This is a genomic window from Luteimonas gilva (genome assembly GCF_005239095.1).
Classification (GTDB): domain Bacteria; phylum Pseudomonadota; class Gammaproteobacteria; order Xanthomonadales; family Xanthomonadaceae; genus Luteimonas_C; species Luteimonas_C gilva.
The window spans coordinates 1,126,833-1,223,489 of record NZ_SZUA01000002.1; the positions used below are offsets into that span (position 1 = coordinate 1,126,833).

The window sequence follows — 96,657 nt, forward strand, 5'->3', positions numbered from 1 at the left end:
TGCTGCAGACCATGACCGGCATGTGCGCGCTGCAGGGCAAGCGCGACGGTGCGCCGGAAATCGTCTACGGATCGGTCGTCGATTACTACGCGGCGGCGTTGCTCGCGGCCGGCGTCTCGTCGGCGCTGTACGAACGCGAGCGCAGCGGCCTGGGCCAGTTCGTGGGCGTTTCCCTGCTGCGCAGCGCGTTGACCATGCAATCGGCGCGGATGATCTGGGCCGAAGGCGAAGCGCTGGACATCGGCCGCGACATGCGTTCGGGCGGCGTCACCGGCATCCATCCGGCGCGCGAAGGCTACATCTACATCTCCGCCAACACCGCGCATTTCTGGAAAGCCCTGTGCGAGAAGACCGGGTTGGACGCGTTGGCCGAGGATCCGCGCTACGACACGGTGCGCAAGCGCGCCGAGCGTGCGGCGGACATCGTGCCGAAACTGCACGAAGCCCTGGCCGCGCACAGCGCGGCGGAATGGGAAACCCTGTTCGGCGACGAGGTGCCGTGCGCGGCGGCGCGGCGGATCGAAGACATGTTCGACCATCCGCAGGTGCAAGCCGAAGGCATGATCGGCACGCTCGAGCATCCGCTGGTCGGCCGCTACCGCGGCGTGATCCATCCGATCAAGTTCGGGCGCACGCCGGGCCCCGAGCCGTTCGCGGCGCCCGCGCTCGGCCAGCACACCGACGCGGTGCTCGCCGCGGCGGGAACCGCGCCTGCGCATCCGCACGGCGCGGGCAAAATCCGTAACGGCGGGTGAACGCGGCGCGCGGCGACTTGCGCGATAATCGAAGCATTCCCCCGATGGACTCCGCATGAGCATGGACTCCGCTACTCCGATCTTGCCCGCGTCGGCTTCGAAGCTCGCGCAACTGCGCGAAATGTCTGTGGTGGTGGCCGATACCGGCGATTACGAAGCCGTCGAACGGCTGCGTCCGGTCGACTGCACCACCAATCCGACCATCGTGCGCAAAGCGCTGGATCTGCCCGTTTACGCGGACCTGATCGAAGCGCAATTGCGCTGGGGCAAGGCGCAGTCGGGCGACCCCGCGCGCATCGCCGCGGCGGTGGCCGACCATCTGACCATCGGCGTGGGCCGGCGCCTGCTCGGTTTGATCCCCGGACGCGTGTCCACCGAAGTCGACGCCGATTTGTCGTACGACACCGAAGCGACCGTCGCCAAGGCGCGCGAGTTCATGGCGATGTACGAAGCGGTCGGCATCGGCCGCGAACGCGTGCTGATCAAGATCGCCGCCACCTGGGAAGGCATCCGCGCCGCCGAACGGCTGCAGCGCGAAGGCATCGACTGCAATCTCACCTTGATCTTCAACAAGACCCAGGCGCTGGCCTGCGCCGAGGCGGGCGTATTTCTGGTGTCGCCGTTCGTCGGCCGCATCCTGGATTGGTACGTCGCGCACGGACAGGCGCCGGCCTCGATCGACGCCGATCCCGGCGTGGTTTTCGTGCGCGGCGTGTACGACGCGTTCAAGCGGCGCGGCGCGGCGACGGTGGTGATGGGTGCCTCGTTCCGTTCGACCGCGCAGATCGAGGCGCTGGCCGGCTGCGACCGGCTGACGATTTCGCCCGACTTGCTGGACAAGCTCGAAGCCGAGACCGGCACCGTCTTGCGCAAGCTGACCCCGTCCAAGGACGCCGTGCAGAGCGCCGACGCGCCCATCGACGAGGCGCGTTTCCGCCAGGATTTGGCCAAAGACGCGATGGCGACGGACAAGTTGCGCGACGGCATCGAAATCTTCGCCAAGGACCTGGCCGCGTTGCGCGAAGGGATCGCCGCGCGCTTGCGCTGATCGGCCGTCGCTTCTGCTCGTGTAGAGCGGAGCTTGCTCCGCTGCCCTTGCTCCAAATAAAGCAGCGGAGCAAGCTCCGCTCTACACAAACCAGGGCCCTCTCGGTCCTATGAACGGGGCGGTTATTCCTGTCCGGCAAGGCTGCTAAAGTGGCCGGCCATGGACACCATCGCCCCCATTATCGCCGACGCCGACGAACGCATCGTCGCCGCCCTGACCGCCAAAGGCCGCCTCAAGGACGCCGATCTGGCGCGCGCCCGGCGCCTGCAGGAAGAGGCGGGCGGCAGCCTGCTAGGGCTGCTGGCGCGGCTGGGTTTGGTTTCCGAACGCGACCATGCGGCGACCGCGGCCGAGGTGCTGGACCTGCCGCTGGTCAACGCCAAGGACGCGCCGGAACTGCCGCCGGAAGGCATCGCGTTGTCGGCCAAATTCCTGAAGCAATTCCATATCTGCCCGCTGGCCCAAACCGATACCGAGATCGGCCTGCTGATGGCCGACCCGCAGGACGCCTACGCGCTCGACGCGGTGCGCCTGGCGACCCAGCGCGAGGTGAAGGTCGCGGTGGCGCTGCGTTCGGAGATCGACGATCTGATCGAACGCTGGTACGGCCAGGGCCGCAGCGCGATGGGCGCGATCGTGGAGACCGCGGAAGGCGAGAGCGGCGATCTGGACGACGTCGAACACCTGCGCGATCTGGCTTCCGAAGCGCCGGTGATCCGGCTGGTGAACCTGATCATCCAGCGCGCGGTCGAGATGCGCGCCTCGGACATCCATATCGAGCCGTTCGAGAACCGGCTGAAGGTGCGCTACCGCATCGACGGCGTGCTGGAGGAGGGCGAGAGCCCGCCTTCGAACCTCACCGCGGCGGTGATCAGCCGCATCAAGATCATGGCCAAGCTCAACATCGCCGAGCGCCGCCTGCCGCAGGACGGCCGCATCATGCTGCGCGTGCAGGGCAAGGAGCTGGACCTGCGCGTCAGCACGGTGCCGACCGCGCACGGCGAGAGCGTGGTGATGCGCTTGCTGGATCGCGAGACGGTGGTGTTCGATTTCCATAAGCTGGGCTTCACCGACCAATTCTTGCCGCAATTCCAGAAAGTGCTGGATCAGCCGCACGGCATCCTGCTGGTCACCGGTCCGACCGGTTCGGGCAAGACCACCACGCTGTACACGGCGCTGTCCAAGCTCAATACGGCGGACGTGAAGATCATCACCGTAGAGGATCCGGTCGAATACCAGATCGAAGGCATCAACCAGATCCAGGCCAAGCCGCAGATCGGCCTGGACTTCGCCAACGCGCTGCGCAGCATCGTCCGCCAAGACCCGGACATCATCATGATCGGCGAAATGCGCGACCTGGAAACCGCGCGCATCGCGATCCAGTCCGCGCTCACCGGCCACCTGGTGCTGAGCACGCTGCACACCAACAACGCAGCCGGCGGCATCACCCGCATGCTCGACATGGGCGTCGAGGACTATCTGCTGACGTCCACCGTGAACGGCATCCTCGCGCAGCGCCTGGTGCGCAGGCTGGAACCGACCCATGCGGAACGCTATCCGGCTTCGCCCGAGGAGATCGAGAAATTCGGCCTGCGCCGCTACCAGCCGCAGGGCGAGATTTACCTGTACCGCCCGCGCGGTTCGGCGATCGCGCCGACCGGTTACCTGGGTCGCACCACGATCATGGAATTCCTGGTGATGAACGACGAGCTGCGCCGCGCGGTGATGCGCCACGCGGGCATGGGCGAGATCGAGCAGCTGGCCCGCCAGAACGGCATGCGCACGATGTACGAGGACGGCATCGTCAAAGCGCTGGCGGGCACGACCACGATTGAAGAAGTGCTGCGCGTTACCGAGGACGCCTGACCGGAGCGAGGCGTCGCGTGCCTCAAGCGCCTACGAAACGGCATCGCCTTGAATCGAGTCGACGGCGGCCGGCCCGATTATTTCGATGTGGCCGACAAGAGTCGAGCCCTCCCAAACTTCCCAGGCGCCGGCACGGATCAAGGAGTCCAGGTCTTCGGCGCGCAAGAGTACTCGAGCTACCGCTCTGGCGACGCTGCCTGCATCGACGTGGCCATTTTGAAAAGCGACCTGGCCGAGAAAAAAATCGCCCGTGTGCGGGTGCTTATGATTGGGACGATAAGTTCCGCGCCTTTGCCCGAGTGAAGGTAGCAAGGCGAATTCGACCTGTATTTCAGCGATGACTTCCTGCGTCGATGCCGCGCCCATCTATGTCGTCCGCAAGCGAGTCGTGATCGAGGATTCTGGAGAAAGAGACGCGTTGCCGTCAAACCCAAACCCGTCGCGATGAATACATAAGGTACCCGCAAACAAAAAGCCCGGCTTGCGCCGGGCTTTTCGCTGTTGCACGACGCTATCGGTTACAAGTCGACGCCGAAGCCGATGCCCGCCGATTTCTCGTCGCCGCTGAACGCGCCGCCCAGGGTGAACGAAGCCCGCTCGCCGATCTTCTTGCCGTAGCCGATCGAGATGGCCTGTTCCCCGCCGAGGAAACCGGCACCGACCGCGATGCGGCCGCGGGCGCTGTTGCCGTTCGCTGCGTTGGCCGTCATCTGGGTCATCGCGGTGCCGAGGGCGCCGATCTGGTTCATGCGCTCGTCCTGCAACTGGAACTGGCGGTCGACCTGTCCGCGGAACGCGTTGAAATCGTCCTCGATCGCATTGAACCGGATGTCGGTGTAGGCCTGCGCCGACGACAGCGTCTGCGAATTGGCGGTCCGCATCTGGTTGACGTTGACGGCGTCGGTGTTGCGCGTGCCCGCGGCGACGTTGGCGACCTGGCGTTCGCCGCCTTCCGAGCCCACCGATACGGTGTTGGCGCGGTCGGCCACCGAGTTGTCGCCCAGCGCGACGGCGTTCTCGGCGGTGACTTGCGCGCCTTGGCCGTAGGCGTTCGGGCTGGCCGCGGCCGGCGTGGGAGCTGCGGAGCTCGCCACCGGACCGCTGCCGCTCGGTGCGGTGCCGACCGGCGCTTGGCTTACAGGCGCCGAACTGGCGACGGTGGAACCGGCGGTGGCATTGCTCTGCGTGCCGACCTGGATGTTGTTCACCTGGGTCTGCAAGTTGTTGAGCTTGTTGTCCACCGCGGTGAACGCCGCACCGACGTTGCGGTAAGTGCCGCCCTGGATCGTGTATGTCGGCGCCACGAACGCGCCGGCCGACGAGTAGCTGGCGCCACCGCCCAAAGCGGTGGCGATGCTCTGCGCCTGGCCCAGGTTCACCGCATCGGTCGCCGCCGTACCGGCCTTGACGTTGGTGATCTGACGTTCGTTGCCGGCGCTGCCGATGGACACCGTGTTCGAGCGGCTGGTGACCGAGTTGGCGCCCAGCGCGACCGAGTTGGTGTTCAACGAACTGACGCTGGCGCCTTGGCCGATCGCCACGCTGTTCGCCGAGCGCGCGTTCGCGTTCGCGCCGATCGCCACCGAGCCGCTCGCCGAAGCGAAGCTGGTGGAACCGAGCGCGACGCTGTTCACGCCCTGCGCCAGCGAGTCGCTGCCGACCGCGGTGGACAGGTCGCCGGTGGCCTGGCTGGCCGCGCCGACCGCGGTGCCGCGCACGCCGGAAGCGACGGACGAAGCGCCGGCCGCCAAGCTGTTCTCGCCGCTGGCGGTGGAGCCGTTCTCGCCGTTGGCCTTGAAGAACTTGCTGGCTTGCGCCGCGCCGTTAGCGACTTCGTTCAACTGCGCCACGTTGACCGCATCGGTGTCCGCGCTGCCGGCGGCCACGTTGGCGATCTGGCGTTCCGCGCCGGCGGCGCCGACCGAGACCGTGTTCTCGCGATCGGCGACGGAGCCCGATCCCAAGGCCACGCTGTTCGCCGCGCTGGCCGTCGCCTGCGCGCCGAACGCCGCGCTGCCGTCGCCGCTGGCGGCGGCGCCCGGACCGGCGGCGACGCTATTCGCGCCGGTGGCCGATGCGTCGTCGCTGCCGTCGTTGGCGCCGTTGGCCTTAAAGTAACGCGTGGCGCTTTCGACGTTGTCGGCGACCTCGTTCAACTGGTCGAGATTGACGGCGTCGGTGCCTTCGGTGCCTGCGGCGACGTTGGCGATTTGACGCTCCGCACCCGACGCGCCGACCGACACGGTGTTGGCGCGATCGGCTTCCGAACCCGCACCTAGCGCGACGCTGTTGGCTTCGCTGGCGACGCTGTTCACGCCGATGGCCACGCTGCCGTCGCCATCGGCCCAGCTGTTGTGGCCGACCGAAGTGGAGTATTCGCCGGTCGCCCAAGCGCCGGTGCCGAACGCGGAACCGCCGGTGCCCGAAGCGCGAGTGTTGATCAGACCGAAGAAGGTCGAACCGCCGACCGCCGTGGCTTCTTCGCCGCTTGCTGCGGCGCCGAACCCAACCGCAGTGGTGTTGTCGGCGCTGGCTTCCGCGCCATAGCCGAGCGCTTGCGCGCCGAAGCCCGAAGCGACGGTGTAGCCGCCGATGGCGCTGGAGCCGTCGCCGGAGGCATTCGAACGGAAACCGTTCGCCGTCGATTGCAGACCGGACGCGGACGATTCGGTACCGCTGGCTGTGGCGTAAGAGTTGGAGGCCGAAGCGCCCGCACCCAAAGCCGTCGCGCCCGCTGCGCCGGTCGCCGAAGCGCCTGCGCCGACCGCCGTGGCATCGACGCCGCTGGCTTCGGTCGTTGCGTACATCGGGTTGCCGTCTTCGTCCAGGATCGGATTGCCTTCGTCGTCCACCAGCGCGCGCTGACCGCCGATGGCGGTCGCTCCGGTCGCCGATGCATTCGCGCCGTTGCCGTTGGCGGTGGCGTTGTCCGCAGTCGCGGCGGACTGATTGCCGGTCGCGGTCGCGCCGTTGCCGATCGCAGCCGAGCCAGCGCCGTACGCAGACGCGGTATCGCCGTTCGCGTACGCATTCGCGCCCGAGGCGATGGCGAATTCGCCGACCGCTTCGGCATCGTCGCTGCCATCGTTGGCGCCGTTGGCCTGGAAGTAGCGCGTGGCCGCGGCGGTGCTTTCGTTCAATTGCGCGACGTTGACCGCATCGGTGTCTTCGGTGCCTGCGGCGACGTTGGCGATTTGGCGCTCGCTGCCTGCCGAGCCGACCGATACGGTATTGGCGCGATCGGCTTCCGAACCCGCACCCAGTGCGACGCTGTTGGCCTCGCTCGCGACGCTGTTCACGCCGATGGCCACGCTGCCGTCGCCGTCGGCCCAACTGTTATGGCCGACCGAAGTGGAGTATTCGCCGGTCGCCCACGCGCCGGTACCGAACGCGGAACCGCCGGTGCCCGAAGCGCGGGTGTTGATCAGACCGAAGAAGGTCGAGCCGCCGACCGCCGTGGCTTCCGCACCGCTCGCCGACGAACCGAAGCCCACGGCGGTGGTGTTGTCGCCGGTAGCCTCGGCGCCGTAGCCCAGCGCCGAAGCGCCGAAGTCCGAAGCGACGGTGTAGCCGCCGAAGGCCGACGCGCCGTCGGCCGAAGCGTTGCTGCGGAAGCCGGTCGCGGTGGATTGCAAGCCGGAAGCCGAAGCTTCGGTGCCCAGGGCCGTGGCGTAGGCGTTCGACGAAGAAGCGCCGGCGCCGATGGCGGTGGAGCCGACTTCGCCGGTGGCCGAAGCGCCTGCGCCGACCGCCGTGGCATCGACGCCGCTGGCTTCGGTCGTTGCGTACATCGGATTGCCGTCTTCGTCCAGGATCGGATTGCCTTCGTCGTCCACCAATGCACGCTGGCCGCCGATGGCCGTGGCGCCGGCTGCCGACGCGTTCGCGCCGTTACCGTTGGCCGTGGCGTTGTCCGCCGTGGCGGCCGACTGGTTGCCGGTCGCCGTCGCGCCGTTGCCGATCGCGGCCGAACCCGAACCGTAAGCGGCGGCGGTGTCTCCGTTCGCGTACGCATTCGCACCCGAGGCGATGGCGAATTCGCCTACCGCTTCGGCATCATCCGAGCCGTCGCCCGCGCCATTGGCCTTGAAGTAGCGGGTCGCATCGGTCAGCTGACCGACATTGACCGCATCCGTCTCTTCCGTGCCGGCTGCGACATTGGTGATCTGGCGTTCGTTGCCGGAGCTGCCCACCGACACCGTGTCTTCGCGATCGGCGACCGAGTCGCCGCCGATGGCCACGCTGTTGCGCGCCACGGCGTTCGCGTTGTTGCCTAGCGCCACCGCGTTGAACTCGCTGGCGTAAGCGCCGCCACCGACGGCGACGGCGAACGAACCGGAGGCTTCCGCCGGCAGGAAGCCGAACAGCGCGCCACCGACGGCCACACTGTTGGTGCCGCTGGCGATGGCCTGCGAGCCGACCGCGGTGGAATCGCCGCCGCTGGCGAGCGCGCCGAAGCCGACGGCCGTATCCAGATCGCCGCTCGCCTCGGCACCGTAGCCCAGAGCTTGCGCACCGAACGCGCTGGCAACGCTGTAGCTGCCGATCGCCGAGGAACCGTCGCCCGAGGCGTTCGAACGGAAACCGTTCGCTGTGGCTTGCAAACCCGAAGCCGAAGCTTCGGTGCCGACCGCTGCGGTGTAAGCATTGCTCGCCGAGGCACCCGAACCGATCGCGATGGCGCCGATCTCGCCGTCCGCCACCGCACCATTGCCGAGCGCGACGTTGTCTTCGCCCGACGCGGTGCTGTTGGAACCGCCGGCGAAGCTGTTCGAACCGCTGGCGACATTGCCGTTACCCACGGCCGTCGCGTTCTCGCCTTCGACGGTGTTGTCGCCGCCGAACGCATTGCCGTTCGTGCCGGAAACGACATTGTTGCGGCCGAAGGCATTGCTGCCGTCGCCGCTGGCGTCGTTGAAATTGCCGACCGCGCTCGCGTCCGCACCGCTGGCGGTGTTGACGAAGCCCAACGCGCTGGCGCCGTTGCCCGAAGCTACGCTGTACGCGCCGATGGCCGTGCTGCCGTCGCCGCTGGCGACCGCGCCGGGACCTGCGGCGACGCTGTCGGCGCCGGAAGCCACGGCATCGTCGCTGCCGTCGTTGGCGCCGTTGGCGGCGAAGTAGTGGTTGGCGTCTTCGACGCCGTCGGCCACTTCGTTCAACTGCGCCAGGTTCACCGCATCGGTGTCTTCGGTGCCGGCGGCGACGTTGGCGATTTGACGCTCCGCACCCGCCGCGCCCACCGACACGGTATTGGCGCGGTCGGCTTCTGAGTTGGCGCCGATCGCCACGCTATTGGCTTCGATCGCCAACGCATTGACGCCCAGCGCGACGCTATCGTCGCCGTAAGCCCAACTGTTGTGGCCGATGGCCGTGCTGTATTCGCCGGTGGCCCAGGCGCCGTTGCCGAAGGCCGCAGCGCCGGTGCCGCGCGCTTGCGTGCTGACCAGACCGTTGGCGGTGGTGCCGCCGATCGCGGTGCTCTCCGCGCCGATGGCCAATGCGTTGAAGCCTATGGCTGTGGCGTTGCTGTTGGTGGCCCAAGCGCCATAACCGAGCGAAGTGGAACCGAAGCCCGAAGCGACGGTGTAGCCGCCGAAGGCCGAGGAGCCGTCGCCCGAAGCATTGGCGCGGAAGCCGTTCGCGGTGGACTGCAAACCGGAGGCCGAAGACTCGGTGCCGGTGGCGGTCGCATACGAATTGCTCGCGCTGGCGCCCGCGCCGAGGGCGGTGGATCCGGCTTCGCCCGTGGCCGAAGCGCCTGCGCCGACCGCCGTGGCATCGACGCCATTGGCTTCGGTGCTGGCGTACATCGGGTTGCCGTCTTCGTCCAGGATCGGATTGCCTTCGTCGTCGACCAGCGCACGCTGGCCGCCGATAGCGGTCGCACCCGCGGCACTGGCGCTGGCGCCATTGCCGTTAGCCGTAGCGTTGTCCGCCGTCGCGGCGGACTGATTGCCCGTCGCCGTCGCACCATTGCCGATGGCCGAGGAGCCCGAACCGTAAGCGGCGGCGGTATCGCCGTTCGCATACGCATTCGCGCCCGAGGCGATGGCGAATTCGCCGACCGCTTCGGCATCGTCGCTGCCATCGCCTGCGCCGTTAGCCTTGAAGTAGCGAGTCGCATCGGTCAGCTGACCGACATTGACCGCATCCGTCTCTTCCGTGCCCGCGGCAACGTTGGTGATCTGGCGTTCGTTGCCCGCACGGCCCACCGACACGCTGTCTTCGCGATCGGCGACCGAATCGCCACCAATGGCCACGCTGTTGCGCGCCACGGCGTTCGCATTGTTGCCTAGTGCCACTGCATTGAACTCGCTGGCGTAAGCGCCGCCACCGACGGCGACGGCGAACGAGCCGGACGCTTCCGCCGGCAGGAAGCCGAACAAGGCGCCACCGACCGCCACGCTATTGGTACCGCTGGCGATGGCTTGCGAGCCGACCGCGGTCGAATCGCCGCCGCTGGCGAGCGCACCGAAGCCGACGGCCGTATCCAGATCGCCGCTCGCCTCTGCGCCGTAGCCCAGAGCTTGCGCACCGAACGCGCTGGCGACGCTGTAGCTGCCGATCGCCGAAGAACCATCGCCGGAGGCATTCGAACGGAAGCCCGAAGCGGTCGCTTGCAGCCCAGAAGCCGAAGCTTCGGTACCGACCGCCGCGGTGTAAGCATTGCTCGCCGAGGCGCCCGAACCGATCGCGATCGCACCGATCTCGCCATCCGCTACCGCGCCATTGCCGAGCGCGACGTTGTCTTCGCCCGACGCGGTGCTGTTGGAACCGCCGGCGAAGCTGTTCGCGCCGCTGGCCGTATTGCCGTTGCCGATCGCCGTGGCGAGGTCGCCCGTCGCTTGGTTGCCGGTGCCCAGCGCATTGCTCGAGAAGCCGCTGGCTTCGTTGCCCTGGCCGACGGCGTTCGCGAAATCGCCGGACGCCGTATTCGACGTGCCGATCGCGCTGGCGCCCGCGCCGCTGGCGACATTCAAACTGCCGATGGCGTTGCTGTCGTCGCCTTCGGCCAAGTTATCGCCGCCGAGCGCATTGGCATTCGCGCCGACTGCGACGTTGTTGCGGCCGAAGGCATTGCTGCCGTCGCCGCTGGCGTCGTTGAAGTTGCCCACTGCGCTGGCGTCCGCACCGCTGGCGGTGTTGACGAAGCCCAACGCGCTGGCGCCGTTGCCCGAAGCCACGCTGTACGCGCCGATGGCCGTGCTGCCGTCGCCGCTGGCGACCGCGCCGGGACCTGCGGCGACGCTGTCGGCGCCGGAAGCCACGGCATCGTCGCTGCCGTCGTTGGCGCCGTTGGCGGCGAAGTAGTGGTTGGCGTCTTCGACGCTGTCGGCCACTTCGTTCAACTGCGCCAGGTTCACCGCATCGGTGTTTTCGGTGCCGGCGGCGACATTCGTAATCTGGCGTTCGTTGCCCGCGGAACCGACCGACACGCTGTTGTCGCGGTCGGCGAGCGAACCCGAACCCAGCGCCACCGATTGCGCGCCGCTGACTTCGGTGCCCGCGCCGAGCGCGACGCCCGCTTCGCCGGAAACATAGGAATTGGTGCCGGCCGCGATGGCGTGGATGTTGTCCGCCAAAGCCTGATAACCGAGCGCGATGGTGTAATCGTCATAAGCGAAGGCGCCGCGGCCGACCGCCGTCGAGCTGGCGCCCGGGGCCCAGCTGTTCAAGCCGATCGAAGTCGCGCCGCTGCCGCTGGCCCAAGCCGCCGGGCCGACCGCGGTGGTGTTGGCGCCGGTAGCCCAAGCGCTGACACCGATGGCGGTGCCGCCGGATTGCGACGCCCACGAACCCGCACCCACCGCGGTGGTTTCTTCCGCGGATGCGCGGCTCAGTTCGCCGATGGAAATGCTGTAGGTGCCCTCCGCGCGCGAGCCGCTGCCGACCGCGAAGGAGCGGTCGCCGGTCGCCGATGCGTCGATGCCGAGCGCGACGCTGTTCAAGCCGGCCGCGTTCGCGCCGACGCCGAGCGCCGTGGCGCCGTTGCCGCCGGCGGTCGCGCCCGCGCCCACGGCGGTGCTTTCCGCGCCGCTGGCTTCGGTGCTGGCGTACATCGGGTTGCCGTCTTCGTCCAGGATCGGATTGCCGTCGTCGTCGACCAGCGCGCGCTGGGCGCCGATGGCCGTCGCGCTGGCCGCCGACGCGTTCGCACCGTTGCCGTTGGCGGTGGCGTTGTCGGCGGTCGCCGCCGACTGATTTCCGGTCGCCGTGGCGCCGTTGCCGATGGCCGAGGCACCCGAACCGTAAGCGGCGGCGGTATCGCCGTTCGCGTACGCATTCGCGCCCGAGGCGATGGCGAATTCGCCGACCGCTTCGGCGTCGTCGCTGCCGTCGTTGGCGCCGTTGGCCTTGAAATAGCGGGTCGCGTCGGTCAGCTGGCCGACGTTCACCGCATCCGTCTCTTCCGTGCCGGCCGCGACATTGGTGATCTGGCGTTCGTTGCCCGCCGAACCGACCGACACGCTGTTGGCGCGATCGGTTTCCGAATCCGCGCCGATGGCGACGCTATTGTCGTTCAGCGCGAAAGCGTTCACGCCGACGGCGACGCTGCCTTCTCCATCCGCATAGCTGTTATGGCCGACCGAAGTGGAGTACTCGCCGGTGGCCCACGCGCCGGTGCCGAACGCGGAACCGCCGGTGCCCGAAGCGCGGGTGTTGATCAGACCGAAGAACGTGCTGCCGCCGACGGCGGTGGCTTCTTCGCCGCTGGCCGCGGCGCCGAAACCGACCGCGGTGGTGTTGTCGGCGCTGGCTTCCGCGCCGTAGCCGAGCGCTTGCGCGCCGAAGCCCGAGGCGACGGTGTAGCCGCCGATGGCCGACGAACCGTCGCCGGAGGCGTTGGAACGGAAACCGTTGGCCGTCGATTGCAGACCGGACGCGGACGATTCGGTGCCCGAAGCGGTGGCGTAGGAGTTGGACGCCGAAGCGCCCGCGCCCAAAGCCGTCGCGCCCGCTGCACCGGTCGCCGAAGCGCCTGCGCCCACGGCCGTGGCATCCACGCCATTGGCTTCGGTGCTGGCGTACATCGGGTTGCCGTCTTCGTCCAGGATCGGATTGCCTTCGTCGTCCACCAGTGCGCGCTGGCCGCCGATGGCGGTCGCGCCGGCGGCACTGGCGCTGGCGCCATTGCCGTTGGCGGTGGCGTTGTCCGCCGTGGCCGCCGATTGGTTGCCGGTGGCGGTTGCGCCGTTGCCGATGGCCGAAGAACCCGAACCGTAAGCGGCGGCGGTATCGCCGTTCGCATACGCATTCGCACCTGAGGCGATGGCGAATTCGCCTACTGCTTCGGCGTCGTCCGAGCCGTCGCCCGCACCGTTCGCCTTGAAGTAACGGGTCGCATCGGTCAGCTGACCGACATTCACCGCATCCGTCTCTTCCGTACCGGCCGCCACATTGGTGATCTGGCGTTCGTTACCGGAGCTGCCCACCGATACGCTGTCTTCGCGATCGGCGACCGAATCGCCACCGATGGCCACGCTGTTGCGTGCTACGGCGTTGGCGTTGTTGCCCAGCGCCACTGCATTGAACTCGCTCGCGTAGGCACCGCCGCCCACGGCGACGGCGAACGAGCCCGAAGCCTCCGCCGGCAAGAAGCCGAACAGCGCGCCACCCACCGCCACGCTATTGGTGCCGCTGGCGATGGCTTGCGAACCCACGGCTGTGGAATCACCGCCGCTAGCCAATGCGCCGAAGCCGACGGCCGTATCCAGATCGCCACTGGCTTCAGCGCCATAACCCAAAGCTTGCGCACCGAACGCGCTGGCGACGCTGTAGCTGCCGATCGCGGAAGAACCATCGCCCGAAGCGTTCGAACGGAAACCGTTCGCCGTGGCCTGCAGACCCGAAGCCGAAGCTTCGGTGCCGACCGCCGCGGTGTAGGCATTGCTCGCCGAGGCGCCCGAACCGATCGCAATCGCTCCGATCTCGCCATCGGCCACCGCACCATTGCCGAGCGCGACGTTGTCTTCGCCCGATGCGGTGCTGTTGGAACCGCCAGCGAAACTGTTCAAACCGCTGGCGACATTGCCATTGCCCACCGCCGTCGCGTTCTCGCCTTCGACGGTATTGTCGCCGCCGAACGCATTGCCGTTCGTGCCGGAGACGACGTTGTTGCGGCCGAAGGCATTGCTGCCGTCGCCGCTGGCGTCGTTGAAGTTGCCCACCGCGCTGGCGTCCGCGCCGCTGGCCGTGTTGACGAAGCCGACCGCCGTCGAACCGTTGCCCGAAGCGACGCTGGAAGCGCCGACCGCGGTGCTGCCGTCGCCGCTGGCGACCGCGCCTGCACCGGCCGCGGTGGCTTCGGAGCCGCTGGCGATGGCGTCGTCGCTGCCGTCGTTCGCGCCGGTCGCTTGGAAGTAGCGCGTGGCGTCTACGAAATCATCGGCCAGCGCATCGAGTTGTCCCTTGTTGACCGCATCGTGCGCGTTGACGCCGTCGCCGACGTTGACGATGCGGCGCGTCGCCGGACCCGTGCTGCCGTCGCCGCTGCCGACCGAAACCGTATTCGCTTCGGTGGCGAGCGAACCCGAACCCAACGCCACGCTGTCGGCGGCGCCGGAGCGCGCGTTGGCGCCGACGGCCACGCCGTTCGTAGCGCTGGCCGAAGCGGAAGAACCGTAACCGATGGACACGCTCGCCGTGCCGCCCGCTGCCGCTTGGCGACCCAGCGCCGTGGCGTTGTTGGCGATGGCGCGCGCGCCCGAACCGGTCGCGGTCGCGCCCGTCGCGTTCGCCAGCGCGCCGTAACCCAGCGCGGTGGATACCTGGCCGCTGGCTTGCGCGCCGCCGCCGCAAGCGAAGGCGTTGGTGCCGCTCGCGGTCGGCGCGGTGCCGCCGCCGAGTTGTTGGCAAACGTTGCCTGCGCTGGCCGGCAGGCTCCATAGCGCTCCACTGATCGACAAAGCGAGGAAGGTTGCTGCGAGAGGCGTCGCGCGCGCGGCGCCGACGATGCCGTGGGATTGCTTGGCGAATTCGGATGCGACCACCAGCATGCCGAGCGACTTGTTCCAAACCTTGCTGTAAATCCTGTTCATGGGGGAATCCTTCAGTGGAAACTTCAAGGGAAAGTCGGCTCCCGGCGCCGCGGGGACAGGCCGGGAAACTTTCGACGAACGAGCGAACTACGAGGTGATGCGGAGGGCGAAACGGAAAAGCGGCGACGCGTAAACGGTTTCGCGCCGTAGGCCGGGCGGCTTGCGGCGGAAAGCGGAGAAAGGCGGGTGGGTCAGTTCGCGAACGGTCGCGAAGGGAAAAGAGGGAAGGTCGCGGGCGGTGCGCATCGAATGCGAAACGCGATGGCGCTCGGAGACGCCTTCGCCTGCAAAGACGCGAATGGTGCTGCCCTGCATCCCCTTCCCCCGAAGCATCTGCTGACCGAAACATACCTGCGAATGAAGCGCTTGGCTATGCTTTTTTCATGCGATACCTGAGCGTACGCAGTGCGAGCCGCATTGTTGCGTTGCGCAAACAGCGTCGTTGCAAATTCGATACGGAAGCGTCGCGTGAAGATTCGTTTCGCGCATTCGAAGTGAGCCGCAAAACTATTTGATGTAACTGGACTTGATGCGGCTCGCGCATTGCCTTGCGCGCCATCGCGCCGTGCGCGTGAAGATGTCGTTAATCGATGCGTCAGCAATCGATCCGTCATCGTCGCGAACGGCATACGGCGCCGCAGCAATCGACTCGAATGTGCCGATCGCCGCTCCGGATTGGGGCGGGCTGCGCATTCCGCACGTTATGGCGCGCGCATTTTTCGCAAGCGGGCGCGGGATTAGGCCGCCCGCGGTATCCTGCTGGCCCGCGACTCGCCCGCCGACCATGCCGCTGTATCGCTACAAAGCCCTGAACGCCCGCGGCGAGATGCTCGACGGCCAAATGGAAGCGGCCAGCGACGCCGAAGTGGCTTTGCGCCTGCAGGAACAGGGCCATCTGCCGGTGGAGACCAAGCCGGCTTCGGCCGGCGGCGGGGAAGCGGCCTGGCGGACACTGTTCAAGCCCAAGCCCTTCGCCGGCGAGCGCCTGGTCCAGTTCACCCAGCAATTGGCGACTCTGCTGGGCGCCGGCCAGCCGCTGGACCGGTCCCTGACGATCCTGCTGGAGCTGCCCGAGGACGAGACGGCCAAACGGACCATCGCCGACATCCGCGATGCGGTGCGCGGCGGTTCGTCCCTGTCGACCGCGCTGGAACGCCAGCACGGCACCTTCGGCAAGCTCTATATCAATATGGTCCGCGCCGGCGAAGCGGGCGGCAGCCTGCACGAGACCCTGCAGCGCCTGGCCGACTACCTGGAGCGCAGCCGCGCTTTGCGCGGTCGGGTGATCAACGCCTTGATCTATCCGGCCATCCTGGTGGTCATGGTCGGCTTGAGCCTGCTGTTCCTGCTGGGCTACGTCGTGCCTCAGTTCGCGGCGATGTACGAAAGCCTGGACGCGCAACTGCCGCTGTTTTCGCGGATCGTGCTGGGCATCGGGCTGTTCGTGCGCGATTGGTGGATCGTGCTGGTCGCCGTGCCGGCGCTGGCGGGGTGGTGGTTCGACCGCAAGCGCCGCGATCCGGCCTTCCGCGCCCGTTTCGACGAATGGCTGCTGCGGCAGAAGTTCGCCGGAACCTTGGTGGCCCGGTTGGAGACCGCGCGCCTGGCCCGGACCCTGGGCACCCTGCTCAAGAACGGCGTGCCGCTGATGACGGCCCTGGGCATCGGCCGCAACGTATTGGGGAACACCAAGCTGGCCGACGATGTCGAAAGGGCGGCGGACGACGTCAAGAACGGCGTCGGCCTGTCCACCGCCTTGGCCAAGGGCAAGCGGTTTCCGCGGCTGGCGCTGCAGATGATCCAGGTCGGCGAAGAGTCCGGCGCGCTCGATACGATGCTGCTCAAAACGGCGGACACCTTCGAGCGCGAAACTGGGCAGGCTTTGGACCGGATGCTGGCGGCGCTGGTGCCGGTGATCACCTTGGTGCTGGCCGGTGCCGTGGGCATCGTGATCCTGGCGGTGCTGACGCCGCTGTACGATCTGACCAATGCGATCGGTTGAAGCGAGGGACTAGAAAAATGAGGGAAAAGAAACTAGTGGCAGTTTCCTCGCTCTACAAGCGAAGCTAGGCTTCGAGCCAGTTCGACCCATCCGCCGCTCTTCACTAGTTACTACTTCCTCATCCCTGGTTCCTTATTCCACAACTTACACGGATTGCCCCATGCGCATACCCCGCCACATTGCCCGATCCCCCTCCGCACGCGCGCAGCGCGGCATGAGCCTGCTCGAGATCATCATCGTGATCGTGCTGATCGGCGCGGTGCTGACTTTCGTCGGCTCGCGCGTGCTCGGCGGCGCGGACCGCGCCAAAGCCAACCTGGCCAAATCGCAGGTGAGCACGCTGGCCGGCAAGATCGAGCAATACCAGATGGATACCGGCTCGCTGCCGGGCAAGCTCGACGATCTGGTCGCCCAGCCCGGCAACGCCAACGGCTGGCTCGGTCCGTACGCGAAAGCCGCGGAACTGAAGGATCCATGGGGCCATCCGGTCGAATACCGCGTGCCGGGCGAGAACGGCGCCTTCGACCTGGTGATCCTGGGCAAGGACGGCCAGACGGGCGGCGACAGCTACAACACCGACGTCAAATACGAACAATAAGCCCGAGCGCAGAACCGCGATGGCCGCGCAGCGCGCCGCGTCGATCGTTTCCGGCGGAGCGCGCGCCGCGCGCGGCGTGACTTTGCTGGAGATGCTGCTGGTGGTGGCCATCATCGCCGCCGCGAGCCTGCTCGCGGCCGGCACGCTGACCGGCGGCTTCGCCGGCATCCAGTTGCGCTCCAGCGCCAAGGAAATCGCCGCCAATCTGCGTTACGCGCGGGCCCAGGCTTTGACGAAGGGGCAGCCGCAGAAGTTCGTGATCGATCCGCGCGCGCACACTTGGCGCGCAACGGAGGACCGCCGCGGCGAAATCCCGGGCAAGCTCGGCATCGTCTTCACCGGCACGCGCGGGTTGCAGGCGCGCGCGGGCGAGGGCGCGATCCTGTTCTTCCCGGACGGCGCTTCCACCGGCGGCCGCGTGCAATTGCAGTCGGGCAAGGCGGCCTGGAACGTGGACGTCGCCTGGTTGACCGGCGAAGTGACGCTGAAGCGCGCGGAGCGGTTGGAATGAGCCGCGCGGCGAAGCAGGGCGGCTACACGCTGATCGAGGTGATCGTCGCTTTCGCCGTGCTGGCCTTGGCGCTGACTTTGCTGCTCGGCACGCTGACCGGCGCATCGCGGCAGGTGCGGCGTGCGGCGGACGCCGGCCGCGCGGCATTGCACGCGCAATCGCTGTTGGATCAAACCGGCGTCGGCGAAAGCCTGCAGGCGGGACACACCCAGGGCGATTTCGAAAACGGCCGCTACGACTGGACGATGGACGTCGCGCCGTACGCCGATCCGTCGCAGCCGGCCGGCGCTGCAGCTCCGGTCGAATTGGCGGCGCCGCAGTTGTTGCAAGTCACATTGTCGGTGCGATGGGGCGACGCTCCCGACCAGCGCCTGCAGTTGCGTTCGTTGCGCCTGGTCATCCCGGGCATGACGTCGTCGCCGCCATGAACGGCCGTAACCGCGGTTTCACCTTGGTCGAAGTGCTGCTGGCCATGGTGCTGTTGGCGGCCGGGCTGGCCTTGGCTTTCGCCACGTTGCGCGCCGCCACGGCGACGGTGCAGCGCGGCGAAGATCTGGCCCAACGCAGCGAGCGCGTGCGCTCGGTCGAGGATTTCCTGCGCCGCCGCGTGACCTCGGCCTTGCCGATGAAGTTCGGCACCGACAATTCCACGGGCACCGCGCTGCGTTTCGTCGGCGAACCGCAGCGGATGCGCTTCGTCGCCGACATTCCCGACTATCTCGGCCGCGGCGGACCGTATCTGCACGACATCGCCGTCGGCGACGCCGGCCTGACCATCGCGTTCGGCATGGTGCAGGGCGGGCAAATCGTCGAAGAGAAAGCGCCGCGCGCGCCGGAGCCGCTGGTGCGCGACGTGCGCTCGGTGCGGCTGCGCTACCGCGGCTTGAACTACGACAACACGCTCACCGAATGGCAGGACGAATGGTCGACCGCGGACCGGCTGCCGCTGCAAGTGTCGATCGAAATCGAGAGCGAGTCGGCCGGCAAATGGCCGCCGCTGGTGGTCGCCCTGCCGCAGGCCGGCAACGACTTCGCGGTCGCCGCCGGGGAGATCTTCCAGTGAACCGGCGTGTGCGCGGCGCTGCGATGCTGCTGGTGATGTGGCTGATCGTGCTGCTCACCGCCTTGATCGGCGCGTTCGCGCTGACCGCGCGGATCGAAAGCCTGCAAGGCCGCAACGCCAGCGAAGGCGCGATCGCCGCGCAAGCGGCGCGCGCGGGTTTGGAGTATTCGCTGGTCCGGGTCAACGAAAACGACCCGCGCCGGCAATGGCGTCCCGACGGCCGCGATTACGTTTGGCGTTTCGATCGCGCGGTGGTGCGGATCAAGATCGTCGACGAATCCGGCAAGATCAACTTGAACATCGCCGACGCGCCGCTGCTCGCCGGCTTGTGGCGCGCGTTGGGCGTGGAGCAGGACCAGGCCGCGCGATTGGCTTCGGCGATCATCGATTGGCGCGACGGCGACTCGCTCAGCCAGGCCCAAGGCGGCGCCGAAGACGCGCAGTACGCCGAAGCCGAATTGCCGTACGGCGCCAAGGACGCGCCGTTCGAGACCGTCGCCGAATTGCAACAAGTGCTGGGCATGACCCCCGAGCTGTACGCGAAGGCCGAGCCGTACCTGACCGTGTACGGCACCCTGCAAACGCCCGATGCGACCTTCGCCGAAGGCGTGGTATTGCAGGCGATGGGCCTGAATGCGGAGACGGTGCTGCAGCAGCGCAACGCGCCGGTGGATACCGGCGTCACCCAACCGTTCGTAGGTTTCGGCAGCGGCACGTATAGTATTGATAGCCGCGCGCGGCTGCCCAATGGCCGCGAGTCGGTGCTGCGGGCGGTCGTGCGCACCGGCGCCAACCGGATACCGGGATCGGCCTACACGGCACTGCGATGGGAGGAGGGCGGCATACCGCGATGAACGCGCTACGCGACAGCTTGGGCGGTTTCGGCGCAAGGCTGCGTCCTGGCGCGGGCGGCTTTTTCGCCTGGTGGGGCGCGTCGCTGGCGTCGTGGCTGCCGGGATCTTGGCGCGCGGTCTTCGGGCTGGCGCGCGACCGCTTGCTGCTGAGCGGCGGCGCCGAACAACTCCAGTTGCGGTTGCAGACGCTCGACGGAATCCGCGACATCGGCAGCGTGCCGCTGCCCGCTAGCGCGGAAGGCGACGACCCCTTGCCGCGCTTGCTGGCGCCCGCCATCGCCGACTTGCCGCGCTGGTATCTGCTGCCCGCCGCCGCGAGCCTGCGCCGGCGCGTGACGCTGCCGGCCGCCGCCGCAGAGCGTTTGCGCGACGTGCTGGCTTTCGAGATCGACCGGCAAACGCCGTTCGCGGCCGACGCGGTGTACTTCGACGCGCGGGTCGCAGAACGTCGCGGCGACGGCCAGATCGTGGCCGAGTTGGTGGCGGTGCCCAAGCCGGTGATGGATGCGGCCTTGGCTGCGCTCGGCGCACCGGCGGCGAGCCTGGCCGGCGTCGATGTAGCAGGCGAGTCCGGCGTGCCGCTCGGCGTGAACTTGTTGCCGATGCCACGCCGGCAGCGCGGCGCCGATCCTGCGCGGCGCTGGAACTGGATCCTGGCGGCGGTGGCGCTGCTCGCCTTGGCCGCGGGCCTGTGGCAGATCCTCGACAACCGCCGCGCCGCCGCCGCCGAGTTCGAAAAACAAGTGTCCGCGCGCGCCGCCGAGGCGCGCCGCGTCGGCCAGCAACGCCAGCAATTGCTGGACATGGTGGAAGGCAGCGCCTTCCTCGAGCGCACCCGCGGCGGGCGCCCGACGATGATCGCGGTGATCGACGAATTGAGCCGCCGCATACCCGACAACACCTATCTCGAAAAACTGTCGATGGAGAACGGGCAACTGCAGCTGATCGGCTTCAGCTCCGACGCCTCCGGGCTGGTGCAGAAGCTGGAAGGCTCCAAGTTGTGGCGCTCGCCCGCGCTCGCGGGCGCGTTGCAGCCCGATCCGCGCTCCGGCCGCGACCGTTTCACGATGACCGCCGAACTGGCCATCGCCGCTTCGGAGCAAGCGAAAAAACCGGGGGACGCCGATGCGCAACGACCGCGCTGAACGCGACCGCTGGCTGGCGTTGGGCCTGCTGCTGGCGGCGTTGGCGCTGGCCTATCTGGTGCTGGTGCATCCGTGGTGGACTGTGCCGATGCTGGAAACCCAGGGCCGCATCCACGATCTGCAGGAACGCGAATTGCGGATCCGCATGCAACTGCAGCAGCAACCGCAGATCCGCGAACGCCTGGCGCAATTGCAGGCCAGCGGCGCGGGACAACCGGGATTCCTTCCGGAGGCGACGGCGGAATTGGCCACCGCCGGCCTCTCGCAACAACTCGAACGCGTGGTGCTGGAAGTCAGCCCGGGCAATGCCAGCTGCCAGATCAGCAATCGTTCGCCCGCGACCGCCGCCAGCCAGGACCGTTTCCGCAAAGTCGTGGTGCTGGTGCGCCTGCGTTGCGGCATGCCCGAACTCGCCGCCGTGCTGCATCGGTTGGAGAACGCGAATCCGCGCATGTTCGTCGACAACCTGAACATCCTGACCCAGGCCAATTATTTCGCGCCCGATCCGTCGCGCTCGACCCAGGGCGGCCTGGACGTCAGCTTCGATCTGTACGGTTATCTGCGGCCGAACGCCGCCGGCGGGGTGGCGAATGCGCGCTGACGCCATCGGCGCGCGGACCTGGCTGCTGGCCGCGGTCGCCGGCTGGGCCGTTTTGGTCTGGGCCTTCTCCCTGTTCGGCATGGGCGGACGGATCCAGCCGCTGCCGGCCGACGCCAGCATGGTTCCGGAATTGCCGAACGCAGCGCCGGCCTCGCGCCTGGCCGTGCACACCCTGGGCGAATACGGCGAGGCGACCGCCCGGCCGCTGTTCTTCAGCGATCGCCGCCCGAAACCCTTCTCGCTGCAGCCCGGTGGCGACCAGGCGGCCAAGAACGATTTCAACTACGTGCTCAGCAGCGTGCTGATCGGGCCCGACCTGAAAATGGCCATCCTGCAGCCACCGGAAGGCGGGGAAGGGATCCGCCTGAAACTGGGCGAAGCCTCGGACAAGCTCCCCGGCTGGCGCCTGACCGAGGTGACGCCGCGCAGCGCGATCGTCGCCTCGGCCAGCGAGACTCGGTCGCTGGAACTGCGGGTTTTCGACGGCCGCGGCGGGCAACCGCCGACCGCGCTGCCCAGTTCGCAAGCCAATGCCCAACCCGCGACCGGGGGAACACAGGCTACGATGCCGGTCCCCCCGCCGGCCCCCCATCCGACGATGAACCCCGCGCCTCCTCCGGCCGTCCAAAGCCCGCCGCCCGCGCCGTCGCCGCCAGCCGCGGACAACTCGGCCGCGCCTTCGCCGAACGAAGCGCAGCTGCAGGCGATCCGGCAGCGGATCGAAGCGCGACGGGCCAAGCTGCGCCAGGAAGCGCAGCAGGCGACCAAGCCTAAGAACTGACAGGAACGACATGATCGGTATTTCTCTGCCACCGAAGATTTTCCTGTCCGCCGTGCTGTGCGGCGCGCTCGCCGCCTGCGCCACCGTGCCGCGGCCCGACATCCGCCGCGAAGGCGCGGTCGACGGCGCCTCGGCCCAGGTCCAGGCGACCAGCGCCGACGGTTCGGTGAAGAGCGAACCGATCGACGCTTCTTCTTCCGACGCCGGCCCGCGCCCGATCGTGCGCCGCGGCAGCGGCCAGATGATCAACCGCGGCGCGGCGACGGCGCCCGCGCCCGCAACCGCATCCGGACCCGCGCGCGGCGGCAACACCACCTTCAATTTCGAAGGCGAATCGCTCAACGCGGTGATCAAGGCGATCCTCGGCGACATGCTCGGCCAGAACTACGTGATCGCGCCGGGCGTGCAGGGCACGGTCACCTTCGCCACGCCCAAGCCGGTGGATTCGGCGCAGGCCTTGTCGCTGCTGGAGATGGTGCTGGGCTGGAACAACGCCCGCATGATCTACAGCGACGGCCGCTACAACATCCTGCCGGCCGATCAGGCGCTGGCCGGCGCCGTCGCGCCGCGCGCGGGCGCGCCCGGCATGGCGCGCGGCGGCTATCAGGTGCAAGTGGTGCCGCTGCGCTACATCTCGGCCACCGAGATGGAGAAGCTGCTCAAGCCGTACGCGCGGCCGAATTCGATCGTCAACGTCGAGCCTTCGCGCAACCTGATCACCCTGGCCGGCACGCGCAGCGAACTGGCCAATTATCTGCGCACCATCGAGATCTTCGACGTCGATTGGTTGGCCGGCATGTCGGTGGGCGTGTTCCCGCTGCAGTCGAGCAACGCCACCAAGGTCGTGGCCGATCTTGAGAAGGTGTTCGGCGAGCAGAGCAAGTCGCCGGTGGCCGGCATGTTCCGCTTCATGCCGCTGGAAGGATCCAACGCCGTGCTGGCGATCACTTCGCAGCCGGATTACCTGGACGACATCCAGGCCTGGATCGACCGCATCGACGGCACCGGCGATACGCCGCGGCTGTTCACCCACGAGTTGAAATACATCAAGGCCGACGAGCTGGCCACGCGCCTGGCCGAAGTCTTCGGCAGCGGCCGCGGCAACAACAATAACAACGGCGGCGACGGCGGCGCTTCGCTGATGTATCCGAATCCGGAGACCATCCGCGGCCTAGCCGACAACATGAGTTCGACCAGCGACGTCAACGGCGGCAGCAAGGACAGCTTCAGCAGCGCCGGCGGCGGCACGGGCGGCAGCGGCGGCGTGGGCCAGATGAGCCTGGATCCGCAACAGAGCACGCGCAACACCACCGTCACCATCGACGTCAACGGCGACAAGGTCGGCGTGTCGGCGGTGCCGGAAACCAATTCGCTGCTGGTCCGCGCTTCGCCCGCGGCCTGGAAATCGATCCGCGAGGTCGTGGAAAAGCTCGACGTGATGCCGATGCAGGTGCACATCGAAGCGCAAGTGGTCGAGGTGCAGCTCAGCGGCGAACTCGCCTACGGCGTCAACTGGTTCTTCGAGCGCGCCGTCACCGACAACGGTCTGCCGGACGCGGTCGGCCGCACCACCTGGAGCCAGCTCGCCGGCAGCATCAAGCCCGCAGGCACCAACGACGGCGGCATGCTGTGGACTTTCCTCGGCCCGAACGCGGCGGCGGTGATCAGCGCGCTGGACAAGGTCACCGACGTGCGCATGCTGCAGACGCCGTCGGTGTTCGTGCGCAACAACTACGAAGCCACGTTCAACGTCGGCAGCCGCATTCCGATCAATTCGGTGTCGGTGAACCCCAACCTGGGCAGTTCGAGCACGATCAGCCAGGTGCAGTACATCGACACCGGCACCATCCTCAAGGTGCGCCCGCGCGCCACCAAGGACGGCACCATCTTCATGGACGTCGTGCAGGAAGTCAGCGCGCCGTCCGGCGACGCCGACGCCAACGGCAACGTGCGCATCGACACCCGCCGGCTGAAGACCAATGCGATGGTGCAGAGCGGCGAGACCGTGATCATGGCGGGCCTCATCCAGGACGGCCGCACCCGCGGTTCCTCCGGATTTCCGGGCTTGAGCCGCATTCCGGTCATCGGCGGTTTGTTCGGCCGGCAGAGCACATCGGACACGCGCAACGAAACCATCATCCTGCTCACGCCGACCCTGGTGCAGAACCCGCAGGAAGCGCGCGACCTGACCGACGAGTACGGCCGCAGGTTCCGGGCGATGGAGCCGATCAAGCCGCCGGCGAAGCAGAGCAAGCTGAAGTAATCCGCTCGACCTGCAGCAAAAAGCGGACTTAATTGGCCGCTTTTGCTTTCCAAAGCAGAGTTTGCTCCGCTGTCTATGGTTTTTGTGGGAGCGGCTTCAGGCGCGAGCTCTTTGCCGGAGATCGCAGAGACGCCTGGAAAAGCTCGCGGCTGAAGCCGCTCCTACAAAAAAGCAGCGGAGCAAGTCTCGCTCTACGAAGTCGAGGCGGGCTTTCGAGCGTCGAATACGTATGCAGCGGCGTCCGCGCCGCGTTTCCCGGCGATAAGCTGTGCCCGCAGCGCCCTCAGGCGCACGCCGAGGCAGCAGGATGACCGATACGCAATGGTGGCGCGGCGCCGTCGTCTACCAGATCTATCCGCGCAGTTTCCTGGACACCGACGGCGACGGGGTCGGCGATCTGCCGGGCATCGTCGACAAGCTCGACTACGTCGCGCGGTTGGGCGTGGATGCGATCTGGGTATCGCCGTTCTTCAAGTCGCCGATGGCCGATTTCGGCTACGACATCGCCGATTATCGTGCGGTCGATCCGCTGTTCGGCACGCTCGCCGACTTCGACCGCCTGCTGGCCAAGGCCCATGCGCTGGGCTTGAAGGTGATGATCGACCAGGTGCTCAGCCACACCTCGGTCGAACACGAATGGTTCAAGCAAAGCCGGCAAAGCCGCGACGACTCCCGGGCCGACTGGTACGTCTGGGCCGATGCGCGCGAGGACGGCGCGCCGCCCAACAATTGGCTGTCGCTGTTCGGCGGCGTCGCATGGAAATGGGAACCTCGGCGCGGCCAGTACTACCTGCACAATTTCCTGTCTTCGCAACCGGACCTCAATTTCCACAATCCGCAAGTGCGGGCCGCGGTGCTCGGCGAGGTGGAGTTCTGGCTCAAGCGCGGCGTCGACGGTTTGCGCTTGGACGCGATCAACTTCTGCTTCCACGACAAGCGGCTGCGCGACAATCCGCCCAAGCCGCCGGAGAAGCGGGTGGGCCGCGGCTTCAGCCCGGACAACCCGTACGCGTTCCAATACCACTACTACAACAACACGCAGCCGGAGAATCTGGCTTTCCTGGAAGAGCTGCGCGCGCTGCTCGATCGCTACCCCGGGACGGCTGCGCTCGGCGAAATCTCGTCCGAGGATTCGTTGGCGACCACCGCCGAGTACACCCGCGGACGCCGTCTGCATATGGGCTACAGCTTCGAACTGCTGACCGACGACTGCAGCGCCGCCTACGTCCGCGACACCGTGAACCGGCTGGAAGCGGTGCTGGACGAGGGTTGGCCTTGCTGGGCGCTGTCCAACCACGACGTGCGCCGCGCGATCACGCGCTGGGGCGGTACGGACGCCGCGCCGGCATTGGCCAAGCTCTTGAACGCGATGCTGTGTTCGCTGCGCGGATCGGTGTGCTTGTATCAGGGCGAGGAACTGGGCTTGGGCGAAGCCGACGTGCCATACGAGGCTTTGCGCGATCCTTACGGCATCGCGTTCTGGCCGAATTTCAAAGGCCGCGACGGCTGCCGCACGCCGATGCCGTGGACCGCGGATGCGAATGGCGGATTCAGCGGTGCAGAGCCTTGGTTGCCGGTGCCGGAACGCCACCGCCTATCTTCCGTTGCGGAGCAGGACCGCGATCCGGATTCGGTGCTGAACGCGTTCAGGGCTTTCCTGCATTGGCGCAAGACGCAGCCGGCATTGGTGCTGGGCTCGATCCGGATGCTCGATACGCCGGAGCCTGTGCTCGCGTTCGTGCGCGAGTATGCGGGCGAAGAAATTTTGGCGGCATTCAATCTGTCCGCCGCCGAAGTGCGGGTTGAGTTGCCTTTCGTGGTCGCTGAATCTCTAGATGGGCATGCGCTGCCCGCAGGCATGCACAGCGAAGGCTATGTGACTTTGCCCGCTTTCGGCGCGTTGTATGCGCGCGCGGATCGCATAGCTGTTTCCTCCCTCCTCGTGGGGGAGGATGCCCGAAGGGCAGGAGAGGGGGCGCGAGCGTAGCGAGTGCTTTTTGCTCTTATCGTGGTTGTTGTTCTCCGCCAAAAGCCGAACCCTCTCCCTGGCGCTTCGTGCCTGTCCCTCTCCCGCAAAGGGCAGAGGGCAGGTTTGTCGGTGCTTGTTCGACGAGCATGCTGCATTGCAGCGCGAATGCGGTCGACGCATCGGCCGCAATGAATACGTATGCATGCAATTGTTTCCGCCGCCGCGCCGAACCACCATGGCGGCAGGCGAAAAAAGCGCGCCGACGAGCGCGCGCCGCCGCCAACCGATCCGAAAAATCAACGACCCGGAGGGGGTGCGTCTGATGTCCAAGTCCGTTATCCAGCGGCGCAACTTGCTGGCGATCTCGCTGGCGGCCGCATGCGCGAGCGTCGCCTTCGGCGCGACGGCGCAAGAACAGGCCGCGCCGGCTCCCGCGGCGCCCGCGCCGCAAGCGGCCGCCGACGCGACCACGCTGCAGACCGTGCAAGTGACCGGCAACCGCCGCGTGCAGTCGATCCAGGACTACGCCGGCACCATCCAGTCGTTCACCGGCGAGGAACTGGACAAGCTGGGCGTCAACACCGACATCCGCAATCTCTCGGCCGTGGTGCCCGCGCTGCAGATCACCAAGCAGGAAGGCAAATACGAGATGTACCTGCGCGGCATCGGCGCATCGGACTCGGATTTCTCGTCCGATCCGGCCGTGGCCACCTATTACAACGGCATCTACCTGCCGCGGCCGCGTTCGATCGGCCCGATGTTCTTCGACGTGCAGCGCGTGGAAGTCAACAAAGGCCCGCAGGGCACGGTGCGCGGCCGCAACGCGGCGGCGGGCTCGATCAACGTCATCCCCAACCAGCCCGAACTCGGCGCGTTCAACGGCAACTTGAAGGTCGGCGCGGGCAATTACGATTTCCGCCAGTACGAAGGCGTGGTCAACATCCCGCTCGGCGAGACTGTGGCCGCGCGCGTGGCGCTGTTCAACGAATCGCGCGACTCCTACATCAAGAACGGCTATCCGTTCGACTTGGAAGGCCCCGGCGCGCTCGACAACTCGGCCGGCCGCGTTTCCTTCTTGTGGGAACCGAACGATAAGTTCTCCGCTTACGTGATGCTGGACAAGGTGAAGGAAGAAGGCACCGGCGATCCGGGCATGTTCACCGAGCGCGCCCAGGCCGCCGGCTACGACATCGACGACCTGGACGATCCGTTCCGCCAGTATTTCCGCACCCAAGGCAAGACCACCAACGACATCGAAGGCATCGCCGGCACCTTCACCTACCATTTCAACGATGCGGTGTCGGTCGAGTTCAACACCTCCTACCGAAAATACGATTTCTACAACCGCAACGCCTCGCGCGAATGGCAGCTGGGCCCGGTCTATCCCGGTTCCGAGCGCGAGGCTTACCACAATCCCGAACGCCTGAACTGGTACGACACCTTCATGCAGGCCGACAAGTCGAAGACGCGCACCAACGAACTGCGCTTCTTCGGCGACACCGGCCGTCTGGTCTGGTCGGCGGGCGTGTTCAACTACAACGAGAAGTACGACTACGTCTCTTGGGACGTGGGCAACGGCTATTTCGGCGATTGCGAGTGGTTCGCGCCCGGCACCACCTGCGGCTGGCAGGATGGCCTGGGCGGCGAGAACCGCGGCAACGGCTCGGAAGTCGAATCCAACGCCGTCTACGCGGACTTCAGCTTCTCGGTCAACGACGGCTTCCGCCTGATCGGCGGCGCGCGCTACACCAAGGACAAGAAGACGGCGCGCGAGCACCACGTCAAATACCAGTTCGTGATTCCCGACGGCTTGTTCGAAGACTTCTTCGGACAGCCGCCGAACACGACGACCAATCCTTGGACCACCGGCCTGGTCATCCTGTCGCCGGGTTTCCGATTGCAGGCGCCCGGCAACCGCATGCCCACGCCCACCGTGTGCACCAACAACGACTGGACGCCGGCCGCGACCGCGGGCTGCAACAACGGCATCGACTATTTCCTCAACGGCTTCAGCAGCTTGGGTTACAAGGACAACTGGGGCGCGTTCCTCGACACCTACCGCGACCAGATCGACGTGATCATGCGTTCGGACTACGGCCCGACCGCCACCAGCGTCAACGTCTACGAGGACAGCTTCGTCGATTGGCGCGCCGGCGCCGAATACGACCTGGACGACGACAAGATGCTGTACGCCACCGTCTCGACCGGCACCCGCTCGGGCGGCCTGAACCGGCCGATGCGGCTGGCCGACGGCACCAACCTGTCGGTGACGTTCAAGCCGGAAAAGCTCACTTCGTACGAAGTGGGCTTGAAGAGCGATTGGAAATTCGGCGATGTGCCGGTACGCCTCAACGCGGCCTTGTTCTATTACGACTATCAGGACAAAGTCTTGCAGAACATGATCGACGTGCCGACGCCGACGCCGGACAACCCGAACGCGGTGACGCGCAACGTGCTGAACGACAACGCGGCCAACGCCAGCGTGCTCGGCCTGGAGTTGGAAGGCCAGGTCGGCTTCGCGCACGGCTTGAACCTAGGCTACAACTTCACCTACCTGGACACCGAATTCAAGGATTCGGACGTGCTCGACACGCGCGCCCGCGGCGCCGACGCCGGCTTGATCGTGCCGCTGGATGGCAACCGTTTGCCGAATACCTCCAAGTACAACGTCAACCTCAACCTGTCGCAGACCGTTGACGTGAACTGGGGTTCGGTGAGCTCGTTCGATTGGACGGTGAACCTGGCCTACCGCTCCGACTATTTCCTCACCGCCTACAACAGCCGCGGCTTCAAGGGCGTGTACGACGGCGGCGGCAACCGAGTGGGCGTGGTCGAGGTTCCGCTGTCGGAGATGGGCTTCAATAACGGCTCGAACCCGGCCCAGATCGGTCCGCCGGCGAACGGCTCGGCGATGCGCGACACGGTCGGCGGTTTCACCACGCTCAATGTGTCGGCCGGCTTGAACTTCGGCGAGGAAGAGCGGTTCCGCATCGACGGGTTCGTGTCCAACCTGACCGACGAGGCGTATTCGGGCAAGGGCTTCATCAACGAATCGGTGAACATCCGCTACCTCAACACCCCGCGCATGTTCGGCGTGCGGTTCAGCGCGAAGTTTTGACCTTCCCAGGCCGTCATCCCGGCGAAAGCCGGGATCCAGGGGATTCGGCGCCGTTCGCAGATCCGACGGAATCCCTGGGTCCCGGCTTTCGCCGGGATGGCGGTGAAGGGAGCAGCGTTGCCATCCTCACCGGACCGCAGGCACGATTCCGCGCATGACGACCAAACCGCAGCTGTCGTTCTGGCAGATCTGGAACATGTGCTTCGGATTCCTCGGAATCCAGTTCGGTTTCGCTTTGCAGAACGCGAACGTCAGTCGCATTTTCCAGACCTTGGGCGCCGAGGTCGACGACATCCCGATGCTGTGGATCGCCGCGCCGCTGACCGGGCTGCTGGTGCAGCCGGTGATAGGTTACCTGTCCGACCGCACCTGGACGCGGCTGGGGCGGCGCCGGCCGTATTTCCTGTTCGGCGCGATCTTCGCGACGCTGGCTTTGTTCGCGATGCCGAATTCTCCGACGCTTTGGATCGCGGCCGGATTGCTGTGGATCCTGGACGCATCGATCAACGTATCGATGGAACCGTTCCGCGCCTTCGTCGGCGATCAACTCGCGCCCGCGCAACGGCCCAGCGGCTATGCGATGCAGAGTTTTTTCATCGGCGTCGGTTCGGTCGTCGCCAGCTTGCTGCCGTGGTTGCTGGCCCAGGCGGGCGTCGGCAACACCGCGGGCGCCGGCGAAGTGCCGGATACCGTGCGCTTCGCTTTCTATTTGGGCGGCGCGGTGCTGTTCCTGGCGATCGGTTGGACCGTGTTGCGCACGCGCGAGCATCCGCCCGAAGCGTTGGCCGCGTTCGACGATGCCGCGTCGAGGCCGGCACAGTGCAGCGACGCGGCTCCGCTTGCGCGTTTCGACGGCATCGCCTGGCTGGCTGCAGGCATCCTCGGCGCTTTATCCGTGCGCTACTTCGGCTGGGACAAGCAGTTGTACGTGCTCGCGGGCGGCATCGCCGCCTACGGGCTGGCGTTGCTGGCGGCCGCCTGTTCGCGCCCGCAGGGCATGCTCGCCACGCTCGTGCGCGATCTGCGTGCGATGCCGGACACGATGCGCCGCCTGGCCGTGGTCCAGTTCTTTTCCTGGTTCGCGCTGTTCGCGATGTGGATCTACACCACCTCGGCGGTCACCTCGGTCCATTACGGCAGCGCCGATACGGCGTCGGCGGCCTACAACGAAGGCGCCAACTGGGTCGGCGTGCTGTTCGCGGCCTACAACGGCTTCGCCGCATTGGCGGCGATCGCGATTCCGTGGATGGTACGACGCGTGGGCCTGCGCATCAGCCACCTGATCAACGCCAGCCTGGGCGGCATCGGGCTGTTGTCGTTCCTGTGGATACGCGATCCGCACTGGCTGCTGCTGTCGATGGCCGGCGTCGGCTTCGCCTGGGCCTCGATCCTGTCGCTGCCGTACGCGTTGCTGTCCGACAGCCTGCCGGCGCAGAAGATGGGCGTGTACATGGGCATCTTCAATTTCTTCATCGTGATTCCGCAACTGGTCGCGGCCAGCCTGCTCGGATTGCTGCTGAAGACCTTCTTCGGCGGCCAGCCGATCCAGGCGTTGGCGATCGGCGGCGTCAGCCTGATCGTCGCGGGCTTGTGCGTGCTGCGGGTCGCCGAACCCTCACCGTCGCCGGTGCCGGCGCGATGAAACGCTGGCTGACGTTGTTCGTCGCGATCTCGCTGACCGGATGCGCGCAGCGCGGCGCGGTGCGGACGGAAGAGTTCTACGGCACCGGCGAACCGTTCGCCGGCGAAGCGGTGTATTTCGTGCTGACCGACCGTTTCGTCAACGGCGATCCGGGCAACGACCAGCGGAAGCAGGGCGGCGCGCATCCCACCTTCGACCGTCGCATTCCCGGACCGAACGGCGAGAGCGACAACATCGGCTACCTGGGCGGCGACTTCAAAGGCATCGTCGAGCACGCGGACTACATCCGCGGCATGGGATTCACCGCGGTGTGGGTCACACCCATCGTCGACAACCCCGACGAAAGCTTCACCGGCGGCAAACCGGCCAGCTGGGGCAGCTTCTGGACCGACCGGGGAAAGACCGGCTATCACGGCTACTGGGGCGTGAACTTCTACCGGCTCGACGAGCATTTGCCGAGTCCGGGCTTGGATTTCGCGGATTTCACGGCCGCGATGAAAGCCCGTAATCTGAAAGTGGTGCTCGACATCGTCGCCAACCACGGCTCGCCGGCCTACACGATGCCGCGCGACCAGCCCAAGTTCGGCAAGGTCTACGACCGCGACGGCCGCCTGCTGGCCGACCAACAGAACCTGCCGCCCGAGAAATTGGATCCCGTCCGCAATCCGTTGCACCGGTTCTACAACACCAAGCCCGGGGTGGCCGAACTATCGGATTTCAACGAGAACAATCCAGAGGTGCTCGACTACCTGGCCGGCGCCTACGAGCAATGGGCGGGACAGGGCGCGGCCGCGTTCCGCATCGACACGTTGGGCTGGATGCCGCACGCGTTCTGGAAGAAGTTCGCCGACCGCATCCGCGCGCGCCATCCGGGCTTCTTCATGTTCGGCGAGAACTTCGAGTACGACGCCGCCAAGATCTCGCCGCATACCTGGCCGGAGAACGGATCGATCAGCGTGCTCGATTTCCCGTTGAAGCAAGGTATGGAAGACGTCTTCGGCAAGAAGCGTGTCGGCTTCGAACGGCTCGCTGCGGCGCTGCACCTGCAGGATGGGCTGTACGCCAATCCCTACGAACTGATGACCTTCTACGACAACCACGACATGCCTCGGCTGGACGCGACCGACGAGGGCTTCATCGACGCGAACCACTGGCTGTTCACTGCGCGCGGCATCCCGGTGGTCTATTACGGCTCGGAGATCGGCTTCATGCGCGGCCGTGCCGAGCATGCGGGCAACCGCAACTACTTCGGGACCGAAGGCATCGCGGCTGCCATGGGCCATCCGATCCGGGAAAAGTTGGCGCGCATCGCCAAGCTGCGCGCGGCGACGCCGGCGTTGCAGCGTGGTTTGCAGATCGATTTGGAACTGCGGGGCGATCGCGCCGCGTTCTATCGGGTTTACCAGCGCGGCGGCGTGCACCAGGTCGCGCTCGTGTTGTTGAACAAGGGCAATGCGCCGGCCAGGTTCGAAGTGCGCGACAAGCTGCAGCCCGGCGTTTGGCGCGGAGCGTTCGACGGCCGGACGATCGAGGTCGCCGAAGGCGGGGCGCTGACGGCGGACGTGCCCGCGCACGGCGTCGACGTGCTCCTGCTCGATGCCCCCATCGTCCTGCCGGCATTGAGGGCGGTGTTGGTCGAGGCGATGGGGAAGTCGCGCCGGGCCGACGCCCCTGCCGTTCTTCCCCCTTTGAAAAAGGGGGATTGAGGGGGATTTGCTTTTGATCTTCAAAGCAAGATCAACAGCAAATCCCCCATCGCCTTCGGCGATTTGGCCCCTTTTTCAAAGGGGGCGACAGCAGGAGCGGCGAATGCACGCTGCGGCGTCAACCGGAACTCGACTTGCGCACCACCAACGAGGTCGGCAATCGCATGCTCTCCGTCGGCTCGCCGTTCACCAAGCCGACCAAAGCCTCCACCAGCAATTCTCCAGCGCGGTTGGTGTCCTGAAACACCGTAGTCAAAGCCGGCGTAGCGATCCGCGCCGCAGGGATGTCGTCGAAGCCGATTACGGCCACGTCTTCCGGAATGCGCAGGCCGCGTTCGGCCAGTGCGCGCAGCGCGCCGATCGCGATCAGGTCGCTGGCCGCGAATACCGCATCGAACGCCGCGTCGCGGTCCAGCAACAGGCGCGCCGCGGCATAGCCGGAATCTTCCGAACTTTCCGCATCGATCTGCAGCGCCGGATCCATCGCCGCGCCCGCCTCGCGCAGGGCCTGGTCGCAACCGAGATAACGGTCGTGGAATTCCGGATAGTGACTGGAAGCGTCGCCGAGAAAAGCCACGCGCTTGCGGCCGAGCGAGGCGAGGTGTTCGCCCGCCTGGCGTCCGCCGCCGAGATTGTCGCAGCCGATCGACAGGCCCGGCTGGCCCGGAAGCACCGCGCCCCAGCGCACGAACTGCGTGCCTTGTTCGACCAGTTTTTCCAGTTTGCCCTGGTAGGCCAAATAGTCGCCGTAGCCGAGCAGGATCAGGCCGTCCGCCTTGTTGCTGTCGGCGTAATCGGCGTGCCAGTCGTCGGACAACTGCTGGAACGAGATCAGCAGATCCTGGCCGTGGCGGGCGCAAGCGCGGGTGATCGAACCCAGCATCGGCAGGAAGAACGGGTTGATGTGCGACTCGTCCGAAGTCGGATCCTCGAACAGGAGCAAGGCGAGGGTGCCCGAATGCTGTCGCCTCAGGCTGGAGGCGTTCTTGTCGACCTTGTAGTTGAGCTGTTCGGCGATCGCCAGGATCCGGCGCCGGGTTTCCTCGTTGACCATCGGGCTGCCGCGCAGGGCGCGGGATACCGTCGGCTGCGAGACGCCGGCCAGGTGGGCGATGTCCAGGGAAGTGGCTTTGCCCTTGATGGTCATGAATCGGGACAATCGGTGCGTGGCCACATCATGCCATGGCCCCCCGTGGCCCCGGCTTTCGTAGAGTCGAGCCTGCTCGACTGCTTTTCCGGCAAGTTCTCGGCCATCGGGCCGAAGAGCAGTCGAGCAGGCTCGACTCTACGGTTCCGGGCGGACGGTTTCGGGCTAGAATCGTCCCCAGCAACCCGGAACGAGGTGGCCCGCGGAAACGCCGGCCGAGCGTGCGACATGAGCACTACCACCGCCCACCGCTGATCCCCGCCCGAGGCCCTCCTAAGCAGGCGCCCTCGCGGCGCTTTTTTGTTGCCTAGCTTTGCTTGTCTTTGTGGGAGCGGCTTCAGCCGCGAGCTCTTCCCGAAAGCGGCGAAAGCTCGCGGCTGAAGCCGCTCCCACAAGAAACCGAATCCCGAACCCGATGATTACGATCACTCTTCCCGACGGCAGCCGCCGCGAATTCGAAAACCCCGTCAGCGTCATGGACGTGGCCCAGTCCATCGGCCCCGGCCTGGCCAAGGCGACCGTGGCCGGCAAGGTCGACGGCAAGCTGGTCGACGCCAGCGACCGCATCGACCACGACGCCAAGCTGCAGATCATCACGCCCAAGGACGACGAGGGCGTGGAGATCATCCGCCACAGCACCGCCCACTTGGTCGGCCATGCGGTGAAGCAGTTGTATCCGACCGCCAAAATGGTGATCGGACCGGTCATCGACGAAGGCTTCTACTACGACATCTGGTACGAGCGTCCGTTCACGCCGGAAGACATGGAAGCGATCGAGCAGCGCATGCGCGAGCTGATCGCGCAGGACTACGACGTGGTCAAGAAAGTGACGCCGCGCGCCGAAGTCATCGAAGTGTTCAAGTCGCGCGGCGAGGACTACAAGCTGCGCCTGGTCGAGGACATGCCCGACGAAAAGCAGATGGGCTTGTACTACCACCAGGAATACGTCGACATGTGCCGCGGCCCGCACGTGCCGAACACGCGTTTCCTGAAGGTGTTCAAGCTGACCCGCATCTCCGGCGCCTACTGGCGCGGCGACGCCAAGAACGAGCAGTTGCAGCGCATCTACGGCACGGCTTGGGCGGACAAGAAGCAGCTGGACGCCTACATCCAGCGCATCGAAGAGGCCGAGAAGCGGGACCATCGCAAGATCGGCAAGCAGCAGGACCTGTTCCATCTGCAGGAAGAGGCGCCGGGCCTGATCTTCTGGCATCCGAAGGGCTGGTCGGTGTGGCAGGTGGTCGAGCAGTACATGCGCAAGGTGTACCGCGACACCGGCTACGGCGAGGTGCGTTGCCCGCAGATCCTGGACGTGTCGCTGTGGAAGCAGTCCGGCCACTGGGACAACTACAAGGACAATATGTTCTTCACCGAGTCCGAGAAGCGGACTTATGCGGTGAAGCCGATGAATTGCCCCGGCCACGTGCAGGTGTTCAAGCAAGGCTTGCACAGCTATCGCGACTTGCCGATCCGCTACGGCGAGTTCGGCGCCTGCCATCGCAACGAGCCCTCCGGCGCGTTGCACGGCATCCTGCGCGTGCGCGGCTTCACCCAGGACGACGGCCACATCTTCTGCACCGAGGACCAGATCGAGGCCGAGGTGACCGCGTTCCACCGCCAAGCGATGAAGGTCTACTCGGACTTCGGCTTCACCGACGTGCAACTGAAGATCGCCCTGCGTCCGGAACCCCGGCTGGGCGACGACGCCACCTGGGACAAGGCCGAAGACGCCCTGCGCGCCGCGCTGAGGGCGGCCGGGGTCGAGTGGCAGGAGCTGCCGGGCGAGGGCGCCTTCTACGGGCCCAAGATCGAATACCACCTGCGCGACGCCATCGGCCGCACCTGGCAGTTGGGCACGATGCAGGTCGATTTCATGATGCCGGGCCGGCTCGGGGCCGAATACGTCGACGAACACAGCCAAAAGCGGACCCCGGTGATGTTGCACCGGGCCATCGTCGGCTCGATGGAGCGCTTCATCGGCATCCTGATCGAGCACCACGCCGGCAGCTTCCCGGCCTGGCTGGCCCCGATCCAGGCGGTGGTGGCCAACATCACCGACGCCCAGGCCGAATATGTGGAGGAGGTCCGGAAAACCCTTGCAAATCAAGGCTTCCGGGTCGAATCGGATTTGCGGAACGAAAAAATCGGCTATAAGATTCGCGAGCACACGCTGCAACGGGTGCCATACCTGCTGGTGGTCGGGGACCGCGAGCGCGACAATGGCATGGTCGCGGTGCGTACGCGCGGGGGGGAGGATCTGGGGACGATGTCGGTCGCCGCATTCGCCGAAAGGCTCCGCAACGAGCACGCGGCAGCGTAAGCAGGCCCGGCCGCCGAAGCGGCCGGCACGATGGATCCTGGAGACCGCAACATCACTACCCCCGAAAAGCAAAACCGCAAGAATCACGAAATCCGCGTGCCGCGCGTGCGCGTGCTCGACGTCGACGGCGAAATGGTCGGCGTGCTGTCGCGCGACGAAGCCCTGGCCATGGCCGAAGAGCAGGGACTCGACCTAGTCGAGATCCAGCCCAACGCCGATCCGCCGGTGTGCCGGATCATGGATTTCGGCAAGTACAAGTTCGAGCTGCAAAAGAAGGCCAATGCGGCCAAGAAGAAGCAGAAGCAGGTCGAAATCAAGGAACTCAAGTTCCGCCCCGTGACCGACGAAGGCGACTACCAGATCAAGCTGCGCAACATGCGCCGCTTCCTGGAAGAGGGCGACAAGGTCAAGGTCAACATCCGATTCCGCGGCCGAGAGATGAGCCACCAGGAATTGGGTCGCGAGATGGCCGCGCGGATCGAAGCCGACTTGGGCGACGAAATCGTGATCGAATCGCGTCCGCGCTTGGAAGGGCGGCAGATGGTGATGATGATCGCCCCCAAGAAGAAATAGTCCGCCGCAGGCGGACGCATACCGTTCCCCTCTCGCCCCGCTTGCGAGGTATCGCCTCGCGCATCGACGAACGCACTCGCGCTGCGCGCGAGGGCCGGAGAGGGCAAAGGGTGGGCGCGCCGAAGGCGCGCTTTCTTTTTTGGCGGCTAGCAGCAAGAGCACCCCTCACCCTAACCCTCTCCCCCAACGGTGGAGCTGTTGGGGAGAGGGGAGCTAAGCAAACCCTCTGATTTGCAAGGGAAACCCGTCCCCTGCATAATGTGCGGCCCGGTTCGCCGGGAGTTTTGGCTTCACCAGGAACCCGCCAAAGATTCCTTATGGGAATCAATGGCTTACAAGCCGGCACGGGCAGGACGGAAAGCGCAGCCACCCAACGCTGCCGCCCAGGCCAGTAAAGAAAACCCGAAAGGACCTTAGCAATGCCCAAGATCAAGACCCACCGCGGGGCGGCGAAGCGTTTCCGCAAGACCGCCAGCGGCAAATACAAATCCGGCCACGCCAACCGTAGCCACATCCTCACCAAGAAAGCGACCAAGCGGAAGCGCAACCTGCGGCAGACGAACCACGTTCGTGCCGAGGACGCGGGCCGTCTGGACCGCATGCTTCCGTATCTCTGAGGAGGGCTAGGACATGGCACGAGTCAAACGTGGTGTGACGGCCCGCCGTCGTCACAAGAAAATCCTGAAGCAGGCCAAGGGCTACTACAACGCCCGCCGCAAGGTCTTCCGCGTCGCCAAGCAAGCGGTGACCAAGGCCCTGCAGTACGCCTACATCGGCCGCAAGCAGAAGAAGCGCAATTTCCGTTCGCTGTGGATCACCCGCATCAACGCGGCGGCACGCATCAACGGCATGAGCTACAGCCGATTTATGAACGGCCTGCTCAAGGCCGGCATCACCCTGGACCGCAAGGTGCTGGCGGACATCGCCGTGCACGACGCGAAGGGTTTTGCGGCTTTGGCAGAAAAGGCTAAGGGCGCGCTCGCGGCGTAATGCGGGTCGCTCCGCAAGAGCCCGCGCTGTGGACTCTTCGAGGAGCAGACCGACGTGATTAACGCATGGGGAAGGGCGCGAGCCCTTCCCCATTTGTTTTGTGTGGTCATTCCGCGAAAGCGGAATCCAGCGACTTGGCTGTTACGCCGGCATCGCCTGGATCCCGGCTTTCGCCGAGATGACGATTCCGAAAGTTCCGAGGTCCGATAAGCCATGAGCGACATCGAACAACTCAACGGACAAGCCCTGGCGGACATCGCCGCGGCCGATTCGCCCGACGCGCTGGAGCACCTGCGCGTATCGCTGCTCGGCAAGAGCGGCAGCATCACCGCGCAGTTGAAGTCGCTGGGCGCGCTGCCGGCCGAGGAGCGTAAAGCCGCGGGCGAGGCGATCAACCGCGTCCGCGATGCGGTCGGCGAAGCGTTGGCCGCGCGCAAGACCGCGCTGGACGACGCCGCGCTCGACGCGCGCTTGGCCGGCGAAACCATCGACGTGACGCTGCCCGGCCGCGGAGCCGAACGCGGCGGCCTGCATCCGATCAGCCGCACGGCGGAACGCATCGCCGGCATCTTCGCCCGCCTCGGCTACGAGCAGGTGGACGGTCCGGAGATCGAGGACGACTGGCACAACTTCGAGGCCCTGAATTTCCCGCCGCACCATCCGGCGCGGGCCATGCACGACACGTTCTACTTCGGCGACGGCCGCCTGCTTCGCACGCACACCTCGGGCATGCAGGTGCGCTACATGCTGGAGAACAAGCCGCCGCTGCGCATGATCGCGCTCGGCAAGGTCTACCGCAGCGACAGCGACCAGACCCACACGCCCATGTTCCACCAGTGCGAAGGCCTGCTGATCGACGAACAGGCCAGCTTCGCCGACCTGAAGGGCACCTTGGCCGAATTCGTGCGCGCGTTCTTCGAGCGCGATTTCGAAATGCGCTTCCGGCCCAGCTACTTCCCCTTCGTCGAGCCCGGCGCGGAGGTGGACATCGCCTGGCACCAGCCCGACGGCAGTACGCGTTGGCTGGAAGTCTTGGGTTGCGGCATGGTCCATCCGAGCGTGCTGCGCAACGTCGGCATCGATCCGGAGCGTTACACGGGTTTCGCGTTCGGCATGGGCGTCGAACGCTTGGCGATGCTGCGCTACGGCGTGGACGACCTGCGCAGTTTCTTCGACAACGACGTGCGGTTTCTCAGGCAGTTCGCGTAAGCCACATCGTGGGGCGGCTTTTGTGGGAGCGGCTTCAGCCGCGAGCTTTTACCAGCGCTCCGGAACCAAAGCTCGCGGCTGAAGCCGGTCCCACAAGAGCTGCTCCCACAAGAAGACGGCGCATCGCTGCGCTCGGGATGAAGAGGTAGGCAATGAAGTTCTCCGAAAACTGGCTGCGCCAACACGTCAAGACGAACGCGACCCGCGACGAGCTGGCCGCGACGCTCACGGCGATAGGCTTGGAAGTGGAAGGCATCGAGGCGCTGGGCGGATCGCTCGACAAAGTCGTCGTGGCCAAAATCCTGTCGGCCGAAAAGCACCCCGAAGCCGACCGCCTGCAGGTTTGCAGCGTCGACGCCGGTACCGGCGCTCCGCTGCAGATCGTCTGCGGCGCGCCGAACGCGCGTCCGGGTTTGGTCGCGCCGCTGGCGATGGTCGGCGCGCAGATCGGCGAACTGACGATCAAGGCCGCCAAGCTGCGCGGCGTCGAATCCAACGGCATGCTGTGCTCGGCGAAAGAACTCGGCTTGGACGCCGACGCGTCCGGCCTGCTCGAATTGCCCGCCGACGCGCCGGTCGGCGCGCCGCTGGCCGAATATCTGGGCCTGCCCGACGCCAGCATCGAATTGAAGCTGACGCCCAACCGCGCCGACTGCTTCAGCGTGCGCGGCATCGCCTACGACGTGGCCGCGGCCTGCGGCAGCGAAGTGACCGCGTTCGATGCCACGCCGATGCCGGCTTTGAACGATCGGGAACTCGCGGTCGAGTTGGACGCCGGCGCGAAAGTGCCGCGCTTCGTCGGCCGCGTGATCGAAGGCGTGAACGCCCGCGCCACGACGCCGGTGTGGATGAGCGAGCGCCTGCGCCGCAGCGGCGTGCGTCCGATCAGCTTCCTGGTCGACGTCACCCAATACGTGATGCTGGAACTCGGCCAGCCCATGCACGCGTTCGACTGCGATACGCTGACTTCGCCGATCGTGGTGCGTCCGGCCCGCGCCGGCGAACAGGCCAAGCTGCTCGACGGCCGCACGGTGACGGTGGATGAAGACTTCCTGGTGGTGACCGACAGCCAGGGCGGCCGCGCGGCGCGCGCCGTCGCGCTCGGCGGCATCATGGGCGGCTACGACACCCGCGTCACCGACGCCACGCGCAACGTGTTCCTGGAAGCCGCGCATTGGATTCCGTCGGCGATCATCGGCCGCGGCCGCAAGCTCGGCCTGCACACCGATGCCGGCCACCGTTTCGAGCGCGGCGTCGATCCCGAATTGCCGCGCCAGGCGATCGAAGTCGCGACGCGCTTGATCGTCGAAGTCGCCGGCGGCTCGCCCGGACCGGTGACCGAAGCCGTGCTGCCCGAGCATTTGTCGCGGCCGGCGCCGATCCAGCTGCGCCGCGATCGTCTGGCCCGCGTGCTCGGCACGACGGTCGCCGATGCGGAAGTCGGCCGCATCCTGCGCGCGCTCGGCCTGGAGGTCGAAGACGTCGAGAACGGCTGGATGGCGACGCCGTCGACCCGCCGCTTCGATCTGGCGATCGAGGAAGACCTGATCGAAGAGATCGCGCGCATCCACGGTTACGACGCCATCCCCAAGACCTTGCCCGGCGGCGCCACGCGCCTAACCGTGCCCAGCGAAACGTGGGTGGACGAAGCCGACGTGCGCCGCCAGTTGGCCGCGCGCGATTATTTGGAAGCGGTGAACTACGCCTTCATCGATGCGGATCTGTTGGCGCATTGGCGGGCGCAGGCGGATGCGGTGGCTCTGTCGAATCCGCTGAGCGCCGAACTCGGCGTGATGCGCACGCGGCTGCTGCCCGGCCTCGTCGCCGCGCTCGCGCGCAACTTGGCCCGCCAGCAGACGCGCGTGCGCTTGTTCGAAATCGGCAAGAGCTTCGCCGCCGACGCGGGCAACGCGCCGCGCGAAACGCTGCGCTTGGCCGGCGCGGCTTGCGGCGATGCGTTCGGCGAGCGCTGGGACGCGAAAGGACGCACGGTCGACTTCCACGATTTGAAGGGCGACCTGGAAAGCGTCGCCGCGTTGGCTGGCGCGGAACTCGAATACCGCGCTTCGGCCGAGGCCTGGGGACATCCCGGGCGCTCGGCGGACGTCTATCGCGACGGGGTGCGGATCGGCTGGATCGGCCAATTGCACCCGCGCCTGCAGCGGCAGCTGGATCTGGACGCCGACGTGCTGGCCTGGGAGCTGGATCTGGAACCGCTGCTGCAGCGCCGCGTGCCGCGCGCCGCCGCCCTGTCCAAATACCCGTCCGTCCGCCGGGACCTCGCGTTCGTCGTCGCGGACGCCGTGTCTTGGGCCGCCGTGGCCGACACTGTCCGGGCCGCAGCGGGGCCTGCGCTGAAGGAACTGCGGCTGTTCGACCGATACCGGGGACAGGGGGTCGAAAACGGATTCAAGAGTCTGGCTATGGGCTTGATTCTGCAGGACGAATCCCGCACTCTGACCGACCGCGATGTGGAAGCGGCGGTGGCCCAAGTGGAGGCCGCCATGGAACGCAGCCACGGCGCGCGGATACGTGCGTAGGGGACGCGATCCGGCTGTTCAGATTCGCGATTTACGGAAGTCGTTTCGGGGAACGATATGGCGTTGACCAAAGCGGAAATGGCCGAACGTTTGTTCGACGAGGTCGGCCTGAACAAGCGCGAGGCGAAGGAATTCGTCGATGCGTTCTTCGACGTGCTGCGCGAAGCGCTGGAGCAGGGCCGCCAGGTCAAGCTGTCCGGCTTCGGCAACTTCGATCTGCGCCGCAAGAACCAGCGCCCCGGCCGCAATCCCAAGACCGGCGAGGAGATCCCGATCTCCGCGCGCACCGTGGTTACCTTCCGTCCTGGTCAAAAACTCAAGGAGCGAGTGGAAGCCTATGCTGGATCCGGGCAGTAACCGAGAGCTTCCGCCGATTCCGGCCAAGCGCTACTTCACCATCGGTGAAGTGAGCGAGCTGTGCGACGTCAAGCCGCACGTGCTGCGCTATTGGGAATCCGAATTCCCCAGCCTGAAGCCGGTCAAGCGCCGCGGCAACCGCCGCTACTACCAGCGCCACGACGTGCTGATGGTGCGCCAGATCCGCGGCCTGCTGTACGAGCAGGGCTACACCATCGGCGGCGCCCGCCAGCGCCTGGACGGCGAGGGCGCCAAGCAGGAATCGGCGATGAGCTCGCAGATCGTCAAGCAGGTGCGGATGGAGTTGGAAGAGGTCCTGCAGCTCCTGCGCCGCTGACGGCGGCGAAGATCCGCCCGAGCGGCTATAATTCCAAGACCGGGGTATAGCGCAGCCTGGTAGCGCACCAGTCTGGGGGACTGGTGGTCGTCGGTTCGAATCCGGCTACCCCGACCAAATCGCTTTCGAAAGGCGGCCTGCGAGATTCGCGGCCGCCTTCGTTTTATGCGTTCGAGCGCGGCCATTACTTCAGCTTGGTGGAGTGGCTCGCGGCCAGCTTCCAATGGCCATCGCGGCGTATCCAGGTGTCGGTGTAACGGTAATCGCCGGAAAACGCCGTGTTGCCGGACCGGCCCCGCACCGTGGTGATGCCGACGATGACGGCGGCGTCTCCGTACAGACGGACATCCTGATCGTGGTTGCGGAATTCCGTGTAGACCGGATCGCGTGACTCGGCTTCGCGGATGCTGTCCGCAAATCCGGTGATCTCGTTGCGCGAGCTGGTGGCGATGAACGTTTCGTCCATGTATTCGTGCTTGGACTGCACATCGCTCTGCTCGGAGCCTAGGCATAGCGCCGCTTCCGCATGCAAGAGATCGGCTTTGTCCTGCGCCGGATCCCGCGCCTGCGCATCCCCGACGGCGAGGGCGGACGCGATGCACAACAGCCATAACGGGGATTTCATGAGGGATCCTCTCGGTAGGGACGGCCGGACGATGCACGGGCGAAGTGCCGGCCGGAAGGTCCATTTACCTCTGGCCCGGCAGGCCACCCTGCGCGTGAAGCCGCTCCAGCCGCCCGCCAGCGCCGAGAGGTGCGAACGCGGTCACCCGCCGCCGACATCGAGGCGGCTAGACTGGCGTCGAATCAGCAGGATGCCGAGCATGCGATACCTACTGTTGCTGACCTTGTGCGCGATCCCGCAGGCTTACGCGCAGGACGCGCTGCCCGTGCCGGCTCGCGCCGACTTCGTGAAGCGCGACTGCGTCCCGGCCATGACTCGGCAGCTCGGCAACGACGCCGCGGCCGCCACGTTCGCGCACGCCGCTTGCGAATGCAGCTATCGGCTGCTGTCCGACCGGCAGACCATGACCCGCGAGCAGTTCGATGCGGCCGGCACCGTTTGCCGCGCCGAGTTCGAGCAGGACAACGCGGCTTTCGTCAGGAAGTACGCCGAGTAATCCGTTTCCCGGTTCTCTCGCCCGCCATCCCGGTCAGCGCGCGGCGTTTTCCTGCATCCGTTCTTTGACGATCTTCGCGATCAACGCTTTGGGGACGCGTTGGCCGGGCGCGAACTTGATCGCCGACGGGGCCGTATCGAAGGCCGCGAGCTCTTGCTTGTGGCGCGCGACAGGGCCGCGGCTCATGACGTAAAAAGCGCAATGCTTGGCGGCGGCGCCGAACGAGACTAGCGGCCCGTTCAGCACGTAAGTGGGCGTTCCCATCCGCATCGTTTCTTCGGCTTCGGGCGCGGCGCTGCGGACGATGGCGCGCAGCGTTTCGAGGATGCCCGCCATGCCGGGCGCAGCTGCGGCGATGTAGGCGTCCACGCTCGCGACGCCGGATTTCTTGGACGGAACGGCCATGATTTTTTGCGGACGGCGCGTCGGATCGCCGCCCGAACGAGCCTCGAGTTTGCGGTATTCGGAAGCTTGCCGACGCGTCTGAGAGCCGTCTTGAACGGATGTGACGGCGCGCTTGTGGCCGCCGGCGAAAAGGCATAAGTTGCGGCTCGATCCACGCGCCGCACGGTCTTGGACATGCACTTTCCCGCGCACGAACGCAGCTTCCGGGAGTCGAAACCGGGACTCGAGACGATCGCCGCGGGATTCTTCCAGCCTCGGCACGCCCATCTGAAGGCGTACGCGACGGTGATCGTCGACGGCGGATACGGTCATGCGGGCTATTTCGGACGGCGCTGGCTGGAACCCGGCGACGTGCTGGTCACGCCCTTGCTCGATCGCCACGAGAACCGCACTCCGCGCCGGCGCAACGCACGCCTGCTGCGTTTCGACTGGAGCGCCGACACCAGTCTGGGCGGCGTGTACCGGCCGGCGCGGATCGACACGGTCGTCAGCGTCGCCAGGCGCGATCCTATCGAAGCGCGGCACCTGCTGCGTGAGGCGCTGGCTTCATCGGAATGCGTGCGGCCGGCGCTGGCCGATTGGCCGGATTTGCTCGCGCAGCGCCTGCGCGCCGGGCGAACGAGCATATCCGGATGGGCTGCCGGCGAAGGCCTGGCGCGCGAGACGGTGGCTCGGGGTTTCCGCAAGACCTACGGCACCTCGCCGCGCGCGTTCGCGGGCGAATTGCGCGCCAGAAGCGCGTGGGTCCGCATTTTCAGTGGCGGCGACAGCTTCGCGAAGATCGCGATGGACTTGGGTTACGCCGACCAACCGCATATGACCCGCGCCGTCCGTTCTTTGACGGGGCTGTCCCCCGGCGCGTGGCGGAAAATGCGGAACGGACCCGCTAAGCGGCCGCCGGATCGTTAGGCTGCGTATGCGCATTTCGCTTCGGCGCCGAGCGAAGATGGCAAAGCAAAGCCAAAGCCGGGATCAAAACGGCGTACGCGTACTGGGTCCGCGAAACGCCGACGCCGAAGGGGAACCAGATCCCTTGAACGCCAATCGCCGAGAGTTCTTCGGCGTACAGGCCCGTGGCGATCGACGCCAGCGAAACGAACGCCAGAAACCGGATCGGGCCGTGGCGGACCAGCGCCCACGCGGCCATGCCCAACGGCAGGAGGAAGGCCAGCCTGGCCGCCGCGCGCAACATCGTGCCGCTCTCGCCGAGGGAACCGCCGATCGCAGCTAGCACCGCCAGCAAGCACGCCAGCCGGGCGATCCAACGCGCCGGCGCGCCCGACCAACGGTTCCATGCGCAAGACCAGAGCAACAAGATGAGCGGTTCGAGGACGGTGTACTTGGCGATGGTGAACTGGCCGATATCCTCGAAACTTCCCCAAAAGAACACGGCTTGGTTCGCGCGCAGCGCCGCGGTCGCCGCGAGTGCCGCGGCGAGCGGAAGATAGAATTTGTCCCGCGGCGCGAATCGGCGGATCGAGACGGCGTACAACGCCAGCAGCAGCATCAGCGCCGGCTCGACGGCGTCCACGACATAGCCCGCGAACGTCTTCGTCCATTGCGCCGCGTACCGCGCTTGGCCCGCGGTTTCTTCAGCCAAGATCGGCGCGATATGGATGCCGCCGGCGTCGCCGCCGCGCGGCATCGCGGGAGAGAAGTAAACGCGTATCGCGATCGTGGCTTCGCCCGAGCGGCCTTGCGCGGGCAGGCGCATGAGCGTCGGCCGGGTCGCGATGACGCGTGGCTCGTCGCGCGAGAAATCGCCGACGCCGCCCACGCGCTTTCCGTTCCAATACACTTCGTAAGCGTCCTCGACGTAGGCCGGGCCGATCAACACCAACCGGCCGCCTTCGGCCAGGCGCCAGCGCAGCCGCTGCCGATACCAGGCGAAGCCGTAGACGTCCGCATGCCCGCGTTCCATCCAGCCCGGCACGTAGCCCTCGAGGCCGACGTCGGGATCGTGCGCGCCGGGGGCCGGCGTCAAGTCGACCGTCTCCCAGCGGCCGTCGTCCCAGTGCGGGTCCACCCAGCGCGGATCGTCGCCGATGCGGAATTTCCAAGGGCCGTCGAGCGGGATTTCGGCGCGGGCGAGCACGAGTTCGCCGCTCGCGCGAGCACAAGGGATCAGCGCCAAGGCCAGCGATAGGCTCGCAAAGAAGATGGCGATTTTTTCGCCATGTCGCCCGATCAAGGCCGCCATTCCGGATCGAGCGTTTCGCCATCGACGAACTTCGACAGCGTATCGACGAGCGCATCCGGACGTTCCTCGGGAATGAAGTGGCCGGTATTCCGGAACAACACGGCGGACACGCGATTTCCCACTCGGCGGCTGTTGTTCTCGATCAGCGCGCCATTGCCCTTGTCGGCGCCGACGGCCAGGATCGGAATGGAGAGCGGCCGCTTGGCGAACTCCGCGTTGTCCGCGACATCGCGGTCGATCGTGCGGTAAAGCCCGTAGCTGGGGCCCATCCGGCCGGGGCGTTCGAATCCGCGGGTGTAGATTCCGATCGTGGCCTCGTCGAACGAACCGGGCACCGCGTGCATGGCCTCGTTGTCGTAGAAGAAACGGAGGAAAGCCGCTTCGCGCCCGCCGTCGACCACGCTTTCGGCGTAGCCCGGTATGCGTAGGAAGTCGAAGAACCACATCGGATTGGTGTCCGCCATCCATGGCCCGAACGGCGCGCCTTCGATCATGATCAGTTTGCTCACCTCGTCGCGATGCTGGGCCGCATAGGCGTAGGCCACCGGCGCGCCCCAATCGTGTCCGGCCACTACGGCCGAGCGGTAGCCGAGCGAGGCCATCAACGCGTGCATGTCTTGCGCGAGGGTTTTCTTGTCGTAGCCCGACGCCGCCAGTTCGGAATCGCCGAAGCCCCGCAAGTCCGGCGCGACGACGGTGAAGCGCTCGGCCAGGCGCGGCAACATGCGCCGCCATTCGTACCAGGTCTCCGGCCAGCCGTGGATCAAGAGCAAAGGCGGCCCTTTGCCGCCGACGACGAAATGCAGGCGCACGCCGTTCGCTTGAACGAACCGGGATTCGAAGCCGGGCGGCGGTTCCGCGCTGCCGCTCGCCGGCGTACCGAACACCTGCAGCGGGGCGGCGATCAATAGGAATAAGACGGCGCCCCAAAACGAGGCAGGGAAGCGGCGCATGCGTTTCCTCCGAGGCGGCGAAGCGGGCAAGCTAAGCGCGCGGCTGCGGCGGGTCTTGAACGGATGTGACAGGCGTCGCCGACGCCGGCAGGCGAAGTCGGCTCGCGTTCACGATCGTTCCCGAGAATGCGCTTTCCGGTCCGGAGAACGGCGCATGCGTAAGCTCCTGCTCAGCGGTTGGTTGGCCATCGCTTCGATGCAAACCGCTTACGCGCAGACGCCGCCGCCGGCGCAGCAGGCGCCCGTTGCCGCACCGGCCGAACCTATCGTCGACCTGGACGCCGTCGTCGTCTCCGGCAGCCAGCCCGGACCCGGCCTGTGGAAAGTGCTCGGCAAGAACGGCCACACGCTGTGGATCCTGGGCACGCTATCGCCGCTGCCGCGGCGGATGGAGTGGGACACGAACGCGGTGGAGCGGGCCATCGCCCAGTCGCAGCAGGTCATCGAATCGCCTTCTGTCAAATTGAAGGCCGACGTCGGTTTCTTCGGAAAATTGGCTCTGATCCCGACCGCGTTGAAAGCGCGCCGCAATCCCGGCGACAAGACCCTGCAAGAAATCGTGCCGCCGGACCAGTACGTGCGCTGGCAGGCCTTGAAAGCGCGCTACATCGGCAGCGACCGCGGCATCGAGCGCTGGCGTCCCGTGTTCGCGGCGCTGGAGCTGTACGACAAGGCGATCGGCAAGTCGGGCATGACGTGGTCCGGCATCGTCGCCCCGGCGGTGGACAAGCTGGCGCGCAAATACGGTGTGAAGCGGGTGAAGCCCGAGGCCGAGATAGCGATCGCCGAGCCGAAGCGGGCGCTGAAGGAATTCGCGAATCAGCCGCTCGACGATCTGGCTTGTTTCGAGAAGACGCTGGACCGCATCCAAGGCGATCTGGGCAACATGGCCGCGCGCGCGAACGCGTGGGCGGCAGGCGACGTCGACGCTTTGCGCGACTTGCCGGCCAATAACCAATTCGTCGCCTGCAGCGCCGCCTTCACCGAAGCCGGCCTGGCGCGCAAATACGGCATCAACGATTTGGCCCAGCGGATGGAACGCGAATGGCTTACGGCGGCGGAAGCGGCGTTGCAGAACAACGTCTCGACGTTCGCGACGCTGCCGGTGTCCGAATTGCTCAAGGACAACGGCTATCTGGCGAAACTGCAGGCGAAAGGTTACGAAGTGCAAGCGCCATAATCGTTCTCGACGGTTCTTGCTTGCGAGCGCGGCTTTTTGCGAGGGCGGCTTAAGCCGCGAGCTTTCAGCTGCCGGTGATCTTGTCGGAAGAGCTCGCGGCTAAAGCCGCTCCCACAAAAAAAGCTAGTCGGGCTTGCCGAGCGCGAACCCAGAAAAAAGCCTTCATCGCCGCCGCGATGGATGCGGCGCGGCTTTCGAGCAACTTCCAGGGAGGACCGCTTGGATCAAAGTATCTTCGGCGGCAGGTAGATCGTGAATTCGTTGATCGGTTGCACCAACACGCTATGCGGCTTTTGCTGGGCTTCTCGATCCACCCAGCCTTGCCGCGACAATAGGCCGAAATCAGCGTTCAGCAACGTAGCTGGGGCCATTTCCAAACGGTCGTGCCAGACGCGGTAGGTTCCGAGCTGGCCGTCGCGGCGGTGGTAGAAACCCGCGAGCGGATGGGTAAGGTAAACCAAGCCGGTCTCCTCGTCCGGGAACCCGGGTAAGGATAGCGGCGGCGTGCCGCCCTGGGTGAGTTCGACCTGCGCCGGCGCCCATCGCGCGCGCGTGCGCATGAAGTAGCGGCGATAAGCGCCGGTCGACGCGTCCGCGTCGCAATCGAACTCCACCCGGCCGCCGTACCAAGGCAGATTCCAGAGCGTGTGCGGCACCACGCGCGTCCAAGAATCCAAAGTCGTTCCCAGGAACCAGACCGCTCTTTCGCCCGTATCGCGATCCAGGATGTAGATGCGGTAATTCGTCTGCCCCATGGTGAAACGCGGAAACGGGCGGCAAGCGGAGGTGAAATCCACATCGATGAAGGGCACGACCGACAGCAAGGCTTGCGGGCGGCCGTCGATTTCCACCAGGTCCGGCTCGAACCTCGGCGGCATCGATCCGTCGAGCTTGGAAGGATCGAAGGCGTACGTGACGATCGCGAAATGCTGCAGCTTGCATACGACATCGATTCCGTGCGGCTGCGGACGCGGGATCAGATGATCCCGGAAACGAAGCGTACGCATGCCGTACGGGCGGTTACGAAGCCGCGACGTTGCGCATCGCCGGCTGCTCCAGGTCCGGCCAGCGCGCGAGCAGCGCTTTGCGGATGCCGGCGGCATCCAGTCCGGCTTCGGCCAGCAAATCCTCGCGGCCGGCGTGGTGCTGGAATTCGTCCGGCAGGCCGAGGTGCATGATCGGCAAGGTCAAATGGGCTTCGTTCAACGACTCGGCGACGGCCGAGCCCGCGCCGCCCATCACCACGTTGTCTTCGAGCGTGACGAAACCTTCGTGCGACTTCGCCAATTCGAGGATCAGCGCGCGGTCCAGCGGTTTGACGAAGCGCATATTGACCACGGTCAGGCCGAGTTCGGCGCCGACCTTTTCCGCCGCCGGCACGAGCGCGCCGAAAGCGAGCAGGGCGATGCGCGAACCGCGCGCGCGCACTTCGGCCTTGCCGATCGGCAGCGTGTCGAGATCGGACTGCACGGCGACGCCGGGGCCTGTGCCGCGCGGATAGCGCACGGCAGCCGGGCCTTCGTGGCGGAAGCCGGTGGACAGCATCTGCCGGCATTCATTCTCGTCGGCCGGCGCCATCACCACCATGTTCGGCACGCAGCGCAGATAGCTCAGGTCGAGATTGCCGGCATGGGTGGCGCCGTCCGGGCCGACCACGCCGCCGCGGTCGATCGCGAACAGTACGTCCAGGTTCTGGATCGCCACGTCGTGCACCAGCTGGTCGTAGCCGCGCTGCAAGAAAGTGGAATAGATCGCCACGACGGGCTTGGCGCCTTCGCAGGCCATGCCCGCGGCCAGCGTCACCGCGTGCTGTTCGGCGATGGCCACGTCGAAATAGCGCTCCGGATATTCCTTGCTGAAGCGCACCAGGCCCGAGCCTTCGCGCATCGCCGGGGTGATGCCCATCAGTTTCGGATCGGCCGCGGCCATGTCGCAGAGCCAGTCGCCGAACACGTCGGTGTAGGTCGGTTTCTTCGCGCCCGGCTTGCTCACCACGCCCAGGCTCGGATCGAACGGCGAGACGGCGTGATAGCCGATCTGATCGCCTTCGGCCAATTCGTAGCCTTTGCCCTTGGTGGTGATGATGTGCAGCAGCTGCGGGCCTTTGAGCGTCTTCAGCGTCTTCAGCGCGGCGGCCAGCGCTTTGACGTCGTGGCCGTCGATCGGGCCGGTGTAGTGGAAGCCCATTTCCTCGAACAGCGTGGACGGCACGAACATGCCTTTCCAATGTTCTTCCCAGCGGCGCACGAAGCGCGCGGTGCCGCTGCTGCGCTTGTCGCCGAGCAGTTTCTTGCCGCCTTCGCGGATCGCGTTGAGGGTGCGGCTGCCGGTCATGCGGCCGAGCATCTTGGTGATGCCGCCGACGTTCTCGGAAATCGACATGCGGTTGTCGTTGAGGATCACCAGCAGGCTCGGTTCCGGATCCATGCCGCCGGCGTGGTTTAAGGCCTCGTAGGCCATGCCCGCGGTCATCGCGCCGTCGCCGATCACCGCCACGACCTTGCGCTCGTCGCCGGCGCGGGCGTTGGCGATGGCCATGCCCAGCGCGGCCGAGATCGAAGTCGAAGAATGGCCGACGCCGAAGGTGTCGTACTCGCTTTCCTCGCGCTTCGGGAACGGCGCCACGCCGTCCTTCTGCTTGACGGTGTGGATGCGGTCGCGGCGGCCGGTGAGGATCTTGTGCGGATAGCACTGGTGGCCGACGTCCCAGACCAGGCGGTCGTTGGGCGTGTCGTACAGGTAGTGCAAGGCGACGGTGAGTTCGATCACCCCCAGGCCGGCACCGAAATGTCCGCCGCTCTTGCCCACCGATTCGATCAGGTAGGCGCGCAGTTCGTCGGCGATGGCGGGCAGTTCGGCTTCGTCGAACCCGCGCAGGTCGGCGGGCGTTTCGATGCGGGAAAGGCGGGGATAGCGTTGCGGGTCGATCATCACGGCGTCGGGCAAAGCAAGTTCGCCATTGTCCCGCCGCGGGCCGGGGCGGGCAAGCAAACGGGTTTGCAAGCCGTTGGCGCGAGCTAAGGTCGCTCACCGAGAAACTGTGGGAGGGGCTTGAGCCCCGACATGCGCAGCGTCGGGGCTCAAGCCCCTCCCACAAGAGCGCTGCGGGCGATCGAACTATTTCCCGCGCAACCGCCCGAACAGGCCGGACTTCGCCGGTTCGCTCGGTTCCGGCGGCGTATCCGCGACGGACTCGGCGAAACCGGTGGTCAAATTGGCGTTCACGAAATCGGCCACTTCGGCGCGCGTCACGCCGCTGGCGGCGGCAATTTCCTCGAGCGTGGCCGGACCTTTCATCATCGCGGTGGCGATGCGGAAGTGTTTGGGGAATTCGCGCTCGGTTTGCGGCCATTTGTTCAGCCGATAACGGCCCGCCGGGTCGAGGCCGGGCAGCAACTCGCCCTTGCCGGCCAGCAAGCCGCCGTACCACTGCAAGCGGATCAGCGGCTGCGCTTCGCCGGCGGTGGCGGTTTCGCGCGCCCAAGCCGCGTCGTCCAGCGCCTCGAAATCGGCCAAACGCACCGGACCTTCGAAATAGCTCGCCAGCGGCTTCAGCGTGGCCGGTCCGTGGTATTGGCGGGTCTTGGGGTCGATCAACACATTCGGGCCCGCCGCGCGGCGATAGCGAAGCCGCTGCTGCAGGGCGCTGGGAGCCAGCCAGTCGGCGAAGACCGGGTCGCGGGCGGGCGCGGCCGCCGGCACGGGCGGCTCGGGGATCAGAACGGGCTCAGGCGGCGGCGCCGCTTCGGCCTGGACGGGCTCGGGCACTTCCTCCGGCAATTGGTCCTGCGGCGCCGGCGCGGGGGTGAAGCCCGAGGGCGTTGCCGCAGGCGCAACAGGTTCGGCCTGGACGATGGGCGGCGGCGGCGGAACCGGTTTCGGCGAAACGGCGGCCGGGATGCCGGCCTGGTCGGCGATCTCGTGCAGCAAACGATCCAGGCTGGCCGCATCGAAAGGCCGGCCGAGCCGGAAATCGGCTTGGGTTCTGGGCGCCGAAGTCAGGCCGATCACGGTCTTGCCGGCGCCGTGCAAGCGCAGCCAGCTCATCGGGCCGTACATGCTGTCCATGTCCACGACCACGTAATCCGCGTCGGCTTCGGGCGCCAGGCTGAAGCGTTCGCCCGTGCCGGCGTTGGCCTGTTTGAAGGCGGATTGCAGCGCGGCTTCGGTGGCCGGATCCATGCCCGTAAGGCCCAGGGTCAGTGGCATCGTTTCGCTTCGATTGCAAGAAGAAGGCCAGTGTTGCCAAGCGCGCGGCGGGCGTCAACGCGAACGCAGGACATTCGCGATGCGGCGCGCGTTTTTGCGAATTTTCCGGTCGTCGATGCGCCGCTTAACGACGCCTAGCGTCGCTTAATGACGCATGCGAGGACGCGGCCGTTTCGGCAGATGGCTCTTCAGGAACGCCATCTGGTCGGCGAGGATGTTGCGGTTGCTCAGGATCAGATGCTCGATCCAGCTCGGCCGGTACGGCACCGCCAGCAGCGGCATGCTCGCTTGCTGCGGCGTGCGACCGCCCTTGCGCGAATTGCAATGGAAGCAGGCGGCGACCACGTTTTCCCAGGTGTCGCGGCCGCCCTTGGACAGCGGCATGACGTGGTCGCGGGTCAATTGCTGGCGATGGAAATCGCGGCCGCAGTACAGGCATAGGTATTCGTCGCGCGCGAACAGCGCGGCATTGGTCAGCGCCGGCGTCGGATCGAGCGCGTGCGTGCGCGCGTGGCCGCGCGCGGCGACGATCGGATGCAGGTCGACGGTGCTGCGCTCGCCGGTGAGCCGGCAGATGCCGCCGTGCACGGTCAGGCAGGGATCGCCCAGGGTCCAGGCCACCGCGCCGCGGGCGTAGAGGCAGGTCGCATCCTGCCAGCTCATCCAGTCGAGCACGCGGCCGTGGGCATCGAGCGAGAGCAGGCGCACCGCGTCCAGGCGCACGGGCATGGCGCTGTCGGCGTGATCGGGGAAATACGGGGGCGCATCGACGGGGCCCGGGGCGTTCGGCGGCGAATCGGCCGGGGCCCCGGTCCGGATCAGGCGAAGCTTCGCTCTGTCAGGCTCCATGGGAGTAGGAGCTTATACGCCTTTGTTTACTTATTGTGTAGAGGCGGCCTTCGCCGGCCCTATAAGAGCAGAAGCGCGGATCAAGCGTCGAAGCGTTCGGCGTCCAGGCCCATCAACGGCGCCGCGCCGCTGGCGATCGCGGTGGCGTGCGCCAGGGTTCGCGGCAGGATGCGCGCGAAATAGAAGCGCGCGGTCTCGCGCTTGGCGGCTTTGAACGCTTCGCTTTGCGCCGACGATTCCGCCGCGGCCACGCTGCGCGCCCACCAATAGGCCAGGGCGACGTAGCCGGAGTAGAACAGATAGTCGTAGGCCGCCGCGCCCACTTCGTCCGCGTTCGCGACCGCGCGCTGGCCGATCGACATCGTCAGCTTTTGCCATTCGCCGGCCTTTTCGCGCAGCGGCGCCACGAATTCCTTCAGCGCTTCGTCGCTTTCGTGCTGTTTACAGAAGGCTTCGATCTGGCCCAGAAACACGCGCAATCCGGCGCCCTGCAGCTGCATCACCTTGCGGCCCATCAAATCCAGCGCCTGAATGCCGGTGGTGCCTTCGTACAGCGTGGTGATGCGCGCATCGCGCGCCAACTGCTCCATGCCGTGTTCGTGGATATAGCCGTGGCCGCCGAAGCATTGCAACGCGTGGTAAGTGCATTCCACGCCCCATTCGGTCAGGCAGGCCTTGACGATGGGCGTCACGAAGCCGAGCAGATCGTCGGCCTCTTTGCGTTCTTGTTCGCTGTCGGCGTGGTGGGCGATGTCGACCAGGGTCGCCGCGTGATAGCCGAGCAAGCGGCCGCCTTCGGTCAGCGCCTTGCAGGTCAGCAGCATGCGGCGCACGTCGGGGTGGACGATGATCGGATCGGCCGCTTTGTCCGGCTGCTTCGCGCCCGACAGCGCGCGGCCTTGCAGGCGTTCGCGCGCGTAGCGCAGCGCGTTCTGGTAGGCGCGGTCGGACAAGCCCAAACCCTGCAGGCCGACGGCCAGGCGCGCGGTGTTCATCATGGTGAACATGGCCATCAGGCCCTTGTGCGGTTGGCCGATGAGATAGCCCTGCGCGTCGTCGAAATTGATCACGCAGGTGGCCGAACCGTGGATGCCCATCTTGTGTTCGATCGCGCCGCAGCGCACGCCGTTGCGTTCGCCGACCGTACCGTCCTTGCCGACTTTCAGCTTGGGCACGATGAACAGCGAAATGCCCTTGCTGCCCGCCGGCGCATCCGGCAAGCGCGCCAAGACCAAATGGACGATGTTGTCGGTGAAATCGTGCTCGCCGGCGGTGATGAAGATCTTGGTGCCGTCGATCGAATAGGTGCCGTCGGCGTTCGGCACGGCCTTGGTCTTCAACAGGCCCAGATCGGTGCCGCAATGCGGTTCGGTCAGGCACATCGTACCGGTCCAGCGGCCGTCGACCAGCGGCTTCAGGAACACTTCCCGCTGCCAGTCTTCGCCGTGGTGCAGCAGCGCTTCGGTGGCGCCGTGCGAAAGCAGCGGGAAGTTGCCCCAGGCCAGGTTGGCGGCGTCGATCATTTCCTTCAGCGGAATGCCCGCGGCGTGCGGCAGGCCTTGGCCGCCGAATTCGGTCGGCGACACCAGTCCCGCCCAGCCGCCTTCCACGTATTGCCGGTAGGCCTGCTTGAAGCCCGGCGGCGTAGTCACCGCTCCGGTGTCCTTGTCGTACTTGCAGCCGATTTCGTCGCCGACGCGGTTCAGCGGCGCCAGCACCGTTTCGTTGAAGCGTGCGCCTTCTTCCAGCACCGCGTCGACGATGTCGCGGCTGGCGTCGGCGAAGCCCAGCTTGGCGAACAGTGCTTCGGCGCCGAGCACGTCGTACAGGGCGAAACGGATGTCGGCGAGAGGGGCTTTGTAGGTGCTCATGGCGTTCCGTCGGAAAGGCTGTTGATGTTTCCCCCTTTGAAAAAGGGGGACTAAGGGGGATTTGCTTTTGATCTTGCTCTAAGGCTTTAAAGCAAAAGCGCAAATCCCCCTAGTCCCCTTTTCAAAGGGGAACAGCGAGGGCTCAGCGCATCACGCCCGGCAACCCTGGCACCGGGCTCAGGCTGCTGGTCCGGTCGATGTCGTAATCGCGCGGCTTGCCTTCTTCCGGCGTGGCGTTGATCGTGCCCTTCAGCACGTAGCCGATGCTGCGCTGCGCGGCCAGCGCATCGGCCATCACGATCCGCGCCGACGGCGTCGGCGAATGGACCACGGTCACCACGTCGGCCGATTCCGGTCCGATCGAGATGCCGGCGTTGCCGTTGAGCGTGCCGGCCTGTTCGCTGCCCAGGCTCATCCGCAGCGCGATCGCGTCGAAGCGCATCGGGATGCTGCTGAAATTGTTGATCCGCACATCCACCGACCAACTGCCGTCGGGCCGCACGGTCAGCTGCTGGATGCTCGCCGCCGGCTCGGACACGCGCCGCACCATGCCGCCGCTGCACGAGGCCAGCAACGACGCGGCCGCGACCATCAGGATCAGCTGTTTGAAACGGCCCATCGCTACGCTCCGTTGGCGGGAGCGACGAGGATACACCGGCCTCGGCAGGTGCGGATCAGGTGAGCGGTGCGGCCATTACCAAGGGTTTCAGGTCGTAACCCATCTTCTCGGCGCGCGCTTTGATCTGTTCGAACAGCGCTTTGTCCATGGTCGGCGTGCGCGACAGGATCCATAGGTATTTGCGGTTGGGCGAACCGACCACGGCCCATTGGTAGCCCGGATCCAAGTCGATCACCCAATAGTCGGCCCACACCATCGGCAGCCACGACAGCCAGTCCGGCGCAAACCGCACTTCCAGCCGGCCGGGATGGCCTTGCACCGGCCGCGCGACGCCTTCGGACGAATCGCGATCGCCGTCTTTGGTGCGGCACGCGTTGACCACGCCGACCAGCCCGTCCTCGCGCAAGGTGTAGGCCGCGGTGATGTCGCCGGCGCATTGGCGCTGGAAGAACACTGGCAGATGGCCGATCTCGTGCCAGTTGCCGGCGTAGCGCGAGATGTCCAGTTCCGGCACCGAACGCACCGGCTCCGCCGCGGAGGCGGGCAGGGCGAGGGCCAGCAGCAGGGCGATCGCGTAGCGCATGGGTGGCTCCAGGAAGGCGGACCGTCGCGCAGGGTCGCGGTGGGGATGTTCAGTGTGCGTGACGGAACGCCGGGCGGCTAGTCGCCGCGCTTTTGCAGCCTGCGGTATTGCGCCATATGGCGCAAAGCTTGACGCGGCTCGTTCAATTCTTCGTACAGCAAGGCCAGGTTGTAGTGGCAGTCGGCGAAATCCGGATCCGCGCGCAGCGCCGTTTCGTAGGCGTCCACCGCTTCGGGCTTGCGCTCCAGATCGTCGAGCAGCACGCCCAGGTTGTACTGCAGCAGCGGATCGGGTTCGAGTTCCGCGGCGCCGCCGCGGTAGGTGCGTTCGGCTTCGTCGTAACGGCCCAACTCATGCAGAAGGCGGCCCAGGTTGATGCGCGCGTCCAAGCGCGAAGGGTCGCTCATCAGCGCGCGCTGGTACGCGCGCACCGCCGCTTCGGCGTTTTCCTCGCCGGTCGCTTCGTCGTAGTCGGGAACGGCGTCGTTCGGCGGCTGTTCGCGCGGTCTCGCCGCGTCGAGTATGCGCAGCGCGCCGCCGTCGGGGTCGCTTTCGAAGCCCAGCAAATATTGGCCCGACTCCGCTTGCCAGCGGCCGCCGCCTTCGCGGACCACCACTTCGTCGCCGACCGCGCCGATGCTCAGTCCCGACAGCGGCATCGTCTCCGGCAAGCGCCGGCGCAGTTCCTTCAACGCGCGCAGGATGCGCCGCCGCGGCACGTTCGCCGTCGCGAGCGCGCGCGCCGTGCGCAGCACGATCAGGTCTTGGAAGGAGAAGCGCCAAGTGTTGCGCGCGCCGCGTTCGGGCGCGACGAACCCGGCCTCCACCAGGGACCGGATCGTGCTTCGCGGCAGGCCCAGCAGTTTCTCGACGTCGCGTACGCCGTAAGCGTGCATCGATCCCTATTTCGCCCGCTTGGCGGCTTTGCGCTTGGCCGGCGCTTCCGGCTCCGGCGCAGATTTGGCCGGTTTGCGCGCCGCTTTCGCCGCAGGCGCGGCCTTGCCGGCGGAAGGCGCTGCGGATTTCTTGTCCAGGCTCGCGCGCAGGGCCTGCATCAGATCGATGATCTGGGCGCCGCCGGTCTCGGGCATGTCCACCGAAGTGATCTGCTCGCCGTCGACCTTCTTCTGCACCGCGGCTTCGATGCGCGTGCGCACGTCGTCGGTATAGGCGCCGGGGTCGAAAGTGTTGGACGCCTGCTGCTCGATCAGTTGCTGCGCCAACTTCAGTTCGACGTCCTTGACGTCGGCGGTGGCGATGTCGATGTCCAGGATCGAACGCACTTCGTCGGCGTACAGCAGCTGCTGCATCACCAGGCCCTCCTTGACCGGACGGATCATCACGATGAATTGCTTGCCGCGCGCGGACCAGCGCCCGATCGCGCAGCGCTTGGCGTCGCGCAGCGCGCGCGCGAACAGCGCGTAGGGGCGGGCGCCGCCCTTGTCGGGCGCCAGGTAATACGCCTTGTCGAAATACACCGGGTCGACCGCCGAGATCGGCACGAACTCTTCGATGTCGGCGCTATGCGTGCCGGCTTCCTCCAGCGCCTTCAATTCCTCGGGCTCGAAGATCACGTACTGGTCTTTGGCGAATTCGTAGCCCTTGACCATGTCGTCGCGCGACACCGGCACGTCCTCTTTCGCGCAGAAGTACTGCTGCTTCAGGCGCGAGCCGCAGCCTTTGTGCAGCAGGTTGAAGGAAATGGTCCGGCTGGATTCGGTGGCGGTGTACAGCTTCACCGGGATCGAAACCAGGCCGAAGGAGATGCTCAACGAACCGATAGAACGCGCAGCCATGACGGGACTCCAGGGTCTTCACGCCTTGCCGGATGCGAGGATCCGGGCCAGGTCCTGCTTGTTTTCGAGGGCGTCGCGCCAGCGATCGCCCGTTCGGGCCGCCTGCTTTACCACATTCGTCATGCGGAAGTCGAGGGGGTGGGCCTGGGCCAATTCCTCCCAGGTCAGGGGCATCGACACCGGCGCGCCGGCCGTTCCGCGCGGGGAATAGGCCACGTTCAGGGTCTTGCCGCGCACGTTCATGTTGTAGTCCATGAAGATCTTGCCGGTGCGCTTGGGCACGCTCCATTCGACCGTGACGTCCTTCGGATGCAGGCGCGCCAGGTGCCGGCTGACCAGCTCGGACACGTGCCGCGCGCCGTCGAAATCCAGGTTGCGGACGATCGGCACGAACACGTGCAGGCCGGTCTTGCCCGAAGTCTTGACGATGGGTTCGATCGACATGGATTGCAGCAGCTCGCGCAGGCGGAACGCGATCTCCTTGCCTTTCTCGAACGCGACCGTGTTGAGTTCGGGCTCGTCGCCCGGCGCTTCCTTGCCGGAATAGATATAGGGATCGATGTCGAACAGCACGTAGTCGGGGAAGTTGAGGATCGAATCCTCCAGCGCCTGCAGCGAGCTGGAGAAGTCGGTGGACGGCACGGCGGCGTCCGGCCCGGGTTTCATCCGCGAATGCCAGACGTGGAATTCCAAAGTGCCCGACTGCGCCAGCCACAGCAGCGTCGGCAGGTTGTTGCACACCAGGTAATCGTGCCGCTGGTCGCGGTGTTCGGAGAACACGGTGACGGTGTCGACGAAATCCGGTTTCTCCTGCGTCCAATGCTTCTGGAAAAAACGCTGGCCGTGGATGCCGTCCGGCATGCGGATCATGGTCAGCGGCCGGTCGGCGAGGTGCGGCAGCATCAGCGGAGAAATCTGCGCCAGGTAGAGCAGCAGGTCGCGCTTGGTCAGGTCGGGCTGCTTCAGCGCTTTATCGGCGGGCCAGTAGACGCGGTCGAGATTGCTCAAACGGATGCGGTGTGCGCCGACGATCAGGTCGCAGGTTTTCTTCGCGGCATCCAGCTGCGCGACCACTTCGTCTATCGTCTTGGCAACGTCCTCATTTCCCGCTTTTCGGCGCACCGCTTTTGTGGGAGGGGCTTCAGCCCCGACTGTCGGGGCTGAAGCCCCTCCCACAAAAGCAGAGGCGCGTTTGCCGGCCGGTTTGCCCGCTTTCCCTGCGGGCGCGTCTTCGCGGGTCACCGTCTTCGCATCGATATCGTCCCGCAGCCGCAAGAAGATCGGCGCCCGCAACGAGCCTTCCTCCGTCCAGCGCTGGAAACTCACCTCCGCGACCAGCTCCGGCTTCACCCACGTCACCGGCCCGTTCACCTCCGGCTTCCCCGCGAACGGGCAGCTGCGCGCCCACAGCGCCTGCAGCCGCTCCTGCACCTGCGCGAGCGTGGCGTCGTCGAAGCCCGAACCCACGTGCGAGGCGTAGCGCAGCTTGCCGCCTTCCCAATAACCGATCAGCAGCGCGCCCAGAGCCCCGCGCGCCCCTTTGCCTTGCGTGAACCCGCCGATCACGAATTCGGCGCTATGCGTCGGCTTCACCTTCAGCCACGACGACGAACGCTTGCCCGCCAAGTACGCGCTGTCCTTGCGCTTGCCGACGGCGCCCTCGAAGCCGGCGGCGATGGCCGCCGCATGCAAAGCCGGGCCGTCTTCGTCCGCATGCACCAGTTGCACCAACGGCGAGGGCAGCAGGCATTGGCTCAAATAGCGGCGGCGGTCGCGATACGGCCGCTTGCGCAGATCGATGCCTTCGAAATAAAGCAGATCGAAGGCGAAGAACAAGGTGGGTGTGGCCGCATCCGCCGCGGCGATGTCGCGTTCGGTCTTCAGCTGGAACCGGTTCTGCAGCACGCTGAAGGAAGGTTTGCCGTCGGTGCCGAACGCCACGATCTCGCCGTCGAGGATGGCGCCTGCGCTGGCCTGTTGGCGCAGCTCCGCGGCCAATTTCGGGAAGATCTTCGCCAACTCCAACCCGCGCCGCGAGCGCAGGCGCACGCCGTTGGCGTCGACGAAAGCAAGTACGCGGTAGCCGTCGAGTTTCGGCTCCCACATCCAGTCCGCGTTCGCGAACGGCGCGTCGGCGGTCTCGGCCTGCATCGGCTCGAGATCCGCGGGCATCGGCGTTGCCTTGCCGGCCGGCACCAATTGCGATGCGGGCATCCGTTGCGCGGGGACCACCTTCATTTCTTCGACCGCGACGCCGGACAGCACCGAGCGGTCGCGCGCGATCACGTCGTCGCTGGTGACGAAACGATCCTTGTGCTTGATCAGCAGCCACTGCCGTGCTTCTTTGGTCCGTACCAGCGCGAACGAGCCTTTCAATTTCTCGCCGCGCAGTTGGATGCTCAGTTTGCCTTTTTCGATGCCTTCGCGAACTTGGCGCCGCGCCTCCTCGCGGTCGTGGAACCACAGGCCGTTCTCGTCCGGGCTGTACACGCCGCAATCCCACACGATCACTTCGCCCGAACCGTATTGGCCGGGCGGGATCACGCCTTCGAACGAGCCGTAGTCGTAAGGGTGGTCTTCGACGAACACGGCCAGGCGCTTCTCGTTGCGGTCCAGCGAAGGCCCGCGCGGCACCGCCCACGACTTCAGCACGCCGTCGCATTCCAGGCGCAGGTCGAAATGCATATGGCTGGCGTGGTGCTGCTGGACCACGAACATCAGCGGCCCGCCGCCGCCCTCGACCACCACTGGCCCGGGCTCGGGGGTGGCATCGAAGCGGCGCTTGGCGGAATATTCGCTGAGCTTCGCCATGTCGGTCCTCGGAGATGGCCATGACTACGCGACTGTGGGTCGGTGCCAGCGGCTACTCCTACAAGGAGTGGAAGGGCAATTTTTATCCGGAAACCATGAAGCCGGACGCGATGCTGGCGTTCTACTCGCAGCGCCTGCCTTCGGTCGAGATCAACAATACCTTCTATCAGATGCCGAAGGCACCCGTGCTGGAACAGTGGGCTGCGGCCACGCCGGACGATTTCCGCTTCGCGATCAAAGCCTCGCGCCGCATCACCCACGACGCCCGGCTGAAGGCCGACGCCGCGGCCGATTCGGTGGCCTATCTTTATCGTGCGCTGGAATCGCTGGGCGCCAAGCGCGGCCCCGTCCTGTTCCAACTGCCGCCGTTCCTGAAGAAGGACCTGCCGCGGCTGACCGATTTCCTGCAAGTGCTGCCCGAGGGCCACCAGGCCGCGTTCGAATTCCGCAACGACAGCTGGTTCGACGACGACGTCTACGCCGTTTTGAAGGCGGCCGGCGCCTCGTTGTGCTTGTCCGAACGCGAAGACGACAAGCCGCCGCCGCTGGTCGAAACCGCGCCGTGGGGCTACGTGCGTTTGCGGTTGGAGGACTATTCGGAAAGCGACCTGGCGCAATGGGCGCAGCGCCTGGCCGATACGGGTTGGCAGGACGTGCACGTGTATTTCATGCACGAACCGACCGCGCCGCCCTATGCGCAGACGTTGTTGCGGTTGGCGAAGGCGTGACGGCGATGGCGAACGCGCGCAAACTCGCCATCGCGGTGGACGCCGAGCACAAGGTCTCCGGTTTGCTGCTCGCGCCCGCGGACGCGCGGGCGTGCTACGTGCTCGCGCACGGTGCGGGCGCGGGCATGGCGCATCCGTTCATGGAGGCCGTCGCGAAAGGTTTGGCGGAACGGGGCATCGCCACGTTGCGATATCAGTTTCCGTACATGGAGCGCGGTTCCAAGCGGCCCGATACGCCGAAGTTGGCCCAGGCTACGGTCCGGGCCGCCGTCGCCGAAGCCGCGAGGCGATTGCCTGATGCGCCGTTGTTCGCCGGCGGCAAATCCTTCGGCGGGCGTATGACTTCGCAGGCCCAAGCCGCCGAGCCCATGCCCGGCGTGCGCGGACTGATTTTCCTCGGTTTTCCTTTGCATCCCGCCGGCAAGCCCTCGGACGAACGTGCGACGCACCTGGCCGATGTGAAAGTGCCGATGCTGTTCCTGCAAGGTTCGCGCGACGATTTGGCGCACCTCGACCTGCTGCGGCCGCTGGTCGAGCGCTTGGGCCGGCGCGCGACGCTGCAGGTGTTCGATGGTGCGGATCATTCCTTCCATGTGCCGGTGCGGAGCGGGCGGAAGGATGAAGAGGTGCTCGGAGAGATGCTCGACGCGATCGCTGCGTGGGTAAGCTCGTGACACTGCAACGCCATTAACTGTTGCGCGTGGTAGGTCCTTGTAATCGGGGCTATATAGGATTGGGTGTCGGTAATGGGCCGACATTCTGCACATGGAGAGAGCACATGTTACGCAAGGCCCTGCTTACTGCTTGTCTGTTAGCCGCGGGAACCAGTTATGCGCAAACGGCGCAGACCGATATCGGCAAGTTTCAGATCCGCGTGGGACGTCCGTTCATCACGCGCGGTCCGGTTTCCAACATGCTCGATAACCCCCTTAATACCATCAAGTTGAACAATGGACAGTTCAGGGTGTACTCGTCGGGCGGGACGACGTACCGCTTCCAAGGCATCGACTCGTGGGGCGCGACCGCGGGGCAGGCGTATCCCGTTTTAGGGCCAGTCGCCAACTCTTACGCTTCTTGTGGATTATGGCTGAACGATACGAGCCGCGTCCCTGGGAGCACCGTTTCCTATTATGGTTTCGCGCATGCGGAAACGGAGTGCAACTACGCAAACGGCGGTCAAACCTTCAAGTCGACGGCGCTCGTGCAAAGCGACAACGAAGGCGGAACGTGGCGTTTATCCGGCCAAATACTTTCGGGAGGCGCTCCTGTGGCCGGCACTCAAAGCGGCGAAGGCGACTGCACGGCGGCAACCGATAACTATTACGTCTATCTTTATTGTCTGCGCACAAGCGACTTCAACCTGATCGCCGCGCGTGCGCCGATAGACAATCCGATACCCGGCAATTGGTACAAGTTCAAAGACGGCGCATGGTCGCAAGCCGGTCTTGGCGGAGATGCATCCCCGCTTCGCTATACCGATGCGCTCCGTTCGCCCATCGGCTTCGGAAGCGCTTCGGTTAGCAAATGGACCTCGAAGAACTACGTCACCCTGGTCAACAACGAATCGTCGGGCAGCGCGCGAGGCGGGGTCTATATTTCCTTCTCCGACAATTTCGTCGATTTTTCTCGCGTGCCCCAGCCCATCTTGGTGACCGACGGCGCTGAATGGATCAGGACCGCCGCTTCAGGCGATCTGATCGCCTACCCTTCTGGCATCGGCCTGAACGGCGGGAGGGAATGGGATGGCGGCTTTTTACTTACCTATACCTTCCTCGAGCCGGGCGAGGATTTCCAGCGCCGATTCCTGGTTTTTCGCGAGGTATACGTGTTCCAGGGTGGGCAGGTCGGGGCTCAGGATCCGCAAGTCGGCATCGAATTGACCAAATGGGTCGCGGAGGGGACCGTGCCGCGCGGCATTCGTACGACTACCGCGCCCGTGCAAGGCAACTACGCGCAATATGCGTACGGCGGAAAGCTTGGATACGTGATGTCGGCATCGTTGCCGGGCACCATTGCCCTTGAGGAATGCGTTAGTTACTGGCCCGGCACCGCGGACCATCTCGTCACATGGGATGGGACATGCGCCGGCGCCGGCTATCGCCGCCTGAGAACTATTGGCTGGATCTATACGAGCCCGCAACCCAATACGGTCGCAATCTATAGATGCTGGAGCCCGAGTTACTACAAGTCGCACTATGTCTCGACCGATGCCGCTTGCGAGGGGCGCGGCGATCAGGAGTTCCTGCTCGGCTGGGTTCTGGCTTCATGACCGCTTCGGCGACGGCAAGTTTTCTTGCCGTCGCTTGGCCCTGATTCGCATACCTTGCTGCGCCAGGATGCCGCTATCGGCTAAAACCCGAGAGTTAACAGTTGAGCTGCAGGTGGGCGCACGGCTCTTGCGGTGTTACAGAATGGCGCGCACCATCGGCGAATTCATTGAACGAGGCGATCGCGCATGGCTGCGAATACTGGGCTTTTCGATGGGAAGTACACGGTTGCCGATGTGCAGGCGATGATCGCAGACGGACGGATCGCACCGACCAGTAAGACTTATCGATCTGCGGTCGCTTTCATGGAGCTGGGCGACGAAGCGCAGACGGCTGAAGCTAAGGCCAAGGAAGCGCATCTTTCCTCGGCCCGGACGCAACGGTGGATCCTGAGAATCGCCATAGCGGCCTTGCTCGTATCCTTGGCTGCGCTGGGATTGTCGGTGGTGGCGCTTAGCGAAAGTCATATCCACGTACCCGCCAAACCTTAGCTGCGGCGACAACAGCGGACTGCTGAAGCCGCCGCAGGTTCAAGTCGGTGTCGTTTTTCTAATGTTTCGCTTTCGCATCGCCCACGTAATCCAGTCGCCAGACGACGCCGCCGGCATCGTCGGCAATCAGCAGCGCGCCGTCCTTGGCCACCGCCACGGAGACCGGGCGCCCCCAAACCCGGGCTTCGTCCAAAACGAACCCCGTCATCACGTCCTCGTATTCGCCGGTGGGCGCACCGGCCGCATCGACCGGGATCCGGATCAGCTTCGGGCCCGTCCGTTGCGCGCGATTCCACGAACCGTGCTCGGCGACGAAGGCGGAGCCGCGCCATCGCGCCGGCAACCGCGCGCCCTCGGCGAAGCTGATGCCCATCGATGCGGAATGCGGTTGCAGCAGCACGTCGGGAATGGCGACGCGTCCGCGCAGATCGGGCCTCTCGCCGGCGAGCCGCGGATCCTCGTGGTCGCCGATGTACCACCAAGGCCAGCCGAAGAAAGCGCCTTCGGGCACGCGCGTCACGTAGTCGGGAACCAAGTCGTCGCCCAATCGATCGCGTTCGTTGGTCGAGCACCACACCGCGCCGTGGCGGGGCTGCACCGCGATGCCCGAGCAGTTGCGCAAGCCCGTCGCGTAAGGGCGGATGCGTCCGACTTCCGGCGCGAAGGCGACGACGCGTGCGCGTCCGGCTTCTTCGTCCCAAGTGGCGCCCAAGCCTTCGCGGCGTTGGATGGCTTGCGCCTGGGCCAGCGGCTTGCGCGACATGTTGTCGGCGACATTGGAGGCGGAGCCGATGCCGGTATACATCGCGCGGCCATCCAAGGACACGGCGAGATCGCGATTGGAATGCCCCGCGCTGGTGGGCGACAGGCGCGCGACGACGACTTCGGGAGGACCCGCCGCGCGCAGCGCGCCGGGCGTGTAGGCGTAGCGCACGATCCGATTGGTTTCGGCGACATAAAGCCAACGGGGGTGCGGCCCCTGCGGATAGAAAGCCATGCCGAAAGGTTCGGCCAATCCTTCGGCGAAGATTTCGTTGCTGCGCGCGCTGCGTCCGTCCGCGCCGGGCCGCAGCACGCGGATGCGGTTCGCGTCCGTTTCGGTGACGAAGACGTCGCCGTTGGGCGCCGTTTGCAGCATGCGCGGCGCCGTCATGCCCTGGGCGAACAGCGAGACGCGGAAACCGGACGGCACGCGCGGCCAGGCGTCCTTGGGACGCGGCACGATCCGGCTCGGATTGTTCGCGGATGTCTCGGGTGCGGGCGAGGGCAGATCGGAAGGCGAAATGCGATAGACGCGGCCGGGCGCATCGTCGCGCCAACCGCCGAATACGCCGCCCTTACTGCGCGCGGACGTTGCGCGCGCAGGGTCGGGCGCTGCGCCGCTCGGCAGGTTCGCCAGGAATGCGATCAGGTCCGCGCGCGTGGCGGCATCCGGCACGGTGGCCGTCATCGCGGTGCCGGGCGCGAGGCGTTGAGGTTCGGTCAGGAACGCGTCCAGGCGTTCGCGATCCCAGCGTCCGCCCAGCGTTCGCAACGCCGGCGTGTAACCGAAATCCATCGCCGCGACCGGGCGGCCGACGACGCCGCGCAGGTCGGGGCCGAGTCCGCCCGCGCCCGCGGGGCCGTGGCAGAGCGCGCATTGCGCCGCGTACGCAGGGGCGCCGCGCGCGGCGTCGGCCGCATTCGCCGTTTGCGGTTGCGCCGCGCTCTGCGGAGGCGATGGCGTGCACGCGGTTGCGGCGACCAGCGCGAAGAGAGCGGCGCCGCGCTTCGCCGCGCTCATCGCGCGCGCTCCGCGCCGATCGCGGCCGCGGCGGCCGCCGCGATGTCGCCGTCGATGTCCGAACGTCCGCCCGACACGCCGACCGCGCCGACGACTTGCCCGTCGACCAATACCGGCGCGCCGCCGTCGATCGGCATCATGTTCGGCGCGGCAAGGAGTTCGGCCGCTCCGCCTTCGACCGCTTGTTCGAATCCCCGGGTGCGGGCGCGAAACGCCGCGGAGGTCGTGGCTTTGCCGAGCGCGATCGCGAATGCGGCCGACGAAGCCCGATCCATGCACTCGGCCGTGCGCAGGTCGCCCGCGGCATTGAGCACCACGACGCACACGTTCTCTTTCCGCGTCCGCGCTTCAGCCAAAGCGCGCTGAAGCACGCGTTGCGCGCCGGTGCCGGACAGGCTGGCGACGGAGACCACGTCGCCGGCTTTGTCTCCGTCCGCAGCGGCGACCCACGCAGGGCATGCGGCGGCCAGGATCGCCGCCGTAACCCGGGTCGGGAGGCGGAAGCTGGCCGATTTATGGCGGTGCAGCATGAAAAACTCTCCTGGCATGAGGCAGATCGCGCTCAGGCCCATGGTGGCGGCGCGCCAGGTGTCCGAAAATACGTCGAATGGCGCACATCCTGTTTAGTATGAATTAACAATGAGCCGTCCCGACCTAGCCTTGCTGACGATCTTCGCCGAGGTCGCCCAACGCCGGAGTTTCCGCGCCGCCGCGCGTCATCTGCGCCTGTCCCCGTCGGCGGTCAGCCAGGCGGTGGGCAAACTGGAGGCGCGGCTGGAGGTCCGTCTGCTGGCGCGCACGACCCGCAGCGTCGCACCTACCGAAGACGGCCGCCGGCTGCTGCAGCAGATCGGCCCGGCGCTGGACGAAATCGGGGATGCGATGACGCGCTTCCGCGAGGCGCGCGGCGAGCCGGCCGGTTCGCTGCGGATCGTGTCGCATCGCCTTCCCGCGCAATTGCTGATCGCGCCGCGGATGGCGGCGTTTTCCCGCGCCCATCCGCAAGTCGCGCTGGAGATCTTCGTCGACGACGCCTTAGTCGATATCGTCTCCGCCGGCTTCGACGCCGGCGTGCGTCTGCACGAGAACCTGGAAGGCGACATGGTCGCCACTTCGTTGGGCGGCGCCCAGCGCATGATCGCCGTGGCCGCGCCGCACTTCTTCGACGCGCACCGCAAACTGTCCCACCCGCGCGAACTCGCCAAATTGCCGTGCCTGGGCCTGCGCCTGCAGAGCGGCCGCATCTACGATTGGGAATTCGAACGCAACGGCGAACGCGTCGCGGTGGCGGTGTCCGGGCCGATCACCTTCAACGACGACGACATCATGCTGATGGCGGCCAGGGACGGCGCGGGGATCGCCTTCGCCTTCGAAAAGCTCATCGAAGAAGACCTGCGCACCGGGCGCCTGGTGCCGATCCTGGAAGATTGGTCGCCGAGTTTTCCGGGGTTTTCGCTTTACTACCCGAGTAGGCGCCAACTGCGGCCGGCGTTGCGGGCTTTTATTGATTGGATGGCTTAGAGCGATCCGCGCCGACGTGCGCCGGCGCGGATCTGGATGCGCATCAAAGATGCTTGCGGCGTTCGAACTCGGCCTCGGTGGGATGTTCGAGCAGATCGAACGATCCGATTTCGATATCCCCCGCGCGCTCGTAAGCCGCCATCAGCACGCCGCTCGGCGAGACGGCGGATTGGGTCAGCTTGAAAGCGCTGGGCTGCGTGCCGCTACCGAATAGGCGCTTGCCCGTACCCAGCGCCAGCGGATAAGTCAGCAGCCGGCATTCGTCGACCAGGTCGTTTTCCAACAAAACTTGCACCAATTCGCTGCTGCCCTGCACCAGAAGGTTGGGGCCGTCTTGCCGTTTCAATGTGCGCAAGGCCGCGACGATGTCCGAGCCCAACGACTGCGTGTTCGCCCATGAAAGGCTTTCCGGGCGATGGGTGGCCACATATTTGGTGATGCGGTTGAAGCGCTTGGCGGCTTCGGCGTTCACGGCATCGAAGCTGCCTTGGCCGGGATCGGCTTGGACGTAAGGCCAGTAGGCGGCGAAGATGTCGTAAGTCTTGCGTCCGAGCAGCAGATCGAATTCCGGCTGCAGACTTTCGTCCATGAACGCGGCGACGGCTTCGTCCCAATAGGCGAGCGTCCAGCCGCCATGTTCGAAACCGCCGGTCGGGTCTTCGTGCGGTCCGCCCGGTGCCTGCATCACGCCGTCCATGCTGACGAACGCGCCGACGATGATCTTGCGCATGAGTTTTCTCCTGTCGAGACGGCCGGGAATCGGCGTCTTAGCCAGGCGACGAACGGAGGCGTCGGGGATCGACTTTTAAGGCCGGCCGCTTCGAGCGGCGGTCAGCCGAGCGTGGAGAGAGGCTGCGGAGCGGGCGCCGATGCGGCGGACGCACGCGCCGAAGCCGAAATCGGATCGCAGCCCGTTCGGCCAAACAGTTTCGTGCGGAGGATTTATCGATGGTGGCCGGGGAGGGAATCGAACCCCCGACACGGGGATTTTCAATCCCCTGCTCTACCAACTGAGCTACCCGGCCATCTGCTGCGGCCTGGGCCGAGCGAGCCCGTAATGGTACGTAAACGAGCGCCCCCGAGCAAGCCGGACCGTGGCTGAATGCCCTGTCCGACGGCGGGTTGCGGGCGGGCGGGGCGGGCGCATTATCTGAGCGACGGCGTCCCCACCACCGTTTTAGGAGCAAGCCATGAAGCGCGTTTCCCTGCTGTTGACCGCATCGATGCTGGCGCTGACGGCCACCGCCGGCTTCGCCAAGGAACCCACCCGCGACGAGGCCCGCTTGGCCAAGTACGAAGCCCACACCGGCGCGCCGGTGAAGAATTTCGCCTACCGCGACCCGAGGAGCTGGGAAGTGGTGGACGACACCCACATCCTGATGACCCTGCGTCCGACCGAGACTTATCTGCTGCGCTTGTCGGGCCTGTGCATCAAGAACGATCGCGGCGCGCCCGCCATCCGCATCAGTTCCCAGGCCGGCCGCGTGCAGGCCGGTTTCGACCGCGTCACTACCGGCGACGAGCCGTCGAGCTGCCGCATCGAAGAGATCCGCCCGGTCGACATGGCGGCGGTGAAGGCGGCGGGTCAGGCCAAGGCCAAGTAATTGCATTGATCTCTCCCCGGCTTCGCGTCGGGGAGAGATAGCGTTTAGGCTCCCGGCGGCACGTAGCCTGCCGGTCTCTCCGCCCCGCCGCCGAACAAGAACTTCTCCATTTCCTTCTCCAGGAAGGCGCGATGCTTCGGATCGCGCGGCGACAGCCGGTTCTCGTTGATCAGCATCGTCTGATGCGCCAGCCATGCGGCCCAGGCGGCTTTGCCGATGTGCGCGAATACGCGCTGACCCAACTCGCCGGGCCAAGGAGCGAAATCCAGGCCTTCGGTTTCGCGTTTTTCGTATTCGCAGTAAATGGTGCGAGGCATTCGCTAATTGTAGCCCGGCTTGGCCGCCGGCTCACCGGCGCGCATAGCGCAAGTGCGTGGCGGCGGGGCCGTCGAGAACGCTGTCGATGCGGAACTGCGGCCCGGGTTCGCTCAGGTTCTCGAAAAGTCGCCGTCCGCCGCCGAACAACACGGGCGCCAAAGCGATTTCCAACTCGTCGACGGCGCCCAAGTTCAAATATTGCTGGATTACATCCGCCCCGCCTGCGATACGGACATCGCGGCCGCCTGCGGATTCGCGAGCCAGTTCAAGGGCGCGCTCCGGCCCTTCATTGACGAAGTAAAAGGTCGTCCCGCCTGGGCGCGCCCACGCTTCGCGTTTTTCATGGGTGAGCACGTATACCGGCGTGTGGAACGGAGCCTCTTCCGGCCAGGCGACTTCGCCTTGGTCGAACATCCGCTTGCCCATGATGTTGGCGCCGATGCGCTCCGTGGTGCTGCGAACCAGGTCGTTGACGGGGCCGGTTTCTCCGCCCGAGCCGAGTTTGAGGTTCTCGCGGAAGTACTGTTGATTGATGATCCAGGACATCAGCGCGCCCCATTTCGCGCCCCAATTCTTGTACTCGGGCTTCCCCATGGTCATGCCTTCCGGCGCCATGTAGCCGTCGAGACTGAGTCCGATGTTGACGAATACTTTGCTCATGATCTCCTCGCGCATGTTCGGATGCCGGTCTAGCGTGCGGATCGCCGACCGGCGCATACCGCATCGTCACCGCTTTTGAGCCGAGTCCAAGCCGGCTCACTCGTTCGAGTCTATAGGCTTCGATAGCCCTGCGGATAATCCTTTGGGATCTCCGTGAGCCAGTCGCGTGTGGCCCCGGGTATCGCTGCGCTCAACCCGGGCTACGGGGGGCGATGGCTAGAAGCAGCTTGCGGATCGGCGCGGGGATGCCAAGCGATTCCAGCTCGTCGAACGCGACCCAACGCAAACCGCCATCGTCGTTCACCGCATCGCGCAAACCGAGCCCCTGCCAGCGCAGCGGTTGCAACTGCAAGCGATAGTGAGTGAACGCGTGCGCGATCGGCTCCAAGGCTTCGCCATGGTCGTAATCGCCGCGCAAATGCTTGCCGAACCAGGCCCGCGCGGTTTCGTGGTCCTCGGCTTCGGGCAAGGACCAGAGCGAGGCCCAGATGCCGGCGGGCGGCCGCTTCAACAGCAGCACGCGCGATCGCGCGTCTTGCGCCAGCAAGACCAAAGCGCGACGCTCCGGCACCGGTTTGTTCGGTTTCGCCGTGGGCAATTCGGCGACGCGGCCTTCGCGCAGCGCGGCGCAGTCGCTTTGCAGCGGACACAGCACGCAGGCCGGATCGTGGCGCGTGCACAGCGTCGCGCCGAAATCCATTTGCGCTTGGGTGTAATCGGCCATGCGCGCATAGGGCAGGTGCGATTCGGCCAGCCGCCACATCTCCTTTTCGACGGCGGGCGTGCCGGGCCAACCGGCGATGCCGTGGTAGCGCGCCATCACGCGCTTGACGTTGCCGTCCAGGATCGGAAAACGGTCGCCCCAAGCCTGCGCCAGGATCGCGCCCGCCGTACTGCGGCCGATGCCGGGCAAGGCCACCAGCGCGTCGAGATCGCGCGGCAGATCGCCGCCGTGCATCTCGACGCAGATCTTCGCGGTGGCGTGCAGATTGCGCGCGCGAGCGTAATAGCCCAGCCCCGACCACAGCGCCAACACGTCGTCTTGCGGCGCGGCGGCCAAGGCGGGCAGCGACGGCAGCGCTGCGACGAAGCGCTCGAAATACGGAATGACGGTCTGCACCTGGGTCTGCTGCAGCATGATTTCCGACAGCCACACGCGGTAAGGCGCGCGCGGATGCATCCACGGCAAGTCGTGGCGGCCGTCGCGGTCGTACCAGGCGAGCAATCGCGATGCGAAGCCGTCCGCGCTCATCGCGTCGCCGGCTCCGCGATCGCGGGATCTTCGATTTCGATCTCCACGCCTTCCAGATGCGCGCCGGAGACTTCCATCGCCGGCGTGCTCAAGCGACCGTCGAGCGGCGGCAGCGGCGAACCGTTGCTGCCGGCGTCGATCCAGGTGGCGATGTCCGGCAGACGGAAACGCCCGGCGAACTTCGTCGCATCGCGTTGCAGATCCAACGCGGCGATATCGGAGAAATCCGCTTTACCGGCGTAATCCAAAACGAACGGCAAGGGCGATTCCGACGCGCCGACCGGCGCAGGCAGGGCGGGCCAGGCTTGCGGCCATTCCGCGAGCTTGCCGGACAGCCGCAAGCTCAAGCCATCGCCGAAGCTCAAACGGCCGTGCGAATTCAAATTCGGAACGGCGCCTTCGCCGTGCACGACCGCACCCAACGGCGCGACGGCGATGCCGCCTTCGCGATAACGCAAAGGCCCCGCCAGGCCGAAGACGAAAGGCAGGTCGGTGTCCTTCGCGAGGTAACGCGCGTTCGCGCCGAGTTTCATGCGATCCAAGCCGATCCCGTCCGCGCCCGAATGCAGGCGGCCGCTCAGCACCGGCGACATCGGCAGCTTCCAGCCGCTCGATTCGACGGCGATGCGGCCGGCGATGCCGAGGCCGGCGTTCGCTGCCGGTTCGGTCAAAGCGATGCGCAGATCGAAGGGCAGGCGAGCGCCGTCCAGCGCGAAAGCGCCGCTCGCCGAAGCGCGCACGCGGCGATCGGGATGCAGCGACGGCAGCGACAGATCCAAATCTTCCAGCGCCCAGCCTTCGCCGAAGGCGCGGCCGCGGCCGATGCGCAGGCCGTCGGTCAATATGGGGATCTTGGTTTCGCTCGGCGGACGCGACGCTAGCCAACGTTGCAGCGCGGCGACGTCCAGTTGCGGTTCGTCCAATTCGATGCGTTCGACGGTGAGGTCCGCGCCGCGGGCGCGGATCGTCGACCAAGGCAGGGTCAGGTAGATACGCTTGGCGCGCAGCAGCGGCGCGGAGGCGCCCGGTTGCTTGGCGACCACGTCGCGCACCGCGATCATCGGCGTGCCGAGCAGACGGTATTCGCTGGCGCCGCTCGCGGCGATTTCAAGGCCGAGCGCGTCGCCGGCGCGGGACAACAACAGGCTCGCGACGCGATCGGGTTGCGCGAACCAGCGCAGCGCGAGCAGGCCCAGCAAAACCAGAACCGCGATCGCGACCAGCCAGATGCGGATGCGGCGGCTCACGGGCATCAATGGCCCAGCGACTCCGGCAACAGCGCATCGACGAACGCTTCGGCGTCGAACACGCGCAGGTCTTCCGGCCTTTCGCCGATGCCGGCGTAACGGATCGGAATGCCGAACTCGCGCGCCAGGGCGAACACCACGCCGCCCTTGGCCGTGCCGTCGAGCTTGGTGACGACCAATCCGGTCACGCCGACCGCCGCGTTGAACATGCGCAGCTGCGACAGCGCGTTCTGGCCGGTGGTGCCGTCGATCACCATCAGCACTTCGTGCGGGGCAGCGGGATCGAGTTTGCCCAGCACGCGGCGGATCTTGCCCAGTTCGTCCATCAATCCGGTCTGGGTGTGCAAGCGGCCGGCGGTGTCGGCGATCAGCACTTCGATGCCGCGCGATTTCGACGCCTGCAACGCGTCGAAGGCCACCGAGGCCGCATCCGCGTTCTGGCCCTGCGCGATCACCGGCACGCCGTTGCGCTCGCCCCAAGCCTGCAATTGCGCGACCGCGGCAGCGCGGAAGGTGTCGCCGGCGGCCAGCATCAGGCTGCGGCCTTCGTCTTTGAAGCGGTGCGCGAGTTTGCCGATGGTGGTGGTTTTGCCGACGCCGTTGACGCCCACCGTCAGCACGACGAAAGGCTTGGCGGACGGATCGACGACCAGAGGCCGCGCGACCGGCTGCAGCAATGCGATCAATTCGCCGCGCAGCCCGGCGAGCAGGGCGTTCGCGTCGGCGAATTCGCGCGCCTTCATCCGCTTGCGCAGCGATTCCACCAACTGCGTCGTCGCGGCGACGCCGACGTCGGCGGTCAGCAATGCGGTTTCGATCTCGTCGAGCAGATCGTCGTCGAGCTTGGGGTGGCGCGAGAACAATCCGCCGAAGCTGCGCGCGAACGCGCTGCCGCGCAGGCGGTCGCGCCAGCCGGGTTTGCCGGGCGCAGCCGGAGCCGTCTCGGCGGCGGCGACCGGCGGCGCGTCTTGCACCGGGGTTTCGGCGACCTCGCTAGGCGGACGATCGGAAGGCTCGGCAGCGGCCGGTTCCGGCTTCTTGCGGCGGAAAAAACTGACCATTGCCCATTAATCGCGGAGAATGCGCGCATGTTAACAAACGCGGACCGGCATCCCGCATGAAAAACCCGGCGGGCAAGGTGCGGATCATCGGCGGCCATTGGCGCGGCACCCGGCTCGACGTGGCCGACGCTCCGGGCCTGCGTCCCAGCGCGGACCGCGTCCGCGAAACCCTGTTCAACTGGCTGCAGCCGATGCTGCCGGGCGCGCGCGTGCTCGATCTGTTCGCGGGCACCGGCGCACTGGGATTGGAGGCGCTTTCGCGCGGCGCCCGCGAAGCTTTGCTGGTCGAACGCGACCCGGCATTGGCCGCGTCGCTGCAGGCGACCGTGGCCCGGCTGAAGGCCGAAAACCAGGCTACGGTCGTTCGCGCCGATGCGCTGGCCTTCCTGCGCGCGCCGCTGCACGGCCGCTTCGACCTGGTCTTCGTCGACCCGCCTTTCGCGGGCAATTTGTGGCCTACGGCGGTGGCCGCATTGCCGCCCTGGCTGTCGCCGCAGGCTTGGCTGTATTTGGAGTCTCCGACCGATGCGGCGGTAGAGCCCGGGCCGGGCTGGTCGCTGCATCGACAGGGCAGTACCCGCGAGGCGCGCTACGCACTGTTCCGCCGCGCCGACGGGGGCGCTGTTACACTGGCGCCCGCCAATGACGGCCCTCCGGCAAGCCTTGCATAGATGAGCGCGACCGAATGAGCATGGTGCGTACCCGTATCGCGGTTTACCCCGGCACCTTCGATCCGATCACCAACGGTCATATCGACCTGATCGATCGCGCCGCGCCCCTGTTCGAGCGCTTGATCGTGGGCGTCGCCGAAAGCCCGGCCAAGGGCCCGGCGCTGCCGCTCGAGCTGCGGGTGGAACTGGCCCGCGAAGCGGTGGCCCGTTTCCCCAACGTCGAGGTGCGCGGCTTCAACTCGCTGCTGGCCCACTTCGTCGCCGAACTGGGCGCGGGCGTGCTGCTGCGCGGCCTGCGCGCGGTGTCCGATTTCGAATACGAATTCCAGTTGGCCAGCATGAACCGCCATCTGATTCCGGACGTCGAGACTCTGTTCCTGACGCCGGCCGAGCAATACGGCTTCATCTCTTCTTCGCTGGTGCGCGAAATTTCCCGCCTGGGCGGCGACGTTTCGGCTTTCGTGCCGCCGGCGGTGGCCAAAGCGCTGCAGGCCGAATGGCAGCGCACACTCGCATGACCGTCACCTGGGGGATACACATGAAACTCACCACCCGTCTGATGCTGGCCGCCTGCCTTGCGTTGCCGTTCGCGGCCTGCAACAAGGAAGAAAAGCCGAAGGAAGCGGTCGCGGCCCCGGTCGCGGTGCCGACGACCGGCGACAAGAAGGCCTGGCAGGAATACATCAAAGACGTCGCCAAGCGGAACATGGAAGGCGTCACCAGCGCGCCCTACGCCTACTTCCTACCCGACGAATCCTCGCCCGATTTCGCCGGCGAGTACGAGCGTCAGCTGGAAAAGATGAAGGGCGACGTGGGCCGCGGCATTCTGGAAGGCAATATGCTCGTGTTCGGTTCACCGGCTTCGGCCAAGATGGCCGACGCGGTGATCGAATCGTTCAAGGAAATCCAGCCGGGTTCGATGAAGGGCGTCAAAGTCGTCTTCATCGGCGCGGCCGCCGACAACGAGCGGGTCAAGGCGGGCGTGGCGCCGGCCGGCGTCGATTACGTTTTCGTGCAGACCAAGTAATAGTGAAGCCGCGCGGGCGGTCGTCCGCGCGGCTTCGGTAAAGCCCGCCTTTTAGGAGCGGCTTTAGCCGCGAGCTCTTTACTCAAGCTCCGGCCACGTCTTTCGGGACGTGCGGAAAAGGCTCGCGGCTAAAGCCGCTCCTACATAAAGCGGCAAGCAGGACATGTCTCTCAGGATCAACGAACTCTGCGTCAACTGCGATGTCTGCGAGCCGGTCTGCCCGAACAAGGCGATATCGCAGGGCGAGACGATCTACGTGATCGATCCGGCGCGCTGCACCGAATGCGTCGGCCATTTCGACGAACCGCAGTGCGTGGTGGTGTGTCCGGTCGAGTGCATCGATCCGGATCCGGCGCATCCGGAAACCGAAACCGATCTGCTGGCGAAATTGCGCCGGCTCGAGGAGGAGTCGACTGAATGAAAAGCCAATCTCGCGAGCCGAAGACGCTCGAAGCCGTCATTCCCGCGAAAGCGGGAATCCAGTGTCTTTCGCTTGGGTTCCGCACGCTGCGGGAACGGCAAAGTCGCTGGATTCCCGCTTTCGCGGGAATGACGGCTAAAAAGCGATTCGCCGCATCCGTCTTGCTCGCAGGATTGCTGCTTTCTTCCACCGCCTGCGCCGACGCCCGCCGCGAACAACCCGCCGCCGCGCATCCGCCCGGCGCCGCCATCGCCAGCGCCCACGCTTTGGCCACGGAAGCCGGCATGCAGATGCTGCGCCAGGGCGGCAACGCGTTCGACGCCGCGGTGGCGACTTCCGCCGCGCTGTCGGTGGTCGAGCCGATCAGCAGCGGTCTCGGCGGCGGCGGCTTCTTCCTGCTGCACGATGCGAAAACCGGCAAAGACATTTTCGTCGATGCGCGCGAAACCGCGCCGGCCGCGGCGACGCCTGCGGAATACCTGCTGCAGAACGGCGAGTTCAACCGCGACCGCGCCGAGAACGGGCCGTGGTCGGCCGGCATTCCCGGTTTGCCCGCCGCGTTCGTCCACTTGGCCGACAAATACGGCCAGTTGCCGCTGAAGACCACGCTGGCGCCGGCGATCAAGCTCGCGCGCGAAGGCTTCCCGGTTTACGGCCGTCTCGCGCGCGGCTATGCGTCGCGGCGCGCGGTGATGGAACGCTACCCGGGCACGCGCGCAGTGTTCCTGGCCGGCGGCGCGCCGATCAAGGAAGGCGACGTCTTCAAGCAGCCCGACTTGGCGCGCACGCTGGAATCGCTGGCGTCGAAGGGTTTCGACGGTTTCTACAAAGGCGACGTCGCCGAAAAGCTCCTCGCCGGCGTGCATGCGGAAGGCGGGCGCTGGACCGCGCAGGAACTGGCCGGCTACCGGGTCAAGGAGCGCGCGCCGATCAGCTTCAAATACCGCGATTGGCGCATCGTCACCGCGCCGCCGCCGTCCTCCGGCGGCATCGCGCTGGCCGAGATGCTGCAGATCCTGCAAGGCTGGGATCTGCGCAAGCTCGACGAGGCGCACCGCATCCATCTGGTGGTGGAATCGATGCGCCGCGCGTTCCGCGACCGCACTTTCTATCTGGGCGATCCGGATTTCGTGAAGATCCCGATGCGCACGCTGGCCAGCCGCGACTACGCCGCCGGCCTGCGCGCGACCATCCATCCGGACAAGGCGACGCCGAGCGATCTGCTGTCCGGCCAGCAGACGCCGTTGGAAGACGAAGAAACCACCCATTTCTCGATCATCGACGCCGCAGGCAACCGCGTCGCCGCGACCCAGACGGTGAACCTCACCTATGGTTCCGGCTTGATTCCGCCCGGCACCGGCGTGCTGCTCAACGACGAGATGGACGATTTCGCGCTCAAGCCGGGCACGCCGAACGCATTCGGCGTGATGGGCTACGACGCCAACGCACCCGCGCCCGGCAAGCGCATGCTCAGTTCGATGACGCCGACCTTCATGGAGTCGCCCGACCGCGTCGCCGTACTCGGCACGCCGGGCGGTAGCCGTATCATCACCATGGTGCTGCTGGGCGTCCTGGGTTACGACCAGGGTCTGGACGCGCAAGCCGTCGCCGCATTGCCGCGCTACCACCACCAGTGGATGCCGGACGAGATCGAAGCCGAGAGCGGGGCAATCCCCGGGCCGGTGGCCAAGGAACTCCAAGCCATGGGCCATGGTCTGGATCTGCCGAGCGACGAAGCCGCCGGCGGACGCGGGTCCAGCCACGTCTGGGGCAATCTGCAGACGGTGCTGTGGGACCGCAAAGCCGGCACGCTGACCGGCGGCAGCGATCCGCGCAATCCGGTGGGCAAGGCCGAGGTGATGGCGGCTCCCGCCGCGGCGAAAGCTCGGTGATGCCGGCTTTGTAGAGCGGGGCTTGCCCCGCTGCTTTGTTGGAATAGCGTCGCGTTGGCCGTGTATAAAGCAGCGGGGCAAGCCCCGCTCTACAAAGAAAGAACGAGAAGCGTCCATGGCGGACAACGACAAAAAACCGTTCGTGCATATGGTTCCGGCGATCCTCACCGGCACCGCCGCGTTGATCGCTTCGCTGACCGCGGTGTACGTGAACCTGCGCGGCGACAAGGACGACAAGCCCGTGCCGCAGACTCTTGCGCCGAAAGACAGCGCTGCGCCGGCGGCGAAGACGCCCGCGCTGCTCTCGGACAAGCTTCATCTGCAATTGGACCGCATCGCCGTTCAGCACGACGGCTCGATCGGCACCACCGACTGGCGTTTCGCGATCGAAGCCGACGGCCAGCCGCTGCTGGTGTTCCGCCAGGACGATCTGGACGACACCGGCGGCAGCAACATCGCCAATCCCAAGGACGTGCGGACCGTGCTCAGCCTGCCGTCGGGGCAGCATGCGCGGCTGACGATCAAGGGCTGGCGCGGCAGCCGCCTGCGCCTGATCGAGGGCGAAGCGGACGTGACCGGCGAGGGCGCGGTCGGCGACGGCGCGGTGGCGCCGATTCCGGTCAAAGCCAAGAAAGACAGCGCCGGCGATTTCGTCTTCTATTTTTCGACCGACCGTCGGAACGCTGAATGACGGTGGCGCTAGCGGCTGTTTAACGCCGGCAAGCGCTAGAATCGGGCCATGAAACTCTGGTCCTTGCTCGGCAACTCGCAGAAGCTCGACGGCGGCGCGATGTTCGGCAACGCGCCGCGCGCCGTTTGGTCGAAATGGCTGCCGCCCGACGAATCCAACCGCGTGCCGCTGGCTTGCCGCGCGCTGCTCGCCAGTCCGCTGGCCGGCAAGACGGTGCTGTTCGAATCGGGCATCGGCGCGTTCTTCGAACCGAAGCTGCGCGAACGCTACGGCGTGGTCGAAGACCGGCACGTGCTGCTCGACTCTTTGCGCGCGGCCGGCTTCGAGCATCAGGACATCGACGTCGTGGTGCTGAGCCATCTGCATTTCGACCATGCCGGCGGCTTGCTCGCGCCGTGGGTGGAAGGCCGCGCGCCTGAGCTGCTGTTCCCCAACGCGACCTTCCTGGTCAGCGCCGCGTGCTGGGATCGCGCCCGCCAACCGCATCCGCGCGACCGCGCCAGCTTCATTCCCGAATTGCCCGGTTTGCTCGAAGCCAGCGGCCGGCTGGAATTGGTGGACGCCGAATATTCGCGCACGCTCGGCCACAGCGTGCGCTTCCATTTCAGCGACGGCCACACACCGGGCTTGATGCTGGCCGAGATCGTCGGTCCGGACAACGTCGGCGGGCATCCGCACGGCGGCGTGGTGTTCTGCGCCGACCTGATTCCCGGCCGGCCTTGGGTGCACGTGCCGATCACGATGGGCTACGACCGCAATCCGGAATTGCTGATCGACGAAAAGCGCGAGTTCCTGGCCGACAAGCTCGAGCGCAACGTGCATCTGTTCTTCACCCACGATCCGGACTGCGCGTTGGCGCAGGTCACCCGCGACGACAAGGGCAAATACGGCACCACGCACGAAGTCGCCGAACTGCAGGCGCGGGCCTTGATGGCATGAGGCGTTCGGCGGTGGGATGCTTGTTGTTGTTCGCCGCAGCCGCCGCTGCGCAGCAAGCGCCGGCGGGATTGCCGCAGCCGGACAAGTCGCCGCGCGACGCCGAATTCGGCGTGGTCAGCCGCAAGTTCGGCCTCGAACGCCGGGTCGAGATGTACCAATGGCGCGAAGCGGAGCAGGGCTACGAGAAGGTTTGGAGCGCGGTGCCGATCGCCTCGGCCGGTTTCGCGCGCGGCCACGACAATCCCAAGGACATTCCGCTGCCGAGCCGCCGCATCCTGCCGGCGACGATCAGCATCGACGGCAAGCCGCTGGATCCCGAAGCGATTTCGCGATTGGGCGAATGGCGCGGCTTCCGCCCGAATTTTTCGGCGCTGCCGGGCAACCTGTCCGCGACGTTCCAGCCGGAAGGCGACGGTTTGGGCAGCGCCGAAAATCCGCTGGATCCGCAGATCGGCGATCTGCGCGTGACTTGGCGCGAACTGGCTTTGCCCGCGTTGGACGGCAGGCTGGCGTTGGAAGGCGGCGTGTGGAAGTTGCGGCCGCAGGCGATCGATGAGCCGGTCGCGCAAGCCGGTTTGCCGGCCGCGCGAGTCGGCAAGGGCACGCTCGGTTGGTTGATCGGTGCGGGCCTTTTCGTGCTGGCGATCCTGGCGATCGTCGCGCTGATGCGGAATCGCCGTCGTTAGCGCTTGGCTTTCCTGTCTCTTTGCGAAGCATCGTTGTTTCGCGCCAAAAGCCGAACCCTCTCCCTGGCGCCTCGCGCCTGTCCCTCTCCCGCAAGGGTAGAGGGCAAAGCAAAGCTGCTTTTGTAGGCGCGAATTCATTCGCACGCTCTTGATCGAAATGCGCGCGAATGAATTCGCGCCTACATACCGCTAAACGACGCGCGTACCGAAGATCTTGTCCCCGGCGTCGCCCAGGCCGGGCAGGATGTAGCCCTTCTCGTTCAAGCGTTCGTCGATGGCGGCGGTATAGACCTCCACGTCCGGATGCGCCGTTTCCAGCGCGCGCAGGCCTTCCGGCGCGGCGACCAGGAACAAACCCTTGATCCGCGTCGCGCCGGCGGCTTTCAGCATGGAAACCGTGGCGATCAACGTGCCGCCGGTGGCGAGCATCGGGTCGAGGATCAACGCGATCCGGTCCTGCATGCCGCCGACCAGATTCTCGTAGTAGGGCAGCGGCGCCAGCGAGGCTTCGTCGCGGCGGATGCCGACCACGCTCACTTTCGCCGCGGGGATCAGTTCCAGCACGCCGGGCAGCATGCCCAAGCCTGCGCGCAAAATCGGCACCAGGGTGATCTTGCGGCCTTTGATCCGGCGCACGGAGACGGGGCCGGCCCAGCCTTCGACTTGCGCGTCTTCGGTTTCCAGATCGGACGTGGCTTCGTAGGTCAGCAACGTGGCGACTTCGGCCGACAGCTCGCGGAAAGTCTTGGTGTTGTTGTCGGCGCGGCGCATCAGGCCGAGCTTGTGCTGGACCAGCGGGTGGCGGACTTCGACGATTTTCATGCGGCTAGGCTAACGCACTTAAAGCCCCTCTCCCATCGGGGGTGAAACCGCACAGCTTGCGCCCCATGGCGCGCGTGCGGTTGAACGCCCGCGCCGCTGGCGCGGGCCGGAGCGCGGAGCGGGGGTTGAGGTGAGGGTTCGGCGAAGCGAGGTCGTTACCGATTGCGGAGAATTCGGCAGCGGCGCAGAACGTCGCGACCGGAGCCCGCGTCGCTTCGCCGAACCCTCATCCGGCGCTTCGCGCCACCTTCTCCCGGCGGGAGAAGGAAATCAGGCCGCCGCTTGTTCCTGCTGCCGCGGGCCTTCCAGCAGCGCGCGCTTGACCATCGCCACCAGCAAGTCGATCTCGTCGCTCGCCACCGCGAAATGCGGGGTGAAGCGCAGCGAATTGGCGCCGCCGTGGATCACGCCCAGGCCGTGCTCGCGCAGCCATTCTTCGCTGGAGCCGGTGCCGTAGCCTTTGAAACGCGGGTCGAGTTCGCAGGAGAACAGCAGGCCGGTGCCCTGGACCTTGGTGATCAAGCCGCCCAGCTCGCTCTTCAGTTTTTCCAGTTTCTCCACCGCTTCCTTGCCACGGATGCGGATGTTGTCGCGCAGTTCCGGCGTCAACATTTCCAGCACCGCGCAGCCGATGTCCAGCGCGCGCGGGTTGGCGGTCATGGTGTTGCCGTACACGCCGCTGCGGTACAAGTTGGCGGCGCGCTCGGTCACGGCCAGCACCGACAACGGATATTGGGCGGCGTTGAGCGCCTTCGAATAGGTTTCCATGTCCGGCGCTTCGGCGTTCTCGAAGCCGGGATAATCGACGATCGACAGCACGCCCTGCGCGCGCAGGCCGGCCTGGATCGAGTCGACCAGCAGCAGCGAACCGTGCGCCTTCGTCAGCTCGCGCGCGGCGTTGTAGAACGCCGGCGGCACGCTGCGGCCCGGGTCGCCTTCGCCCATCACCGGCTCGAGGAACATCGCTTCGACGAACCAGCCGTTGGCTTCGGCGTCGGCGAACGCTTTCTTCAGCGCGTCGATGTCGTACGGCTCGATCGCGATCACCGAATCCTCGCCGCGGAAGCTGGCCAGGTGCTGCATATAGGTCTTGCGGCTGGAATCCGAATACAGAGCGGGGCGGTCGGTGCGGCCGTGGAAACTGCCCTTCACCACCAGGCGTTTCACCTTGGCGCCGGCGTGGCGCGCGCCCGGGTCGGTCATCAGCTTGGTGTTGACGTCGGCGATGCGCGCGGCGAGGCCGACGGCTTCGGAACCCGAGTTCAAGCACAGGAATTTCGCGTACGGGCAACCGCCGCGGTCCTGGCCGATCGCCGCACGCATCGCGCGCACGAAGCGCAGCTGCGACAGGTTCGGGGTCATGATGTTGGCCATCGCCTGCGGCTTGGCCATCGCGTCCATGATCTTTTGCGGCGTATGGCCGAAGCCCAGCATGCCGTAGCCGCCGCAGTCGTAGACCACCGCGCCCTTCAAAGTGACGATCCACGATCCGCGCGCGGCCAAGGCGACGTAGGGGTTCACGGCGTCGTGCGCGTAGAAATTGACGAAGCCGCCTTGCAGCGCATCGATCTGCGCGTCTTCGTCCAGATCCAGCAGCTCCGGGAATTCGGCGCGGACGCGCACGTATTCGGCAGCGGCGGCATCGATGGCCGCGCCCAGCTCCGGATGGGCAGCGGCGAAGCGGGCGATGGTGGCATCGTCCAGGCCCTGGGTGCGGCGCTTGCCGGCGTGGGCGCGGAGCGAGGCGAGGGTGTCGGTCACGGCCATGGCGGTGTCTTCCGGAGAGGCTAAACCCTCATTATTCGCGACCCTGTCGTCGATTGATAGTGTGATTTCGACGAAATAAAGTTATATTTCGTCTAATTGACGATACGGCTTGAGCAATATGAAGATCACCGGCCCCGACCAGCAGCTGTTGAGCGTGCTGCGCGAGAACGCCCGCGCCTCGACCGCGGAGATCGCGCGCCGACTGAACCTGTCGCGCACCACGGTGCAGAGCCGCATCGAGCGCTTGGAGCGGGATGGGGTGATCGCCGGCTACACCGTGCGCGTCGCCGAGGCCGCCGAACGCGGCCATATCCGCGCCCACATCATGATCACGGTGTTGCCCAAGCAGATGCCCGCCGTGGTCGAGGCGCTGCGGGTCCTGCCGGAGGTGCGGACGCTGCACTCGGTCAGCGGCCCCTCCGACCTAGTCGCCCTGGGCGTGGCGCCCACGGTGGAGGAAATGGACGCGCTGACCGACCGCATCGGCGCGATCGACGGGGTGGAGCGGACGACGTCTTCGATCATCCTGTCGGCGAAGTTCGAGCGTTAGGCATTCCTCTCTGCGCATCGATGCTTTTGTGGGAGGGGCTTCAGCCCCGACGGATGGCAGTCGGGGCTGAAGCCCCTCCCACAACTACCCAAGCGGCAGAGTCGCAACCGCCCAACCACTACAATTAGCGCTTGCCTTCACGCCGGCTTGCTTTGAAAAAGTCCGACTTCCACTACGAACTTCCGCCCGAGCTGATCGCCCAGGTGCCGCTGGCCGAACGCTCGGCCAGCCGTCTGCTGTGCGTGCCGCCGGCGCCCGCGCCGATGCGCGACGCGCAGGTGCGCGATCTGCCGTCGCTGCTGCAACCGGGCGATCTGCTGGTGTTCAACGACACCCGGGTGATCCCGGCGCGGCTGTTCGGCGCCAAGGACAGCGGCGGGCGGGTCGAAATCCTGATCGAACGGCTGTTGCCGAACAACGAAGCGCGGGCGCAGGTCGGCGCCAGCAAATCGCCCAAGCCCGGCGCGCGCATCGCGCTCGATGCGGGCGGCGAGGCCGAAGTGCTCGGCCGCGAGGGCGAGTTCTACCGCCTGCGTTTCCACATCGGCGATACGCTCGAATCCTGGCTGCTGCGCGCCGGCCGCTTGCCGCTGCCGCCCTACATCCGCCGCGAACCGGGCGCGGACGACGCCGAGCGCTACCAGACCGTGTTCGCGCGCGAAGTCGGCGCGGTCGCCGCGCCCACCGCCGGCCTGCATTTCGACGATGCGCTGCTGCAGGCGCTGCGCGAGCGCGGCGTGCGCTTCGGCCACATCACCTTGCACGTGGGCGCGGGCACGTTCCAACCGGTGCGCGTGGACGATTTGCGCGAGCACCGCATGCACAGCGAATGGCTCAACGTCGGCGCCGAGCTGATCGAGCAGATCCGCCGTACGCGCGCGGCCGGCGGCCGGGTCGTCGCGGTCGGCACCACCGTGGTGCGCGCGCTGGAAAGCGCGATGCACGAGGGCGAACTGCTGCCCTTCGCCGGCGAGACCCGGATCTTCATCTTTCCGGGCTACAAGATCCGCTCGGTCGACGCGCTGCTCACCAATTTCCATCTGCCCGAATCGACCCTGCTGATGCTGGTGTCCGCCTTCGCGGGCAAGGCGCGCGTGTTCGAGGCGTACGCGCATGCGGTGCGCGAGAAATACCGGTTCTTTTCTTATGGGGATGCGATGCTGTTGTTTCCGGAGATCGCGAAGTGATCGCAGGCGCCACCGCTCTTGCCGTTCCCCCCTTTGAAAAAGGGGGGAAGGGGGGATTTGCTTTTGCTTTAAGCCGTCATCCCCGCGAAGGCGGGAATCCAGTGACTTTCGCTTCTCCAGTAATGGCCGTCGCGATCGAATGTTCCGCGCGCCCTCACCCAACCCCCTCCCGCAAGCGGGAGGGGGCTCAAACGAGGTCGTAGCCATGAGCCGCCTTTCCTTCGAACTCCTCGGCACCGACGGCCCGGCCCGCCGCGGCCGCCTGACTTTCCCGCGCGGCACGGTGGAAACGCCGGCCTTCATGCCGGTCGGCACCTACGGCTCGGTCAAAGGGGTGCTGCCCGAACAGATCCGCGCGCTGGGCGCCGAGATCATCCTCGGCAACACCTTTCACTTGTATCTGCGCCCCGGCCTGGAGGTGATCGAAGCCCACGGCGGCCTGCACGGCTTCGCGCAATGGAACGGGCCGATCCTCACCGATTCCGGCGGTTTCCAGGTGTTTTCGCTGGCTCATCGCCGCAAGATCACCGAACAAGGCGTCACCTTCGCCGCGCCGACCGACGGTTCGACCGTATTCCTCGGCCCCGAAGAAAGCATGCGCATCCAGAAAACGCTGGATTCGGACATCGTGATGATCTTCGACGAATGCACGCCGTACCCGGCCACGGAAGAGGTCGCGCGCGCATCGATGGAACTGTCGCTGCGCTGGGCCGAACGCAGCAAGCGCGCGCACGAAGGCAACGATGCGGCGCTGTTCGGGATCGTCCAGGGCGGCGTGCACCGGGATCTGCGCACGCGATCGGCGGAAGGACTGAAGGCGATCGGCTTCGACGGCTACGCGATCGGCGGCCTGGCCGTCGGCGAACCGGAAGAAGAGCGCAACGCCATGCTCGAACATACTTGTCCGCAATTGCCGGCGGAGCGTCCGCGCTACTTGATGGGCGTCGGCCGGCCCGAGGACTTGGTCGAAGCGGTCGCGCGCGGCGTGGACATGTTCGATTGCGTGATGCCGACCCGCAACGCGCGCAACGGCCACTATTTCACCCGCACCGGCACGATCCGCATCCGCAACGCCAAATACGAGCGCGACACCGGAACCATCGAGGAAGGCTGCGGCTGCTATACCTGCAGCCACGGTTTCAGCCGCGCCTATCTGCGCCATCTGGACCGCTGCAACGAGATGCTGGCGCCGATCCTTGGCACGCTGCACAACCTGTGGCATTACCAGCGGCTGATGGCGGAGATGCGGGCGGCGATCGAACGGGGGAACTTCGCCGCCTTCCGCGAGTCTTTCTACGCAGCCCGCTCCTGAGTCCCTCTCCCTTCGGGGTGGGCGCAGGATGGGGGTTCGGCGCTCTCGGGACAGGATGCGTCGAACCCTCATCCGCCTTGGGAGGCCCGGCGCAGGGGCCCGAGGCCGCCTTCCGGGCGGCTTGAAAGCGCTGGCCCGCGGCTACATGGCATAATTCCCAGCTATTTTGCGACCACGGACCTTTCCGATGAGCCTGCTCGACCTGTTGATTTCCCCCGCCTACGCGCAAGCCGCCGGCCAAGCCGCTCCGGGCGGCCTCTTCGGCGGCGGCATGACCGGCCTGCTGTTCCCGATCATCCTGATCGCGATCATGTATTTCCTGATGATCCGCCCGCAGATGAAGCGCGCCAAGGAACACCGCGCCATGCTCGACAAGCTGGCCAAGGGCGATGAAGTCATCACCAACGGCGGCATCGCCGGCGTCGTGGCCGACATCGGCGACAACTTCGTCACCGTCGAGATCGCCGACAACGTGCGCGTGCGCGTGCAGAAGGGCGCGGTCGGCAACGTCCTGCCCAAGGGCACGCTGAAAGCCTCCTGATCGCCGCGCCGGCGCCCGATCGCGGGCGCCGCGCCGAAACTCCCGGACGCCTCGCGCGTCCGGTTTGCCGCTGGAACCCAAGATGCTCGAATACGCGCGCTGGAAATACGTGGTCATCCTCCTGGTGGTGCTGTTGAGCGTGCTCTACGCGCTGCCCAACATCTATCCGCAGGATCCCTCGGTGCAGATCACCGCCAACCGCGGCTCGGCCATCGACGCGCCGCTGCGGCAGCGGGTGGACGCGATCCTGAAGAAGGCCGGCGTGACGCCGAAGTCGGTCGAGACCGAGAACGGCAACCTGCTGGTGCGCATGCCCAGCAGCGACGCGCAAACCAAGGCTTCCGACGCGCTCACCGCGGAGCTGGGCACCGGTTACGTGGTCGCGCTGAACCTGGCTTCGACCACGCCGGGCTGGCTGGAGGCGATCGCCGCCAAGCCGATGCTGCTCGGCCTCGACTTGCAGGGCGGCGTCCACTTCCTGATGGAGGTCGACCGCAAGGCTGCGCTCGACAAGCGTTTCGAAGCCTACTTGGAAGACCTGCGCGTGGTGCTGCGCGACAATCGGGTGAGGTACAGCTCGGTGGAGCGCCGCAACGACGACACCTTGCAAGTCGCGCTGAGCGATGCGTCGGAAATGGACAAGGCGCGCCAGCTGATCGCGCGCGACTTGCCGACCCTGCAGATGGACAGCGCCGGCGACCGCATCACCCTGACCGTGCCGAAGGCCGAACTCGACAAGATCGCCACCGACGCCATCGAGCAGAACGTCGGCACGCTGCGCAACCGCATCAACGAGCTCGGCGTCGCCGAGCCGATCATCCAGCGCCAGGGCGCCGACCGCGTGGTCGTGCAGCTGCCCGGCGTGCAGGACACCGCGCAGGCCAAGCGCATCCTCGGCGCGACCGCCACGCTGGAATACCGCGGCGTGATCGAAGGCAGCAATCCTTACGACGCGCTGCAGAGCGGCAACGTCCCGCCCGAAGGCCGCATCTTCTACCAGAAGCGCATCGGCCCGGACGGCAAGCCGGTCCCGATCATCCTCAACAAGCGCGTGATCGCCTCGGGCGACCAGCTGCAGAGCGCGTCCTCGTTCTTCGACACGCAAAGCGGCACGCCGGCGGTGCGCGTGCGCCTGACCAGCCTCGGCGGCCAGCGCATGTTCGATTACTCCAGCCAGCACGTCGGCAAGCCGATGGCGGTGGTCTACACCGAACGCATTCCGGAAGTGAAGATCGTCGACGGCAAGGAAGTGCGCAGCACCCGCATCAACGAGCAAGTGATCTCGGTGGCGACCATCCAGAGCACCCTCGGCCGCGATTTCCAGACCACCGGCCTGGAGAGCATGAAAGAAGCCGCCGATCTGGCCCTGCTGCTGCGCGCCGGCGCGCTGGCCGCGCCGATGGATTTCGCCGAGCAGCGCGTGATCGGCCCCAGCCTGGGCAAAGAGAACATCCAGCGCGGCTTGACCGCCGTGCTGTACGCGTTCGGCTTCGCTCTGGTGTTCTTCCTCGTCTACTACCGCATGTTCGGCATCATCACCTGCCTGGCGCTGCTGCTGAACCTGCTGATGGTGTTCGCGGTGATGTCGGTGATGGGCGCCACGCTGACCTTGCCGGGCTTGGCCGGCATCGCCCTGACCGTGGGCATGTCGGTGGACGCCAACGTGCTGATCAACGAGCGAATACGCGAAGAATTGCGTGCGGGGCTACCGCCGCTCACGGCGATCTCCAGCGGCTACGAGCACGCCTCGGGCACCATTTTGGACGCCAACGTCACCGCCTTCCTGGCCGGTCTGGCGATGGCGGTGTTCGGCACCGGTCCGCTGCGCGGTTTCGGCATCACCCTGATGCTCGGCATCGCCACCTCGGCCTACACGGCGGTGTCGGTGTCGCGCGGCATGGCGACGCTGATCTACGGCCACCGCCGCAAGCTGAAATCGATCGCGATCTGACGGAGCACGCCCCATGAAACCTTTCAACGTGTTCCCGTACGGCAGCAATTTCGATTTCATGCGCCTGCGCTGGGTGTCGCTGACGCTCGCGGCGCTGATCATGTTCGTCGGCATCGGCGCGATGTTCGTCAAGGGCTTCGACTTCGCCCTCGACTTCACCGGCGGCACCTCGGTCGAGCTGTCCTTCGCCAAGCCGGCCGACGTGGACGGCGTGCGTTCGCGCCTGAACGCGGCCGGCTACGACAGCGCGCAGGTCCAATCCTTCGGCAGCGGCAACGACCTTTTGGTGCGCCTGCAGCCCAAGGAAGGCGTGGCCCAGACCGACACCGCGCAGACCGCGGACGATGTGGTGCGTATCGCATCCACGCCGGACAACCCGGCCAAGCGGCTCAGCAGCGGCTACGTCGGCCCGCAGGTCGGCCGCGAGCTGGCCTTGAACGGCTTGTACGCCGTCGCGTTCGTGGTGCTCGGCTTCCTGATCTACATCTCGATCCGGTTCGAATGGAAGTTCGCGGTGGCCGCGATCATCACCACCTTGCACGACGTGGTGGTGGTGGCCGGCTGGTTCGCGATCAGCGGCCACGAATTCGACCTGACCGTGCTGGCCGGCGTGCTGTCGGTGATGGGCTTCTCGATCAACGACACCATCGTGGTGTTCGACCGCGTCCGCGAGAATTTCCGCGGCATGCGCGCGACGCCGGAGGAAGTGCTGAACAAGTCGATCAACCAGACCCTGTCGCGTACGGTGATCACCTCGTTCGTCGCCTTCCTGACCGTGCTGGCGCTGTACCTGTACGGCGGCGGCTCGCTGCGCGGCATGGCCGAGTCGCAGATGATCGGCATCATCATCGGCACCCTGTCCTCGATCTTCGTCGCTTGCCCGCTGCTGACCATGTGGTTCTTGAAGGTCACCAAGCAGGATCTGATGCCCAAGGCCAAGGACGAGGCCGCGTTGGCGCGCAGGCCGTAACGGCGCCTGGCGCAGAAACGCAAAAGGCCGCGCATTGCGCGGCCTTTTTGCTTAGGAACTAGTGAATTAGGAACTAGAAACTAGAGTAAGCGTCGCTCTTTCTAGTTTCTAGTTCCTAATATCTAGTTCCTGTTCTCTCGTTCCTTATTCAAAACTCTTCGCGTATCCCGACGAAACGATCAACTTCTGCAACGGCTCCACCAGCTTCACGTTGCCGGCGACGATCTGCCCGATCCGGGCGGTGGCGACATCCATGCGCCCCAGATTGGCGCCGTTGTACTCGCACACCCGTCCGCCGGCCTCGCGCACCAGCAGCACGCCGGCGGCGATGTCCCAAGGCTTCACTCCGGCTTCGAAATAACCGTCGAGGCGGCCGCAGGCGACATAGGCCAGATCGAGCGCGGCCGAACCGGTGCGGCGCACGTCTTCGGCCTCGCGCAGCAGCTGGCGCACGCATTCCAACTGCGCGCCGGCGCGTTCGCGCTCGCGCGGCGGGAAGCCGGTGACGATCATGCTGCCGGCCAGGTCCTTGCGCTCGGCGACGCGGATCTTGCGGTCGTTGAGCACGGCGCCGCCGCCGCGGGAGGCGACGAACAGTTCGTTGCGGATCGGGTCGAAGATGACGCCGTGGATCGGCTCGCCGTTTTCGGTCAGCGCGATCGACACGCAGTAGTGGGGCAGGCCGCGCAAATAGTTGCTGGTGCCGTCGAGCGGATCGATCACCCAGGTGTAGCGCCCGCCGCCGCGGCCGGCCTTCTGCGCGCCGCCTTCCTCGCCCAGCACGCCGTATTCGGGATAGGCGCGGCGCAATTCCTTGACGATGGCTTCTTCGGCCAGGCCGTCGACTTCGCTGGCGAAATCCATGCGGCCCTTTTCGACCACATTCAGCGCATCCAGCTTGCTCAGATGGCGCAACAGCACGTTGCCGCCTGCGCGCGCCGCCTTGACCATGATGGTGACTACGGGTTTTTGCATGGCCGTACGGGCCTCCGAGGGCAAAAGGGCAGGGCTGGCGGGGGTAAAGAGCCGTCCGGCGCGGTGGCCGGCGCGCGCAGTTTAACATCCGCGCATGGAGAACCCCGCTGAACGTCTGCGCATCGTGCTGGTCGGCACCCAGCATCCCGGCAATATCGGCTCGTCCGCCCGCGCCCTGAAGACCATGGGTCTGCGACGCTTGGTGCTGGTGGCGCCGGAGCGCTATCCGCACGCCGACGCCGAGGCGATGGCCGCGGGCGCCGACGACGTGCTCGCCGCTGCCGCGATCTATCCGAGCCTGGCCGAGGCCGTCACCGATTGCCGCCTGGTGCTGGGCTGCACCGCCCGCGACCGGCGCGTGGCGCTGGAACAACTGTCGCCGCGCGCGGCCGCGGCGCGGGCCCGCGATGCGGCCGCCACCGGCGCCGAAACGGCGATCGTGTTCGGCCGCGAACGCACCGGCCTGACCAACGAAGAGCTGCAGCTGTGCCACGCCGCGGTGCATATTCCCGCCGATCCGGCCTACAGCTCGTTGAACTTGGCCGCTGCGGTCCAAGTGCTCGCCTACGAACTGCGCCTGGCCGTATTGGAGCGGGAGCAAGCGGGCATCGGCGCCGGCGAGGCGCGCGCGCTGGCATCGCATGCCGAGTTGGAGGGTTTCTTCGCGCAGCTGGCGCAGACCTTGGACGAGATCGACTTCCACAAAGGCCGCGCCCCGAAATCGGCGATGCGCAAGCTGCGCAGGTTGTACCTGCGCGCCGGATTGGACGCCAAAGAGGTGCGTTTGTTGCGCGGCATCCTGGCCGACGCCCAGCGGATGGCCTCGCTGGCCCGATGACGGCCTTCCGCTGTTGTAGGAGCGGCTTTAGCCGCGAGCTTTTCCGTTCAGACCGCCGCGCCCCGCCGGAAAAGCTCGCGGCTAAAGCCGCTCCAGCAAAAGCCCGGCCCAGGCCCGTTGGTGGGCCACCGGCGATTAGGCTAGGCTGCACACGCCGACGACCTGGGGACGGATTTTGGCTGGATTGACCGCGCGACTCGCCGCCGGCTTGCTGTGCGTGCTGGCGGCTTGGCTACCCAGTTCGGCCGCTCGCGCCGTCGACGATGAGCACGTGCTGGTGCTGGGCCGCATCAGCGACGATCCCAAGACCCATTACGAGCAGCTCAAGCCGCTGCTGGACTACGTCGTGCCGCGCATGGCCGGCGTCGGCATCCGCGAGGGCCGCATCCTGATGGCGCGCGACGCGCAGCAGATGGCCAGCTACTTGCGGCGCGGCCGCGTAGATTGGGTCACCGAAACTTCCGCCAGCGGCGTCGCGCTCGAGGCGCGCGCCGGCGCCAAACTATTGCTCATGACCGAGCGCGACGGCGTCAGCCGCTACCGCACCGTCTACTTCGCGCGCCGCGACAGCGGCTTGACTTCGCTCGACCAATTGCGCGGCCGCAGCATCGCTTTCCAGAACATCAGCTCCACCAGCGCCTATTTCGTGCCCGCATCGGAACTGCTCCAGCGCGGCATGCGCCTGGAGCTGCTCCTGTCGCCGATGGACAAGCCCTCCGACGACACGGTCGGCTACGTGTTCGCGCGCTCCGAGCTGAACATCGCCAACTGGGTGCACAAGCGCCTGGTCGATGTCGGCGTCATGAGCAATATCGATTGGGACAACCCGCAACGCGTGCCGCCCACCTACCGCAGCGAGCTGCGCGTGCTGCACGTCACGCCCGAATACCCGCGTGCGGTCGAGGTGGTGCGTGGCGACATGGATCCCAAAGTCGAGGCCCGCTTGCGCGAAGTGCTGATGCAGGCTGCCGACGATCCCGACGCGCGCGACGCCTTGCTGCGCTTCTTCAAGACCACGCGCTTCCTGCCGATCGATCCGGTCTCCGAGCACGCGCTGAAATACCTGCGCGAAGGCGTGGGCCGGGTGCGCACGGGGGTGGAATGAAGCGCTTCCGCGTCGGCCTGCAGGGACAGCTGCTGGCGCTGATGGGCCTGGCGCTGGCGATCTTCGTCACCCTGATGCTGCTGTTGTGGCAGCGGCAAGCCTTGATGCAATCCGAGGTGACCCGCGTCAGCCGCAAGGCGATGCACGATCTGGTGATCGAAGGTCTGCGCAAGCGCGGCGAATCCGCGGCCACCCAATTGGCCGACAGCCTGACCAATCCGCTGTACTACTTCGATCTGGACGCGATCGGCACGCTCTCTCGCGCGGCCATGCGTCAGCCCGACGTGCAATACGTGCTTGTCTACGACACCCAGGGCCGGATCATCCACGACGGTTCCGGCGACATCCCCACTTACGGCCAGCCGATGCAGGATCCACTGGCCTACGAAGTCGTGCGCGCGCGCGGCCTCCATGCGCAGTGGACCGACGACATCGTCGACGTGTCCAGCCCGATCCAACTGGGCGACCAGCGCATCGGCGGCGTGCGGATCGGTTTTTCGCTGGCCTCGGTGCACGCCACCGAGGAGCGCGCGAGCGCAGGTTTGCGCGCCAGCCTCACCGATCTGGGCAACCGCAACCGCACTTTGATCGGCATCCTGATGCTGGCGCTGCTGGCCTTGGGCATCGGTATGGTGCTGGTGATCCAGCGCACGCTGGTCGGGCCGGTGCGGCGCTTGGCCGACGCGGCGCGCGAAATCGAAGCCGGCCGTTTCGGCGGCGCGGCGCCGGTGAGCCATCGCGACGACGAAGTGGGCGATCTGGTGCGTGCGTTCGGACGGATGAGCCAAAGCGTGGCCCGGCACGATCGCGACATCCGGCGCATGGCCTACACCGATGCGCTGACCGGCTTGTCGAACCGGCTCGCGTTCCGCGAAAGCCTGGACCAGCGCCTGCTGGAATTGCGCGGCGTGGGCAAACAACTGGCGCTGTTGTTCGCCGACATCGACGACTTCAAGCGCGTCAACGACACCTTGGGCCACGAAGCGGGCGACGAGGTGCTGGTGCAGTTTTCCACCCGCATCCGCGAGGCGGTCGAACGCCTCGGCGGCGAGGAAGCGCAGCTCGCGCGTTTCGGCGGCGACGAGTTCGTGATCCTGCTGCAGAGTTCGGTGCAGCCCGGCGACGAAGTGCGCACCAAGGCCAGCCGCTTGGCCGAGCATCTGGTGATGGAGCTGAGCCGGCCGATCGTGATCCACGACCGGCAGGTGTTCCTGGGCACGTCGATCGGCATCACGCTGTTCCCGGAAGACGCGTCCAGCGCGACGATGCTGATGAAGAACGGCGACATCGCCATGTACCAGGCGAAAGTGGCCGGCAAGAACTGCTACCGCTTCTACAGCCGGGCGATGGACCAGGCGGTGGAGCGCCGGGTGCGGATGGAGCAGGAATTGCGCGGCGCTTGGGAGCGCGGCGAACTCAGCGTCGCTTACCAGCCCGTCTACCGTTTGCGCGACAACCGCCTGGTCGGCGCCGAGGCGCTGTTGCGCTGGCACCATCCGGAGCAGGGCATGGTGTCGCCGGCGGTGTTCATCGACGTGGCCGAGCAGAGCGGCCTGATCGAAACCATCGGCCCGCAAGTGCTGCGCGTGGCCTGCCGCGACGCGATGCGCTGGCAGAACGAATTCCCCACCGTCGAGCCGTTGTTCGTATCGGTGAACGTCTCGCCGCGCCAATTGCGCAGCGGCGAATTGCCGGGCTTGGTCGAAGCGTGCCTGCGCGAAACCGGATTGCCGGCGTCGCAGTTGCACGTGGAGCTGACCGAAACCGCGGTGATCGGCGACGAATTGCACGCCAGTACCTTGCTGTCGCGCCTGCGCAGCATCGGCGTCAAAGTCTGGCTGGACGATTTCGGCACCGGCTTCTCCGGATTGAGCCATCTGCGCCGCGTGCCGGTCGACGGCGTGAAGATCGACCGCAGCTTCATCGCCGACGTACTGCGCGACCCCGACGACCTCGCGCTCACCACCGCCATCATCGCGATGGCGCATTCGCTCGGCATCACCGTCGTCGCCGAAGGCGTGGAGAAGGAAGGCCAGTACGCCATCCTGCGCGAGCGCGGCTGCGATCTGGCGCAGGGGTATTGGTTGGGGCATCCGTCGAGTGCGCAGGATTTTGCGCGGTTGTTGATTTGAGCGGCTGCGAACATCGACGCTTGTAGTCATCGACGACACCGCGATCCCCGTCACTGTTTTCAGCCCTCGGGCACCTCAAGCTCGGAAGCCTGGCCGTGTTTCAAAAAATTATTTGGGTGAATGGACCCGCGCCCGGTGTCGCGACTTAAAGGAATAGGTGGGGTATGAAATCAATAGTTCATATGGCGTGCGCGGCCATGCTGGCCATGCTCTTGTTATGGTCCCCTCGCGCCGAAGCGCAAATGTATTCAACAGAGGGTGCAGCGTATGCGGCGTGTATGGATGCTGCGCGCATTAACTATGAATCCCGACTGGGCCATCCATGGTACTCCACCGAGTATCGTTGCGTGCGCCAGGGGGCAAATGCATTCGTTGGGGAGATCTGGCTCCGCAGTTGTGTCGATTGCGCTTACTTCTGGAGCCATGGTTATGGTTTGACCGAGTGGCCTATTGTTTCTTTCGCCCCTGCCAAGAATCGCGGCTGCCCTTCATCGAGCTGCAGTCTGGTCGGAAATCCGATCAACATGGCAACCGGAAACAAGTATCAACGCGAGGCGGACTTCTCCGTTTCGGCGTTGCTCTCGTTCGAAAGGTACTACAACAGCCAGGGTGCATTTCAGTCATATGGTCTCGGAGACGGGTGGACACACAGTTATTCGAAGCGGGTCGAATATTCCAGCTCTACGGATGGGGGGCTCGTTGCCAAAGTTCATAGACCTTCAGGAGGCTATACGACTTTCTTCAAGCAGCAAACCGGGGGTTGGGTTTCGGACCCGGACGCTACAGATACTTTGTCGGCAGTCGTTGATGGCAGCGTCCAAATCGGATGGAAATTTACCGAGGGAAGCAGCCAAAACGTAGAAACTTACGATCTGCTGGGACGCATGGTATCGCTTGTCACTCAGTCGGGAGAGCAAATAAACCTGGAGTACAACGGCGGCGACATCGACGGAAATGCGCGGGATCTTCTGCTGACAAAAATCACTGACCGCGCAGGCAGGTTGCTAAGACTGCACTACGACAGCGCAAGCCGACTGGACCAGATGACCGACCCGGCGGGACGGACATATAACTACGCCTACGATGCTGCTGATCGTTTATCAAGCGTCAGCTATCCCGGTTCATCGATAAGAACTTACTCATATAACGAATCAGCCCATACTAGCGGCGCCGATTTGCCGCTAGCGCTGACCGGAATCGTCGATGAATCGAGTCAGAGGTACGCCACTTTTCGTTACGACGTCACAGACAGGGCGATATCCACGGAGCACGCTGGCGGAGTCGACAAGTTTCAAGTCGCTTACAGCGGGAATACGTACGCGACGGTAACGGACCCTCTGGGGAACCCGCAATACAGGAATTTCGACACGTATAGCGGCGTGAAGCGGTTGACCTATCAATTGAACCAATGCTCGACGTGTCCAACATCGGCAACCACGTTTTCATACGATGCCGCTGGCCGGCTGAATACGGTTACCGACTTCCTGGGCAATATTGCAGACCATGATCGTGGTGCGACGGACGACTTGGAAACGCAACTGATAGAGGCGAAGACCACTACCAGGGAGCGCAAGACCCAGACGGATTGGAATACTTCGCTCCGCAAGCCAGTCGAGCGCCGGATCTACGATGCGTTTAGTGTTTTAATCGCCAAATCCACCTGGACCTACAATGCGCGCGGTCAGGCCTTGACTGTCTCGCAGATCGACCCGGCGACAGCGACCACCCGCACCACCACGACCACCTACTGCGAAGCGGCCGATATCACCAGCGGCACCTGCCCGCTGCTGGGCCTGGCCACCTCGGTCGACGGCCCGCGCACGGACGTGAGCGACACCACCACCTACACCTACTACGCCAGCGACGACGCCTCCTGCGCGTCCGCGCCCACCACCTGTCCGCATCGCAAGGGCGACCTGTGGAAGGTCACCGACGCGCTGGGCCGGGTGACCGAGACCCTGGCCTACGACGGCGCCGGCCGGGTGCTGTCGGTGAAAGACGCCAACAACGTCGTCACCGACTTCACCTACCACCCGCGCGGCTGGCTCACCGCCCGCAAGGTGCGCGGCACCAACAATGCCTCGGAGGCCGACGACCAGATCACCGCCATCGAGTATTGGCCCACCGGCCTGGTGAAGAAGGTCACCCAACCCGACGGCGCGTTCACGGCCTACACCTACGACGCCGCCCATCGCCTGACCGACATCGCCGACA

The 96,657-nt window shown here is 66.1% G+C and carries 82 protein-coding genes and 2 tRNA genes (1 of these 84 cut by a window edge); 53 read left to right on the plus strand and 31 right to left on the minus strand.

Translation table 11 applies throughout. The features are described 5' to 3' along the window. The 3 genes from FCE95_RS13150 to gspE form a co-directional block, all read left to right on the plus strand. Positions 1–755 carry the 3' portion of a CaiB/BaiF CoA transferase family protein gene (locus FCE95_RS13150; protein ID WP_137267458.1) on the plus strand. Its footprint begins 463 nt before the window's first position, so 755 of the gene's 1,218 nt are visible here — the last part of the coding sequence; its start codon lies beyond the left edge, outside the window; its stop codon occupies positions 753–755. Between the two features lie 82 nt (positions 756–837). Next, on the plus strand, positions 838–1,803 hold the full coding sequence (gene tal / locus FCE95_RS13155; protein ID WP_189644769.1) for a transaldolase: 966 nt from the start codon (positions 838–840) through the stop codon (positions 1,801–1,803). A gap of 159 nt (positions 1,804–1,962) precedes the next feature. Then, complete coding sequence (gene gspE / locus FCE95_RS13160; RefSeq protein WP_137267459.1) at positions 1,963–3,669, plus strand: type II secretion system ATPase GspE; 1,707 nt, start codon at positions 1,963–1,965, stop codon at positions 3,667–3,669. A 30-nt stretch (positions 3,670–3,699) separates the two neighbouring features. Here the strand turns inward: gspE and FCE95_RS13165 are convergent, their stop codons facing one another. The 4 genes from FCE95_RS13165 to FCE95_RS17320 form a co-directional block, all read right to left on the minus strand. Beyond that, on the minus strand, positions 3,700–4,035 hold the full coding sequence (locus tag FCE95_RS13165) for a hypothetical protein (RefSeq protein ID WP_137267460.1): 336 nt from the start codon (positions 4,033–4,035) through the stop codon (positions 3,700–3,702). A gap of 152 nt (positions 4,036–4,187) precedes the next feature. Further along, positions 4,188–14,711: an ESPR-type extended signal peptide-containing protein gene (locus FCE95_RS17315; protein WP_223266889.1), complete on the minus strand. Its 10,524-nt coding sequence runs from the start codon at positions 14,709–14,711 to the stop codon at positions 4,188–4,190. A gap of 87 nt (positions 14,712–14,798) precedes the next feature. Then, entirely contained in the window at positions 14,799–15,026 is a 228-nt protein-coding gene (locus FCE95_RS13240; RefSeq protein ID WP_137267461.1) for a hypothetical protein, read from the minus strand. Between the two features lie 192 nt (positions 15,027–15,218). Beyond that, on the minus strand, positions 15,219–15,404 hold the full coding sequence (locus FCE95_RS17320; RefSeq protein ID WP_223266890.1) for a hypothetical protein: 186 nt from the start codon (positions 15,402–15,404) through the stop codon (positions 15,219–15,221). 91 nt (positions 15,405–15,495) lie between these two features. On the opposite strand from FCE95_RS17320, the gene xpsF reads away from it, so the two are divergent. The 14 genes from xpsF to FCE95_RS13310 all read left to right on the plus strand — a co-directional run bounded on the left by xpsF (position 15,496) and on the right by FCE95_RS13310 (position 32,964). Further along, on the plus strand, positions 15,496–16,713 hold the full coding sequence (gene xpsF, locus FCE95_RS13245) for a type II secretion system protein XpsF (protein WP_137267462.1): 1,218 nt from the start codon (positions 15,496–15,498) through the stop codon (positions 16,711–16,713). A gap of 160 nt (positions 16,714–16,873) precedes the next feature. Then, entirely contained in the window at positions 16,874–17,311 is a 438-nt protein-coding gene (gspG, locus tag FCE95_RS13250; protein WP_137267463.1) for a type II secretion system major pseudopilin GspG, read from the plus strand. Between the two features lie 19 nt (positions 17,312–17,330). Beyond that, on the plus strand, positions 17,331–17,822 hold the full coding sequence (gene xpsH / locus FCE95_RS13255) for a type II secretion system protein XpsH (RefSeq protein WP_137267464.1): 492 nt from the start codon (positions 17,331–17,333) through the stop codon (positions 17,820–17,822). Continuing rightward, positions 17,819–18,250, plus strand: coding sequence for a type II secretion system protein XpsI (gene xpsI, locus FCE95_RS13260; RefSeq protein ID WP_137267465.1), 432 nt, complete (start codon positions 17,819–17,821; stop codon positions 18,248–18,250). The genes xpsH and xpsI overlap by 4 nt, the downstream gene beginning before the upstream one ends. Next, positions 18,247–18,885, plus strand: a complete 639-nt coding sequence (locus tag FCE95_RS13265) for a prepilin-type N-terminal cleavage/methylation domain-containing protein (protein ID WP_137267466.1) — start codon at positions 18,247–18,249, stop codon at positions 18,883–18,885. Before xpsI ends, FCE95_RS13265 begins: the two co-directional genes overlap by 4 nt. A gap of 23 nt (positions 18,886–18,908) precedes the next feature. Further along, positions 18,909–19,739, plus strand: a complete 831-nt coding sequence (locus FCE95_RS13270; protein ID WP_223266904.1) for a type II secretion system minor pseudopilin — start codon at positions 18,909–18,911, stop codon at positions 19,737–19,739. Continuing rightward, on the plus strand, positions 19,736–20,884 hold the full coding sequence (locus FCE95_RS13275) for a PilN domain-containing protein (protein WP_137267468.1): 1,149 nt from the start codon (positions 19,736–19,738) through the stop codon (positions 20,882–20,884). Before FCE95_RS13270 ends, FCE95_RS13275 begins: the two co-directional genes overlap by 4 nt. Further along, complete coding sequence (gene gspM, locus FCE95_RS13280; RefSeq protein WP_137267469.1) at positions 20,865–21,485, plus strand: type II secretion system protein GspM; 621 nt, start codon at positions 20,865–20,867, stop codon at positions 21,483–21,485. Before FCE95_RS13275 ends, gspM begins: the two co-directional genes overlap by 20 nt. Beyond that, positions 21,475–22,266, plus strand: coding sequence for a general secretion pathway protein GspN (locus FCE95_RS13285; RefSeq protein ID WP_137267470.1), 792 nt, complete (start codon positions 21,475–21,477; stop codon positions 22,264–22,266). The genes gspM and FCE95_RS13285 overlap by 11 nt, the downstream gene beginning before the upstream one ends. 13 nt (positions 22,267–22,279) lie before the next feature. Then, a complete protein-coding gene (gspD, locus tag FCE95_RS13290; protein ID WP_137267604.1) occupies positions 22,280–24,529 on the plus strand; it encodes a type II secretion system secretin GspD in 2,250 nt (749 codons plus the stop codon). A 307-nt stretch (positions 24,530–24,836) separates the two neighbouring features. Then, positions 24,837–26,516: an alpha-glucosidase family protein gene (locus FCE95_RS13295; protein ID WP_137267471.1), complete on the plus strand. Its 1,680-nt coding sequence runs from the start codon at positions 24,837–24,839 to the stop codon at positions 26,514–26,516. A 304-nt stretch (positions 26,517–26,820) separates the two neighbouring features. Then, entirely contained in the window at positions 26,821–29,616 is a 2,796-nt protein-coding gene (locus FCE95_RS13300; protein WP_189644750.1) for a TonB-dependent receptor, read from the plus strand. Positions 29,617–29,770: 154 nt separating this feature from the next. Next, positions 29,771–31,258 (plus strand): MFS transporter, encoded by a 1,488-nt coding sequence (locus FCE95_RS13305; RefSeq protein WP_137267473.1) that lies wholly within the window; start codon positions 29,771–29,773, stop codon positions 31,256–31,258. Beyond that, positions 31,255–32,964 (plus strand): alpha-amylase family glycosyl hydrolase, encoded by a 1,710-nt coding sequence (locus FCE95_RS13310; RefSeq protein ID WP_137267474.1) that lies wholly within the window; start codon positions 31,255–31,257, stop codon positions 32,962–32,964. The genes FCE95_RS13305 and FCE95_RS13310 overlap by 4 nt, the downstream gene beginning before the upstream one ends. A gap of 118 nt (positions 32,965–33,082) precedes the next feature. On the opposite strand, the gene FCE95_RS13315 is transcribed toward FCE95_RS13310, so the two are convergent. Further along, complete coding sequence (locus FCE95_RS13315) at positions 33,083–34,111, minus strand: LacI family DNA-binding transcriptional regulator (protein ID WP_189644751.1); 1,029 nt, start codon at positions 34,109–34,111, stop codon at positions 33,083–33,085. Between the two features lie 415 nt (positions 34,112–34,526). On the opposite strand from FCE95_RS13315, the gene thrS reads away from it, so the two are divergent. The 9 genes from thrS to FCE95_RS13360 all read left to right on the plus strand — a co-directional run bounded on the left by thrS (position 34,527) and on the right by FCE95_RS13360 (position 42,554). Then, on the plus strand, positions 34,527–36,431 hold the full coding sequence (gene thrS, locus FCE95_RS13320) for a threonine--tRNA ligase (RefSeq protein ID WP_137267475.1): 1,905 nt from the start codon (positions 34,527–34,529) through the stop codon (positions 36,429–36,431). A 30-nt stretch (positions 36,432–36,461) separates the two neighbouring features. Beyond that, complete coding sequence (infC, locus tag FCE95_RS13325; protein ID WP_137267476.1) at positions 36,462–37,004, plus strand: translation initiation factor IF-3; 543 nt, start codon at positions 36,462–36,464, stop codon at positions 37,002–37,004. Positions 37,005–37,423: 419 nt separating this feature from the next. Then, positions 37,424–37,621: a 50S ribosomal protein L35 gene (gene rpmI, locus FCE95_RS13330; protein ID WP_137267477.1), complete on the plus strand. Its 198-nt coding sequence runs from the start codon at positions 37,424–37,426 to the stop codon at positions 37,619–37,621. Positions 37,622–37,634: 13 nt separating this feature from the next. Continuing rightward, complete coding sequence (rplT, locus tag FCE95_RS13335) at positions 37,635–37,994, plus strand: 50S ribosomal protein L20 (RefSeq protein WP_137267478.1); 360 nt, start codon at positions 37,635–37,637, stop codon at positions 37,992–37,994. A 213-nt stretch (positions 37,995–38,207) separates the two neighbouring features. After that, on the plus strand, positions 38,208–39,203 hold the full coding sequence (pheS, locus tag FCE95_RS13340) for a phenylalanine--tRNA ligase subunit alpha (RefSeq protein ID WP_137267479.1): 996 nt from the start codon (positions 38,208–38,210) through the stop codon (positions 39,201–39,203). Between the two features lie 152 nt (positions 39,204–39,355). Beyond that, positions 39,356–41,743 (plus strand): phenylalanine--tRNA ligase subunit beta, encoded by a 2,388-nt coding sequence (pheT, locus tag FCE95_RS13345; RefSeq protein ID WP_137267480.1) that lies wholly within the window; start codon positions 39,356–39,358, stop codon positions 41,741–41,743. Positions 41,744–41,800: 57 nt separating this feature from the next. After that, the gene (locus tag FCE95_RS13350; RefSeq protein ID WP_012915599.1) at positions 41,801–42,100 is read left to right on the plus strand and encodes an integration host factor subunit alpha; all 300 of its coding nucleotides are present in this window, start codon (positions 41,801–41,803) and stop codon (positions 42,098–42,100) included. Continuing rightward, positions 42,081–42,437 carry a MerR family transcriptional regulator gene (locus FCE95_RS13355; RefSeq protein ID WP_137267481.1) on the plus strand — a complete coding sequence of 119 codons (357 nt, stop codon included), beginning with the start codon at positions 42,081–42,083 and terminating at the stop codon, positions 42,435–42,437. The genes FCE95_RS13350 and FCE95_RS13355 overlap by 20 nt, the downstream gene beginning before the upstream one ends. A 40-nt stretch (positions 42,438–42,477) precedes the next feature. Further along, positions 42,478–42,554, plus strand: a tRNA-Pro gene (locus FCE95_RS13360). A gap of 67 nt (positions 42,555–42,621) precedes the next feature. Here the strand turns inward: FCE95_RS13360 and FCE95_RS13365 are convergent. Then, positions 42,622–43,062, minus strand: coding sequence for a nuclear transport factor 2 family protein (locus tag FCE95_RS13365; RefSeq protein WP_137267482.1), 441 nt, complete (start codon positions 43,060–43,062; stop codon positions 42,622–42,624). A 199-nt stretch (positions 43,063–43,261) separates the two neighbouring features. On the opposite strand from FCE95_RS13365, the gene FCE95_RS13370 reads away from it, so the two are divergent. After that, complete coding sequence (locus FCE95_RS13370; RefSeq protein WP_137267483.1) at positions 43,262–43,558, plus strand: hypothetical protein; 297 nt, start codon at positions 43,262–43,264, stop codon at positions 43,556–43,558. Between the two features lie 33 nt (positions 43,559–43,591). Here FCE95_RS13370 and FCE95_RS17160 read toward each other — a convergent pair whose 3' ends face one another. After that, complete coding sequence (locus FCE95_RS17160; protein ID WP_189644752.1) at positions 43,592–43,963, minus strand: iron chaperone; 372 nt, start codon at positions 43,961–43,963, stop codon at positions 43,592–43,594. A 174-nt stretch (positions 43,964–44,137) separates the two neighbouring features. On the opposite strand from FCE95_RS17160, the gene FCE95_RS13380 reads away from it, so the two are divergent. Beyond that, positions 44,138–44,872 carry a helix-turn-helix domain-containing protein gene (locus tag FCE95_RS13380; protein ID WP_137267485.1) on the plus strand — a complete coding sequence of 245 codons (735 nt, stop codon included), beginning with the start codon at positions 44,138–44,140 and terminating at the stop codon, positions 44,870–44,872. On the opposite strand, the gene FCE95_RS13385 is transcribed toward FCE95_RS13380, so the two are convergent. Further along, entirely contained in the window at positions 44,850–46,154 is a 1,305-nt protein-coding gene (locus FCE95_RS13385) for a glycoside hydrolase family 2 (protein WP_137267486.1), read from the minus strand. The genes FCE95_RS13380 and FCE95_RS13385 overlap by 23 nt on opposite strands. Beyond that, a complete protein-coding gene (locus tag FCE95_RS13390) occupies positions 46,151–47,116 on the minus strand; it encodes an alpha/beta fold hydrolase (protein ID WP_137267487.1) in 966 nt (321 codons plus the stop codon). The genes FCE95_RS13385 and FCE95_RS13390 overlap by 4 nt, the downstream gene beginning before the upstream one ends. A 154-nt stretch (positions 47,117–47,270) precedes the next feature. On the opposite strand from FCE95_RS13390, the gene FCE95_RS13395 reads away from it, so the two are divergent. After that, positions 47,271–48,296, plus strand: a complete 1,026-nt coding sequence (locus FCE95_RS13395) for a TraB/GumN family protein (RefSeq protein WP_137267488.1) — start codon at positions 47,271–47,273, stop codon at positions 48,294–48,296. Positions 48,297–48,520: 224 nt separating this feature from the next. Here FCE95_RS13395 and FCE95_RS13400 read toward each other — a convergent pair whose 3' ends face one another. The 10 genes from FCE95_RS13400 to ligD all read right to left on the minus strand — a co-directional run bounded on the left by FCE95_RS13400 (position 48,521) and on the right by ligD (position 61,034). Then, positions 48,521–49,303 (minus strand): DUF2071 domain-containing protein, encoded by a 783-nt coding sequence (locus tag FCE95_RS13400; protein ID WP_137267489.1) that lies wholly within the window; start codon positions 49,301–49,303, stop codon positions 48,521–48,523. Between the two features lie 13 nt (positions 49,304–49,316). Then, positions 49,317–51,227, minus strand: coding sequence for a 1-deoxy-D-xylulose-5-phosphate synthase (dxs, locus tag FCE95_RS13405; protein WP_137267490.1), 1,911 nt, complete (start codon positions 51,225–51,227; stop codon positions 49,317–49,319). A gap of 186 nt (positions 51,228–51,413) precedes the next feature. Further along, positions 51,414–52,505: a hypothetical protein gene (locus tag FCE95_RS13410; protein ID WP_137267491.1), complete on the minus strand. Its 1,092-nt coding sequence runs from the start codon at positions 52,503–52,505 to the stop codon at positions 51,414–51,416. Between the two features lie 144 nt (positions 52,506–52,649). Beyond that, the gene (locus FCE95_RS13415) at positions 52,650–53,234 is read right to left on the minus strand and encodes an HNH endonuclease (protein ID WP_137267492.1); all 585 of its coding nucleotides are present in this window, start codon (positions 53,232–53,234) and stop codon (positions 52,650–52,652) included. A 200-nt stretch (positions 53,235–53,434) separates the two neighbouring features. Next, positions 53,435–55,225 carry an acyl-CoA dehydrogenase C-terminal domain-containing protein gene (locus FCE95_RS13420; RefSeq protein WP_137267493.1) on the minus strand — a complete coding sequence of 597 codons (1,791 nt, stop codon included), beginning with the start codon at positions 55,223–55,225 and terminating at the stop codon, positions 53,435–53,437. A 142-nt stretch (positions 55,226–55,367) separates the two neighbouring features. Further along, positions 55,368–55,844, minus strand: a complete 477-nt coding sequence (locus tag FCE95_RS13425; RefSeq protein WP_137267494.1) for an LEA type 2 family protein — start codon at positions 55,842–55,844, stop codon at positions 55,368–55,370. Between the two features lie 55 nt (positions 55,845–55,899). Then, the gene (locus FCE95_RS13430; protein WP_137267495.1) at positions 55,900–56,427 is read right to left on the minus strand and encodes a lipocalin family protein; all 528 of its coding nucleotides are present in this window, start codon (positions 56,425–56,427) and stop codon (positions 55,900–55,902) included. Positions 56,428–56,504: 77 nt separating this feature from the next. Further along, the gene (locus tag FCE95_RS13435; protein ID WP_137267496.1) at positions 56,505–57,323 is read right to left on the minus strand and encodes a tetratricopeptide repeat protein; all 819 of its coding nucleotides are present in this window, start codon (positions 57,321–57,323) and stop codon (positions 56,505–56,507) included. Positions 57,324–57,329: 6 nt separating this feature from the next. After that, on the minus strand, positions 57,330–58,223 hold the full coding sequence (gene ku / locus FCE95_RS13440) for a non-homologous end joining protein Ku (protein WP_137267497.1): 894 nt from the start codon (positions 58,221–58,223) through the stop codon (positions 57,330–57,332). Between the two features lie 18 nt (positions 58,224–58,241). Next, entirely contained in the window at positions 58,242–61,034 is a 2,793-nt protein-coding gene (gene ligD, locus FCE95_RS13445) for a DNA ligase D (protein ID WP_137267498.1), read from the minus strand. A 20-nt stretch (positions 61,035–61,054) separates the two neighbouring features. On the opposite strand from ligD, the gene FCE95_RS13450 reads away from it, so the two are divergent. The 4 genes from FCE95_RS13450 (at position 61,055) to FCE95_RS13465 (ending at position 64,520) form a co-directional block, all read left to right on the plus strand. Further along, positions 61,055–61,762 (plus strand): DUF72 domain-containing protein, encoded by a 708-nt coding sequence (locus FCE95_RS13450; protein ID WP_137267499.1) that lies wholly within the window; start codon positions 61,055–61,057, stop codon positions 61,760–61,762. 5 nt (positions 61,763–61,767) lie between these two features. Then, the gene (locus FCE95_RS13455; protein ID WP_137267500.1) at positions 61,768–62,436 is read left to right on the plus strand and encodes an alpha/beta hydrolase family protein; all 669 of its coding nucleotides are present in this window, start codon (positions 61,768–61,770) and stop codon (positions 62,434–62,436) included. A gap of 104 nt (positions 62,437–62,540) precedes the next feature. Beyond that, positions 62,541–64,031, plus strand: coding sequence for a hypothetical protein (locus FCE95_RS13460; RefSeq protein WP_137267501.1), 1,491 nt, complete (start codon positions 62,541–62,543; stop codon positions 64,029–64,031). Positions 64,032–64,217: 186 nt separating this feature from the next. Continuing rightward, entirely contained in the window at positions 64,218–64,520 is a 303-nt protein-coding gene (locus FCE95_RS13465; protein WP_137267502.1) for a hypothetical protein, read from the plus strand. Between the two features lie 58 nt (positions 64,521–64,578). Here FCE95_RS13465 and FCE95_RS13470 read toward each other — a convergent pair whose 3' ends face one another. Continuing rightward, positions 64,579–66,303, minus strand: coding sequence for a PQQ-dependent sugar dehydrogenase (locus FCE95_RS13470; protein WP_189644755.1), 1,725 nt, complete (start codon positions 66,301–66,303; stop codon positions 64,579–64,581). Beyond that, complete coding sequence (locus FCE95_RS13475) at positions 66,300–66,833, minus strand: GlcG/HbpS family heme-binding protein (protein ID WP_189644756.1); 534 nt, start codon at positions 66,831–66,833, stop codon at positions 66,300–66,302. Before FCE95_RS13475 ends, FCE95_RS13470 begins: the two co-directional genes overlap by 4 nt. A 109-nt stretch (positions 66,834–66,942) precedes the next feature. On the opposite strand from FCE95_RS13475, the gene FCE95_RS13480 reads away from it, so the two are divergent. Beyond that, positions 66,943–67,824, plus strand: a complete 882-nt coding sequence (locus FCE95_RS13480; protein ID WP_137267504.1) for a LysR family transcriptional regulator — start codon at positions 66,943–66,945, stop codon at positions 67,822–67,824. Between the two features lie 43 nt (positions 67,825–67,867). On the opposite strand, the gene FCE95_RS13485 is transcribed toward FCE95_RS13480, so the two are convergent. Further along, positions 67,868–68,554 carry a dihydrofolate reductase family protein gene (locus FCE95_RS13485; RefSeq protein WP_137267505.1) on the minus strand — a complete coding sequence of 229 codons (687 nt, stop codon included), beginning with the start codon at positions 68,552–68,554 and terminating at the stop codon, positions 67,868–67,870. 219 nt (positions 68,555–68,773) lie between these two features. Further along, positions 68,774–68,849, minus strand: a tRNA-Phe gene (locus tag FCE95_RS13490). Positions 68,850–69,014: 165 nt separating this feature from the next. On the opposite strand from FCE95_RS13490, the gene FCE95_RS13495 reads away from it, so the two are divergent. Next, complete coding sequence (locus FCE95_RS13495) at positions 69,015–69,428, plus strand: DUF6491 family protein (RefSeq protein WP_137267506.1); 414 nt, start codon at positions 69,015–69,017, stop codon at positions 69,426–69,428. A gap of 44 nt (positions 69,429–69,472) precedes the next feature. Here the strand turns inward: FCE95_RS13495 and FCE95_RS13500 are convergent, their stop codons facing one another. The 5 genes from FCE95_RS13500 to ftsY form a co-directional block, all read right to left on the minus strand. Beyond that, a complete protein-coding gene (locus FCE95_RS13500) occupies positions 69,473–69,745 on the minus strand; it encodes an oxidative damage protection protein (RefSeq protein WP_137267507.1) in 273 nt (90 codons plus the stop codon). 31 nt (positions 69,746–69,776) lie between these two features. Further along, a complete protein-coding gene (locus FCE95_RS13505) occupies positions 69,777–70,421 on the minus strand; it encodes a dihydrofolate reductase family protein (RefSeq protein ID WP_223266891.1) in 645 nt (214 codons plus the stop codon). A 175-nt stretch (positions 70,422–70,596) separates the two neighbouring features. Beyond that, on the minus strand, positions 70,597–71,658 hold the full coding sequence (mutY, locus tag FCE95_RS13510; protein WP_137267508.1) for an A/G-specific adenine glycosylase: 1,062 nt from the start codon (positions 71,656–71,658) through the stop codon (positions 70,597–70,599). Then, the gene (locus FCE95_RS13515) at positions 71,655–72,905 is read right to left on the minus strand and encodes an AsmA family protein (protein WP_137267509.1); all 1,251 of its coding nucleotides are present in this window, start codon (positions 72,903–72,905) and stop codon (positions 71,655–71,657) included. The genes mutY and FCE95_RS13515 overlap by 4 nt, the downstream gene beginning before the upstream one ends. A 5-nt stretch (positions 72,906–72,910) precedes the next feature. Further along, complete coding sequence (gene ftsY, locus FCE95_RS13520; RefSeq protein ID WP_137267510.1) at positions 72,911–73,966, minus strand: signal recognition particle-docking protein FtsY; 1,056 nt, start codon at positions 73,964–73,966, stop codon at positions 72,911–72,913. 56 nt (positions 73,967–74,022) lie between these two features. Between ftsY and rsmD the strand changes: the two genes are divergently transcribed. From rsmD to FCE95_RS13560, 8 genes are all read left to right on the plus strand, one after another. After that, positions 74,023–74,637, plus strand: coding sequence for a 16S rRNA (guanine(966)-N(2))-methyltransferase RsmD (gene rsmD / locus FCE95_RS13525; protein WP_137267511.1), 615 nt, complete (start codon positions 74,023–74,025; stop codon positions 74,635–74,637). Between the two features lie 14 nt (positions 74,638–74,651). Beyond that, positions 74,652–75,155 (plus strand): pantetheine-phosphate adenylyltransferase, encoded by a 504-nt coding sequence (gene coaD / locus FCE95_RS13530; RefSeq protein ID WP_137267512.1) that lies wholly within the window; start codon positions 74,652–74,654, stop codon positions 75,153–75,155. A gap of 20 nt (positions 75,156–75,175) precedes the next feature. Then, positions 75,176–75,664 carry a hypothetical protein gene (locus FCE95_RS13535; RefSeq protein ID WP_137267513.1) on the plus strand — a complete coding sequence of 163 codons (489 nt, stop codon included), beginning with the start codon at positions 75,176–75,178 and terminating at the stop codon, positions 75,662–75,664. Between the two features lie 163 nt (positions 75,665–75,827). Continuing rightward, the gene (locus FCE95_RS13540) at positions 75,828–76,085 is read left to right on the plus strand and encodes a YfhL family 4Fe-4S dicluster ferredoxin (protein ID WP_137267514.1); all 258 of its coding nucleotides are present in this window, start codon (positions 75,828–75,830) and stop codon (positions 76,083–76,085) included. A 128-nt stretch (positions 76,086–76,213) separates the two neighbouring features. Continuing rightward, entirely contained in the window at positions 76,214–77,977 is a 1,764-nt protein-coding gene (ggt, locus tag FCE95_RS13545) for a gamma-glutamyltransferase (RefSeq protein WP_137267515.1), read from the plus strand. 115 nt (positions 77,978–78,092) lie between these two features. Continuing rightward, positions 78,093–78,668: a hypothetical protein gene (locus FCE95_RS13550; protein ID WP_137267516.1), complete on the plus strand. Its 576-nt coding sequence runs from the start codon at positions 78,093–78,095 to the stop codon at positions 78,666–78,668. Positions 78,669–78,716: 48 nt separating this feature from the next. After that, the gene (locus tag FCE95_RS13555) at positions 78,717–79,607 is read left to right on the plus strand and encodes an MBL fold metallo-hydrolase (protein WP_137267517.1); all 891 of its coding nucleotides are present in this window, start codon (positions 78,717–78,719) and stop codon (positions 79,605–79,607) included. Beyond that, positions 79,604–80,293, plus strand: a complete 690-nt coding sequence (locus FCE95_RS13560; RefSeq protein ID WP_137267518.1) for a TMEM43 family protein — start codon at positions 79,604–79,606, stop codon at positions 80,291–80,293. Before FCE95_RS13555 ends, FCE95_RS13560 begins: the two co-directional genes overlap by 4 nt. Positions 80,294–80,482: 189 nt before the next feature. Here the strand turns inward: FCE95_RS13560 and upp are convergent, their stop codons facing one another. Both upp and FCE95_RS13570 read right to left on the minus strand, forming a co-directional pair. Next, positions 80,483–81,115 (minus strand): uracil phosphoribosyltransferase, encoded by a 633-nt coding sequence (gene upp / locus FCE95_RS13565; RefSeq protein ID WP_137267519.1) that lies wholly within the window; start codon positions 81,113–81,115, stop codon positions 80,483–80,485. A 270-nt stretch (positions 81,116–81,385) separates the two neighbouring features. Next, positions 81,386–82,882: an aminotransferase class III-fold pyridoxal phosphate-dependent enzyme gene (locus FCE95_RS13570; RefSeq protein WP_137267520.1), complete on the minus strand. Its 1,497-nt coding sequence runs from the start codon at positions 82,880–82,882 to the stop codon at positions 81,386–81,388. 118 nt (positions 82,883–83,000) lie between these two features. On the opposite strand from FCE95_RS13570, the gene FCE95_RS13575 reads away from it, so the two are divergent. The 6 genes from FCE95_RS13575 (at position 83,001) to secF (ending at position 89,393) form a co-directional block, all read left to right on the plus strand. Next, positions 83,001–83,432: an Lrp/AsnC family transcriptional regulator gene (locus FCE95_RS13575; RefSeq protein ID WP_137267521.1), complete on the plus strand. Its 432-nt coding sequence runs from the start codon at positions 83,001–83,003 to the stop codon at positions 83,430–83,432. Positions 83,433–83,584: 152 nt separating this feature from the next. Continuing rightward, complete coding sequence (gene queA / locus FCE95_RS13580; protein ID WP_137267522.1) at positions 83,585–84,619, plus strand: tRNA preQ1(34) S-adenosylmethionine ribosyltransferase-isomerase QueA; 1,035 nt, start codon at positions 83,585–83,587, stop codon at positions 84,617–84,619. Between the two features lie 205 nt (positions 84,620–84,824). After that, positions 84,825–85,931 carry a tRNA guanosine(34) transglycosylase Tgt gene (gene tgt, locus FCE95_RS13585; RefSeq protein WP_137267523.1) on the plus strand — a complete coding sequence of 369 codons (1,107 nt, stop codon included), beginning with the start codon at positions 84,825–84,827 and terminating at the stop codon, positions 85,929–85,931. A gap of 187 nt (positions 85,932–86,118) precedes the next feature. Next, positions 86,119–86,472, plus strand: a complete 354-nt coding sequence (yajC, locus tag FCE95_RS13590; protein WP_137267524.1) for a preprotein translocase subunit YajC — start codon at positions 86,119–86,121, stop codon at positions 86,470–86,472. Positions 86,473–86,554: 82 nt separating this feature from the next. Then, positions 86,555–88,423 carry a protein translocase subunit SecD gene (secD, locus tag FCE95_RS13595; protein ID WP_137267525.1) on the plus strand — a complete coding sequence of 623 codons (1,869 nt, stop codon included), beginning with the start codon at positions 86,555–86,557 and terminating at the stop codon, positions 88,421–88,423. 13 nt (positions 88,424–88,436) lie between these two features. After that, complete coding sequence (gene secF / locus FCE95_RS13600) at positions 88,437–89,393, plus strand: protein translocase subunit SecF (RefSeq protein ID WP_137267526.1); 957 nt, start codon at positions 88,437–88,439, stop codon at positions 89,391–89,393. Positions 89,394–89,537: 144 nt separating this feature from the next. Here the strand turns inward: secF and FCE95_RS13605 are convergent, their stop codons facing one another. Continuing rightward, positions 89,538–90,368, minus strand: coding sequence for an inositol monophosphatase family protein (locus tag FCE95_RS13605; RefSeq protein WP_137267527.1), 831 nt, complete (start codon positions 90,366–90,368; stop codon positions 89,538–89,540). Positions 90,369–90,462: 94 nt separating this feature from the next. On the opposite strand from FCE95_RS13605, the gene FCE95_RS13610 reads away from it, so the two are divergent. From FCE95_RS13610 to FCE95_RS17490, 4 genes are all read left to right on the plus strand, one after another. Further along, a complete protein-coding gene (locus FCE95_RS13610) occupies positions 90,463–91,206 on the plus strand; it encodes an RNA methyltransferase (RefSeq protein WP_137267528.1) in 744 nt (247 codons plus the stop codon). A 175-nt stretch (positions 91,207–91,381) separates the two neighbouring features. Beyond that, complete coding sequence (locus tag FCE95_RS13615; protein WP_425481301.1) at positions 91,382–92,311, plus strand: phosphate/phosphite/phosphonate ABC transporter substrate-binding protein; 930 nt, start codon at positions 91,382–91,384, stop codon at positions 92,309–92,311. Further along, on the plus strand, positions 92,308–94,443 hold the full coding sequence (locus tag FCE95_RS13620) for a putative bifunctional diguanylate cyclase/phosphodiesterase (RefSeq protein ID WP_137267529.1): 2,136 nt from the start codon (positions 92,308–92,310) through the stop codon (positions 94,441–94,443). The genes FCE95_RS13615 and FCE95_RS13620 overlap by 4 nt, the downstream gene beginning before the upstream one ends. A gap of 278 nt (positions 94,444–94,721) precedes the next feature. Beyond that, on the plus strand, positions 94,722–96,657 hold a 1,936-nt coding region (locus FCE95_RS17490), incomplete at its 3' end, for a DUF6531 domain-containing protein (RefSeq protein WP_425481308.1).

Excerpts from the sequence above, each read along its gene's own strand:
- gspE (WP_137267459.1), top strand. The coding sequence starts at position 1,963 with ATGGACACCATCGCCCCCATTATCGCCGACGCCGACGAACGCATCGTC.
- FCE95_RS13165 (WP_137267460.1), bottom strand. The coding sequence starts at position 4,035 with ATGGGCGCGGCATCGACGCAGGAAGTCATCGCTGAAATACAGGTCGAA.
- FCE95_RS17315 (WP_223266889.1), bottom strand. The coding sequence starts at position 14,711 with ATGAACAGGATTTACAGCAAGGTTTGGAACAAGTCGCTCGGCATGCTG.
- FCE95_RS13240 (WP_137267461.1), bottom strand. The coding sequence starts at position 15,026 with ATGCAGGGCAGCACCATTCGCGTCTTTGCAGGCGAAGGCGTCTCCGAG.
- FCE95_RS17320 (WP_223266890.1), bottom strand. The coding sequence starts at position 15,404 with ATGCGCAGCCCGCCCCAATCCGGAGCGGCGATCGGCACATTCGAGTCG.
- xpsF (WP_137267462.1), top strand. The coding sequence starts at position 15,496 with ATGCCGCTGTATCGCTACAAAGCCCTGAACGCCCGCGGCGAGATGCTC.
- gspG (WP_137267463.1), top strand. The coding sequence starts at position 16,874 with ATGCGCATACCCCGCCACATTGCCCGATCCCCCTCCGCACGCGCGCAG.
- xpsH (WP_137267464.1), top strand. The coding sequence starts at position 17,331 with ATGGCCGCGCAGCGCGCCGCGTCGATCGTTTCCGGCGGAGCGCGCGCC.
- xpsI (WP_137267465.1), top strand. The coding sequence starts at position 17,819 with ATGAGCCGCGCGGCGAAGCAGGGCGGCTACACGCTGATCGAGGTGATC.
- FCE95_RS13265 (WP_137267466.1), top strand. The coding sequence starts at position 18,247 with ATGAACGGCCGTAACCGCGGTTTCACCTTGGTCGAAGTGCTGCTGGCC.
- FCE95_RS13270 (WP_223266904.1), top strand. The coding sequence starts at position 18,909 with ATGCTGCTGGTGATGTGGCTGATCGTGCTGCTCACCGCCTTGATCGGC.
- FCE95_RS13275 (WP_137267468.1), top strand. The coding sequence starts at position 19,736 with ATGAACGCGCTACGCGACAGCTTGGGCGGTTTCGGCGCAAGGCTGCGT.
- gspM (WP_137267469.1), top strand. The coding sequence starts at position 20,865 with ATGCGCAACGACCGCGCTGAACGCGACCGCTGGCTGGCGTTGGGCCTG.
- FCE95_RS13285 (WP_137267470.1), top strand. The coding sequence starts at position 21,475 with ATGCGCGCTGACGCCATCGGCGCGCGGACCTGGCTGCTGGCCGCGGTC.
- FCE95_RS13295 (WP_137267471.1), top strand. The coding sequence starts at position 24,837 with ATGACCGATACGCAATGGTGGCGCGGCGCCGTCGTCTACCAGATCTAT.
- FCE95_RS13300 (WP_189644750.1), top strand. The coding sequence starts at position 26,821 with ATGTCCAAGTCCGTTATCCAGCGGCGCAACTTGCTGGCGATCTCGCTG.
- FCE95_RS13305 (WP_137267473.1), top strand. The coding sequence starts at position 29,771 with ATGACGACCAAACCGCAGCTGTCGTTCTGGCAGATCTGGAACATGTGC.
- FCE95_RS13310 (WP_137267474.1), top strand. The coding sequence starts at position 31,255 with ATGAAACGCTGGCTGACGTTGTTCGTCGCGATCTCGCTGACCGGATGC.
- FCE95_RS13315 (WP_189644751.1), bottom strand. The coding sequence starts at position 34,111 with ATGACCATCAAGGGCAAAGCCACTTCCCTGGACATCGCCCACCTGGCC.
- thrS (WP_137267475.1), top strand. The coding sequence starts at position 34,527 with ATGATTACGATCACTCTTCCCGACGGCAGCCGCCGCGAATTCGAAAAC.
- infC (WP_137267476.1), top strand. The coding sequence starts at position 36,462 with ATGGATCCTGGAGACCGCAACATCACTACCCCCGAAAAGCAAAACCGC.
- rpmI (WP_137267477.1), top strand. The coding sequence starts at position 37,424 with ATGCCCAAGATCAAGACCCACCGCGGGGCGGCGAAGCGTTTCCGCAAG.
- rplT (WP_137267478.1), top strand. The coding sequence starts at position 37,635 with ATGGCACGAGTCAAACGTGGTGTGACGGCCCGCCGTCGTCACAAGAAA.
- pheS (WP_137267479.1), top strand. The coding sequence starts at position 38,208 with ATGAGCGACATCGAACAACTCAACGGACAAGCCCTGGCGGACATCGCC.
- pheT (WP_137267480.1), top strand. The coding sequence starts at position 39,356 with ATGAAGTTCTCCGAAAACTGGCTGCGCCAACACGTCAAGACGAACGCG.
- FCE95_RS13350 (WP_012915599.1), top strand. The coding sequence starts at position 41,801 with ATGGCGTTGACCAAAGCGGAAATGGCCGAACGTTTGTTCGACGAGGTC.
- FCE95_RS13355 (WP_137267481.1), top strand. The coding sequence starts at position 42,081 with ATGCTGGATCCGGGCAGTAACCGAGAGCTTCCGCCGATTCCGGCCAAG.
- FCE95_RS13365 (WP_137267482.1), bottom strand. The coding sequence starts at position 43,062 with ATGAAATCCCCGTTATGGCTGTTGTGCATCGCGTCCGCCCTCGCCGTC.
- FCE95_RS13370 (WP_137267483.1), top strand. The coding sequence starts at position 43,262 with ATGCGATACCTACTGTTGCTGACCTTGTGCGCGATCCCGCAGGCTTAC.
- FCE95_RS17160 (WP_189644752.1), bottom strand. The coding sequence starts at position 43,963 with ATGGCCGTTCCGTCCAAGAAATCCGGCGTCGCGAGCGTGGACGCCTAC.
- FCE95_RS13380 (WP_137267485.1), top strand. The coding sequence starts at position 44,138 with ATGCACTTTCCCGCGCACGAACGCAGCTTCCGGGAGTCGAAACCGGGA.
- FCE95_RS13390 (WP_137267487.1), bottom strand. The coding sequence starts at position 47,116 with ATGCGCCGCTTCCCTGCCTCGTTTTGGGGCGCCGTCTTATTCCTATTG.
- FCE95_RS13395 (WP_137267488.1), top strand. The coding sequence starts at position 47,271 with ATGCGTAAGCTCCTGCTCAGCGGTTGGTTGGCCATCGCTTCGATGCAA.
- FCE95_RS13400 (WP_137267489.1), bottom strand. The coding sequence starts at position 49,303 with ATGCGTACGCTTCGTTTCCGGGATCATCTGATCCCGCGTCCGCAGCCG.
- dxs (WP_137267490.1), bottom strand. The coding sequence starts at position 51,227 with ATGATCGACCCGCAACGCTATCCCCGCCTTTCCCGCATCGAAACGCCC.
- FCE95_RS13410 (WP_137267491.1), bottom strand. The coding sequence starts at position 52,505 with ATGCCACTGACCCTGGGCCTTACGGGCATGGATCCGGCCACCGAAGCC.
- FCE95_RS13415 (WP_137267492.1), bottom strand. The coding sequence starts at position 53,234 with ATGCCCGTGCGCCTGGACGCGGTGCGCCTGCTCTCGCTCGATGCCCAC.
- FCE95_RS13420 (WP_137267493.1), bottom strand. The coding sequence starts at position 55,225 with ATGAGCACCTACAAAGCCCCTCTCGCCGACATCCGTTTCGCCCTGTAC.
- FCE95_RS13425 (WP_137267494.1), bottom strand. The coding sequence starts at position 55,844 with ATGGGCCGTTTCAAACAGCTGATCCTGATGGTCGCGGCCGCGTCGTTG.
- FCE95_RS13430 (WP_137267495.1), bottom strand. The coding sequence starts at position 56,427 with ATGCGCTACGCGATCGCCCTGCTGCTGGCCCTCGCCCTGCCCGCCTCC.
- FCE95_RS13435 (WP_137267496.1), bottom strand. The coding sequence starts at position 57,323 with ATGCACGCTTACGGCGTACGCGACGTCGAGAAACTGCTGGGCCTGCCG.
- ku (WP_137267497.1), bottom strand. The coding sequence starts at position 58,223 with ATGGCTGCGCGTTCTATCGGTTCGTTGAGCATCTCCTTCGGCCTGGTT.
- ligD (WP_137267498.1), bottom strand. The coding sequence starts at position 61,034 with ATGGCGAAGCTCAGCGAATATTCCGCCAAGCGCCGCTTCGATGCCACC.
- FCE95_RS13450 (WP_137267499.1), top strand. The coding sequence starts at position 61,055 with ATGACTACGCGACTGTGGGTCGGTGCCAGCGGCTACTCCTACAAGGAG.
- FCE95_RS13455 (WP_137267500.1), top strand. The coding sequence starts at position 61,768 with ATGGCGAACGCGCGCAAACTCGCCATCGCGGTGGACGCCGAGCACAAG.
- FCE95_RS13460 (WP_137267501.1), top strand. The coding sequence starts at position 62,541 with ATGTTACGCAAGGCCCTGCTTACTGCTTGTCTGTTAGCCGCGGGAACC.
- FCE95_RS13465 (WP_137267502.1), top strand. The coding sequence starts at position 64,218 with ATGGCTGCGAATACTGGGCTTTTCGATGGGAAGTACACGGTTGCCGAT.
- FCE95_RS13470 (WP_189644755.1), bottom strand. The coding sequence starts at position 66,303 with ATGAGCGCGGCGAAGCGCGGCGCCGCTCTCTTCGCGCTGGTCGCCGCA.
- FCE95_RS13475 (WP_189644756.1), bottom strand. The coding sequence starts at position 66,833 with ATGCTGCACCGCCATAAATCGGCCAGCTTCCGCCTCCCGACCCGGGTT.
- FCE95_RS13480 (WP_137267504.1), top strand. The coding sequence starts at position 66,943 with ATGAGCCGTCCCGACCTAGCCTTGCTGACGATCTTCGCCGAGGTCGCC.
- FCE95_RS13485 (WP_137267505.1), bottom strand. The coding sequence starts at position 68,554 with ATGCGCAAGATCATCGTCGGCGCGTTCGTCAGCATGGACGGCGTGATG.
- FCE95_RS13495 (WP_137267506.1), top strand. The coding sequence starts at position 69,015 with ATGAAGCGCGTTTCCCTGCTGTTGACCGCATCGATGCTGGCGCTGACG.
- FCE95_RS13500 (WP_137267507.1), bottom strand. The coding sequence starts at position 69,745 with ATGCCTCGCACCATTTACTGCGAATACGAAAAACGCGAAACCGAAGGC.
- FCE95_RS13505 (WP_223266891.1), bottom strand. The coding sequence starts at position 70,421 with ATGCGCGAGGAGATCATGAGCAAAGTATTCGTCAACATCGGACTCAGT.
- mutY (WP_137267508.1), bottom strand. The coding sequence starts at position 71,658 with ATGAGCGCGGACGGCTTCGCATCGCGATTGCTCGCCTGGTACGACCGC.
- ftsY (WP_137267510.1), bottom strand. The coding sequence starts at position 73,966 with ATGGTCAGTTTTTTCCGCCGCAAGAAGCCGGAACCGGCCGCTGCCGAG.
- rsmD (WP_137267511.1), top strand. The coding sequence starts at position 74,023 with ATGAAAAACCCGGCGGGCAAGGTGCGGATCATCGGCGGCCATTGGCGC.
- coaD (WP_137267512.1), top strand. The coding sequence starts at position 74,652 with ATGAGCATGGTGCGTACCCGTATCGCGGTTTACCCCGGCACCTTCGAT.
- FCE95_RS13535 (WP_137267513.1), top strand. The coding sequence starts at position 75,176 with ATGAAACTCACCACCCGTCTGATGCTGGCCGCCTGCCTTGCGTTGCCG.
- FCE95_RS13540 (WP_137267514.1), top strand. The coding sequence starts at position 75,828 with ATGTCTCTCAGGATCAACGAACTCTGCGTCAACTGCGATGTCTGCGAG.
- ggt (WP_137267515.1), top strand. The coding sequence starts at position 76,214 with ATGACGGCTAAAAAGCGATTCGCCGCATCCGTCTTGCTCGCAGGATTG.
- FCE95_RS13550 (WP_137267516.1), top strand. The coding sequence starts at position 78,093 with ATGGCGGACAACGACAAAAAACCGTTCGTGCATATGGTTCCGGCGATC.
- FCE95_RS13555 (WP_137267517.1), top strand. The coding sequence starts at position 78,717 with ATGAAACTCTGGTCCTTGCTCGGCAACTCGCAGAAGCTCGACGGCGGC.
- FCE95_RS13560 (WP_137267518.1), top strand. The coding sequence starts at position 79,604 with ATGAGGCGTTCGGCGGTGGGATGCTTGTTGTTGTTCGCCGCAGCCGCC.
- upp (WP_137267519.1), bottom strand. The coding sequence starts at position 81,115 with ATGAAAATCGTCGAAGTCCGCCACCCGCTGGTCCAGCACAAGCTCGGC.
- FCE95_RS13570 (WP_137267520.1), bottom strand. The coding sequence starts at position 82,882 with ATGGCCGTGACCGACACCCTCGCCTCGCTCCGCGCCCACGCCGGCAAG.
- FCE95_RS13575 (WP_137267521.1), top strand. The coding sequence starts at position 83,001 with ATGAAGATCACCGGCCCCGACCAGCAGCTGTTGAGCGTGCTGCGCGAG.
- tgt (WP_137267523.1), top strand. The coding sequence starts at position 84,825 with ATGAGCCGCCTTTCCTTCGAACTCCTCGGCACCGACGGCCCGGCCCGC.
- yajC (WP_137267524.1), top strand. The coding sequence starts at position 86,119 with ATGAGCCTGCTCGACCTGTTGATTTCCCCCGCCTACGCGCAAGCCGCC.
- secD (WP_137267525.1), top strand. The coding sequence starts at position 86,555 with ATGCTCGAATACGCGCGCTGGAAATACGTGGTCATCCTCCTGGTGGTG.
- secF (WP_137267526.1), top strand. The coding sequence starts at position 88,437 with ATGAAACCTTTCAACGTGTTCCCGTACGGCAGCAATTTCGATTTCATG.
- FCE95_RS13605 (WP_137267527.1), bottom strand. The coding sequence starts at position 90,368 with ATGCAAAAACCCGTAGTCACCATCATGGTCAAGGCGGCGCGCGCAGGC.
- FCE95_RS13610 (WP_137267528.1), top strand. The coding sequence starts at position 90,463 with ATGGAGAACCCCGCTGAACGTCTGCGCATCGTGCTGGTCGGCACCCAG.
- FCE95_RS13620 (WP_137267529.1), top strand. The coding sequence starts at position 92,308 with ATGAAGCGCTTCCGCGTCGGCCTGCAGGGACAGCTGCTGGCGCTGATG.